93 protein-coding genes (1 of these 93 running past the window's edge) are annotated in these 115,343 nt (G+C 33.8%); 67 read left to right on the forward strand and 26 right to left on the reverse strand.

Translation table 11 applies throughout. The features are described 5' to 3' along the window. Positions 1-185: 185 nt before the first annotated feature. The 6 genes from AAGV28_RS05455 (at position 186) to AAGV28_RS05480 (ending at position 5,346) form a co-directional block, all read left to right on the forward strand. The gene (locus AAGV28_RS05455) at positions 186-740 is read left to right on the forward strand and encodes a 30S ribosomal protein S16 (protein WP_373405817.1); all 555 of its coding nucleotides are present in this window, start codon (positions 186-188) and stop codon (positions 738-740) included. 14 nt (positions 741-754) lie between these two features. Beyond that, positions 755-1,279, forward strand: coding sequence for a ribosome maturation factor RimM (rimM, locus tag AAGV28_RS05460; RefSeq protein WP_373405818.1), 525 nt, complete (start codon positions 755-757; stop codon positions 1,277-1,279). A gap of 155 nt (positions 1,280-1,434) precedes the next feature. Then, positions 1,435-2,097 (forward strand): tRNA1(Val) (adenine(37)-N6)-methyltransferase, encoded by a 663-nt coding sequence (locus tag AAGV28_RS05465; RefSeq protein ID WP_373405819.1) that lies wholly within the window; start codon positions 1,435-1,437, stop codon positions 2,095-2,097. Between the two features lie 168 nt (positions 2,098-2,265). Then, positions 2,266-3,444 (forward strand): acyl-CoA dehydrogenase family protein, encoded by a 1,179-nt coding sequence (locus tag AAGV28_RS05470; RefSeq protein WP_373405820.1) that lies wholly within the window; start codon positions 2,266-2,268, stop codon positions 3,442-3,444. A 209-nt stretch (positions 3,445-3,653) separates the two neighbouring features. After that, positions 3,654-4,016, forward strand: a complete 363-nt coding sequence (locus AAGV28_RS05475; RefSeq protein WP_373406002.1) for an MmcQ/YjbR family DNA-binding protein — start codon at positions 3,654-3,656, stop codon at positions 4,014-4,016. Between the two features lie 649 nt (positions 4,017-4,665). Beyond that, positions 4,666-5,346: a PH domain-containing protein gene (locus tag AAGV28_RS05480; RefSeq protein ID WP_373405821.1), complete on the forward strand. Its 681-nt coding sequence runs from the start codon at positions 4,666-4,668 to the stop codon at positions 5,344-5,346. A 400-nt stretch (positions 5,347-5,746) separates the two neighbouring features. Here the strand turns inward: AAGV28_RS05480 and AAGV28_RS05485 are convergent, their stop codons facing one another. Further along, positions 5,747-6,136, reverse strand: coding sequence for an SPOR domain-containing protein (locus AAGV28_RS05485; RefSeq protein WP_373405822.1), 390 nt, complete (start codon positions 6,134-6,136; stop codon positions 5,747-5,749). Between the two features lie 217 nt (positions 6,137-6,353). Between AAGV28_RS05485 and AAGV28_RS05490 the strand changes: the two genes are divergently transcribed. The 15 genes from AAGV28_RS05490 (at position 6,354) to AAGV28_RS05560 (ending at position 29,330) form a co-directional block, all read left to right on the forward strand. Continuing rightward, positions 6,354-7,679, forward strand: coding sequence for a c-type cytochrome (locus AAGV28_RS05490; protein ID WP_373405823.1), 1,326 nt, complete (start codon positions 6,354-6,356; stop codon positions 7,677-7,679). Between the two features lie 32 nt (positions 7,680-7,711). Beyond that, positions 7,712-10,765: a TAT-variant-translocated molybdopterin oxidoreductase gene (locus tag AAGV28_RS05495; RefSeq protein ID WP_373405824.1), complete on the forward strand. Its 3,054-nt coding sequence runs from the start codon at positions 7,712-7,714 to the stop codon at positions 10,763-10,765. A 29-nt stretch (positions 10,766-10,794) separates the two neighbouring features. Beyond that, entirely contained in the window at positions 10,795-12,198 is a 1,404-nt protein-coding gene (gene nrfD, locus AAGV28_RS05500) for an NrfD/PsrC family molybdoenzyme membrane anchor subunit (RefSeq protein WP_373405825.1), read from the forward strand. After that, positions 12,191-12,715, forward strand: coding sequence for a DUF3341 domain-containing protein (locus tag AAGV28_RS05505; RefSeq protein ID WP_373405826.1), 525 nt, complete (start codon positions 12,191-12,193; stop codon positions 12,713-12,715). Before nrfD ends, AAGV28_RS05505 begins: the two co-directional genes overlap by 8 nt. Before the next feature lie 7 nt (positions 12,716-12,722). Next, positions 12,723-13,268 carry a c-type cytochrome gene (locus AAGV28_RS05510; protein ID WP_373405827.1) on the forward strand — a complete coding sequence of 182 codons (546 nt, stop codon included), beginning with the start codon at positions 12,723-12,725 and terminating at the stop codon, positions 13,266-13,268. Between the two features lie 27 nt (positions 13,269-13,295). Then, a complete protein-coding gene (locus tag AAGV28_RS05515; RefSeq protein ID WP_373405828.1) occupies positions 13,296-14,777 on the forward strand; it encodes a quinol:cytochrome C oxidoreductase in 1,482 nt (493 codons plus the stop codon). 19 nt (positions 14,778-14,796) lie between these two features. Continuing rightward, positions 14,797-15,951 (forward strand): cytochrome c oxidase subunit II, encoded by a 1,155-nt coding sequence (locus tag AAGV28_RS05520; protein WP_373405829.1) that lies wholly within the window; start codon positions 14,797-14,799, stop codon positions 15,949-15,951. A 28-nt stretch (positions 15,952-15,979) separates the two neighbouring features. After that, on the forward strand, positions 15,980-17,782 hold the full coding sequence (locus tag AAGV28_RS05525) for a cytochrome c oxidase subunit I (RefSeq protein ID WP_373405830.1): 1,803 nt from the start codon (positions 15,980-15,982) through the stop codon (positions 17,780-17,782). 158 nt (positions 17,783-17,940) lie between these two features. Then, complete coding sequence (gene ruvB, locus AAGV28_RS05530; RefSeq protein WP_373405831.1) at positions 17,941-18,963, forward strand: Holliday junction branch migration DNA helicase RuvB; 1,023 nt, start codon at positions 17,941-17,943, stop codon at positions 18,961-18,963. A gap of 23 nt (positions 18,964-18,986) precedes the next feature. Next, on the forward strand, positions 18,987-19,910 hold the full coding sequence (gene queG, locus AAGV28_RS05535; protein WP_373406003.1) for a tRNA epoxyqueuosine(34) reductase QueG: 924 nt from the start codon (positions 18,987-18,989) through the stop codon (positions 19,908-19,910). Between the two features lie 86 nt (positions 19,911-19,996). Next, positions 19,997-20,431, forward strand: coding sequence for a CBS domain-containing protein (locus AAGV28_RS05540; RefSeq protein ID WP_373405832.1), 435 nt, complete (start codon positions 19,997-19,999; stop codon positions 20,429-20,431). 221 nt (positions 20,432-20,652) lie between these two features. Further along, positions 20,653-21,234: a Holliday junction branch migration protein RuvA gene (ruvA, locus tag AAGV28_RS05545; protein ID WP_373405833.1), complete on the forward strand. Its 582-nt coding sequence runs from the start codon at positions 20,653-20,655 to the stop codon at positions 21,232-21,234. 21 nt (positions 21,235-21,255) lie between these two features. Continuing rightward, positions 21,256-28,479: a T9SS outer membrane translocon Sov/SprA gene (sov, locus tag AAGV28_RS05550; RefSeq protein ID WP_373405834.1), complete on the forward strand. Its 7,224-nt coding sequence runs from the start codon at positions 21,256-21,258 to the stop codon at positions 28,477-28,479. Positions 28,480-28,561: 82 nt separating this feature from the next. Beyond that, on the forward strand, positions 28,562-28,942 hold the full coding sequence (gene gcvH / locus AAGV28_RS05555; protein WP_373405835.1) for a glycine cleavage system protein GcvH: 381 nt from the start codon (positions 28,562-28,564) through the stop codon (positions 28,940-28,942). Continuing rightward, complete coding sequence (locus tag AAGV28_RS05560) at positions 28,935-29,330, forward strand: VanZ family protein (RefSeq protein WP_373405836.1); 396 nt, start codon at positions 28,935-28,937, stop codon at positions 29,328-29,330. The genes gcvH and AAGV28_RS05560 overlap by 8 nt, the downstream gene beginning before the upstream one ends. A gap of 737 nt (positions 29,331-30,067) precedes the next feature. On the opposite strand, the gene AAGV28_RS05565 is transcribed toward AAGV28_RS05560, so the two are convergent. Further along, the gene (locus AAGV28_RS05565; RefSeq protein WP_373405837.1) at positions 30,068-32,521 is read right to left on the reverse strand and encodes a glycosyl hydrolase 115 family protein; all 2,454 of its coding nucleotides are present in this window, start codon (positions 32,519-32,521) and stop codon (positions 30,068-30,070) included. A 212-nt stretch (positions 32,522-32,733) separates the two neighbouring features. Between AAGV28_RS05565 and AAGV28_RS05570 the strand changes: the two genes are divergently transcribed. After that, a complete protein-coding gene (locus AAGV28_RS05570) occupies positions 32,734-33,717 on the forward strand; it encodes a pectinesterase family protein (protein WP_373405838.1) in 984 nt (327 codons plus the stop codon). 142 nt (positions 33,718-33,859) lie between these two features. Here the strand turns inward: AAGV28_RS05570 and AAGV28_RS05575 are convergent, their stop codons facing one another. From AAGV28_RS05575 to AAGV28_RS05595, 5 genes are all read right to left on the reverse strand, one after another. Continuing rightward, positions 33,860-34,738: a hypothetical protein gene (locus AAGV28_RS05575; protein ID WP_373405839.1), complete on the reverse strand. Its 879-nt coding sequence runs from the start codon at positions 34,736-34,738 to the stop codon at positions 33,860-33,862. Between the two features lie 182 nt (positions 34,739-34,920). Beyond that, positions 34,921-36,768, reverse strand: coding sequence for a rhamnogalacturonan lyase (locus AAGV28_RS05580; protein ID WP_373405840.1), 1,848 nt, complete (start codon positions 36,766-36,768; stop codon positions 34,921-34,923). A 149-nt stretch (positions 36,769-36,917) separates the two neighbouring features. Then, complete coding sequence (locus tag AAGV28_RS05585) at positions 36,918-39,050, reverse strand: hypothetical protein (protein WP_373405841.1); 2,133 nt, start codon at positions 39,048-39,050, stop codon at positions 36,918-36,920. A gap of 2 nt (positions 39,051-39,052) precedes the next feature. Then, positions 39,053-42,679: a DUF4450 domain-containing protein gene (locus AAGV28_RS05590; protein ID WP_373405842.1), complete on the reverse strand. Its 3,627-nt coding sequence runs from the start codon at positions 42,677-42,679 to the stop codon at positions 39,053-39,055. A gap of 150 nt (positions 42,680-42,829) precedes the next feature. After that, positions 42,830-44,287 (reverse strand): glycoside hydrolase family 28 protein, encoded by a 1,458-nt coding sequence (locus tag AAGV28_RS05595; RefSeq protein WP_373405843.1) that lies wholly within the window; start codon positions 44,285-44,287, stop codon positions 42,830-42,832. Between the two features lie 444 nt (positions 44,288-44,731). On the opposite strand from AAGV28_RS05595, the gene AAGV28_RS05600 reads away from it, so the two are divergent. The 18 genes from AAGV28_RS05600 to AAGV28_RS05685 all read left to right on the forward strand — a co-directional run bounded on the left by AAGV28_RS05600 (position 44,732) and on the right by AAGV28_RS05685 (position 68,377). Then, positions 44,732-45,856 carry a glycoside hydrolase family 88/105 protein gene (locus AAGV28_RS05600; RefSeq protein ID WP_373405844.1) on the forward strand — a complete coding sequence of 375 codons (1,125 nt, stop codon included), beginning with the start codon at positions 44,732-44,734 and terminating at the stop codon, positions 45,854-45,856. Positions 45,857-45,993: 137 nt separating this feature from the next. Next, on the forward strand, positions 45,994-47,325 hold the full coding sequence (locus AAGV28_RS05605; protein WP_373405845.1) for a right-handed parallel beta-helix repeat-containing protein: 1,332 nt from the start codon (positions 45,994-45,996) through the stop codon (positions 47,323-47,325). 21 nt (positions 47,326-47,346) lie between these two features. Next, entirely contained in the window at positions 47,347-50,349 is a 3,003-nt protein-coding gene (locus AAGV28_RS05610; protein ID WP_373405846.1) for a glycoside hydrolase family 2 protein, read from the forward strand. Between the two features lies 1 nt (position 50,350). After that, positions 50,351-52,144 carry a prolyl oligopeptidase family serine peptidase gene (locus AAGV28_RS05615; RefSeq protein ID WP_373405847.1) on the forward strand — a complete coding sequence of 598 codons (1,794 nt, stop codon included), beginning with the start codon at positions 50,351-50,353 and terminating at the stop codon, positions 52,142-52,144. Positions 52,145-52,530: 386 nt separating this feature from the next. Further along, a complete protein-coding gene (locus tag AAGV28_RS05620) occupies positions 52,531-53,583 on the forward strand; it encodes a GntR family transcriptional regulator (RefSeq protein ID WP_373406004.1) in 1,053 nt (350 codons plus the stop codon). Positions 53,584-53,832: 249 nt separating this feature from the next. Next, positions 53,833-55,158 (forward strand): rhamnogalacturonan acetylesterase, encoded by a 1,326-nt coding sequence (locus AAGV28_RS05625; RefSeq protein WP_373405848.1) that lies wholly within the window; start codon positions 53,833-53,835, stop codon positions 55,156-55,158. A gap of 17 nt (positions 55,159-55,175) precedes the next feature. Further along, entirely contained in the window at positions 55,176-58,043 is a 2,868-nt protein-coding gene (locus AAGV28_RS05630; protein ID WP_373405849.1) for a glycoside hydrolase family 2 TIM barrel-domain containing protein, read from the forward strand. A 61-nt stretch (positions 58,044-58,104) separates the two neighbouring features. Further along, positions 58,105-59,628, forward strand: coding sequence for a rhamnogalacturonan acetylesterase (locus tag AAGV28_RS05635; protein WP_373405850.1), 1,524 nt, complete (start codon positions 58,105-58,107; stop codon positions 59,626-59,628). 540 nt (positions 59,629-60,168) lie between these two features. After that, the gene (deoC, locus tag AAGV28_RS05640) at positions 60,169-60,912 is read left to right on the forward strand and encodes a deoxyribose-phosphate aldolase (RefSeq protein ID WP_373405851.1); all 744 of its coding nucleotides are present in this window, start codon (positions 60,169-60,171) and stop codon (positions 60,910-60,912) included. Positions 60,913-60,930: 18 nt separating this feature from the next. Continuing rightward, on the forward strand, positions 60,931-63,051 hold the full coding sequence (locus tag AAGV28_RS05645) for a gliding motility protein RemB (protein ID WP_373405852.1): 2,121 nt from the start codon (positions 60,931-60,933) through the stop codon (positions 63,049-63,051). A gap of 212 nt (positions 63,052-63,263) precedes the next feature. Continuing rightward, positions 63,264-64,178 carry a heme o synthase gene (cyoE, locus tag AAGV28_RS05650; protein ID WP_373405853.1) on the forward strand — a complete coding sequence of 305 codons (915 nt, stop codon included), beginning with the start codon at positions 63,264-63,266 and terminating at the stop codon, positions 64,176-64,178. Positions 64,179-64,180: 2 nt separating this feature from the next. Beyond that, entirely contained in the window at positions 64,181-64,765 is a 585-nt protein-coding gene (locus AAGV28_RS05655; RefSeq protein WP_373405854.1) for a cytochrome c oxidase subunit 3, read from the forward strand. 42 nt (positions 64,766-64,807) lie between these two features. Then, a complete protein-coding gene (locus AAGV28_RS05660) occupies positions 64,808-65,785 on the forward strand; it encodes a cytochrome c oxidase subunit 3 (RefSeq protein WP_373405855.1) in 978 nt (325 codons plus the stop codon). A 19-nt stretch (positions 65,786-65,804) separates the two neighbouring features. Beyond that, positions 65,805-66,155 (forward strand): cytochrome C oxidase subunit IV family protein, encoded by a 351-nt coding sequence (locus tag AAGV28_RS05665; RefSeq protein ID WP_373405856.1) that lies wholly within the window; start codon positions 65,805-65,807, stop codon positions 66,153-66,155. Positions 66,156-66,229: 74 nt separating this feature from the next. Continuing rightward, positions 66,230-66,871, forward strand: coding sequence for a hypothetical protein (locus AAGV28_RS05670; protein WP_373405857.1), 642 nt, complete (start codon positions 66,230-66,232; stop codon positions 66,869-66,871). Between the two features lie 11 nt (positions 66,872-66,882). After that, positions 66,883-67,569: an SCO family protein gene (locus AAGV28_RS05675; RefSeq protein ID WP_373405858.1), complete on the forward strand. Its 687-nt coding sequence runs from the start codon at positions 66,883-66,885 to the stop codon at positions 67,567-67,569. Between the two features lie 3 nt (positions 67,570-67,572). Next, the gene (locus AAGV28_RS05680; RefSeq protein ID WP_373405859.1) at positions 67,573-68,115 is read left to right on the forward strand and encodes a DUF420 domain-containing protein; all 543 of its coding nucleotides are present in this window, start codon (positions 67,573-67,575) and stop codon (positions 68,113-68,115) included. Further along, the gene (locus AAGV28_RS05685; RefSeq protein ID WP_373405860.1) at positions 68,105-68,377 is read left to right on the forward strand and encodes a hypothetical protein; all 273 of its coding nucleotides are present in this window, start codon (positions 68,105-68,107) and stop codon (positions 68,375-68,377) included. Before AAGV28_RS05680 ends, AAGV28_RS05685 begins: the two co-directional genes overlap by 11 nt. Here the strand turns inward: AAGV28_RS05685 and AAGV28_RS05690 are convergent, their stop codons facing one another. After that, positions 68,378-69,784 carry a DUF4403 family protein gene (locus tag AAGV28_RS05690; protein WP_373405861.1) on the reverse strand — a complete coding sequence of 469 codons (1,407 nt, stop codon included), beginning with the start codon at positions 69,782-69,784 and terminating at the stop codon, positions 68,378-68,380. Between the two features lie 179 nt (positions 69,785-69,963). Here AAGV28_RS05690 and AAGV28_RS05695 point away from each other — a divergent pair, with 179 nt between their 5' ends. Genes AAGV28_RS05695 through tsaB form a run of 3 tightly spaced genes read left to right on the forward strand, consistent with a single transcriptional unit; the run spans position 69,964 to position 73,369 of the window. Further along, the gene (locus AAGV28_RS05695; protein WP_373405862.1) at positions 69,964-71,334 is read left to right on the forward strand and encodes a TolC family protein; all 1,371 of its coding nucleotides are present in this window, start codon (positions 69,964-69,966) and stop codon (positions 71,332-71,334) included. Positions 71,335-71,341: 7 nt separating this feature from the next. Then, on the forward strand, positions 71,342-72,637 hold the full coding sequence (locus AAGV28_RS05700; protein ID WP_373405863.1) for an efflux RND transporter periplasmic adaptor subunit: 1,296 nt from the start codon (positions 71,342-71,344) through the stop codon (positions 72,635-72,637). A gap of 57 nt (positions 72,638-72,694) precedes the next feature. Continuing rightward, positions 72,695-73,369, forward strand: coding sequence for a tRNA (adenosine(37)-N6)-threonylcarbamoyltransferase complex dimerization subunit type 1 TsaB (gene tsaB, locus AAGV28_RS05705; protein WP_373405864.1), 675 nt, complete (start codon positions 72,695-72,697; stop codon positions 73,367-73,369). A 111-nt stretch (positions 73,370-73,480) separates the two neighbouring features. On the opposite strand, the gene AAGV28_RS05710 is transcribed toward tsaB, so the two are convergent. After that, the gene (locus tag AAGV28_RS05710) at positions 73,481-74,380 is read right to left on the reverse strand and encodes a NifU family protein (RefSeq protein WP_373405865.1); all 900 of its coding nucleotides are present in this window, start codon (positions 74,378-74,380) and stop codon (positions 73,481-73,483) included. A gap of 144 nt (positions 74,381-74,524) precedes the next feature. Here AAGV28_RS05710 and AAGV28_RS05715 point away from each other — a divergent pair, with 144 nt between their 5' ends. Further along, the gene (locus AAGV28_RS05715) at positions 74,525-75,523 is read left to right on the forward strand and encodes a PorP/SprF family type IX secretion system membrane protein (protein ID WP_373405866.1); all 999 of its coding nucleotides are present in this window, start codon (positions 74,525-74,527) and stop codon (positions 75,521-75,523) included. 11 nt (positions 75,524-75,534) lie between these two features. Further along, positions 75,535-76,050, forward strand: a complete 516-nt coding sequence (locus AAGV28_RS05720; protein WP_373405867.1) for a gamma carbonic anhydrase family protein — start codon at positions 75,535-75,537, stop codon at positions 76,048-76,050. 1 nt (position 76,051) lies between these two features. On the opposite strand, the gene AAGV28_RS05725 is transcribed toward AAGV28_RS05720, so the two are convergent. The 5 genes from AAGV28_RS05725 to AAGV28_RS05745 are packed head-to-tail and all read right to left on the reverse strand — an operon-like array spanning position 76,052 to position 80,082. Further along, a complete protein-coding gene (locus AAGV28_RS05725; RefSeq protein ID WP_373405868.1) occupies positions 76,052-76,768 on the reverse strand; it encodes a LytR/AlgR family response regulator transcription factor in 717 nt (238 codons plus the stop codon). Beyond that, positions 76,765-77,856, reverse strand: coding sequence for a sensor histidine kinase (locus AAGV28_RS05730; protein WP_373405869.1), 1,092 nt, complete (start codon positions 77,854-77,856; stop codon positions 76,765-76,767). The genes AAGV28_RS05725 and AAGV28_RS05730 overlap by 4 nt, the downstream gene beginning before the upstream one ends. Further along, the gene (locus AAGV28_RS05735) at positions 77,857-78,156 is read right to left on the reverse strand and encodes a DUF4907 domain-containing protein (RefSeq protein WP_373395177.1); all 300 of its coding nucleotides are present in this window, start codon (positions 78,154-78,156) and stop codon (positions 77,857-77,859) included. Positions 78,157-78,202: 46 nt separating this feature from the next. Next, positions 78,203-79,210, reverse strand: a complete 1,008-nt coding sequence (locus tag AAGV28_RS05740; RefSeq protein ID WP_373405870.1) for a Kelch repeat-containing protein — start codon at positions 79,208-79,210, stop codon at positions 78,203-78,205. 23 nt (positions 79,211-79,233) lie between these two features. After that, positions 79,234-80,082 (reverse strand): DUF6268 family outer membrane beta-barrel protein, encoded by an 849-nt coding sequence (locus tag AAGV28_RS05745; protein WP_373405871.1) that lies wholly within the window; start codon positions 80,080-80,082, stop codon positions 79,234-79,236. A gap of 230 nt (positions 80,083-80,312) precedes the next feature. On the opposite strand from AAGV28_RS05745, the gene AAGV28_RS05750 reads away from it, so the two are divergent. Together AAGV28_RS05750 and AAGV28_RS05755 are read left to right on the forward strand one after the other, a co-directional pair. Then, entirely contained in the window at positions 80,313-81,635 is a 1,323-nt protein-coding gene (locus AAGV28_RS05750; protein WP_373405872.1) for a DUF4270 family protein, read from the forward strand. Then, positions 81,636-82,877 (forward strand): aromatic hydrocarbon degradation protein, encoded by a 1,242-nt coding sequence (locus AAGV28_RS05755; protein WP_373405873.1) that lies wholly within the window; start codon positions 81,636-81,638, stop codon positions 82,875-82,877. Position 82,878: 1 nt separating this feature from the next. On the opposite strand, the gene murI is transcribed toward AAGV28_RS05755, so the two are convergent. The 8 genes from murI to AAGV28_RS05795 all read right to left on the reverse strand — a co-directional run bounded on the left by murI (position 82,879) and on the right by AAGV28_RS05795 (position 91,121). Further along, the gene (murI, locus tag AAGV28_RS05760) at positions 82,879-83,652 is read right to left on the reverse strand and encodes a glutamate racemase (protein WP_373405874.1); all 774 of its coding nucleotides are present in this window, start codon (positions 83,650-83,652) and stop codon (positions 82,879-82,881) included. A gap of 107 nt (positions 83,653-83,759) precedes the next feature. Beyond that, complete coding sequence (locus AAGV28_RS05765; RefSeq protein WP_373405875.1) at positions 83,760-84,260, reverse strand: OmpH/Skp family outer membrane protein; 501 nt, start codon at positions 84,258-84,260, stop codon at positions 83,760-83,762. A 26-nt stretch (positions 84,261-84,286) separates the two neighbouring features. Further along, positions 84,287-85,297 (reverse strand): OmpH/Skp family outer membrane protein, encoded by a 1,011-nt coding sequence (locus AAGV28_RS05770; protein ID WP_373405876.1) that lies wholly within the window; start codon positions 85,295-85,297, stop codon positions 84,287-84,289. Between the two features lie 33 nt (positions 85,298-85,330). Beyond that, a complete protein-coding gene (locus AAGV28_RS05775; protein WP_373405877.1) occupies positions 85,331-88,045 on the reverse strand; it encodes a BamA/OMP85 family outer membrane protein in 2,715 nt (904 codons plus the stop codon). Then, positions 87,978-88,718 carry an isoprenyl transferase gene (locus tag AAGV28_RS05780; protein ID WP_373405878.1) on the reverse strand — a complete coding sequence of 247 codons (741 nt, stop codon included), beginning with the start codon at positions 88,716-88,718 and terminating at the stop codon, positions 87,978-87,980. Before AAGV28_RS05780 ends, AAGV28_RS05775 begins: the two co-directional genes overlap by 68 nt. A gap of 1 nt (position 88,719) precedes the next feature. After that, complete coding sequence (porG, locus tag AAGV28_RS05785; protein WP_373405879.1) at positions 88,720-89,403, reverse strand: type IX secretion system protein PorG; 684 nt, start codon at positions 89,401-89,403, stop codon at positions 88,720-88,722. A 171-nt stretch (positions 89,404-89,574) separates the two neighbouring features. Continuing rightward, positions 89,575-90,459, reverse strand: coding sequence for an NAD kinase (locus AAGV28_RS05790; protein ID WP_373405880.1), 885 nt, complete (start codon positions 90,457-90,459; stop codon positions 89,575-89,577). Between the two features lie 5 nt (positions 90,460-90,464). After that, complete coding sequence (locus AAGV28_RS05795) at positions 90,465-91,121, reverse strand: CBS domain-containing protein (protein ID WP_373405881.1); 657 nt, start codon at positions 91,119-91,121, stop codon at positions 90,465-90,467. A gap of 115 nt (positions 91,122-91,236) precedes the next feature. Between AAGV28_RS05795 and AAGV28_RS05800 the strand changes: the two genes are divergently transcribed. From AAGV28_RS05800 to AAGV28_RS05825, 6 genes are all read left to right on the forward strand, one after another. After that, entirely contained in the window at positions 91,237-91,950 is a 714-nt protein-coding gene (locus AAGV28_RS05800) for a pyridoxine 5'-phosphate synthase (RefSeq protein WP_373405882.1), read from the forward strand. Positions 91,951-92,022: 72 nt separating this feature from the next. Continuing rightward, positions 92,023-92,784: an alpha/beta fold hydrolase gene (locus AAGV28_RS05805; RefSeq protein ID WP_373405883.1), complete on the forward strand. Its 762-nt coding sequence runs from the start codon at positions 92,023-92,025 to the stop codon at positions 92,782-92,784. Between the two features lie 202 nt (positions 92,785-92,986). Beyond that, complete coding sequence (locus AAGV28_RS05810; protein WP_373405884.1) at positions 92,987-94,090, forward strand: glycoside hydrolase family 43 protein; 1,104 nt, start codon at positions 92,987-92,989, stop codon at positions 94,088-94,090. Positions 94,091-94,092: 2 nt separating this feature from the next. Beyond that, positions 94,093-96,009, forward strand: a complete 1,917-nt coding sequence (locus AAGV28_RS05815; protein WP_373405885.1) for a family 43 glycosylhydrolase — start codon at positions 94,093-94,095, stop codon at positions 96,007-96,009. A 103-nt stretch (positions 96,010-96,112) separates the two neighbouring features. Next, positions 96,113-96,454, forward strand: a complete 342-nt coding sequence (locus tag AAGV28_RS05820) for a phage holin family protein (protein WP_373405886.1) — start codon at positions 96,113-96,115, stop codon at positions 96,452-96,454. 91 nt (positions 96,455-96,545) lie between these two features. Continuing rightward, positions 96,546-96,920, forward strand: a complete 375-nt coding sequence (locus AAGV28_RS05825) for a hypothetical protein (protein ID WP_373405887.1) — start codon at positions 96,546-96,548, stop codon at positions 96,918-96,920. Here the strand turns inward: AAGV28_RS05825 and AAGV28_RS05830 are convergent. Beyond that, positions 96,917-97,054, reverse strand: coding sequence for a hypothetical protein (locus AAGV28_RS05830; protein WP_373405888.1), 138 nt, complete (start codon positions 97,052-97,054; stop codon positions 96,917-96,919). The two genes, AAGV28_RS05825 and AAGV28_RS05830, sit on opposite strands and share 4 nt — an antisense overlap. An 18-nt stretch (positions 97,055-97,072) precedes the next feature. Between AAGV28_RS05830 and AAGV28_RS05835 the strand changes: the two genes are divergently transcribed. The 8 genes from AAGV28_RS05835 to AAGV28_RS05870 all read left to right on the forward strand — a co-directional run bounded on the left by AAGV28_RS05835 (position 97,073) and on the right by AAGV28_RS05870 (position 106,078). Then, complete coding sequence (locus tag AAGV28_RS05835) at positions 97,073-97,450, forward strand: heavy-metal-associated domain-containing protein (RefSeq protein ID WP_373405889.1); 378 nt, start codon at positions 97,073-97,075, stop codon at positions 97,448-97,450. Between the two features lie 82 nt (positions 97,451-97,532). Further along, entirely contained in the window at positions 97,533-98,057 is a 525-nt protein-coding gene (locus AAGV28_RS05840) for a heavy-metal-associated domain-containing protein (RefSeq protein WP_373405890.1), read from the forward strand. Beyond that, complete coding sequence (locus AAGV28_RS05845; protein WP_373405891.1) at positions 98,058-98,861, forward strand: hypothetical protein; 804 nt, start codon at positions 98,058-98,060, stop codon at positions 98,859-98,861. Positions 98,862-98,886: 25 nt separating this feature from the next. Then, entirely contained in the window at positions 98,887-99,489 is a 603-nt protein-coding gene (locus AAGV28_RS05850) for a DUF3347 domain-containing protein (protein ID WP_373405892.1), read from the forward strand. Between the two features lie 107 nt (positions 99,490-99,596). Beyond that, a complete protein-coding gene (locus AAGV28_RS05855; protein ID WP_373405893.1) occupies positions 99,597-100,157 on the forward strand; it encodes an AraC family transcriptional regulator in 561 nt (186 codons plus the stop codon). An 86-nt stretch (positions 100,158-100,243) separates the two neighbouring features. Continuing rightward, the gene (locus AAGV28_RS05860) at positions 100,244-102,676 is read left to right on the forward strand and encodes a heavy metal translocating P-type ATPase (RefSeq protein WP_373405894.1); all 2,433 of its coding nucleotides are present in this window, start codon (positions 100,244-100,246) and stop codon (positions 102,674-102,676) included. Positions 102,677-102,681: 5 nt separating this feature from the next. Then, entirely contained in the window at positions 102,682-105,213 is a 2,532-nt protein-coding gene (locus tag AAGV28_RS05865) for a multicopper oxidase domain-containing protein (RefSeq protein ID WP_373405895.1), read from the forward strand. Between the two features lie 46 nt (positions 105,214-105,259). Then, the gene (locus AAGV28_RS05870; protein WP_373405896.1) at positions 105,260-106,078 is read left to right on the forward strand and encodes an MOSC domain-containing protein; all 819 of its coding nucleotides are present in this window, start codon (positions 105,260-105,262) and stop codon (positions 106,076-106,078) included. Between the two features lie 29 nt (positions 106,079-106,107). On the opposite strand, the gene AAGV28_RS05875 is transcribed toward AAGV28_RS05870, so the two are convergent. Genes AAGV28_RS05875 through AAGV28_RS05885 form a run of 3 tightly spaced genes read right to left on the reverse strand, consistent with a single transcriptional unit; the run spans position 106,108 to position 108,764 of the window. Continuing rightward, positions 106,108-106,806 carry a hypothetical protein gene (locus AAGV28_RS05875; protein WP_373405897.1) on the reverse strand — a complete coding sequence of 233 codons (699 nt, stop codon included), beginning with the start codon at positions 106,804-106,806 and terminating at the stop codon, positions 106,108-106,110. A 39-nt stretch (positions 106,807-106,845) separates the two neighbouring features. Beyond that, positions 106,846-108,234: an alpha/beta hydrolase family protein gene (locus AAGV28_RS05880; RefSeq protein WP_373405898.1), complete on the reverse strand. Its 1,389-nt coding sequence runs from the start codon at positions 108,232-108,234 to the stop codon at positions 106,846-106,848. After that, a complete protein-coding gene (locus tag AAGV28_RS05885) occupies positions 108,231-108,764 on the reverse strand; it encodes a hypothetical protein (protein WP_373405899.1) in 534 nt (177 codons plus the stop codon). The genes AAGV28_RS05880 and AAGV28_RS05885 overlap by 4 nt, the downstream gene beginning before the upstream one ends. A 318-nt stretch (positions 108,765-109,082) precedes the next feature. Here AAGV28_RS05885 and AAGV28_RS05890 point away from each other — a divergent pair, with 318 nt between their 5' ends. From AAGV28_RS05890 to AAGV28_RS05915, 6 genes are all read left to right on the forward strand, one after another. Beyond that, entirely contained in the window at positions 109,083-110,408 is a 1,326-nt protein-coding gene (locus AAGV28_RS05890; protein ID WP_373405900.1) for a trigger factor, read from the forward strand. Positions 110,409-110,753: 345 nt separating this feature from the next. After that, on the forward strand, positions 110,754-111,428 hold the full coding sequence (clpP, locus tag AAGV28_RS05895; protein WP_373405901.1) for an ATP-dependent Clp endopeptidase proteolytic subunit ClpP: 675 nt from the start codon (positions 110,754-110,756) through the stop codon (positions 111,426-111,428). 111 nt (positions 111,429-111,539) lie between these two features. Then, on the forward strand, positions 111,540-112,772 hold the full coding sequence (gene clpX / locus AAGV28_RS05900) for an ATP-dependent Clp protease ATP-binding subunit ClpX (protein WP_373405902.1): 1,233 nt from the start codon (positions 111,540-111,542) through the stop codon (positions 112,770-112,772). 179 nt (positions 112,773-112,951) lie between these two features. Beyond that, positions 112,952-113,254 carry a hypothetical protein gene (locus tag AAGV28_RS05905; RefSeq protein WP_373405903.1) on the forward strand — a complete coding sequence of 101 codons (303 nt, stop codon included), beginning with the start codon at positions 112,952-112,954 and terminating at the stop codon, positions 113,252-113,254. Positions 113,255-113,612: 358 nt separating this feature from the next. Next, entirely contained in the window at positions 113,613-114,851 is a 1,239-nt protein-coding gene (gene serB / locus AAGV28_RS05910; RefSeq protein WP_373405904.1) for a phosphoserine phosphatase SerB, read from the forward strand. A 107-nt stretch (positions 114,852-114,958) separates the two neighbouring features. Further along, positions 114,959-115,343, forward strand: partial view of an SRPBCC domain-containing protein gene (locus tag AAGV28_RS05915; RefSeq protein WP_373405905.1) — the 5' portion only. It continues 26 nt past the right edge of the window; 385 of the gene's 411 nt are visible here — the first part of the coding sequence; its start codon is at positions 114,959-114,961; the stop codon falls past the right edge of the window.

Genomic DNA, 115,343 nt, shown 5'->3' on the forward strand with positions numbered 1-115,343 from the left:
CGAGTAAACAAAAATAAACTATTAAAGCTAAATTAAATCGGTTGAGCCCAAAAAAAGATTCAAAAAAACAGCTAAATAATTACATATCAAAATACTAAATTTATATTGGGGTATGTAAAAAAATTAAGTATATTTGCAGCCTTAATTAATCGAGGTCGTGTACCTCAAAATTTAATCATTAGATTATGTCAGTAAAAATTAGATTACAAAGACACGGTAAAAAACAAAAACCGTTTTACTGGGTTGTAGCAGCAGATGCTCGCTCAAAAAGAGATGGTAAATACTTAGAGAAAATCGGTACTTACAATCCAAACACAAACCCTGCAACTATCGAATTAAACTTGGATAGCGCAGTAAAATGGTTGCACAATGGTGCTCAGCCAACTGATACTGCTAAAGCAATTCTTTCTTATAAAGGGGCTTTATTGAAACACCACCTTGACGGAGGAGTTCGTAAAGGTGCTTTGACTCAAGAACAAGCGGATGCAAAATTAGCTGATTGGTTAGAAGCTAAAGCTGGAAAAGTAGATGCTAAAAAAGATGGTTTATCAAAAGTGCAAGCTGATGCTAAAGCAAAAGCTTTCAAAGCAGAACAAGCTGTAAATGCAAAACGTTTAGCTGATGCTGCTCAAGCAGAAGCTGATGCTATTGCTGCTGCAAATCCTGCTGTAGAAGAAGAAGCTGAAGTTGTTGCTGAAGAAGCTGCTACTGAAGAAAACAACGAAGAAGCTCAAGCTTAATTTAGAAAGCGAAAATGCGTAAAGAAGAGTGTTTCTATTTAGGTAAAATCGCTAAAAAATTTAGTTTTAAGGGGGAAGTCTTAGCCTATTTGGACACAGACGAACCCGAGTTATACGAAAACTTGGAATCAGTGTTTGTTGAATGCAACAAACACTTGGTTCCTTTTTTTATTGAAAGTAGCTCACTACACAAAAACGATTTCCTACGTATTCGTTTTGAAGATATCAATACCGAAGAAGAAGCCGATGCTCTAATGGGTAACGATTTGTATCTTCCGCTAAAAATGTTACCCAAACTTTCGGGTAATAAATTCTATTTCCACGAAGTTATTGGTTTCGAAGTAGAAGACAAACGTTTGGGGATTGTTGGAGAAATTCAATCCATCAACGACACTACTGCTCAGCCACTATTTGAAGTGCTTAAAGATGGAACCGAAATTCTAATCCCAATGATTGACCATTTCTTGATTAAAATTGACCGTGAAAACAAAAAAGTAATCATGGATTTGCCTGAGGGTTTGATTGAGATGTATCTTTAAAAAGTGTTCAGTTCTCATCTCGAGCGCAGTCGAGAGACAGTTTTTAGTGATCAGTTGCTCAAAAATCTGAAATCAAAAATCGTTAATCTACAATCTGAATCCTGATGTCCAAATTCCAATTCAAACAATTTTCCCTTGAACAAGACCGATGTGCCATGAAAGTAGGCACCGATGGAGTTCTTCTTGGCGCTTGGACTCCCGTAAATCATAATCCTTTTAGTATTTTGGATATCGGAACGGGTACAGGTGTAATTGCACTGATGCTTGCACAAAGAAGCAACGCGCAGCAAATTGATGCTCTTGAAATTGACGAAGATGCTTACGAACAAGCCACAGATAATTTTGAAAATTCGGATTGGAATGATCGTTTGTTTTGTTTTCACGCTGGCTTGGACGAATTTGTTGAAGAACCCGAAGACGAGTACAATTTAATTGTTTCCAATCCGCCATTTTATAACGAAGATTACAAATCCAGTAATGAGCAACGCGATTTAGCGCGTTTTCAAGATGCCATGCCTTTTGAAGATTTGGTAGAAGCTGCTGATTTATTACTTTCAGAAAATGGAATCTTCTCCGTAATCATTCCTTTCAAAGAAGAATCAACTTTCTTGGCTTTAGCCAAAGAATACGAATTGTATCCCATAAAAATTACCCGAGTAAAAGGAACTCCAACATCCGAAATCAAACGCAGTCTTTTGGCTTTTAGCCGAAAGGAAATTGCCTCTTTTCCTATTGATGTATTAATTATCGAAACTGCACGACATATTTATACTCCAGAATACATCGCTTTGACGACAGATTTTTATTTGAAGATGTAATATAAATTTTATCGCTCATCAACTCACTACTGTTTACATTACTTTCTACCAAAAAAAGTTTGATTTCATACATACCCCTTTTAAAGTATCTTCTTAAAATTATAACAATTGTTAGTCGTTTTGTTGTATTTCTTTATGTAGATTTGTAAGATACAAATTTTCAAAACCATGAAACCAGACTTATTTCAAGCTCCCGATTATTACCACCTTGACGAATTATTGACGGACGAACATAAATTAGTGCGTGATGCCGCTCGCGAATGGGTCAAGCGTGAAGTTTCTCCTATTATTGAAGATTATGCTCAAAAGGCTGAATTCCCAACGCAAATCATCAAAGGTTTGGCTGATATTGGTGCTTTTGGACCTTATATTCCTACTGAATATGGTGGTGCTGGTTTAGACCAAATTTCTTATGGTTTAATTATGCAGGAAATAGAAAGAGGTGATTCTGGTGTTCGATCTACAGCTTCGGTTCAGTCTTCGTTGGTGATGTATCCCATTTGGAAATACGGTAGCGAAGAACAACGTTTGAAATACTTACCCAAACTGGCTTCGGGAGAATATATGGGTTGCTTTGGCTTGACCGAACCCAATTACGGTTCTGATCCAGGAAGCATGACTACTAATTTTAAAGACAAAGGTGATTTTTTTCTATTAAATGGTACCAAAATGTGGATTTCAAACGCACCATTTGCTGATATTGCCATTGTTTGGGCAAAAGATGAAACGGATAGGATTCACGGATTTATTGTAGAACGCGGAATGGAAGGTTTTTCTACACCAGAAACACATAACAAATGGTCGCTTCGTGCCTCAGCAACCGGAGAATTGATTTTTGATAATGTTAAAGTACCAAAAGAGAATTTGTTACCTAATAAATCAGGATTGAGTGCACCTTTGGGTTGTTTAGATTCCGCCCGATATGGCATTGCGTGGGGAGCTATTGGCGCAGCAATGGACTGTTATGACACGGCTTTGCGGTATGCTAAAGAGCGAATTCAATTTGATAAACCTATTGCTGGTATGCAATTACAACAAAAGAAATTAGCTGAAATGATTACCGAAATTACCAAAGCACAATTATTAACTTGGCGTTTGGGTGTTTTAAGAAACGAAGGAAAAGCTACTACCGCACAAATATCGATGGCGAAAAGAAATAATGTAAATATGGCCATTCAAATTGCTCGTGAAGCCCGACAAATATTAGGTGGAATGGGAATTTCTGGCGAATATTCGATTATGCGTCACATCATGAATCTCGAATCGGTAATTACTTATGAAGGAACGCACGATATTCATTTATTGATTACCGGAATGGATATTACTGGAATTTCGGCTTTTAAATAAAATTTTTTGGATTACTCTTTCGTTCTGTTATTTACTAATGAATTATTTATTGTAGAACCTGTTTAATTTTTTTTTTAATAAATTTTCTTTTTCCACGTCCCTAAAGGGTGAAAAATTTCTTAAAAATTCATCAAAATTACACTCTTTAGGGTTTGGGAAAATTAATTTTGATGAATTTTAAACAGGATCTAGTTGAAGAAAATGAAAATATGGATTTAGAAACTTTTTATGAATACTGTCTTTCTAAGAAAGGAGTAACTGAACACTTCCCTTTTGATCAGGATACTTTAGTGTTTAAAGTAGGCGGGAAAATATTTGCTTTGTCTTCTTTAAAACAATGGGAATTAGGAGAGCCAGCGGTCAATTTAAAATGCAATCCTGATTTAGCAAAAGAATGGAGAGCTCAATTTGAGGCTGTTCAACCAGGTTATCACATGAACAAAAACCATTGGAATACGGTTACTATAAATACAAGTATTTCTAGTTTGTTTTTAAAAGAAATGATTGATCATTCTTATGATTTGGTTTTTAGTAGTTTGACTAAAAAACTCCAAAAAGAAGTATTGGAATAATGTAGATAATAATATTAGCGTGTGCCTCCAAGTAGCCCATAAAAGACATTGCTCCATAAAATTACATCAGGCTGATTAGATTTTTTTTGTCTTTCATTTCTTGGACTATTTGGTATTTAACTTTTTTATTGTAGGAACTTTTAAATTCCTTTTCGTCTATCTCAATCATTCGTTGATACATCGAAAGTTCAAGCTTTAAATCCTTATTTCGTATTCAAGACTTTTTAAAGTCTTTTTCTTTGGTTTAGCCCTAAACTCAATTTTTGTCTTAAAGGAAATGATAGACGTAATATAACCCAAGTTACCTAGCCACTAAAATAATATACGTGTACTGCCTTTTATGCCATATTTGATTTTTATAGCTTCTTTTATTTGATTCCCTTTTTGGTGCTCTTTACTAGCCATATGCTTAAACTCGTTGGTTTAATTTGAATAATTATTTCTCTCTTTTGTTCTACTTGTATTACTCATTAATTTTATATCTTTTGTGTAAACCTATTTTAGGACTAGGCAAAATCATTAAAATTTATAGAGATTAGCGTAATTCGTGGTAAAAATAAAATACATTCGCTTGTCCATTGAAATTAGGTCTTATTTTTGTAAAGTAAAAAATGACTATTTAACCAATCGAATATAAATCAAGTCTAAAATGAAAGATCAAATTAAAAAGTTTTTAAACGAGGAGCAAGATCCCAAGGCTATCGAAAAAATCACTTCAAAGCTGAATGATTTATTAATGAAAAATGAAGAAATAGGATATATAGGAGTACAGAAAAAACCAGCAATCACTGTTTTTCCAGATAGTATTGTTTTGACAAATAAAAGAATCATCATTTGCCAGCCTAAAAATTTAGGTCTTTCGATGGATTTTGTGGATTACACCTGGGATCAAATTGAAGGCACTTTTGTAAAAGAGAATATTTTAGGTTCAGAGTTTTCTTTTTCGACAAAAACGGATATGACAGTTTCGATTGATTATATTCCGAAAACCCAAGCCCGAAAGATTTTTACCTATGCTAAGGAACAATTAGATGTTTTAAAAACAGGTTCTACCCAAAACCCAGTAACTGCTCCTGAAGAAGTTGTTGAGGAAGTGGAAGAAATAGAAACTGAAGAAGTAACTCATTATGCTGAAATAATGCCAGCAACTTCAAATTATGCTGAGCCTATTCAAGAAAACACCGCTCCATCAATTGAAAAATCTACAAGCGAATTGACGCAAGACGAACTTTTTGCTAAACTTCAGAACTACAAAAAACTCCTCGACAACGGATTGATTTTACAAGGAGAGTATGATGCTTTCAAAAAAGAGATTCTTAGTTTGATGTAGTTTGTGGTTCTTAATCGTTTGGCGTAAGACGTCAATTGAAAAGGGTTTTAGCGTGTTTGAAATTTAAGTTTCCAAAAATCTTTAGCTAAATCTTTATTTAGATTTTTGCTAAAGATTTTTTTTTCTGATCATCTGGATATAAACAGATACTGATAAAAGAATACCTAAATATCCAGAACCTATAAATTAAGCTTGAAGCCTTATTAAAAATGCTTAAAATAACAAAACTAAACTAAACAAGTCGAAAGTTATAAAGTTAAAGGGCTTAAAACCTTTAAAAAATTAAATATCAATATGTTTTTATGCTATTTCAAAACAAGATATTTTATCATTTGATTTCCTTATATTTTTATTTATAAGGTTCTTTTTTACAAATATTTTTAATTAGGCTCGTGAAATTTTATTTTTTAGGTTTTATTAAAAAAGCATTTTCATACATTTTTTTAATTTCAATTAAATTCCGTTCTGCTTCAATACGGTTTCTAAAGTTTCCTATCCAAACCTTGTAATTAGGTGTGTTGAAAACGATAGTGGCGTCTAAGTCTGTGAAGTTTTGTTTGCAATCATTTAACGTGCTTTTAGCCTTTTCACTATTTCCACTAAAAACTTGGATTTTATATCGTTCATTAACAGCTATTGAGGCGTTAATTTTTCTTTTTTCGTTTAGTAGTTGTTCGAACTTAGGATTTTGCTTAATGTTAATTTTTGCTTCTTGAGCGCTTAATTGAAAGCAACAAATTGAGAGTAAGGCAATCTGAAAAAAGTGATTTGAAATAGTTAAAATTCTCATAATGTGAAGATTTTTGAGTAAAAATAATATTTATTCATAGATTGTGAAATAAAAAAGTTATTTAGAATAAATATAAATTGTTGTTTGAGTTGTTTTAGGGTTTTGAGAATAGTTCTTAAGTCGTATTTTTGTCGAAGTTTAAAATAAAGGGACATTTTTATATCCAATTTTAGTATAAAAAAATGTGCCAATTATTAGTAGATAATCATTATACTTTATGAAAAAGGTGGGTAACCATAATTCGAACTCAAGGAAATTATTTTTAAGTCTAGCATTAATGCTTTCTTTTTCCTTCTCTTCATTTGCGCAAGATGCTGCTCAGGCGGCGGCAACCGATGCTCCTGCAGCTGCTTCAGCTGGTGGGGATGCAGTAAATGGTAAAGCGCTTTTTAATTCTAATTGTGCTGCTTGTCATAAGCTTGATGCTAAGGCTACCGGACCTGCATTAAGAGGAGTTGCTGATAAGTATGATAAAGCATGGCTTTACAAGTGGATTCACAACAGTTCTGAATTGATTAAATCGGGAGATGCTGCTGCGGTAAAGATTTTTGAAGAATATAATAAGTCAGTAATGACCGCTTTTCCGCAATTGTCTGAAGCTGATATTGATGATATTTTAGCTTACACTTCAGAGCCAAAAGCGGAACCTGCTGCTGCGGTTGGAGGAGCTGCTAGTCCTCCAGGAACAAATGTAGAAAATGGAAGTTCTAATAATGTAATATTAGGAGTTCTTGCGTTAGTTTTAGTCGTTTTAGTTGTTATGCTAATAATGGTTAATAATGTTTTAACGAAAGTTGCTAAAGCAAATGGTATAGAAGTAGCTCCTAAAGTTGAACGTACGCCAATATGGAAAGCTTTTGTTAGAAATCAATTTTTAGTATTGGTGACTTCTATCTTTTTACTCTTAGCTAGTGGTTATTTTGTATATGGATATTTAATGCAAATTGGTGTTGATCAAGATTATGCTCCAATTCAACCTATACATTATTCTCATAAAATTCACGCTGGGGACAATGAGATTAACTGTAAATACTGTCACTCTGCAGCTAGAGTAAGTAAAAACGCGGGTATTCCTTCTTTAAATGTGTGTATGAACTGTCATAAAAACATTTCTGAAGTTGCTGAAACCACAGCTACTCCTGAGTACAGCAAAGCGTTCTATGATGCTCAAATTCAGAAATTATACGATGCTGTAGGTTGGGATAAAGCAACGCAGTCGTATACTGGAAAGACACAGCCTGTTAAATGGGTTCGTATTCATAATTTGCCTGATTTTGTTTATTTTAATCACTCGCAACACGTAACAGTTGGAGGTATTGAATGTCAAACTTGTCACGGTCCTGTTGAAACTTATGAAATTCAAAAACAATTTGCTCCATTAACTATGGGTTGGTGTATTGACTGTCATAGAAAAACTGACGTTAAAATGGAAGGAAATGGATATTACACTAAAATACACGAAGAACTTTCTAAGAAATACGGTGTGGAAAAATTGACTGAAGCACAAATGGGAGGTTTAGAATGTGGAAAATGCCACTATTAATCAATTTATTAAGATTTTAATATATATATACAATGTCATCAAACAAAAAATACTGGAAAAGTGTTGAGGAACTAGAAAATGGTTCTATTGTTGAGGCGCTTAGAAATAACGAGTTTGTTGAAGAGATTCCTACGGATGAATTTTTAGGGAATGTTGATGCAATGTCATCTTCTTCAACTTCAAGACGTGATTTTCTAAAGTACGTTGGGTTTAGTACTGCTGCAGCTACACTTGCAGCATGCGAAGGTCCTGTGAACAAGTCGATTCCTTATGTATTGCAGCCAGAGCAAATCATTCCTGGAGTAGCTGATTATTATGCTACTTCTGTATTTGATGGATTTGATTTTGCAAACCTACTTGTTAAAACACGTGAAGGGCGTCCTATTAAAATAGATAATAACACTATTTCGGGAGCGAAATTTGCTGCAAATGCAAGAATTCATGCCTCAATATTGTCATTGTATGATAGTATGCGTTTGAAAGCACCAAAGATTGAAGGAAAAGATTCTTCTTGGTCAGCAGTTGATTCAAGAATTAAATCAAGTATTGCTGATGCAAAAGCTAATGGAGGTCAAGTGGTTTTATTGACAAATACTTTAGCTAGTCCTTCTACTGAAAAATTAATTGCTGATTTTATTGCTGCAAATCCAAATGCAAAACACGTAGTTTATGATGCAGTTTCATCATCATCAGCTTTGGATGCGTTTGAAGCAGTTTATGGAGAAAGAGCTTTAGTAGATTATGATTTCTCAAAAGCATCACTTATAGTTTCTGTTGGAGCTGACTTCTTAGGTGATTGGCAAGGTGGTGGATATGACGCAGGATATGCACAAGGTAGAGTTCCAAAAAACGGAAAAATGTCTCGTCATTTCCAATTAGAAGCTAACATGACTTTGTCTGGTGCTGCTGCTGATAAGCGTTTACCGATGTCGGTTGCGAATCAAAAACAAGCATTAGTACATATATATAATGTAATTACAGGTTCGGCAGTTGCTGTAAACCTGGCGCCTGAATTTAAAGCAGAAGTTACTAAAGCCGCTCAGCAATTAAAAGCTGCCGGTTCTAAAGGACTTTTGGTTTCAGGGATTCAAGATAAAAATGCACAATTGCTAGTGCTAGCAATCAATCAAATTCTAGCTAGTGAAGCTTTTACTACGGTTGGTGCTAGACAAATAAGAAAAGGGTCTGATGAGAAAGTGTCTCAATTAGTTAATGATATGAAAGCGGGTAGCATTCATACTTTGATTATGAGTGGAGTTAACCCAGTGTACACTTTGTCCGATTCAGCTTCTTTTGTTGAAGGTCTTAAAAAAGTAAAAACTTCTGTAGCTTTATCTTTAAAAGAAGATGAAACTGCAGCTATTGCATCTATTGCTGCTCCAGTTCCTCATTATTTAGAAGCATGGGGAGATTTAGCATTAACTAAAGGAACATATAGTTTAACACAACCAACAATTCGTCCATTATTCGATACAAAACAATTTCAAGATGTTTTGATGTCTATTAGTGGTCTTACTGGTAATTATTACGATTATTTAAAAAATTATTCATCATCATTTATAGCAGGTTCAACTTGGAATAAAGTATTGCATGATGGTGTCTTTGTTGGAGCCCCTCAAACCTTGTCAGGTGGTACTGCTGATTATGCTTCTGCAGCTGCAGAATTAGCTAAGTCTAAAGTTGCTTCTGGATTAGAATTAGTATTGTATACTAAAACGGGTATGGGAGATGGTCAACAAGCAAATAACCCTTGGTTACAAGAGTTTCCAGATCCAATTACTAGGGTATCTTGGGATAACTATGTAACGGTTTCTAATGCTGATGCAAAAACATTAGGTTTATCTAATGAAATTGTAGCCAATGGTGGTTTGAATGGTAGCTATGTTACAATTACAGCTGCTGATGGTACAAAATTAGAGAAAGTTCCAGTTATTGTTCAGCCAGGTCAAGCAGTTGGAACAGTTGGTTTAGCTTTAGGATATGGTCGTAAAGCGGCTTTAAAAGAAGAAATGCAAGTAGGTATTAATGCTTACGCTTTATATAAAGGTTTTAATGATGTTCAATCAGTTGAATTAGTTGAAGCTGGCGGAGAACATGAGTTCGCTTGTGTTCAAGGTCAAAAAACATTGATGGGTAGAGGTGATATTATTAAAGAGACATCATTAGAAATCTTTAATACTAAGGATTCTAAAATTTGGAATCAAACTCCAAAAGTATCTTTAGATCACAAAGAAGTTGAAGCGACTTCTGTAGATCTATGGGAATCTTTTGATCGTTCTGTAGGTCACCACTTCAATCTTTCTATCGATTTAAATGCTTGTACAGGTTGTGGGGCTTGTGTTATTGCTTGTCATGCTGAAAATAACGTTCCTGTAGTAGGTAAATCAGAAGTAAGAAGAAGTCGTGATATGCACTGGTTGCGTATCGATAGATACTATTCTTCTGAAAGTACTTTTGAAGGAGATAATGAAAGAAAAGAAGGTATTGCTGGATTGTCTAGTTCATTATCTACTTTTAATGAAATGGAAAAGGCAGGAGATAATCCTCAGGTTGCTTTTCAACCAGTAATGTGTCAACACTGTAACCACGCACCTTGTGAAACAGTTTGTCCAGTTGCTGCTACTTCTCATGGTCGTCAAGGTCAAAACCACATGGCATACAACAGATGTGTTGGTACTCGTTACTGTGCTAACAACTGTCCTTATAAAGTACGTCGTTTTAACTGGTTCTTATACAACAAAAATAGCGAGTTTGATTATCACATGAATGATGATTTAGGACGTATGGTGTTGAATCCAGATGTTAACGTTCGTTCTCGTGGAGTTATGGAAAAATGTTCTATGTGTATTCAAATGACACAAGCTACAATTTTGAATGCTAAAAAAGAAGGAAGAGAAGTTGTAGATGGTGAGTTTCAAACGGCATGTTCATCTGCTTGTTCTAGTGGAGCAATGATTTTTGGAGATGTTAATGATAAGGAAAGTAAGGTTGCTAAATTAGCCGCTGATGATAGATCTTATCATTTATTAGAGCATGTAGGAACAAAACCAAATGTGGTTTATCACGTAAAAGTTAGAAACACTTAGAAATAAATTTAAAATCAATATAAAGGAATATGTCTCATATATACGACTCTAGTATTAGAAAGCCTTTAGTTATAGGTGATAAAACTTATCACGACGTAACAGTAGATGTAGCTGCCCCTGTTGAAGGTGTTGCGAATAAACATTGGTGGATTGTATTTACAATTGCTTTAGCAGCCTTCCTTTGGGGAATAGGATGTATTGTTTACACCGTGTCTACTGGTATTGGAACATGGGGATTAAATAAAACAGTTGGTTGGGCTTGGGATATCACTAACTTCGTTTGGTGGGTTGGTATCGGTCACGCTGGAACATTAATTTCTGCAGTATTATTGTTATTCCGTCAAAGATGGAGAATGGCAATTAATCGTTCAGCAGAAGCAATGACAATTTTTTCTGTAATTCAAGCAGGTTTGTTTCCAATCATTCACATGGGACGTCCTTGGTTAGCTTACTGGGTATTGCCAATTCCAAATCAATTTGGTTCATTATGGGTTAACTTTAACTCGCCATTGCTTTGGGACGTATTTGCAATCTCAACTTATTTATCAGTATCGTTAGTTTTCTGGTGGACTGGTCTATTACCAGATTTTGCAATGCTTAGAGATAGAGCGATAACTCCATTTAATAAAAGAGTATATTCTATCTTAAGTTTTGGATGGAGCGGTAGAGTAAAAGATTGGCAGCGTTTTGAAGAAGTATCTTTGGTACTTGCTGGTTTAGCAACTCCTCTTGTACTTTCTGTACACACGATTGTATCTATGGACTTTGCTACTTCTGTAATTCCAGGATGGCATACTACAATTTTCCCTCCTTACTTCGTTGCTGGAGCAGTTTTCTCTGGATTTGCAATGGTAAATACTTTGCTTATTATTATGAGAAAAGTATCTAATCTAGAAGCTTACATTACTTTACAACATATCGAATTGATGAATATTATCATCATGATTACTGGTTCTATTGTAGGTGTTGCTTATATCACTGAGTTATTTGTAGCTTGGTATTCAGGTGTAGAATACGAACAATATGCATTCTTGAATAGAGCAACTGGTCCTTACTGGTGGGCATATTGGGCAATGATGACTTGTAACGTTTTTTCTCCACAATTTATGTGGTTCAAAAAATTAAGAACAAGTATTATGTTTTCATTTGTGATTTCGATTGTTGTAAACATAGGAATGTGGTTTGAGAGATTTGTGATTATTGTAACTTCTCTACATAGAGATTACTTACCATCTTCTTGGACAATGTTCTCGCCAACATTTGTTGATATTGGAATTTTCATTGGAACAATAGGTTTCTTCTTTGTATTGTTTCTATTGTATTCTAGAACTTTCCCAGTAATTGCACAGGCAGAGGTTAAAACAATATTAAAAGCAACAGGAGATAATTACATAAGAGAACGAGAAGCAAATAAAGATTCACACCATGAGTAATAAAGTAATATACGCCATTTATAATGACGATGATGTATTGATGAATGCGGTTAAGAAAACCAGAGCAGCTCACCATCATATTGAAGAAGTTTTTACTCCATTCCCAGTACACGGTTTGGATAAAGCTATGGGAATAGCACCATCTAGATTAGCAATTTGCGCTTTTTTGTATGGATGTGTTGGTATCTCTTTTGCAACTTTCATGATGAGTTATATTATGATTCATGATTGGCCTCAAGATATTGGAGGTAAGCCAAGTTTTAGTTATATTCAAAATATGCCTGCTTTCGTACCAATTATGTTTGAGATGACTGTATTCTTTGCTGCCCACTTAATGGTAATTACTTTTTATATGAGAAGTAAATTATGGCCTTTTAAGAAAGCTGAAAATCCAGATGTTAGAACTACAGATGATCATTTCTTAATGGAAATTGCTATTAAAAACAATGAAGAAGAATTGGTTTCTTTTTTCAAAAATACAGGTGCTGTAGAAGTTAAAGTAATAGAAAAGAATTAATTTAGATATGAAAAGGGTATATAAAATAACACTATTGTTAGGCATTACTATTTTAGTAGCTTCATGCCGTAATGATAAAGCGCCGAATTATCAGTATTTTCCAAATATGTATGAGTCTTTAGGTTATGAAACCTATTCAGAATCTAAAGCTTTTGCAAATGGTCAAGAAGCACAAATTCCTGCTCAAGGTAGTATTAATAGAGGTTTTGAACCTTATGAATATGAAAATACAACTGCAGGATATGAATTGGCTAAAGCTAATTTAAAGTCACCATTGGATTCACTAGATTTAAATTCTGAAAAAGGAAAAGAACTTTACGAAATTTATTGTATGAGTTGTCATGGTGCAACGGGTAATGGTAAAGGGAAATTAGTTGAGAGAGAAAAATTTCTTGGAGTTCCTAGTTATAAAGATAGAGTAATAACTGAAGGAAGTATTTTTCACGTTGTGACGTATGGTTTGAATTCAATGGGTTCTCATGCCAATCAATTAAGTAGCCATGAGCGTTGGTTAGTTGCTGACTACGTGCAAAAACTTAGAAGCCAATTATAATTGTTGAACAAACTGATCGTAATAGATATGTATACATTTTCAAGTAAATTAAAAACTTTTTCTTTTATCTTAATGGCCGTTGGTGTATTAGGAATAGGTTATGGTTTTTTTAACGCACCTAAAGATATTCATGAAGTCGAGAATATCCTTTCTGCATCATCACATGATGGACACGGAGAAGCACATCATGAAGAAGCGCAAGCTGCTGTTCATGGAGAAGCTGAGCCAGCTCATGAAGAAGCACAAGCTGTTGCTCATGGAAAAGCAATTCCAGCTCATGATCAATCACAAACTGTTGCTCATGAAGAAGCTAATCCTACTCAAGAGGCTAATCACGCAACAACAGCACATGCTGCCGAAAGCAAATCTGACGCACATGCTGAACACGAAGAGCATTTGACTCACGTTTTGCACCAATTACAAAATAAACCATGGGCAGCTCTATATGTTGCTTGTATTTTCTTCTTGTTAATTACAATGGGTACTCTAGTTTTTTATGCTATTCAACAAGTAGCACAAGCGGGTTGGTCTCCAGTTTTATTTAGAGTTATGCAAGGAATAACAGCTTACCTTCCTTATGGTTCGGTTTTATTTTTTATATTATTAGTTTTATGTGGTTTGCATTTTAATCACCTTTTTACGTGGATGGCTGATGGAGTTACAGATCCTACTAGTGCTAATTATGATAAATTGATTGCTGGTAAGTCAGGTTATTTAAATTTTGGTTTCTGGATTGTTAGAGCTGCTATTTTCTTAATTGGATGGAATGTTTACCGTCATTTTTCAAGAAAAAACTGCTTAGCACAGGATGAAGCTAATGATAATAGTTTTTATAAAAAGAACTTTAATATATCAGCAGGTTTCTTAGTGTTTTTTATTGTTTCTGAATCTATTATGTCATGGGACTGGATTATGTCTTTTGATCCTCACTGGTTCTCTACATTATTTGGATGGTATGTATTTGCAAGTTTCTTTGTAAGTGGTATCACATTGATTGCTATGGTAACTGTTTATTTAAAATCTAAAGGATATTTAGAATATGTAAATACAAGTCATATTCATGACTTAGCTAAATTCATGTTTGGTATCAGTATTTTTTGGACCTACTTATGGTTTTCTCAATTTATGTTGATTTGGTATGCTAATATTCCTGAAGAAATCACGTATTTCATTACAAGAATTGAATTGTATAACCTGCCTTTCTTTGGTGCAGTTGTCATGAATTTTGTTTTCCCATTATTAATTCTTTTAAATACTGATTTCAAGAGAATTTCATGGGTAATTGTTATGGCTGGTACAGTTATTTTATTGGGTCATTATGTTGATTTCTTTAATATGATTATGCCTGCAACAGTTGGTGACCAATGGTTTATTGGTGTTTCTGAAATCTCATCAGTTCTTTTCTTCCTTGGGTTGTTTATTTTTACTGTTTTTACAGCATTAACTAAAGTTCCTTTATTAGCAAAAAGAAATCCTTATATCGAAGAAAGTAAACATTTTCATTATTAATTTTTAAAGAGATAAACAGATGACAAGTTTGTTGGTAATTATAGTTTTAGTTTTATTAGCTGTTGCTTTATGGCAATTGACTAAAATATTCGACCTTACTCAAGTAGGTTCTACATCAGATAGCTCTCAAGTAGCTAATGATAAAGATAATAATGTTCAAGGTTATTTGATGTTTGGTTTTTTAGCATTCTTATATATTTTTACAATATATGGTTTGTTTGCCTGGGGTGATTTACCTTTGCACACACCTGCTTCAGAACACGGAGGACAAGTAGATAATTTGATGAATATTACTTGGATTTTAATTTTTACGGTTCAAGCAATAACACAAGTTTTATTGCATTACTTTGCTTTTAAATATAAAGGTAAAAAAGATCAAAAAGCTTTATATTTTGCTGATAATAATAAATTAGAAGCATTGTGGAGTATTATTCCTGCGGTAGTTTTAGCTGGTTTGATTCTTTATGGTTTGTACGCTTGGACAAACATTATGTTTGTTGATAAAGATGAAGATGTAATTGAAATTGAAATATATGCTCAACAATTTAAATGGACCGCTAGATTTGCTGGAGAAGATAATGTTTTAGGTAAAGCGAATGTTCGTTATATTGAAGGAGTAAATACTTTAGGAGTTGATTTAAGTGATCCAAATGCTCAAGATGATATTGTAGTTAGCGAATTGCACATACCTAAAGGTAAAAAAATTCATTTCAAATTTCGTTCTCAAGACGTTTTGCACTCAGCTTATATGCCTCACTTTAGAGCTCAGATGAATTGTGTTCCTGGTATGGTAACTGAATTTGCTTTTACGCCAATTTATACTACAGCTGAATACCGAGATTTGCCTTATATGATTGAGAAAGTTTCTCATATTAATGATCTAAGAGCAAAGAAAAGTGCTGAATTAATTGCAAAAGGAGAATCAGGGTTAGACCCGTATACTTTTGATTACTTGTTGCTTTGTAATAAAATTTGTGGCGCATCTCACTATAACATGCAAATGAAAATTATAGTTGATACACCTGAAGATTATAGAAAATGGTTAGCTAGTCAAGCTTCACTTGTTAGTCAAGTTAAAGCATCATTAGAAACACCTGCTGAGAATTCTTCAGCAACTGAAGGTACACAACAACCAATTGATACAGTAGCAGCTGAGAAAGTTGTTATTAAATAATTTATTAAGATAATTTAAAGTATAATATATGTCAGCAGAAGGTCACGATCACGCACACGATCACGAACACGAACACGAACACCACCATAAAGAGACATTCATTACTAAGTATATATTTAGTATTGATCACAAGATGATTGCTAAACAATACCTTATTACAGGTATTCTTATGGGGATTATTGGGATTTGTATGTCGCTACTTTTCAGAATGCAATTAGCATGGCCAGAAGAATCTTTTAAAATATTTAATGTTTTATTAGGTGATAAGTTTGCTCCTGATGGAGTTATGGCTAATGATGTTTATCTTGCTTTAGTGACAATTCACGGTACAATAATGGTATTCTTTGTACTTACAGCCGGTTTAAGTGGTACTTTTAGTAACTTACTTATTCCACTTCAAATAGGTGCAAGAGATATGGCATCTGGATTTATGAACATGATCTCCTATTGGTTGTTCTTCATTTCAGCTGTAATTATGATTGCCTCTTTATTTGTTGAATCTGGACCTGCTTCATCAGGGTGGACAATTTATCCTCCTTTGAGTGCATTACCACAAGCTATTCCTGGTTCAGGAACAGGTATGACACTTTGGTTAGTATCTATGGCTATATTCATTGCATCTTCATTAATGGGATCTTTAAATTATATTGTTACTGTAATCAATTTGAGAACTAAAGGAATGTCTATGACTAGACTTCCACTTACAATCTGGACATTTTTTGTAACAGCCATCATTGGTGTTATTTCTTTTCCAGTATTATTGTCGGCAGCTTTATTATTGATTTTCGATAGAAGTTTTGGTACTTCATTCTTCTTATCTGATATTTATATTGCCGGAGAAGTTTTACATTACCAAGGTGGTTCTCCTGTATTATTCGAACACTTATTTTGGTTCTTAGGTCACCCAGAGGTATATATTGTAATCTTGCCTGCAATGGGACTTGTTTCTGAAATTATGGCAACAAATTCTCGTAAACCAATTTTCGGTTACAGAGCAATGATTATGTCAGTTCTTGCAATTGCATTCTTGTCAACTATTGTTTGGGGTCACCACATGTTTATTTCAGGTATGAATCCTTTCTTAGGATCTGTATTTACTTTTACAACCTTATTGATTGCAATTCCATCAGCTGTAAAAGCATTTAACTGGATTACAACTTTATGGAAAGGTAATTTACAATTGAATCCTGCTATGTTGTTTTCTATCGGAATGGTTTCTACTTTCATCACTGGAGGTTTAACAGGAATCATTTTAGGAGATAGTACTTTGGATATTAACGTTCACGATACTTACTTTGTTATTGCTCACTTTCACCTAGTAATGGGAATCTCTGCGCTTTATGGAATGTTTGCTGGTATTTACCACTGGTTCCCTAAAATGTTTGGAAGAATGCTGAACAAAAATTTAGGTTATGTACACTTTTGGATAACAGCAGTTTGTGCTTATGGAGTTTTCTTTCCAATGCACTTTATTGGATTAGCTGGTTTACCAAGACGTTATTATACAAATACTAACTTCCCATTATTTGATGATTTACAAAATGTGAATGTATTGATTACCGTTTTTGCCTTAGTAGGTGGAGTATTCCAATTGATATTCTTGTATAACTTCTTTATTAGTATTTTCTATGGTAAGAAAGCAGTTCAAAATCCTTGGAGATCTACAACATTAGAGTGGACAACACCAGTAGAACACATACATGGAAACTGGCCAGGTGAAATCCCTGAAGTTCACCGTTGGGCTTACGATTACAGTAACCCAGAACATGAAGATGATTTTGTTCCTCAAACGGTTCCAATGAAACCAGGTGAATCAGTTTTACACCATTAAAATATTTTACAAAAAGACCTTCTGAAAAGAGGGTTTTTTTGTTTTATAGAGTTAACAAATACCTAATGAAAAATTCCAAATTCTATAACGACTCACTTTCCTTTTGGAATTTGGAATTTTAAAAATTGGTATTTAATTGTATTTTCTATCTTTGTTACATGAATGAAAATTTAGACCCAACAACAAAGGGATACAATCCAGAAGAACTTGATCTTGAAAAAAGATTGAGACCACTTAGTTTTGATGATTTTGCTGGTCAAGATCAGGTGTTAGAGAATCTTAAGGTTTTTGTTGCTGCTGCAAATCAACGTAACGAGGCGCTAGATCATACTTTGTTTCATGGTCCTCCAGGATTAGGGAAAACTACATTGGCTAATATTTTGGCAAATGAATTAGAAGTAGGAATCAAAATAACTTCTGGTCCAGTATTGGATAAGCCAGGGGATTTAGCTGGTTTGTTAACTAATCTTGAAGAAAGAGATGTTTTGTTTATTGACGAAATTCATCGTTTAAGCCCTATAGTTGAAGAGTATTTGTATTCGGCAATGGAGGATTTTAAAATTGATATCATGATTGAATCGGGACCTAACGCAAGAACGGTTCAGATTAACCTGAATCCTTTTACCTTAATTGGAGCAACTACACGTTCAGGACTTTTAACTGCTCCCATGCGTGCTCGTTTTGGAATTTCATCAAGACTACAATATTATACAGTAGAATTGTTGACTACCATTGTGCAAAGAAGTGCTTCTATTTTAAAAATGCCAATTTCTATGGAAGCGGCTATTGAAATTGCTGGTAGAAGCCGCGGAACACCTAGAATAGCCAATGCATTATTACGTAGAGTTCGCGATTTTGCTCAGATAAAAGGAAATGGAACTATTGATATTGAAATTTCGAAATACGCCTTGCAAGCACTGAATGTTGATGCGCATGGTTTGGACGAAATGGATAATAAAATATTAAATACCATAATTGATAAGTTTAAAGGAGGGCCTGTGGGATTGAGTACTTTGGCAACTGCTGTTTCCGAAAGTAGTGAAACTATCGAAGAAGTTTACGAACCATTTTTGATTCAGGAAGGTTTTATTATGCGAACACCACGTGGTCGTGAAGTTACCGATAAAGCTTATAAACATTTAGGGAAAATTAGAAATAATATTCAAGGAGGGCTTTTTTAAGATTTCAATTTATTATTTATACCATCGACTCAAGAAACAAATATTCACAATTCATAAAATCCGAAGCCAAACGCCTCGGATTTTTATCTTGTGGTATATCTAAAGCAGGTTTCTTAGAAGAAGAAGCACCGCGATTAGAGAATTGGTTGAAGAAAAACCAGAATGGAAAAATGGCGTATATGGAAAATAATTTCGACAAACGCCTCAATCCGACATTACTGGTGGACGATGCTAAAAGCGTGGTTTCCCTTTTACTGAATTATTATCCCGAAAAGGAACAAATTCAAGATTCGTATAAGATTTCGAAATATGCTTACGGCAAAGATTATCACTTTGTTATTAAAGAGAAATTAAAGGAATTGCTCTTCTCAATTCAGTCAACTATTGGAGAAGTTTCGGGTCGTGTTTTTGTAGATTCTGCACCTGTTTTAGACAAAGCCTGGGCTGCAAAAAGTGGTTTGGGTTGGATTGGGAAAAACAGTAATTTATTGACCCAGAAAGTAGGGTCTTTCTATTTTATTGCCGAATTGATTATCGATTTAGACTTAGATTATGATTCCCCTACAACGGATCATTGTGGAAGTTGCACGGCTTGTATAGATGCTTGTCCTACTCAGGCTATTGTTGCGCCTTATGTTGTAGATGGTAGTAAGTGTATTTCATATTTTACGATAGAACTTAAAGAAAATATTCCTGCCGAAATGAAAGGTCATTTTGATGATTGGGTTTTTGGATGTGATACCTGTCAGGATGTTTGTCCTTGGAATCGATTTTCGAAAATTCATAATGAACCTTTGTTTAATCCCAATCCTGCTTTACTTTCGCTGACTAAAAATGATTGGGAAGAAATGACTGAAGAAACTTTTAAAATTGTTTTTAAAGATTCACCCGTTAAAAGAACCAAATTTGAAGGATTGAAACGTAATATCAATTTTTTGAAGCAATAAAAACAGTTGAAAATGAAATTATAAATTATTTATTTCTGTATTTTAACTTTTTTTTATATATTTATAGTTCTTAAAAAATTCTCAATATGACTGTAAATCAAATATTAAGCACAAAAGGGAATAATGTTTATTCAATTATTTCTACTATTAGCGTATATGATGCTATTAAGGTAATGGGTGAGAAAAATATTGGTGCAATATTAATTATTGAAGAAAATCAATTAAAAGGTATTTTATCAGAGAGGGATTATGCACGAAAAATTGTTCTTAAGGGCAAATTGTCTAAAGATACGTTGGTAAATGAAATTATGGTTAGCAAAGTAATTACGGTTCAGTCCACAGATGATTTGGATTATTGTATGGAACTAATGATTTCAAGAAGAATTCGACATTTACCAGTTATTGAGGACAATAAAGTTATAGGATTGGTTTCTATAGGAGATGTTGTAAAATCAATTATAGAAAAACAGAAAGAAACAATTCAACTTTTAGATTCTTACATCAATGGAACACAACCTTAGGGTTGAATTTTGATGGTAAAGTATATCCTGTTAGCTGCAATTTTCTTGCAGCTTTTTTTTATGCTTAAAAATTAGTTTTTTATAAAAGAATTATGAAAAAGTTAACTTTTTAAGTTAAGACTTCTATCTTTGTGTATAAGATAAAACTGCTATTACTGTCTTTGGAATCTCAGAAAGAAGACTAGGAAAACATTTCAAAATAAATTATATATTTTTACTAGATGATTGCACATTTACAAGGGAAATTAGTTGAAAAATCGCCAACACAGCTCGTTATTGATTGCGGAGGTGTAGGTTATGAGGTTCATATTTCATTACATACTTATTCTTTACTTCCTAATACTGATTTTATAAAAGTGTTCACTTACCTTCAAATAAAAGAAGATGCACATACTATTTTTGGTTTTGTTGAAAAATCAGAAAGAGAAATTTTTAAATTGTTGCTATCTGTTTCAGGTATTGGAGCAGGTATCGCAAGAACGATGTTGTCCTCGTTAGATCCAAAACAAATCACTAATGCTATAGCTTCAGGCGATGTAGGTACAATTCAGTCCATTAAAGGTATTGGAAGTAAAACAGCACAAAGAGTAATTTTAGATTTAAAAGAAAAAGTATTGAAATTGTACGATTTGGACGAAGTTTCTATGTCGCAAAGCAATACAAATAGAGATGAAGCGTTATCAGCATTAGAAGTTTTAGGATTTGTTAAAAAAGCTTCTGAAAAAGTGATAGATAAAATTGTGAAAGAGGATCCAGATGCATCTGTAGAATCTATTATTAAGCAAGCTTTAAAAAGCTTATAAAAGCACGGTAAAACCAATTGTATGCATAAAGTTTGTATTGTTTTGGCATTTTTATTATGTGGTTTTGTATCCTCGGCTCAAGTAAATGAATCAGTTCAGGATACAACTAAAAAAGGATATTCGTTAGGGAAAGTTCAAATCAAAGATCCTAAGAGTATTTTGGCTGCATATACTTATGACCCAAAAACCGATAGGTATATTTACACCAGTTCTATTGATGGATTTTCTATTAATTACCCTATTATTTTGACTCCAAAGGAATATGAAAACTTAGTTTTGAAAGAATCTATGAAAGAATATTTCCAAAAAAAATCAGATGCAATTGACGGAAAAAAACAAGGAAGTGAGGAAGATAAAAAGGATTTGTTACCTAGATATTACATAAAATCGGGTTTGTTTGAATCTATTTTTGGAAGCAATACCGTCGATGTCAAACCTACAGGTTCTGTAGAAATGGACATGGGAGCTCGTTTTACAAGACAAGATAATCCTTCATTTTCTCCAAGAAACAGATCTAATCTTGCTTTTGATTTCGATCAAAGAATCAGCATGAGTTTGATGGGAAAAGTAGGAACCAGGCTCAATGTAAATGCTAATTATGATACTCAGTCTACATTTGCTTTTCAAAATTTATTGAAATTAGAATATGCTCCCACCGAGGATGATATTATTCAGAAAATTGAAGTAGGAAATGTGAGCATGCCTTTAAACAGTTCCCTAATTAGAGGTGCACAAAGTTTGTTTGGTGTAAAAACGCAATTGCAATTTGGAAAAACAATGGTTACGGGTGTCTACTCTGAACAAAAATCACAAACCAAAACTGTAGTTTCTCAAGGAGGTGGAACGCTGCAGGATTACGATATTTTTGCATTGGATTATGATACTGATAGACACTTCTTTTTATCTCAGTATTTTAGAAACCGATACGATATTGCGTTAAAAAATTATCCATTTATTGATAGTAGAGTACAAATCACCCGAATTGAAGTTTGGGTTACCAATAAACAAACACGTCTTAACACCACTTCAAATAATCTTAGAAATGTTATCGCACTTCAAGATTTAGGAGAAGCCCAATTATCAGGTTTAGCAGATGACCAAGTGGTGGTTTTAAATCCGTCAACAGGAATGTTTAATAATCCTGCCGATTCGCCTTCGGACAATTCAAATAATAAATACGATCCAGCGCAAATTCAATCGGGTAATGGATTGTTGAATTCCAATATTCGAGAAATGGCAACGGCGGGTTCGGGATTTAATAGTACAGTAAGCGAAGGCCAAGATTATTCGAAACTTGAAAATGCTCGAAAATTGACAGCCAACGAATTTACGTATCATCCTCAATTGGGTTACATATCCTTACAACAAAGGTTGTCGAATGATGAAATTTTAGCAGTTTCTTATGAATATACCATTGGAGACCAAGTGTATCAAGTGGGTGAATTTGGTAATGACGGAGTGGATGCCACCTTAGTTACGGGGACACAACAATCGACTCAGGCGGTGGTTACACAAAGTTTAATTTTGAAAATGTTGAAAAGTAATTTGACAAATGTAAGAAATCCAGTTTGGAACTTGATGATGAAGAATATCTATCAAATTCCCGGAGCTTATCAAATTAAACAAGAAGATTTTAGATTCAATATTCTTTACACTGATCCTTCACCCTTAAATTATATTACTCCAGTTACCGGAAGTCCTTTTCCCACCAATCCGTCAGCAGAGAACAGAGTGGCCGAAACACCATTGTTAAATGTTTTTAATTTGGATAAATTAAATTATAATAATGATCGCCAAGTGGGTGGGGACGGTTTTTTTGATTTTGTACCAAATTTGACTGTTGATTCTCAAAACGGACGCATTATTTTTACCACTAAAGAGCCTTTTGGAGAATTACTATTCGATAAATTATCCAATACTAATTCTGCTGAAGATTATAATAATACGGCTACCTACAATGCTAATCAAAGAAAATATGTTTTTAGTAGTATGTACCGGGTAACTCAGGCAAAAGCATTAGAAGATAGTGACAAGAATAAATTTTTGTTAAGAGGGAAATACAAATCATCCGCTGGCGATGGAATTCCAATTGGTGCTTTCAATGTACCGCAAGGTTCTGTTGTCGTTACCGCAGGAGGAAGAGTTTTAGTTGAAGGGGTTGATTATAGTGTAAATTATCAATTAGGTAGAGTGCAAATTCTAGACCCTTCGTTACAGGCATCGAATACACCAATAAATGTTTCCCTCGAAAATAATTCTATTTTTGGTCAACAAACCAGAAGATTTATGGGAGTAAATGTAGAGCATAAATTCTCGGAAAATTTTACTTTAGGAGGAACTTTTTTAAAAATGTCCGAAAGACCATTTACTCAAAAAACCAGTTATGGTCAGGAATCCGTTAATAATACCATTTTTGGGTTTAATACTAATTTCTCTACCGGAGTTCCTTTTTTTACAAGATTAGTTAACATGCTTCCTAATATTGATACCGACGTTCCGTCAAATTTATCGGTAAGAGGTGAAATTGCATTTTTAAAACCCGATACACCAAAAGCAGATCAATTTCAAGGCGAGTCAACTTTGTATATAGATGATTTTGAAGGTTCGCAATCCACCATAGATATGCGATCGGCTTACACTTGGAGTTTAGCATCAACACCAGAGGAAAACGCAAATAGTCTCTATAACTTTAATGCTAAAAATAACGATTTAACTTATGGTCACAAAAGAGCAAAATTAGCTTGGTACACCATAGATCCCGTTTTTTATGTTCAAAAACCATCTGGAATTTCTAATGATGATATTTCGTTAAATTCAACCAGAAGAATTTTTAGTGAAGAATTATATCCCTTATTAGATATTGCTCAAGGGCAAACACAAGTAATTAGTACTTTAGATTTAACCTATTTCCCAACCGAAAGAGGACCGTATAACAATAACTCTAATTTTAGTTTAACTCCAAAAGAAAATTATGGAGGTATTATGCGCTCCCTGAGTTCTACTAATTTCGAACAAGGAAATGTAGAGTACATTCAGTTTTGGGTTCTAGATCCTTATGTAGGTAACGGAAAAGTAGAGCCAACTAATACGGGTAAAATCTATTTTAACTTAGGAGAAATTTCGGAAGATGTATTAAAAGATGGTCGCAAACAATATGAAAATGGATTAGGGCCAGATCAGGTAAAAGTTAATCCACAACCGATATGGGGAGACGTTCCTGCTTCGCAATCGTTAATTTATGCTTTTGATACTGACCCTAATAATAGAAAAAATCAAGATGTAGGATTGGATGGTTTACCTAGTAGTGCTGAAGGAGCTATTTATGACAATTTTGCTTCTGAACCAGATCCAGCAGCCGATGATTATACTTTTTATTTGAATGCAAATGGAGGGATTTTAGATCGTTATAAAAATTACAACGGTACTGAAAATAACTCAGCTGTTGATATTAATGATCCAAATCGAGGGGCTACTACACTTCCAGATGTTGAAGATATTAATCGAGACAATACCATGAATACCATTAATGCGTATTATGAATATAGTATTGACATGAGACCAGATATGGTACCTGGAGCGAATTATGTAACCGATGTTAGAGAGATTCAGGCTACTTTGCCCAATGGTGATGTGACTGATGCTAGATGGGTTCAGTTTAAAATCCCAGTTTCATCACCAGAAAATACTATTGGAAATATTACTGATTTTAGGTCTATTCGTTTTATGCGAATGTTTATGACAGGATTTGAAGACGAAGTAACCGTGCGTTTTGGAGCTTTAGATTTAGTACGAGGCGATTGGAGAAGGTATACCAATACATTAGATCCTAATGATACTAATGTTGATGATGATAATACAGAATTAGCCGTTTTGGCAGTAAACGTTCAGGAGAATGACGAAAGATGTCCGGTAAATTACATCACGCCTCCTGGTGTTCAAAGAGAGCAATTGTATAATAACAATACGTTGATTAATCAAAATGAACAATCCTTATCATTACGAGTTTCGGGAGATGGTTTAGAGCCAGAAGATGCCAGAGCCGTTTTTAAAAATGTAAGCGTAGACATGCGTCAGTTTAAAAAATTGAGAATGTTTTTGCATGCTGAATCATTGCCTGGCGAGATTGCTATAGATGATGATGAAATGGTTGGGTTTATCCGTTTTGGTAATGATTTTACGCAAAATTTCTATCAAATTGAGATTCCATTAAAAACAACAAAGACAACATCTGGAATTTGTAAATATACCGCTGATGAAGTTTGGCCTCAAGCCAATGAAATTGATTTGGCTTTGTCGTTATTAACAAGTTTGAAAATTGAAGCCAAAGGAATCGACCCAACGACACTGCCACTTGACGGAATTTACTACAGAAATGAAGATGAATTGGACAGTGGTTTAGCTAATAAAATAAATAAACTGCGATTGGGTATTAAAGGAAATCCGAATTTCGGAATGGTTCGTACGCTGATGGTCGGGATTAAGAGTAATGTTACTCATAAAGATATTAAAGGAGAAGTATGGTTCAATGAGCTTCGTTTGTCTGAAATGGATAACAAAGGAGGAATGGCGGCTGTGTTAAACGTAGATACAAATTTTGCCGATTTTGCCACAATTTCTGCCACAGGAAAAATGAGTACCGTTGGTTTTGGTACTATTGAACAAGGACCAAATGAAAGAAGTAGAGAGGATATTCAGCAATATAATATTGTAACAAATTTGAATTTAGGCCAATTATTGCCTAACAAATGGGGAATTAACCTGCCTTTTAATTACAGTGTAGGGGAAGAAACTATCAAGCCGGAATACGACCCATTTAATCAGGACATTAAATTAAAACAGCTTTTAAGCGAAACTGATGATGCTGATGAAAGAACTAATTTAAGAAACCGTGCTATAGATTATACAAAACGAACAAGTATTAATTTTATTGGAGTAAGAAAGCAAAGAGGAGCAGAACAAAAACCACATATTTACGATCCTGAGAATTTTACTTTTTCGCAATCATTCAATAAAGTAGAACGTCATGATTATGAAATTGAAGATTATCTAGATCAGCAAGCATCCACATCAGTAGATTTTGCATATAGTTTTGAAAACAAAGCTGTAGAACCTTTCAAGAAAACGCAATTCATGAAAAAAAGTAATTATTGGAAGATGTTGAGTGATTTTAATTTTAATTATTTGCCTTCTAATGTTACTTTTAATACCAATATTAACAGACAATACAACCGCCAACAATTTAGACAAGTGGATAATGTTCCTGGTCTTGAACTGGATCCTTTATATCGCAGAAATTTTGGTTTCAATTACAACTATGGTTTTAACTATAATTTGACAAAATCATTGAAATTTAGCTATGCAGCGACAGCTAATAATCTTGTGAAGAGTTATTTAAATCAAGATGATTTGCCAATGGAAGATTTCTCTATATGGGACAGTTATTGGGATATAGGAGATCCAAATAGGCATACACAGCAATTAGTTTTAAACTATGATTTGCCTATTAATAAAATACCTTTGTTTAGTTTTATAAAATCAAATTATTCCTATACAGGAGATTACAGTTGGCAAAAATCAGCCAATGCTTTGTCTGAAATAGAAGTCAATGGAGCTGCTTTTAATTTAGGAAATACGGTTCAAAATGCACGTACCAATAATTTGAATACTACTTTCAATATGGATGTGTTGTATAAATATTTAGGGTTGTCCAAAAAACCTAAAATAACAGCGAGACCAACTCCTGCTGCAGCGCCAAAACCTGGACAAAAAATTACTAGCACACCAGTTAAACCACAAGCTCAAAATAATGTCTTTGTTGATGGTATGATTGGAATTTTGACCAGCGTTAAGAATATCCAAATTAACTATACCGAAAATAGCGGTACATTATTACCTGGTTATACACCAAGTATTGGTTTCCTAGGTTCTTCGAGACCATCGTTAGGATTTATTTTTGGTAGTCAGGATGATGTGCGTTATGAAGCGGCCAAAAGTGGTTGGTTAACCAATTATCAAGATTTTAATCAAAATTATACTCAGGTAACTAACAAAGTATTGAGAGCTACTGCTAATGTAGATTTATTTCCTGATTTGAAAATCGATTTAACTATGGATCGATCACTTTCTGAAAATTATTCAGAACAATATGATGTGTCTTCTGATGGAACTTACAATTCCCGTTCTCCATATAATTACGGAATGTTTTCAATCTCTACTGTTTTAATTAAAACAGCATTTTCTACAAGTAATGAAATGGAGTCGGCGGCTTTTGATGATTTTAGAGAAAACCGATTAACAATTGCCAATCGTTTAGCTGAAGATTTTTACGGAGCAGGAAATCCAATTCCTAGATATGGAGATGATTTGAACCCTATTCCAGCTGCTGCTGTTGATCCTAGTAATGATCCAGATAAAAAGAAAAGAGAGATTTATACTTCTAATGCTGGTTATCCGTTAGGATTTGGAAAAAACAACCAATCGGTGCTATTGCCAGCCTTTGTTTCGGCTTATACAGGAACAGATGCCGAAAGTGTTTCTAAAGGGGTTTTTAGAAGTTTCCCTATTCCTAACTGGACATTAAAGTATAACGGCTTGATGCGCTATGGAGTTTTTAAAAAGAATTTCAGACGTTTTTCTTTGCAGCACGCTTATAGAGCTTCGTATACGATAAATCAATTCAGATCTAATTTTGATTATGATAATGATCCTTCGGGAACAGATGATGGTGGGAATTTTTATAACAAAACACTTATTTCGAATGTCAATTTAGTAGAGCAATTCAGTCCGTTAGTCCGAATGGATTTCGAATTAAAAAATTCGCTAAAAGTGCTAACAGAGATTAAAAAAGACCGTGCTTTATCAATGAGTTTTGATAATAATCTATTGACCGAAGTAAAAGGAATTGAATATGTAGTAGGTTTAGGGTATCGTTTTAAAAATGTCATTTTTACTTCAAGACTTGCCGATAATCCTACTGGAGTGATTAAAGGAGATATTAATATGAAAGCCGATTTATCGTATAGAAACAACCAGACCATTGTGCGTTATTTAGATTATGATAACAATCAATTAGCAGGTGGGCAAAATTTGTGGTCTTTGAAAGTAACTGCTGATTATTCCTTTAGTAAAAACCTTACGGCTATTTTCTATTATGACCATTCATTTTCTCAAGCCGTAATATCTACTTCGTTTCCAATAACTAATATTCGATCAGGATTTACGCTTCGATATAATTTTGGGAATTAATTTGTAAAATCTAAACCAAATTTAAATTCAAGATTGCTACATTTGCACAATAAAAAATTATCATACATCAATTACTATTATTATGAGTATACCAGCAGATTTAAAGTACACTAAAGACCACGAATGGGTAAGTTTAGAGGGAAATATTGCAACAGTAGGAATCACGCATTTTGCTCAAAAAGAGTTGGGTGATATTGTTTATGTTGAAGTAGAAACTTTAGATCAAACGTTAGTAAAAGACGAAGTTTTTGGTACTGTGGAAGCAGTAAAAACCGTTTCTGATTTGTTTCTTCCTTTGTCAGGGGAGATTGTTGAATTCAATACTGGATTAGAAGATGATCCTGAATTAGTGAATACGGATCCTTATGGAGCAGGCTGGATGATTAAAATAAAAATTTCTGATTTAGCGGAATTCGAAACTTTATTGACTGCCGAAGGATACAAAGAATTGATAGGTGCTTAAAAAAATTTGTTTAGGAGCCGCTTTCTTTTGGGCAGGAATTATACTGTATTTGTGTTTAATTCGGATAAGTGAGCTTCCTGCTCTATCAATTCCATATATCGATAAGCTCTTACACGCTTTTTTTTATTTTGTTTTTAGTTTATTATGGTTTTATGCACTTCGCTTTAATTCTAGAAGTAAAAGCCGGGCAAAAATTTTATGGATTGTTTTTTTTCTATCACTTTTTTTTGGGATTGCTATAGAACTATTTCAAACCTATCTTACTACGTATAGAAGTGGAGATATTCTGGATGTTTTAGCAAATATGAGTGGAACATTATTGGCTATTTTGATAATTATCATTTTAGATAAAAAAGATTTTTTAAGTAAAATTCCCCCGCAACCCTAATACTTTATAAAGAGTTAATGATGCTGTTTTTTACGAATTTGGGATTGAATACTGTCAAAAAAATTTCTGAAATTGCCGAAAAATGTATGCTGTCATATTAAAATGTGGCATTGTGTTTCGTAAAATAAATTCAGATTTTCAGCAAAATTTATTCAAAACAAGGCTAACTGTTCATTATCTCTCTTAGGCATCATTTGGTTGAAATTTGTTAGTCAAGTTGTTTGGAACAAAATAGAGTTGAATTACTAAAATTTTATCAAGAGCAAGTAAAATTCAATATTGTTATTCGAAAAACAGCAGGAGTGTTATTTTTAAAAGAGATGTGAAAATAGAATTGAACAAGGACGTCTAACTCGAGTCGTTTCTTACGTGAAGGATTTGCATACACCTCAAGTTTACTTTTATACTTTCTTAAAGGTGTGGCCGGAGCTATTTGTATTGTTCTTTTAGTTCAAAAAGGATATGTTTAAAACTTGTGTTCAATCAAACCAAAGAGTGTTTTTTTTGATTAATATATGGTGTAATTTCTCCGCAGGAAAAAGATTTTAATTTTGTCAACATAAAAAATGCTCTTTTTTTATCCTTGATCAAATATTTCGTGTCACATCAACATGAGGCACACTTGATCGTAATAACTAATAAGCTGACAAAATCACTTACATGTATTTATATGGTTTCTCGTTGCCTAGAAGAACCAAACGACTTTTTTGATAATCTCTTAACAATATGAGATACCATTATTGAAATGGTATCTCCTGTTTTTTTTGCCCTTTAGGGAAAACGGCTAATTGATCAATTACAATTCCGGTTTGATTTACTTCTATTGTAACAGTATGCTTTCCTGTCTTTTCAATTTTTACAGGCAGTGTAAAGATCGCTGCATTTCGTAACACATTTGCTTTCCATGCAGCATTTCTATCGTAACTATTTAGCTTGAATGTTTCAGAAGTATTTGCATCGAATGAAATAGTAGCTTCATGGTCTGAATTATTAGCATGCGTTGGGATGAAACGAACTTCGATTTCATAGTCACCTGTTTTTTCAGTTTCGAAAGTATAAGTAACCGATGGTTTTTCAGTTTCAAAATAACTTGATTTTAAAGGAAAAAGCGTGATAGCAGCATTGCTGTATCCAAATCCTTCTATTGCTTTCCATTGATAATTTTTAGCACCTTGATTTGCAGTAAAATCCTTTGCTTGAATTGCGATTAATTCAGTTGTGTTAGCTTTGCTTTCTTCAATTTTTGGTGCGTTTTCATATTTTATAGGATCAAAAACAGGTAATTTTCGTGGAGCCATACTCATCATATTATTCCATTTTCCATTACTCATTTCAGTATTGTAATACTGAGTCAATTCTTCGATTTTATGGAAACCTTCTTTCGATAATTGTTCGAATTTTTCCTTTTCAGACTGATCTTTACTTTCTAAAGATAATTTCCAATATAGAAATTTATGATTGATATAAGCAGCGGCTTTTACAGGATAAACAACCAATTGAAACCATGTATCTTTTCGCTCATTAGGAATCGATTGAGATAAATGATTTACTTTTTCCACTAATAAATCATAAAGTTGGATTCTTCGCTTGGCTTCCTCAACGGTAAATTCAGAAGGTTTAATTTGGGTAGTAGGTTCTGTTTGGCTCCAGCCCATAAATTCGGGTTTTCTCAGCATCGCTAATCGGTAATATTCACTCATTATATGGCTTACATCATTAGCAACGGCATCGTTGAATTCTCTTGATGCCCAGGTTGTCAAATGTTCATGGATTCCATTTGGTTTTATAGAATTAATATCCCAGGCTAGATCCATAAAAAATTCCAAATCATATTCGGCAGGCTTGATGTCGCCTACATTTACAATCCACATTTTTTGATCACCATTGGCGTAAGCTTTTGACATTTCTGACCAAATTAAACCCGGTTGCATAGACGATAACCACAAATAATCATGAGGTCTTCCCCAATAACTTAAATGGTAATAAATGCCTCCGCCGCCAATTCTTTTTTGTTCTTTTTCGTCGCTAATTCGTCTGATATAGCCGTAGTTGTCATCAGTCCACATTAAGGTAACATCTTCAGGAACTTTAAGTCCTTTGTTGTACAATTCTAAAACCTCTTTATACGGAATCATAACTTGCGGAATAGAAGTAATAGGTTTTTTAAATGTCGAAGCCAGCATTTCACGTTGTTTTACAATGATTTTTTCAATCATATTTTTGGCTTCATCCGTGTTTTTTGCGCCTTCCATTTGGCTATCGTGAACACCGCGTATTCCAAGAGTGAAAGCGGCTTCTGCTTTGCTGTCGCGAACTTCATTCAAACGGTCTTGCCAATAGTTGTTGATGTTTTCACTGTTGGTAAAATAATTAAAAGCACCCATAGTTTCTTTTTTCCATTCGTCCACATTGTTTCTCAACATAGGTTCTGCGTGCGAAGTTCCTAATAGGATTTGGTATTTTTGAGCCATTTCTTTATTGCCTTCAATTTTAAAAAAGGCTTTAGTCGATTCGTGCATTGCTGGCCAAATTGTATTGGCTTTCAAACGCAACAGCAATTGGAATATCTTTTCGTAGGTTTTAGGACCAATATCTCCCGTTTCTTTTTCGAAAGTTTTAGCTGCCCAGGGTTGCAATCCCCAGTCTTCATCGTTTAAAAATATACCACGGAATTGCACCGAAGGACTCTCTACAATCCCGCCAGAAGGAAGACTAAGAACTAATTTTTCTTTTTTAATATTGTGTACATCAGCCCACCATTTCCATGGTGAAACACCTAATCTTTCGGCAGTTTCAAAGATTCCATAAACCGTTCCACGAACATCGCTCCCTACAATATACAAATTGTTTTTCTCGATATTGATACTGAATTTCTCCCAAGAATCCGATAAGTCTTTATTCGTTTTTTTATAATTTTTAAAACGATTCTCATCGATTTGTCCAATGTAGATTCCTTTCTCATTTGCTGCTTTTTTAGAAGTTATAATTTTAGGTTTTTGTCCTGTAATTTCCTGAATGTCGGTTGCCAATTCATTTACTGCCCAAAGCACTAGTTCGTTAGAGTTTTTATCGACGTAAATTGTGGCGACTTCATTTTTATTGGCAATAAGAAAACTGTTTTTATTTTCTTGACTCCAAAAAAGTTGTGTTGTAAATACGAATACTAGTAGAAGTGAATGTTGGATTTTCATTAAATTATTATTGAGGATGATTTTTTTTTTTCTTTTTTCAGCAAGTTTATTTCTAATATTTTATAGCCGTCTAAAATAATACAATTAGTTCGGAATACGTTTTTTTTTGGTATTATTATATCAAATATCTTGCCTGAAAAGTTCTTGTTTTTAGTTATTTTTGAATTTGGATTCCTTTTTAATAGAAGAAAGGGAAATTAATTTTTTAGAGGATGAAGTATATTGTAGTATTGTATTTTTGTGTTTTTTCGAATGCTATTTTTGGAACACAATTGAAGTTAGAATTCGATAAAAAGATAACCGTAGCTCAAGATGGAACCGGCGATTTCAAAACCATTCAGTCGGCAATTGATGCAGCCGAAACAGATAAAGGTGCTGTTGAAATTTACATCAAAAAAGGAATTTACAAAGAGAAACTGGTTATTCTGTCGTCAAAATCAGGATTGAAATTAGTAGGAGAGAATAAGGAAAATACGATTATTACCAATGATGATTATTCAGGAAAACCAAATCCAAATTCGAATCGAAATTTTGGAACTTCCGATTCCTACACACTTTTAGTTCGCGCCGATGATGTTCAAATAGAAAACGTGACAATTGAAAATTCCTGGTGCGAAAAAGGTCAGGCGGTTTCTTTACACGTAAAAGGGAATCGTTTTATAATAAGAAATTCCAGAATTTTAGGATGCCAAGATACTTTACTCACAGATGGAGATGGAGCTTATCAATACTATCAAAATTGTTATATCGAAGGAACGACCGATTTTATTTTTGGACCAGCAACGGCAGTTATTGAAAATTGTATTATTAAGAGTAAAAAGGATTCTTATATAACAGCGGCTTCTACACCAGAGAATCTGGAATTTGGTTATGTTTTTTTTAATTGCGTATTGACTGCAGATGCCAATGTAACCAAAGTTTTCTTAGGACGTCCTTGGCGACCTTTTGCCAAAACAGTTTTTTTAGGTTGTAATCTAGGAAGTCATATTTTACCAGAAGGCTGGAATCCATGGAAGGACGAACGTTTTCCTGATAAGGATAAAACCGCCTTTTACGCTGAATATAATAATAAAGGAAAAGGAGCAAAAACGAATAAAAGAGTGGCTTGGTCACATCAATTGTCTAAAGCAGAAGCTGCAAAATATACTTTGAAAAATATCTTTCCTAAGGGTGATTTTTGGAAAACGATTCGATGATATTTAGCTCCGCAAAGTCTGTGACTTTGAGGATGCGTTAATCTGTCTCTGACAGACGTAAAAAATATCGGTTAGAAACCGATTGTCACTACCTCAAAGTCGGAGACTTTGCGGAGCTGTGCTATTCCAGTGTTGGTAACATTTATTTTTTATTTTTAATATATCTAATGCTTGGTGGAAAACCTCCCATTCCACCAATTCCTCTAAATGGGCTGTTATTCACAACAAATTCATAAACAGGTTTATCCTTATATAACGAAATCATTTTTTCTGTTTTTTCCTTATGTGTTTTAATTGTTTTTTCAGATAATGTATTTAATCTTTCGAAGTCATATGAATTGATTTCCTCCATATTTCCTAGAACTGTATTGATTTCATCTAAAATATATTTAGGGTCCCTATTTAATTCAATTTGTAAGGAAGCTGATTTAACAAAGCTTGATAAGGCATTAGATTCAACACCTTTTAATTTCCATAAATCTCCTTTATTTTGTTCAACTTCTTTTTCTAAGGCTTTTAAGTCTTGTTTTAGAGATTTTTCCTGAATTTCTAATTTTAGTTTTAAATATTCTTTGTGTGATTTAAAGTCAGAAAACAAAGTTTTTTTCATTTCGATAAACTCTTTGGTCATATCTTTTTTAAGTCCCTTTTCTAAATCATCAAATTTCGAATTTATGCTTTGATTTATATCGTTTTTTAATTCCGAGATTTTTTCATCTAAATCCTTTCTGATATAGTCAATTTCCTTTTTGTTAATCCGATAATTAAAAAATATTTGACTTCCGATGATTGCCAATAGAAAAGCAAAACTTATGCTTAAAGTCCATTGAGTGAGAGAGATATAAGTTTCGTTGTCCTTTTGCACCTGTTCTGCTAATAGTTTGTAAAAATCTAGTTCAGATATGTTCGATTTTTTTTCAACGATAATGGTAGATTTTATACTCTGAATTTCGGTAGAATCTTTTTGTCCGAAAGTCAAAATTGAGAATTGGAATATTAAAATAAGTAAGATATTTTTCATTTCTTCATAATTGTTGCCAACTTGTTTATACTCGCTATAAAGTAGCGACAATCTAATAATTTTGGATCAATTGTCGCTATTGAAAAGCACTTCTCTAACAAAAATAAGAATAATATTTTTATTACAAATAAAAAAGCACAACCTAAGCCGTGCTTTTAAAAAATAAATCTAAGATAAACGTTTCAAGGAACCAATTTGATATTAGGTTTTGGAGCAGGTTTCATTCCAGTTCCCATATAAAAACTAGTATGTGGCGGTTGATTATAACCTACATTTTGCCAGGCAATGGCCAAACGGTATTGTGAATCGTGCATTAGAGTGTATTGTCTAATGGTTGTTGGAATTGTAGTGGAATAAATACGCAATTCGCTGTTGTCTTCACTTCTCAAAATCAATTCTTCTCTCCAATCGCCTAAAATATCAGCAGAAAGTCCGGGTGTGGACTTAGAACCGTTGTTAGATCGTGCACCTTCGGCAGTGAAAATTCTACCTTTACCGTATTTGTCAATATAATTCGAGTTCAGAATTTCCCTTGAAGCATCACCATCCCAATAAATTAAAAAATTAGTTGATTTTGGACCTTCGCCAATTTTATTTCCTTTGATGTCGTATAAACCATTAGAACCCGACCACCACATTTGGGCACCCACTCTGGTTGAATCAATGTTAGCGGCTACACCTCTTCCTACGTCTTCATCATCCATAGCCGTAAACAATACTTTTCCATCGGCAGCCGAAAACAAAGCTACTCCAGGACCTTTTGTGCCTTCTTCAATTTCGTGTACGCCAAAAACTTCCTGACCGGGAATTTCAGGATCTAAATCGCTAACATGCAATGCATCGCCGTGTCTAAAACCAGTGGTGTATAATCCTTTGCCATCGTCGTCTACAACCATGGAACCAAAAATAATTTCGTCTTTCCCATCATTGTCTACATCGGCAACGGAGAGTCCGTGATTTCCCATTCCGGAGAATGGATTACTACCATCTTTAGAATCAAAAACCCATTTTGAAGTTAATTGTTTGTCTTTAAAATCCCAAGCTGCCATAACAATTCGGCCATAATACCCTCGGCACATCACCACACTTGGGTGTATTCCATCCAAATAGGCAATACAAGCCGTAAAACGATCGACTCTGTTTCCAGTTCTATCATTTTTTCCGTTTCCGCCTTTTCCTCCCCATTTTCCAATGTCGCCTCTTTCAGGAATATAAGGAACCGTATTGACAATTTTTCCCGTTTTTCCATCAAAAACAGTCAGGTATTCAGGGCCTTGTAAAATTTTCCCATAAGTAGCTGATTTGGGATTCAAATCTCTCCAGTCTTTTGTAGCATCTCCTACCACATTGTTGGCACTATCCGTAGTTCCATCGGCAGTTTTACAAACCAATTCGGCTATGCCGTCTCCGTCTAAATCATAAACCATGAATTGAGTATAATGAGCGCCTTCGCGAATATTTTTACCTAAATTAATTTCCCATAAAAACTTCCCGTCTAAAGTGTAGGCTTGAAAAATAGGCGTGTCGCTTATTCCTTTAAAAGAATTGTCTTTGCCTATTCCTGCCATGTGAACCACTAAATCATAGCGTCCGTCTCCGTCTAAATCACCTACCGAAAGGTCATTTGGTGTATAACCTTCTATTCCTTTTAGCGGAATGGATAAATAGTTTTTATCTGGACTATTAGCTGGAATGCTGAAACTTCCTTTGGCATCTTTTTCGAAACCGTCTACAACTGTTTTTACAAACCAGGTATTGTCTTTAGTTGGATTAGCTTTTTCATCAATTAGATTGGTTGCTCCAGTAATAGGTTTGTCGTTTACGCGAATGGGAGTATTGTTTCCGCTTTTTCGATACAGGTTAAAAGCTAAATTATCGGCATCCGTTCCTAAAACTCTCCAGCCTACATAAAAACGGCCATTTTCTTTTATGGCAATTAGTCCTCTGTCTAGCGATTCCATTTGTCTTTGACTGAATAGTAAAGTGCTCGACAGCTGAAAAGCTAATAATGCGATCAGGTATTTTTTCATTTTTGGTGGTTAAATTGGTTGATTGTAAATCCGTTGTTAGGACTTGAAATTGTCTGTAAGGTTTAAAATGTTTTTAGTTTATTTTCCATTCAAATCAATTCTTTAAGAGAAAAAATCCTGAGAGTTTTTAATTCTCAGGATTAGAGTTATTAAAACATTTTTTCAAGACCTTCCCATTTTACATTCCATGTACCATCTTTAGGGAAACCAGGATTTTTTTCGGTAGTGCCATCCCAACCAGCGCACATCATGGCTACGGCAGTAAGTAAACCTCCATTTCCTGGTAAGTAAATAGGCAAACGATCTTCTTGATAATTGTGTCCGTTAGCTAAATAAGTGTTCGTTTGTACTTTCATAAATAAGGCATCAACCGCTTTATCGGGCATTTGTAAACGAGCAGCAGTCATAGCAGTCATTGGGAAATCCCAACCCCAGGTATCTTCCCAAGACCAAGTTTTCCAAATCAAATCGAAGGTATTCTTCATGATGTTTTTGTCTAACAAAGTAGTTTGGGGCAACATTCCGTAAGTTCCAAAAACAGAGGGATGATCGGTTTTGTATTCTGGATTAGTATAAGAATCTGTAGCACTTTCAGTAGCTAAATACACATTGTCCTGAACAGGCAGTTTAGATAATTGAGCAACTACATCCTTCCATTTAGCTACTTCGGGCTCGCCTAAACGTTTTTTCCATTCTAAAGCCGTGTTTAAAGCCCAGTTCCAATAAGCCAATTCGTAGGTTGGATTAAAAGTTTCTACCGCTTTGAAACGTTCTTGCGCAGGAATCACTCCAGGACCCAGAATGTATCTTTTTTGAGCTTGATCGTAGTAAGCAAAAGAAGCCATAAAATCAGCGGTAGCAAAAACACGTTTTTTGTATAAATCTAAAGTCGCTTTGTCTTTGTATTCGCGATACATTAATTCGGCATAAGTAATAAAATGCGGCTGTTGCCAAAGTAACAATGCTCCAATAGAAGAAGGTGCTTCATTACCATCCGGATCGGTCATTTTTTGCCATCGTATACCTTCAAAACCTTGTCTTTCGGCAATTTTTTTAGCATTGTCATACACTTTAGAATACCAAGGTAAACTTTTTTCTAACAAACTCGCTCTTCCCCATAATGGAAAATGAACGCCATGCCACCAGTGCATTTCTAAGTGCGGTTTTCCATACCAGCTGTTGTAAGTCAGCCCTGTTTCCTGTGGCGGTTCGTTTCCTGTACATTGTAATTTAGTCAAATATTGAGATAAAATCACTCTTCGTTCTAATTCAAAAGCACGAGCATCCGTACATGCTGAAAAATCGATTGCTCCACCACTTTTCCAGAATTTTTCCCATCCCGAAACACTGCTGGTTTGTACCGCTGCAACATCAGGAATAGATAATTTTCCTTTGTGAGCTGGTGCAAATTCGCAGCTAAATTCAAATTGGTTGTTTTTAGAAGGAGTAAGGATATAATAATGCGCTTCTTTTTGAGCAATAGCTGCATTTCCTTTCCATTTTAAACCAATATTATAGGTAATCGAATCCATCTTGTGCGATACAATAGCTTCGTTTTTTCCATTGTTCGAAAGGGTGCTTGTATAAGCAAAATCGGCTTTCCATAAATTTCCATTATCGCCCCATTTCATTGTTGGGAAAGGAATACGTAGGCGAATTTTTAATTGCCCTTTTTTCATTAAATCAGAGGCTACTTTCACTCCAATAACGTCTTTTTCCTGATGAGAAGCGGTCCATACTTTTACAGGAGTTCCTTCAAAGGTAAAGCTACTTTCAATTTCTCCAGTCCAAACATTCAGTGTTTGTTTGATGTTTTTAATATCCGATGGTTGTCCTGAGCTTCCATCTTTTTTATATAATTCAAATCCTAAATTCCCCAGTTGCAATCGGTGTGCATTGGCACGAAAATATTCTACGGCATTTTTTGCACGTTCAGGAGTTTTTGGCTGTACACCATAAGAAACTTGTCTTCCGTTTTGTTCGAAATTCACTAAGGTTTCTTCAAATTTATAATTTTCGGTATTAGGAACAGCATCCCATCCCCATTCCGATTGCGTACCTAACGGAACACCCGCCTGATAATAATCCGGGAAAGTTTGCAGCCCTGTAGCATCAACGGTAAAGGCAAAAGTTCCGTTTCCAACTGATAATGAATTCAGCGTATCAATTTTTGTGATAGCAACATTGTGCCTTGTTACCAATGCTTTTCGGTCAATTTTTTCTTGTGCTTTTGCTGTAGTTAGTAACAAACACAAGGAGAGTGCGATGAATACTTTTTTCATACTTAATTTCTGTTTAAAGTTAAACTCATAATACCAATAATGACTTCATTGGCAATGGCTTTGATTTCTAAATTTTTTAGCGATTTATTTTTGTTAAGTGGTATGTCAATAATTGTTCCCGCTCCGCCTTCAATACCAAAATCACTAAACCCTTTTATCGATTTAAAATGGTTGAAGTCTCTGCTAATGGTTCCTGTTTTTAGATAAACTCTCGGCGGTTTTTGTGCATTCGTTGTAAAAGCATAACCATCAGTATAATAATCTTGCTCTATTGGCCACCAGTTTTCTGGATTTTTTAGTTCTAATTTTTCGCTGCTTCCATCGCTGTAAGTCACTATAATTTCACCATTGGTAAATCGACTTTGCATTGGATTAGTTGTTCCTGCCATCATCAAATAGGCCTGAGATGCCGTTCCCGAAAGGGGAATGCTAAGCGAATTAGGAAAATTATCCCATTGTGAAACAAAAGCAATGTTTTTATCTGCAGTAGAAGAAGTAGCAAACGGAATGCCTTGCGGACTGATAATCTCATTATTCGTTCCTGCTTTAGCTCTTAATCCAGAGTCGTCAATGAGTGGTTTTATAAAAGGATAACACCAGTTTCCAATTCCCTGCGTTGGGATTTGAAGACTTGGCGATTGCACTCTCGGGCTGAGGTATTTGTTTTCAAAAATATTCGTGATTTTATCATTAAAAACACCGTCTAGTTTTACAGCTTCCCATTTTGTTTGAGGATTACTTGTAATATCCCAGTTAGTGAAATTTAATTTTGTTTGAGTTCCATCTTCAAAATTCATTTCCAATTGATTGGTTCCCGAAACCAATTGGTCTAACGGAATTTCGATGCTATTTTCTGAATTAGCTTGTAAACTAAATTTTATTTTATTTGTTTTTTGATTCGAAATGAGGAATCCGTTTATCACTTTTTCAGTATTGTTTTTGATTACAACTACTGCATTTTCTCCTTTTATCGCATTCGAAACAATTTCAAGATTAGATTTGATATTGATATCAATGGCTTGCCACCAAATCATCTCTTTCTGTTTCAATTTAACAAAAAATGATTTGTTACCAATAGTATTCGCCACCGCATTGATTTCATTAGTATTGACAACCACTTTTTTTAGTGTGTTTTGAGTATCTTTTATTTCTAAAATAGTAGCGCTTTTTGTTGCAATACGAATGTTTTCGCCTTCGCAAATGGACGAAATTGAAGCCAGTTGTTCTAAGGTTTCGTTACTCCAGACAATTTCAATTTTATAAGAATCAGCATACTGATTTTCGATGCTTATTTTTGGACTTCCAACAGTTCCATCGATCATTTTCCATGGCACTTCTTTACCATTAACAATCACTTTGCTAATGGTTGAATGAGTAGCATTGACTATTAATTGCAAGTTCATTTTTGTTGGAAAATGAGGTGTAATTTGGTAAACATCGGTATTTTTTGTTCTTTCGAAAGCAAAGGCTACATCAGGAACTTCAAGCGAAGCATGATCCCAGGATTTTGGTAATCCTGGCTGAATTGTTAAAGTGTTTTTAAGCGCATCAGGTTGAATTCCGAAAAGTCCTTCTACTAAAGTACGTCCTGCCATTCCAACTGGATCAGCAAAATCGCGGTACAATTCGCCACGAATGGCATCCTGAAACAATAATTGTTCAAATCCACCAGGAGAAGCACCGAGATACATACTTTCGATTAAACCACTTTCCCAAAGTTGGTATGCTTTTTCAGACTGTCCTCCTTGCCAATAGGCCAATGCCGTGTGTAAAATTTCGGCAAGAGCCACATTATTGACAGACCATGTATAAGGTTGCCAGTTTGTGGTAGAAATTAATTCCAGATTGTTTTTGTCTAAACCTTCGGCAGCAACTGGAATATGAGGAATTTCATTATCAACATATTTTAAAGCTTGGTACGCTTGAAATGGGTTTGCAATTTCGCTATCTAAGGCATGGTAAACCGTCCAAATTCCAGGCGTATCATGAGTCAGTTGGTTGCCCAAAAGGTCTTTGTATTCCGCAAAAGTACCGTTGTTGTTTTTCCATAAATTTTGTTGAATGGCTTGATGAATGTGTGCGGCTTCTTTTGCATAAGAAGAGCCATCTTCGTCCACAATTGGAGCTAATTCGGCAGCCATTTTATTGGCATAATAATTATATGCCGAAGTATACGTTACACCGCCTCCGCTGTAGCCTAATCCATCGCTCGCCCAGATAGCAGCATACGCATCATACATGCCATCGCCGTCTACATCATAATTTCTTTTTTCCCAAGCCAAATGTCTTTTGATGACAGGCCACATTTTTTTTAGGAAATCCACATCCCCAGTCCATTTGAAATGACGCATTAATTGGTCAATAAAAACCAGGTTCATATCATAATGATGTGCGATATCATTCCTGTTTGGGTTGCGGCTAATGTAACCGCTACTAAACATTGAAGTGCCAATTTTTTCTAACTGACGCGCATAATTTCTAACTGTATCAGGAACAACTGGACCCGTTTCAGGTTCAATAACTTGCGATTTTCCATAACTTTCAAAATGAGTTTTAGCTCTGTCGTGCCAACCTAATGGGTCGGCAACATAAGCCCCGCGCCAGGCATTTAAGTGCATGCGCCAAGCAATAGCGCCATGTAAATAAGCTGGGTTTTCCCAAATCGCATCGGCAGCCATAGCTAATGCGCCGCCCAAAGTATTGATGTAAGGATCGGGCGTATTGACTTTAATTCGGTTTGCCAAAACTTCGCTTTGAGCGAGGGCTTTTTGGAATTTTTCGGCTATTGATTTTTGAGTTGTATTGTCAATTTTGGCTGTGTTTTCAAATAACCAATAATTTCCCTCTTTCGAAAATTGATTCAATTGTCCAATGATCATTGGAACCGAATCTACTTTTGAAGTGTAATTTTCTAAAGGTGTTTTTAAGAAATTAGCACTAGATAAATGTGTTTTCGAATCAGGAAAAATAGCATTAATTAGCTGAGTGTTTTTATTCTCTTTTTTATTGGCTTCAGAACCATAAGAAAGTGTGAAACTGTTTTTATTAATTTGATACTGATTGTTGATACAATATTCAGGATGCAAATAAAACACTGATTCTGGATCGCCACCAATGTCTCCGTTTCTAGAAAATTTCTTACCACTAGCTCCACCATAAGCCCAAACAAGTGATACGTTTTTTGGAATAGTATTCCCAATAACTTTTAGAATAAAACCATCGCTGTCCGCTAAAGCCACAATTTGAATCGTTAGAGTGGCATTCGAAAGTAAGGCATCATTGATTTGATATTCTACAATTCCAGGAGTGTATTTTGTATTTATTTTATCGGCTTCAGTAAGCCATTTGCTGTTTTTCCCGTTAATTATTCCTAGTTTCAAATTACCACCCATTCCTGGTATGTAGGTAGCAAATTCTGGCAAATCTCCAGCTTCCACCCTAAAAGCGGTATTGTTACCGTATAAAGCACGATTGAATTTTCGAGTACCATTTTTTAAAATAAAACTTTTGCCTTCGGGTGCATAATGGATTTTTCGTGTTTCTCCATGCCATAAATTTTGACTTTGAGCCGTCAAATTAGGTATAGCGAAAGAAAGACAAATAAGGGAAATAGAAATTTTAAATTTCATTATAGAATTATTTTTTTTGCCACGAATTCACGAATTTTATTTGTTGTTTATTATCGTTTTTATTTCTCAAATTTTATTTTGTGAAATAATAAATAATTTTTTGATACTAAACCTCAATAATTAAATTAGTGAATTCGTGGCTTTGTTTTTTTATTTATTTACAGATTTTGAAAAATCTACATTCTTAGCATTTTCAATTTTTAACGTCGAATGGTCAAGAGCATTAATAAATACATTGTCTAAAATCCAATTGTTACTATAAGAAATGCTTCCAGCTGTTTCGGCTGTAATATGCACATTTTTAAGTGTTATGTTTTCGACAATAGATTCTTCTAATCCCGCTACCGAAATGGCTTTTTTAGCTCCTTTGATATCAATATTCTTTAAATGAATGTTTCTAAAACTAGGAATTCCTTTAGATTCGGGTTCTACCTTAGTCAACATTTTTTTCCAATGTGGAGGTAAAGTTTCTTCGGTATAACCAGCGGGGAGTTTGGAATAGCTGTAAGCTGGATTCCAGTTCATCGAAATAGTGATAAAAGTACCTACGCTTTCCATTTTTATATTTTCCATATAAATATCTTCTACCGTTCCACCTCGATTAGTAGCTGATTTTATGTTCAATCCGTTTTTAGTGCCGTATCCTTGAATATTGGAAACATAGACATGGCGAATGCTTCCGGAAGTTTCGCTGCCTAAGGTGAATAACCCAGCACCTTGACGGGCAATACAATCGCGAACCACAACATATTCAGTTGGGCGATTGACTCTTAATCCGTCCCAGTCGCGTCCTGCTTTTAAACAGAAATTATCATCATTGCAATCAATATCGCAGTTTTGAACCAGTATCCATTTTGACGAATCAATATCTATTCCATCCGTACTTGGTCCGTGTCCTCCAATGTTGTTTCTTATTTTGATGCCATCAACGGTTACATATTCTGAATACAAAACCTGAACGGTCCAAAATCCCGCTCTTTGAATGTTTAAATCTTTAAGAAATACATTTTTAGAATTTGTGATTAAGATAGTTCTGGGACGTTTGGCGTCATAATCTACAATCCATCGCAAATCTTTAGCTTCGTATTCTTTGCGTAAATTCCAATAATAATCCCAATACACTTTTCCCTGACCATCGATGGTGCCTTCGCCATCCAGAGTTACATTTTTTTGATCTAAAACATTAATTAAAGCAGCTGGCCATTTCATTTCGATTCCAGCCACACGAGTATCAATTTCGAGATAATCGGCAATGTTTTCGCTGCCTAAAATAGTTACTCCTTTTGGAACATTAAAATGAACGCCTTCTTTGATAAATAACGAACCCGTTAAGTAATTTCCGGGTTTAAAAGTAAGGGTTCCACCACCATTTTTACTGCATTCGTCTATGGCTTTTTGAATGTTTTGAGTAGTTAGTGTTTTACCATCATTAATTGCTCCGTAATCATTTGCATAATAAATTTTGGATTTGAATTTGTTTTCTTTTGCACCGACTTTGTTAATCCATTTGGGAGCAAAATTCGCTGAAAGACTGCTAACTTGAGCTGTCTCTTTGCATGAAAAAAGTAAAAAGAATAAGGAACTTAAAATAATGTGGTATTGTTTCATTATAATTAATTTTATCCCCAAAGATTGTTATTTCATATCAAAAAGGCATCCTGTACTTGCCTGATTTTAAACCTAAATTGTGTAAATTGATAAAAACGGGATAGTTTTGGATAATTTATGTTTTTTTTTCCGAACAAATTATAGCTCTGTTCTAGTTTACATGACTCTACGCTAAGTGGACAGTCCTGCAAGTTTTATTAAAAAGAATTTTTCGTTTTTTTGGCAAAATTTTTGAGCAATCCCAAAGCGTTATTTTTTTAATTTATTTATTCATAGAATTTTTTGTTCCAGTTTCAACTTTACAGCCGAAAATTAATTGTTAATTTAATTTAACAGGATGCAACAGGACACAAAATAGAGAGTCTAAAACTATTTTTACCTAATTAATTATTTTTATCAAAAATATAAACTTTAAATTCATTATTAATTCAAAAAAGTAAACACATGAAGAAACTAGTTTTAATCTTTACGTCCTTTTTATTGTACAGTTCTGTTTCAGTAGCCCAACAACCTTTTGATAAAAAAGCAGTTTTGGCTCAAATGGAATTGGCCAATAAATATTTTATGGATAAATGGCCTGATACAGGTAAAACTATTGTGACTAATAGAGAGCGTCCAAGTAATATTTGGACACGTGGGGTTTACTATGAAGGTTTAATGGCTTTACACGAAATTCACCCTAAACAAGCTTATTATGACTATGCTTACGCCTGGTCAGAATTTCATAATTGGGGATTCAGAAACGGAAATGCAAATCGCAATGCCGATGATTATTGTGCAGCACAAACTTATATTGATTTGTACAATATCGAACCCGATCCTAAAAAGTTGAAAAACACAAGACAATGTATCAATATGTTGTTAAATACACCTCAATTAGACGATTGGTCTTGGATTGATGCTATCCAAATGGGAATGCCTGTATTTGCAAAATTAGGTGTATTAGATAATGATAATCGTTATTATGAGAAAATGTACGACATGTACATGTACTCCAGAGACAAACATGGTGACAAAGGATTATATAATCCAAAAGACGGATTATGGTGGCGCGATGCCGATTTTGATCCTCCTTACAAAGAACCAAATGGAGAAGATTGTTACTGGAGCCGTGGAAACGGATGGGTAATTGGTGCTTTAGCAAAAGTGTTGACAATTATTCCAGAAAATGCACCGCACAGAGCGCAATATGTAAAAGATTTAAAAGCAATGGCAAAAGCATTAGTACCTATTCAAAGACCCGATGGTTTCTGGAATGTAAGTTTGCATGATCCAAACAATTATGGAGAAAAAGAAGCTTCGGGAACAGCTTTGTTTGTTTATGGTATAGCATACGGAATCAACAGCGGAATTTTAGATAAAAAAACCTATTTACCAGTTATTGAAAAAGCTTGGAATGCATTAACAACTGAAAGTTTGCATAAAAATGGATTTTTAGGATACTTACAATCTACAGGAAAAGAACCAAAAGATGGTATGCCATTAAGCTATGATAAAATCCCTGATTTTGAAGATTATGGTTTGGGTTGTTTCTTGTTAGCAGGATCTGAGATTTATAAAATGAAATAAAGAGAATGCTATTTTGCTTTCTTTTATAAGTAAGTCCAAATAGTTTATAATAGATAAAAAGGGAAGTTTAGTAGCTTCCCTTTTTAATGAAAATCAATTGCTGAAATTCAAACACGCACAAAAATAATTAGTGTAACATGAAATCTAAAATCCTAATTACCATACTGTTTTTAAATAGCTTCTTTTCTTTTGCAAAAGAATTCTATGTTGCTCCTTCAGGAAATGATGCTAATAATGGAACAATCAAAACTCCTGTTGAAACCATAAAAAGAGCACAGGAATTAGCCAGCTCAGGAGATACCGTTTTTATCAGAGGCGGTAATTATTTGATGCGAGAAGAACAAATTGCTCAGTTAAAAGGGATTTGGGCTTATGTAACCAAATTAGATAAAAATGAAATTTCGTATCTAGCGTATAAAGACGAAATTCCTGTTTTTGATTATAAAAATATTAAGCCTGCTGGAAAGCGTATCATTGCTTTTTTAGTGAATGGGAATAATATTCATATTAAAGGAATTGAAGTTGTAGGCGTTCAGGTTACAATTAAAAAACACACCCAATCAGAATGTTTTGAAGTTCGTGGAAGCAACAATACGCTCGAGCAATTAAGTATGCATGATACTATGGCTATTGGGGTTTACATGCTTAGTGGATCGAATAATTTGATATTAAATTGCGATGCTTACAACAATTATGACTCGATTTCCGAAGGTGGTAAAGGAGGAAATAGCGATGGTTTTGGATGCCATCTTGAAAAAGGAAGCGTGAATAATATTTTTAGAGGATGTCGTGCTTGGTACAATAGTGATGATGGTTTTGATCTAATTAACAATGCCGAAGCTGTTTTAATAGAAAATTGTTGGGCTTTTTACAACGGATATTCGCCAGGTTTTATAGGTCGTGCTGATGGAAACGGATTTAAAGCTGGAGGATATGGAAAGGGGAAAAACCCTTACAATGAACTGATTGAAAAATACACTCCAATACCTAAAAACACCATTCGGTTTTGTTTAGCCGTTAAAAACAAACATAGCGGATTTTATGCCAATCACCATTTGGAAGGCAATTATTGGTACAACAATACTGCATATTTGAACAAAAGAAATTATAATATGCTTAATTGTTTAGCCTTGAATCCAACTGATTTTGGGACAGATGGACCAGGATGGAATCACGAAATGGCTAATAATTTAGGCTTTGCAGCTACTGTTGCCGAATTAACCGATATTGATAAATTGCGTTGTGTGTTGAAAAATAATTATTTTGATTTAAGCGATATTAGCATTTCTGCTGCTGATTTTTTGAGTATTGATGAGCAATTATTGATGGCGCCACGACAAGCAGATGGAAGTCTGCCAAATAATGATTTTTTAAAATTAGCAGCATCAAGTAAACTAATAAATGCAGGAATCGATATCGGATTTCCATTTAAAGGTTCCGCTCCAGATTTAGGTTGTTTTGAAAAATAAGAATAAGTAAAAAGAGGAGATATGAATATTAATTTAAAGAAATTATTTTTTGTCATTGTATTGTTGGCTTTCAGTTTTGCAGTTCCTGCGCAGGAATTTAATAGAAAGAAATACAGTTTCAATTCAGACTGGAAATTAAAACAAGGTGATTTTGCTCAGGCAAAAGAAGCTAATTTTAATGATAAAAATTGGCAATCGGTAACGCTTCCTTTTGCATTCAATCAAAATGAAGCTTTTAAGAAAGACATCACGCAGCTTACCACTGGTATTGTTTGGTATCGAAAAAAGTTCAAATTACCAGAAGGAATTGTAGATAAAAAAGTCTTTATCGAATTTGAAGGCATTCGCCAAGGCGGAACTGTTTATGTCAACGGACAAAAAGTAGGACTTCATGAAAATGGAGTAATGGCTTTTGGTTACGATATTTCAAGCTTGCTAAAATCCTACCCAGCCGAAAATACCATTACACTTCGTATTGATAACGATTGGAAATACAAAGAGCAGGAAACAGGATCTACTTTTCAATGGAACAATAATAATTTTAATGCTAATTATGGAGGAATTCCTAAGAACGTTTACCTTCATGTAACTGACAAATTATATCAAACACTTCCGTTGTATTCGAATCTAAAAACAATTGGAACGTATGTTTATGCTTCGAATATCAATATTGCTCAAAAAACAGCGAGTGTAACTGCCGAAACTCAAGTTAAAAATGAATATACTGGCGCGAAAACATTCTCTTATGAAGTTCAGGTTTTTGATTTGGAAAATAAAAAAGTAGCTGATTTTTCAGGTCAGGAAACCACTTTAAATTCGGGAGAAACTAAAATTATTAAAGCTTCGAAAGAATTAGATAATTTACATTTTTGGAGTTGGGGTTACGGTTATTTGTACACTGTAAAAACCATTTTAAAAGTAGATGGAAAAATTGTAGATGAGGTTGCCACCAAAACAGGTTTTAGAAAAACGGCTTTCGCCAATGGTGAAGTGGTTTTAAATGATCGAGTAATTCAAATGAAAGGCTATGCGCAACGTACCAGTAACGAATGGCCAGCTGTTGGGATGTCAGTTCCTGCCTGGATGAGTGATTTTAGCAATCGAATGATGGTAGAAAGTAATGGTAATTTAGTGCGCTGGATGCATGTTACACCTTGGAAACAAGACGTAGAATCTTGCGACAGAGTAGGTTTAATCCAAGCGATGCCCGCTGGTGACGCCGAAAAAGATGTTAAAGGAGTACAATGGACACAACGCGTCAATTTAATGCGTGATGCTATTATTTATAACCGAAATAATCCAAGTATTATTTTCTACGAAAGTGGAAACGAAGTAATTAGTGAAGCTCACATGCGCGAAATGAAATGCTTGCGTGATACTTATGATCCGCATGGCGGAAGAGCAATTGGTTCTCGTGAAATGCTCGATAGTCAGGAAGCGGAGTACGGTGGCGAAATGTTATATATTAACAAAAGTGCCCGCAAACCTTTTTGGGCAACCGAATATTCCAGAGACGAAGGTTTGAGAAAATACTGGGACGAATTTTCGCCTCCTTTTCATAAAGAAGGAACTGGCGGAACCAATCATTCTAATGTAAATGGAAGTAAAGTGGCCGATGCTAGTCCGTACAATCACAATCAGGATATGCACGCCATTGAAAATATAACGCGTTGGTATGATTATTATGTTGAACGTCCTGGAACTGGAAAAAGAGTCAATTCTGGTGGTGTAAATATTATTTTTTCGGATAGTAATACCCATTTTAGAGGTGCTGAAAATTACAGAAGAAGTGGCGAAGTGGATCCAATGCGAATTCCGAAAGACGGTTTTTTTGCACATCAGGTCATGTGGGACGGCTGGGTAGATATTGAAAAATACAGAACCCATATTATTGGACATTGGAATTATACCGATGCAGTAACGAAAAACATTTATGTTGTTTCTTCGGGAGACAAAGTAGAACTTTTTGTGAATGGAAAATCCAAAGGTTTTGGTACACAAAGCAAGCAGTTTTTATTTACTTTCGAAAACATTCATTGGGAATCCGGTGCGGTAAAAGCAGTGAGTTATGATGCGAATGGAAAAGTGTTGAGCGAAGATGAAAAATCAACTTCGGGAGCTCCATTTGCTATTCAATTAACTCCATATACAAGTACTGAAGGATTATTGGCAAATGCCAATGATATTGCTTTAATTGATGTTGAAGTAGTAGATAAAAATGGCAATCGATGCGTTGTAGACAACAGCTTAATCGAATTTACATTAAACGGAAATGCCACTTGGTTAGGCGGAATTGCACAAGGTCCGGATAATTATATTTTGTCTCAAAAATTGCCTGTAGAAAATGGAGTGAATAGAATTATGATTCGTTCTACGTTGAAAGCAGGTGAGATTAGTGTTTCGGCAAAATTTAAAGGATTGCAATCTGCTAAAGTGAAATTGGAATCAAAACCCTTTTTGTCTAAAAATGGATTGGCGGAACTACTGCCTAGCGATAATATGCCTTCTTATTTAGAGAAAGGACCAACGCCAAAAACGCCTTCTTATACTATAAAAAGAACACCTGTTTATATCAGTCATGCTACAGCTGGATCAAATGCTGATGATGTTTACAAAAGTTACGATGATAATGAATTGACAGAGTGGACCAATGATGGAAAAGTTAGTACTGGAAAAATCACCTATACTTTAGCAGAATCAGCGGTAGTCAATGAAACGGTGGTGAAATTTACAGGTTGGCGTACAAAAAGTTATCCAATTCGTATATTAGCAGATGGGAAAGAAGTGTATCGAGGTAATACCGAACAAAGTTTAGGTTACATTACGATTCCATTAAAACCACAATTGGCTAAAGAAATTACAATAGAATTAATAGGAATCAATTCTGAAAAAGACGCTTTTGATACCATTGTTGAGGTTGATCCAACAAAAGAATTGGATTTGTTTAAAGATAAAAGTGCGGCTAATGCCAAAGGGCAGCTGCGTATTGTAGAAATAGAATTTTATAAAAAAAATGATAATTAGTATGAACAAAAAACTATTATTTGGATTAGTACTTTTTTTAGGATTGACCATCAACAGCTTTTCACAAGAAAGTGCGGCCTTTCCATTGTGGGATAAAATCCCAGGAGTTGTTAAAAATGAAGCCTACAAAGAAGAAGCACGATTAGATGCACAAGGAAATCGAACAGGAATTAGAAAAGTAATTGAACCTACTTTGATGCCTTTTTTGGTTGAAAATAAATCATCAAAAAATGCTGCAGTGATTATCTGTCCAGGTGGAGGATATTCGGTTTTATCCATTGATAAAGAAGGAATCAATGTGGCCAAATGGTTCAATTCCATTGGAGTTTCGGCTTTTGTATTGAAATACCGTTTGCCAGCAGATGATATTATGAAAGATAAAACGGTTGGTCCATTGCAGGATGCACAAGAAGCCATTCGTGTTTTGCGTAGAAATGCAGCAAAATGGAATTTGGACGAGAATAAAATTGGAATCATCGGTTTTTCGGCTGGAGGTCATTTGGCTTCAACAGCATCCACACATTATTTAGATAAAGTATATGATTCCAAAGAAGATGTTAGCGCACGACCTGATTTTTCGATGTTAATTTATCCAGTAATTTCAATGGAAAACGGAATTACGCATAATGGTTCGAAAGAAAGCCTTTTAGGAAAAACGGCTGCTGCTGATTTGATTGCGAAATATTCGAATGAAAAAGAAGTAAATGAAAAAACACCACCAACATTTTTAGTGCATGCTACGGATGATGGTGCTGTTCCTGTTGAAAATAGTATTAATTATTATCTCGCTTTAAAGAAAAATAAAGTTTCTGCCGAAATGCACCTGTATCAAAACGGAGGTCATGGTTTTGGATTGGGAACAAAAGGAACACATACTGATTGGTCAGCTTCTTTAGAACATTGGTTGGTAGCCAATAAAATAATTGCTGAAAAATCAGTCTATCTTTTTTCTTATTTTAAAGGAAATGGTGAAGATGGTTTGCATTTAGCATACAGTGAAGATGGTTATAAATGGCAAACATTAAAAAACGATGCTTCTTTTTTAACGCCCGAAGTTGGAAAAGACAAACTCATGAGAGATCCTTGTATTATTAAAGGTGGCGATGGTTTGTACCACATGGTTTGGACGGTAAGTTGGACAGATAAAGGAATTGGATACGCTTCTTCTAAAGATCTAATTCATTGGTCAAAACAAGAATTCTTACCTGTTATGCAACACGAAAGTGGAACACGCAATACTTGGGCTCCTGAAATTACTTATGATGAGGTTAATAAAGAATACATGATTTATTGGGCAAGTACTATAACTGGAAAATTCCCAGAAACGCAATCTACTGAAGATAGCGGCTACAATCACAGAATATATTACACCACTACAAAAGATTTTAAAACTTACGCACCTACAAAATTGCTGTATGAGCCAGGTTTTAATGTAATTGATTCTTCTATTTTGAAAGATGATAAAGGATATATTATGTTTTTGAAAGATGAAACAAAAGTTCCTGTGCAAAAAAATCTTAAAGTAGCTTATAGCGATAAAATGACTGGGCCTTACACGAAAGCAAGTACTCCCATTACTGGAAATTACTGGGCAGAAGGACCAACAGCTATTAAAATTGATGGACAATGGTTAGTCTATTTTGACAAATATAGAGATCATAAATATGGTGCGCTAAAACAAACCGATAAAGGTTGGGAAGATGTATCGGATAAGGTTAGTTTTCCGCACGGAACACGCCACGGAACTGTTTTAGAAGTTCCAAAATCAATGCTTTTACAGTTGATGAAAGAATAGAAAATTTCTAGTTTTAATTTTACCCCATTACAATCGATAGGTTATAATGGGGTTTTTTTGTGTAGATTTTGTGTTGAATTAGTATTAAAATTAGTCTTTAAAAATAGATTATGATATATAGAATATTGCTTACAAACCAGATTGATTAATTGTTGCTTAATCGATGTGATTTTTGCATATATGATAAATTTAATAATGATTTATAACAGTTTTTGTTTTATATTTAGCTTTTTTGTTTTTATTATTAAATTTATTTTTATATTTGGTAATCGATTACAGCTTTTTCTATTTGAAAATTTTGGTTTTTGAATTGAAATAAGGATTTTGTTAGTAAGGATAGGTAAAATATAATTTACAGGAAGATGGAAAAGTTTTTGACAAAAGAGATGATAGATGAAGGGGTTTCATTTTCAATGAGTTTAAGTGAAAACTCAAGAATCCCAAAATACAAACAGATAGTAGATTCGATAATTGACAGTATTGCTACTGGAAAACTACAAATGGATCAAAAGTTACCATCCATTAATATGCTTAGCGAAGAGTTTTATCTTTCTCGAGATACCGTTGAAAAAGCCTATAATATTTTAAAGAAAAGAAAAATAATAACTCCCATTAGAGGGAAAGGTTATTACATTACTCGTACTAAGTTAATTGCTAAAGTCAATGTGCTTTTTTTGATTAACAAGTTGAGCTCCTATAAAATGAGAATTTATAATTCTTTCATCAATAATATTGGAGGAAATTCTCAAACCGATTTACACATTTACCATTGCGACCAAACCTTATTCCTGAATTTAATAGATAAAAATTTAGGGGCGTATGATTATTATGTAATTATGCCTCATTTTAAAACTGATAACCTAACACATGTTAGTTCTGGCGAAAGTGTTTTGGAAGCCATTAATAAAATACCAAAAGAGAAATTAGTTATTTTAGATAATAATAAAGGAATAGAAAATTCGATAATCGAAGTTTGTCAAGATTATGAGAATGATATTTATGGTGCTTTGAAGCAAGGAATTGACAAAATCTCTAGATACAATAAATTGATTTTAATTTATCCTGAAAGTTCTGTTTATCCTTATCCAAGACGAATTTTAAATGGTTTCAAGCGATTTTGTGTGGATTCCGGATTAGAATATGAGGTATTGAGAGAGGTTTATGATGATATTGTGTTGAAAAAAGGAGATTTGTTTATCACAATCGAAGAATCAGATTTGGTGAGTCTTGTAAAACAAATTAGAGATAAAAATTTTGAATTAGGTAGAGAGATTGGTGTTATATCCTATAATGATACACCGTTAAAAGAATTATTAGGAATTACAGTAGTTTCTACTGATTTCAAAATGATGGGAGCTACTGCTGCAAGTATGATTTTGAATAAAGAAACAGGTAAAATAAAAAATCCATTCAACTTTATTGATAGGAATTCGATTTAGAATTCAGGTTATTTACCGATTTAAGATAATTAAGAGGCTGTTGCTTAAATGTAACAGCCTCTTTGTGTATATATGGGATCTCTCCTTTGGTACTATTTTTGTTGAAAACAAATCCTCCAGTTCGCATTAGCTTAGCATTGGTTATTAAGACTTATTGGTGTAATTTGATATGTTACCTAACAGTGCAGGATACTAATTTGTATTGAAAACAATACTTTAGTCCATTCTTTAAAATAAATTTGATATTTTATGATTCAAAAAGATAAGATTATTTTTCTGTTGCTTTTGGTATTCAGTTTCCAGGTTTCAAATGCCACGATAATATCTTCAAAAACAACAGAAAAGAAAGTTTTTTACTTTGGAAAAAAACTAAAAAAATCTAAAAAAGCAATAGTAGTAAGTAAATCTCTGCCTTTTGATTCCGTTTTAGGTTATGGTTTTGATTTTAATACTGCAACTAATGTAAAAGTGAACAAAAAATCATTTGCTACAGAACTTCCAACCTATTTTTCGGTACAACTTCCTGAAGGAAATTATCAGGTTTCAGTAACTTTTGGTAGTACAACTAAAAATACCAATACTACCATTAAAGCCGAATCAAGAAGATTAATGCTCAATCAGCAACAGCTCAAAAAAGGAGAAACTGCTACTAAAACTTTTAATGTAAATGTTAGATTTCCTAAAATTGATGAAACATCTCAAATTCACTTAAAAGACAGGGATTTGGGACAATTGAATTGGGATGAAAAACTAACATTAGAATTTCTAGGAACTGTCGAAATAGAAAGTATTAGTATTACTCCAATAACCGATGTTACAACAGTTTATTTAGCAGGAGATTCTACCGTAACGGATCAAGATTTAGAACCTTGGGCTTCTTGGGGACAATATATTACGAATTATTTTGACAAAAATGTAGTGGTGGCAAATTACGCCGCTTCAGGATTAACATTGCGTTCGTTTAAAGCAGGTTTACGTTTGAAAAAAATCTTATCAGTAATTAAACCTGGCGATTATTTAATTGTAGAGTTTGCTCATAATGATGAGAAAGAAAAAGGAGCGGGCATTGGACCCTGGGATTCCTATACTGCTTCCATCCGCGAATATGTTCAAGCAGCCAGAGACAAAGGGGCGATTCCTATTTTGATTACTCCAGTTCAGCGTCGTGCTTTTAATGCCGATGGAACTTTAAATCCCACTCATGGTGATTATCCTGATGCGATGCGAAAAGTGGCTCAGGAAATGAATGTTCCTCTTGTAGATATTACAAAATTGACTACTACATTATATGAAAGCTGGGGCGATGAACCATCCAGAAAAGCATTTGTTCAATATCCAGCCAATACTTTTCCTGGTCAAAAAGAAAAATTAGAAGATAATACCCATTTCAATTCTTTTGGAGCCAATGAAATTGCTCTTTGTGTAATCAAAGGGCTTCGTGATTTAAATAGTCCTTTGGCTAAATATTTTTTAAAAGAAGTACCTCAATATAATCCAAATTATCCGAACGCTTTCGCAAAATGGACTCTACCAATGAGTTCTAGATTTGAAACTGTAAAACCAGACGGAAACTAATTCTTTAATCAAAATTTATGTTTTTTAAAAAATCATTACAAGCTGCTGTTGCATTATTCCTGCCATTTTTATGTGTAATAAATGCAAATGCTCAAGAAACTACTAAAGTTTTCCTTTCGGGAAAAGATTTTGAACATCCTGTAAAATGGGATTTTATGTGTACCGCTGGAAACAACAGCAAACAATGGTCTAAAATTAATGTTCCATCCAATTGGGAACTAGAAGGTTTTGGCGAATATACTTATGGTCGTTGGTACAAAGAATTAAATCAAAAAGAACCAAGTAAAGAAGAAGGTTTCTACAAACACGAATTCCAAATTGCAGCTTCTGATAAAGGGAAAACCATTTATATTGTTTTTGGTGCAGCCATGACTGATACCGAAGTGAAAATCAACGGAAAATCAGCAGGGCCAATTCATCAAGGTGGTTTTTACGAATTCAAATATGATATTTCTTCTTTGTTGAATTATGGCGGAACTAATGTTTTAGAAGCGCATGTTTCTAAACATTCGGCTAATAACTCCGTAAATGCTGCCGAAAGAAAAGCCGATTGGTGGCTTTTTGGCGGAATTTATCGTCCAGTTTGGCTGGAAATTATGGCAAACGAAAACATAGCACACGTTGCTGTGGATGCTAAAATGGATGGAACTTTGAATGCGCATTTAGATCTTCAAAATATTTCTCAAAAAAGTACTATTACAGCTTCTATTTCGGCTGATGGAAGTGATAAAATTATTGGAACACATTCTTTTGATGTTAATGCTAAAGAAAAGAAAAAAGTCATTAGCATGCAATTTCCAAATATCAAACCCTGGAGTCCGGAAACGCCTAATTTGTACAATCTTAAACTAGAATTGAAACAAAACGGCAAAACGATTCATGCTATTACAGAACGTATTGGTTTCAGAACTTTAGAATTCATCAAAAAAGATGGAATCTATGTGAATGGCAAAAAAATCATCATGAAAGGGGTAAACAGACATGAAATTTGGCCAGAATCGGGTAGAAGCATGAGCAAACGTTTGAGTATCATGGATGTCAATTTGTTGAAAGATATGAACATGAATGCCGTGCGTGGTCATTATCCTGCCGATAGTCATTTTCTACAGGTTTGTGATTCATTAGGAATTTTTGTTTTGGATGAATTAGCAGGTTGGCAAAATTCGTATGATACGGAGACAGGAACCAAATTAGTCAAAGAAATGGTAACGCGCGATGTGAATCACGCATCCGTTATTATTTGGGACAACGGAAACGAAGGCGGATGGAATTATAATGTAGATCAGGTTTTCAGGGATTTAGATCCACAAAAACGTATTGTAATTCACCCTTGGTCTGATTTTGACGGTTGGGATGTACACCATTATCCGGCGTATCAAACCGGAATTCACCGATTTGTAAATGGAGAAAATGTTTTTTTTCCAACAGAGTTTATGCACGCTACTTATGACAATGGTGGGGGAGCAGGATTAGAGGATTTCTGGAAACAATACAAACAAAGTCCTTTGTTTGCTGGTGGATTTATTTGGGTTTTTTGTGACGAAGCCGTTAAGAGATCCGATTGGAAAGGAAAAGAACAATTTGATTCAAAAGGTTCTCTAGCTGCCGATGGTATTCTTGGCCCTCACCGAGAAAAAGAAGGAAGTTTTTATGCTATTAAAGAAATTTGGGCACCGATTCAGTTTGCTCCATTGAGTATTACTGCAAAATTTGATGGTTCGTTTTTTATTAGCAACGATTATATTTTTAGCAATTTGAATTCTTGTACCATGGAGTACAAAGTAGTTAAGGCTGATAAAGAAATGTTGTATACTAAGAATGCAAATTCGATTTTAGACAAAGGGAAAATCGAAATTCCAAGTATCGAACCAGGCGAAACATCTAAAATAAAAATTCCTGTTAGTGCTAACTTTTTCGAAGGAGACTGGGTTGAAATTACCGCTCGTGACCAACACGGAAGAGAAATTTATACTTGGTCTTGGACAATTCATAAGGCAGATTATTTTGCTGAGAAATTTTTATTGAAAAAAGAAACTAAGGCAAAAGTGAGTATCAAAGACGAAGCAGCTTCGGTTTCATTAATTAGCAAAGAGGTTCAGGTTACATTCGATAAAAAAACGGGAACAATTATCTCAGTGAAAAACAAAAACGGAATGGTGCCTTTGACTAATGGACCAAGACCAATTGGGATGATAGCCGAAGTGAAAAATGTCGAATCTGCTGTAGAAAATAATGCTGCTGTACTTACAGTGAATTATAAAGGAGGAATCAAAAAAATCAAGTGGACGATGACTGCCGATGGGCGATTGAAAATGGAAATGGTAGCACTTAAAGATGCAGGAGCGAATAATGGTTTTGATGGTGCATTTTTTCAAGATAAAGTAGATGCTTTTGGTATTACTTTTGATTTTCCTGAAGAAGGAGTGGAAAGTATGAAATGGTTAGGAAAAGGACCTTACCATGTTTGGAAAAACAGAATTAAAGGAACAACTTATGGAATTTGGGAGAAAGAGTATAACCAAACCATTCCGGGAGAAAGTTTTGACAATATGATTTTACCAGAATTTAAAGGGTATCACGCTAATTTTTATGCGGGTGCTTTAAAAGCAAAAAACAACAATAGTTTCAAAATGTTTTCGGCTTCTGAAAAAGTATTTTTAAGATTATTTACACCAGATTTACCTAAAAATGCTTTCGAAGGAGCGCATCCGCAACCTGCGTTTCCAGAAGGAAATATTTCCTTTATGTATGAAATTCCAGCAATGCGTTCTTTTAAACCTATTGAACACCACGGACCACAAAGTCAGCCAGCCAGCATCCGAATTAAAAGTGGAGATGAGGGGATTCAAATGAATTTATGGTTCGATTTTAGAGTTGAAAAATAACAAATTCAATAGCAATGACAATTGCAATATTCAATAACAATAATAAACAATAGTTGTAAAAATGAGAATTACCAAATTAATGCTATTTGCTTTTTTAGCACTTTTTTTAGTGCAATTTGAGGCAGAGGCACAGCAAAAAATAACGGTATATACAGTAGGTGATTCTACTGTAAAAAACGGTCGTGGTGATGGAACTGGAGGTCTTTGGGGCTGGGGCGATTACATTGGACAGTTTTTAGATTCTACTAAAGTTCGAATCGAAAATCATGCGCTGGGAGGAACAAGTACCAGAACCTATCAAAATTTAGGATTATGGGATGCCGTTTATAAAAAATTGAAAAAAGGAGATTATATTTTAATTCAATTTGGTCATAATGACGATGGTCCGCTGAATGATACAATTAGAGCCAGAGGAACCATAAAAGGAATTTCTGAAAAGACGGAAGAAATTGATAATATGATTACCAAAAAGCACGAAATTGTACATAGCTACGGTTGGTATATTCGTAAAATTGTAAAAGAAGCTAAAGCAAAAGGAGCTATTCCAGTGGTGATGTCACCAATTCCTAGAAATACATGGAAAGACGGAAAATTGCCAAGAAACAATACATCTTATGGATTATGGGCAAAACAAATTGCCGATCAGGAAAAAGTGGTTTTCATTGATTTGAATGATCGAATGGCTAAGAAATTAGAGCAATTTGGCGAAGCAAAAGTAACAGGGACTTATTTTTATAAAAAAGATCACACACATCCTTCTGCAAAAGGAGCAGTTGTTGCTGCCACTTCAATAATTGAAGGATTAAAGGCTTCGAAAAGTACTTTGAAGAACTACATTCTAGAAAATCCAACAATCAAATTGCCTAGAAAAATTAATGTTTTTTTAATTGGCGATTCTACTATGGCGGATAATAAAAATGAAAATGCAGTAGGTTGGGGCGTTATGGTACCTCGCTATTTTGATACGACGAGAGTGAATATTGTTAACAAAGCCAGAGGTGGAAGAAGTTCACGCACTTTTGATTTTGAAGGACTTTGGGAGAAAACAAAAAAAGAAATTCAGCCAGAAGATTTTGTTATTATTCAATTTGGACACAACGATGCTGGAAAAATTGACGGAGAAAAATATAGAGGTTCTATTAACGGTATTGGAGACGAAACCCAACAAGTGAATCGAGCAGATAGTTTGATAGAAACCGTTCGTACTTATGGATGGTACATGAAAAAATTTATTCGTGAAACCAAAGAAAAAGGAGCGACTCCAATTGTAATGAGTTTGACACCAAGAAACGAATGGCCAAATGGAAAAGTAGAGCAAAGAGACGAAACTTACATTAAATGGTCGCAACAAGTAGCAGAGCTTGAAAATGTAGATTACATCAATTTGAGTAAAAAAGTAGCCGAAAAATTTGAAGTTTTAGGACAAGAAAAAGTAAAAGAATTCTATCCAAAAGATCATACGCATACAGGTAGTGCAGGAGCTAATTTGGTTGCCGAAACCGCAGCAGAAGAACTCAGAAATTTAAAAGGAAGCAAGATTAGATATTTGGTTTTGAATAGTAATTCTTTAAAAAAGGATAAATAAAACCATTAGTCAGAATCATCAAAAGGGAATTACACCCAACGGGTTAAATAATCGTGTTTATAGAGACTTAAATAAGTTTAAAGTTTTGAATTCGTAAAGTCAAAATATGACAAGCGTGTCATTTTTATTATTTGTATAGTCGTTAAAAAAATAATGTTGCCTTTAAAACCAATAAAGGATTCTATGCTATTAATTTGCCAAAGTCAGATAAAATTAGTGGTTTTTTAGGATGAGATACACTTTTGGTTGGAATAGTATGCAATTTTAAATTACAATAGAATCAAATTAAAGAGGATTTCTTTTTAGATTAATTAATGGTGTAACTTTCCTCTGCTTAAAATAAGATCTTTGTATAATGGATATAAAAATAGCTCTTTTTAAAGCTTGACTCAATAAAAAATCCTGCTTCGGCGGGATTTTTTATTGAACTGACATGGAGTAACAATGTGTATTGCTATCGAATCCAAAAAGAGAACTGTAGTGCATTTGAAATTAAAATGTATTTTTGTGTGCAAAGCACCAAGGCTAAAGCAATAATTCATGGATATTCGATCATTTATAGATTCTACTTATTTAAAAACTGCTATTCAAGCAGGACTTGACGAAAGTCAGAATCAGGTTGTGGTAGAAACTTTTATTACAGAAGCTATCGAGGAAGGTTTTAAACTAATTATGATTCGTCCAGAAATGGTTGCTGTGGCAAAGCAAATGATTGCGCCATCGGATTCTAATCTAGCAATAGGAACCGTAATTGATTTTCCAGAAGGACAATCTACTATTGATTGTAAATTAGAAGAAGCACAACAGGCCATTCTTGATGGTGCTGACGAATTGGATTTTGTTTGCAATTATCAGGCTTTTAAAAATGGTAAAGTAGATTTGCTTAAAGATGAAATTCTTCGCGGAACGCAATTGGCTTTAGAAAACAATAAAATAATCAAATGGATTATTGAAGTGGCTGCTTTAACGGATAAGCAAATTATTCAGTTGTCGGCTTTGATAAAAAATGTTGTGATTACTCACTTTAAAGAAGATGATTATGCTGCTGTTTTTGTAAAATCGTCTACAGGATTTTATAAAACAAAAAATAATGAACCCAATGGTGCCACAATTCCGTCAATTATTATGATGTTAGAAAACGCATCGCCTCTTCCTGTAAAAGCAGCCGGCGGAGTTCGAAATTATGAAGATGCTGTGGCAATGATAAAATTAGGAGTAAAACGAATAGGAACTTCATCGGCAAAAGCAATTGTAAATGGAGTAAAAAACCCAAATGACTATTAAATAAAGATGTATAACAATATGAATAAAAGCCTGCTAATTTTACTTTGCTGCTTCAGTTCCATTTTGACTTTCGCTCAGGATAATGATTTGAATGCAAGAGTGGCGCTAACTGCTGAGCGATTTCCAGTTTTTCCAAATTGCGAAAATTTAGAAGGAAAGACATTAGAAAATTGTTTTTATAATGAAGTGCAAGAATTTGTTTTTCAAAATTTTGTTGTTCCTGAAGATTTGATGCAAAATAATTTTCAAGGCAACGTAAAAGTATTATTTGAAGTAGATGAAAATGGTGTTTTTAAAGTAATTTATGTGAATGCTGTTGATGAAAAGTTGATTGCCGAAACCAAACGTGTTTTTGCAAAATTTCCAAAAATTACTGCCGCTACTTACAATGGAAACCCAGAATATTCTAAATACAATATTACCATCGCCATTCCGCTAAAAAGCCCATCAGTTATGGCTGCCGAGAATTTGGCTAAAGCAGATGTTCTTAGAAATACCACACCACAATTGACTGAATTGGATAGTATTGTGTACAAAAAATACAATAATCCAGAATTTGAAAGTCATTTGAGTATTCCTTTTTCGCACAGTTATTATGCGCAATTTGATTCGGCTATCAATCAGGTAGGAAGTAATAATCATACAGCTTCTAAGCCATTTTCGTATGCCGAAGTAGCTAAATATTACAACTTCAAACAGGAAAATGAAAAGTTGAAGAAAAAAACTTCAGGTTGGTGGACTAGAAAATTATGGAATGAAAATACGGTGGAGATTCGAGGTGAAGATTATTGGTTTACTTTAAATCCGGTATTGGATTTGCAATTGGGTAGATCTTCTGGAAATAATTCGACGAATACTTTTGTTAATACGCGTGCTATTAATTTTAGAGGAGGTTTAGGGAAACAATTGAACTTTTCGACCACTATTTTTGAGAGTCAAGGACGTTTTGCTGACTATTACAATCGTTTTGCCGAGTCGCTAAAGCCTTCAGGAGGAAATCCTGCCATTATTCCAGGTGTTGGAATTGCTAAAGATTTTAAAACAGATGGCTATGATTTTCCTTTGGCGGAAGCCAATTTGACTTTTGCTCCCAGTAAATTTTTGGATTTGCAATTAGGTTATGGTAGAAATTTTATTGGAGACGGTTATCGTTCTTTATTAGAAAGTGATGGTGCTAGTCCGTATCCTTATTTTAAGATGAATACTACGTTTTGGAAATTAAAATATACCAATACTTTTATGTGGCTCAAAGATGTGCGTCCAGAAGTAACAGTGGATAGAACCTATGCGACTAAATTTATGGCGAATCATTATTTGAGTTGGAATGTTTCTAATAAACTGAATTTAGGTTTTTTTGAATCGGTCATTTGGAACAATACAAATGATAGAGGTTTTGATGCTAGTTTTATTAATCCAATTGTTTTTTATCGTTCGGTGGAATTTGCTTCTTCTTCAAGATCAGGAAATGCCGTTTTGGGTTTGACTTTTAAATACAAATGGGACAACCAGATTAACTTTTACGGGCAATTTATTTTAGATGAATTCTCCTTAGGTGATATTAAAGAAAGAGATAATAGTTGGAAAAACAAATACGGATACCAATTAGGAGCTAAATATTACAATGCTTTTAATGTTCCTAATTTGTTACTGCAAGTGGAATACAACCGAATGCGACCTTATGTGTATTCGCATTCTAATTCTATTACAAATTACGGGCACAACAATCAAAGTTTAGGACATCAATGGGGCGGAAATTTTAGTGAGTTTTTAGCTATTGCACGTTATCATCAAGGGAGATTTTTTGCTGATGCTAAATTTACAATAGGAGTTCGTGGACTTGATTTTACTGATTCTGGAGACACTTCTAATTACGGCGGAAATATCTATCGGGATTATGATGAGGGACGTTTTGCTGATTCTGGCGTAAAAGTAGGGCAAGGAAATAAAACTGATTTTTTTATGGCTGACATTCAAGGCGGTTATCTGATTAATCCATCTACTAATTTGAAGCTTTTTGTGAGTTATATTTACAGAGATTTTAAGCCGATGCAAAATACAACTACTGTTTTTAAAGAAAGTACCAATTGGTTTTCTATAGGATTACGATCAGATATTTTTAATTGGTATTTTGATTATTGATGGTTTGTCTGGGAACTAAATTATGGATAATTCGTTAGATTGGTATTTAAGTTAGATAATAAATTATATCATTTTGCCACGCGGTTGGCTAAATAAATTCTCGAGATCATATTGTTAAAAAACTTATGTTTTTCTTCAACAATATTTTATGAATTGTTTTTTGCCAAATCCCTTTCGATGAGTTACTTTTGCAACAGTTTTATAAAAACGTAATGAAAACGGCATTGAGCACAACTACAAATACATTTTCCCTTAAAGCGATTTTTACAGATTTTAAAGAAATCACCAAAGCTGGATTGGCTATTAGTGTGTTGTTTTCGTCTATTGCGGGATATTTGTTGGGTTTTAATGAAGGGCAGCCTTTTCAATGGTCGGTTTTGTTGATGTTGTGTGTGGGAGGTTATTGTATGGTAGGAGCTTCAAACGCTTTCAATCAGGTGATTGAAAAGGATTTAGATGCTTTGATGGATCGAACTAAAAATCGTCCTGTGCCTTCAGGAAGAATGTCTGCGAATATGGCTTTGTTAGTAGCGAGTTTGCTTACCTTAGCCGGTCTTGCGTTATTGTATTTGATTAACCCTAAAACAGCAATGTTTGGGGCAATTTCAATATTTTTGTACACTAGTGTGTACACACCGCTTAAAACAATAACTTCTTTATCAGTGTTTGTGGGTGCTTTTCCGGGAGCTATACCGTTTATGTTGGGTTGGGTTGCTGCTACAGGTGATTTTGGAATTGAAGCAGGAACTTTGTTTTTGATTCAGTTTTTCTGGCAATTTCCTCATTTTTGGGCAATAGGATGGTTTTTGTATGAAGACTATGAAAAAGCAGGTTTTTTTATGTTGCCAACAGGTAAAAAAGATAAGGGAACGGCTTTGCAAGTTATTTTATATACCGTTTGGTTAATTATAGCTTCTCTTTTACCTTCTATTGGATATACAGGTAAATTGTTTATTTCACCAATTGCAGCGATTGTAGTATTTTTAATGGGGATATGGATGTTGTATTACGCAGTTCGACTTTATAAAATAAAAACAGCAAAAGCAGCACGAACATTGATGTTAGTGAGTGTTTCTTATATTTCATTATTGCAATTGGTTTATATAATTGATAAATTTTTAAGATAGTTATGGAAGTAATGACAGCTGAAGAGCAAAAAGAAAGAACAGCGAGATCCTATAAGTTGATTTTGTTGTTTGCTATGATTAGTATGACAATGATGTTTGCTGGATTGACTAGTGCTTTTGTGGTGAGTAAGTCCAGGGTAGATTGGTTAAAAGATTTTGAACTGCCAACAGCTTTCTATATTAGTACAATTGTAATTATCGGATGTAGTGTGACTTTTTATTTGGCTAAAAAAGCAATTGAAAAAAACAATCAGAACAGAACTACAATGATGCTTTTAGCTACTTTAGTTTTGGGGGTTTTATTTGTAATTTCTCAGTTTGCAGGTTTTAATCAAATTATAGAAAGTGGCTATTATATGACTGGTCAGGGAAGTTCTATTACGGTGACTTTTCTTTATATAATTGCATTTATTCACCTATTACACTTGGCTGGAGGGCTAATTTCACTATTAATTATAATTTATAATCATTTTAAACAAAAATACAATTCAACTCAAACTCTTGGTATAGAACTAGGTGCAATGTATTGGCACTTTCTAGACTTACTGTGGGTTTTATTATTTTTATTTTTATATTTCTTTAAATAAGAAAAAAACGTAAATTTGGGAACTTTTTAACGAATAACTTTTATGGAAGCGACAGTTACTACTGCAAATAGTGAAGAAAAAACTTGGGGAGGCGGCAATGAGCCTATGAACGCAAGCTATGGTAAAATGATGATGTGGTTTTTTATCGTATCAGATGCCTTAACGTTCTCTGGATTTCTAGCGGCTTATGGTTTTTCTAGATTTAAATTTATCGAAACTTGGCCATTGGCCGATGAAGTGTTTACTCACTTCCCATTTTTACATGGAGTAGCTGCTCCAATGTATTACGTAGCATTAATGACTTTTATTTTGATTTTCTCATCTGTAACAATGGTTTTGGCTGTTGATGCTGGTCATCAAATGAAGAAAAACAAAGTAATTGTATATATGTTTTTAACCATTATTGGTGGTTTAATTTTCGTTGGTTCTCAAGCCTGGGAGTGGAAAAACTTCATTAAAGGGGAGTACGGAGCCATTGAAACAAAAGGGGGTAGTTTATTACAGTTTGTTGATAAAGACGGAAAGCGTGTTGCTCTTGCTGATTTTGCAGCGCACTTACCTGAAGAAAGAAAACAATTAACTAGAAACGAAGGTGTCTGGTTCATGGAAGAAGCTACTTTGCCTACTTACAGTGTAGCTGAAGTTCAAGCTGGTTTCAAGGCAAATCCTGATTTGTTAATTAGAACTGAGGTTATAAACGAAAAGAAACAAAAAACAATACTTTCAAGAGCAGAATCTGAGCAAAGATTAGGCGAAGCAGCTTTGGTTGTTGAAGGAGCAAACCTAATTAGAAACGAATATGGAAATAAATTATTTGCTGATTTCTTCTTCTTTATTACAGGTTTTCACGGATTTCACGTATTTTCTGGAGTTGTTATTAATATCATTATCTTTTTTAATGTATTATTAGGGACTTATGAGAAAAGAAAAAGTTACGAAATGGTGGAAAAAGTTGGATTATACTGGCACTTTGTAGATTTAGTGTGGGTATTTGTATTTACAGTTTTCTATCTGGTTTAATTTTTTAAAAATATTTATTATGTCACACGAACACGTATCAAACACAGCTAAAATCTGGAAAGTTTTCGGAATTTTATCAGCGGTTACTATTATAGAAGTTATTTTAGGTATTTATAAGCCTGAGTCATTGCATTTTAATAATATACTCGGGATGAATTTATTAAACTGGATTTTTTATATTCTTACCGTTTTTAAAGCTTACTATATTGTATGGTCTTTTATGCATCTTGAAGGTGAAAAATCAAGCCTTAGATGGTCTATAGTTTCGCCAGTTGTTTTTCTTGTCTTATACTTACTTTTCATTCTGTTGACTGAAGGGGATTATATTTATGGGGTTTTTAAAGATTCAATTATTAAATGGAATTTTTAACACTATATTAATTCAAAAAAAGGGCACGCATTGCGTGCCTTTTTTTATTTTTGCATATAAAATTATTTTCTCCGATGAAAAAAAATATTGTTCTTTTTGTACTTTTCGTTTTGCCTATTGTTGCCTATCTATTTTTTGCTTCAGGAGTCAATAGTTTCTCAAAACTACCTGTTATTACACCTAAAGTTGCCGATTTAGGCGACTGGGAGTCTTTAAGAGGTGAGAAAGTGACTTTGAATAATAAAATTACAATTTTAGGTTTTTCAGGTACTGAAATTTTAAAAAACAGAGGGAATCTGTTTAATCTAAACGAAAAGATCTACCAAAGATATCATGGTTTTAAGGATTTACAGTTTGTTATGATTTGTCCTTTAGGAACTGAAAAAGATATTACAAACATTCTAGATGCTTTTGATGATTTTACGGATGTTTCTGGATGGCATTTTGTTTTTGCTTCTCCTGAAGAAATTCAAACGTATTACAACCAAATGAAATTAGTTGGGAAACTAGATGCTAATGCGGGAACTCCAAATGTTTATATTATAGATAAGGAGAGAAATTTAAGAGGCCGAAATGAAGAGAAAGAATATAAAGAAGGCTACAATACTTTTCATCCATCAGAATTGAGTAATGAAATGTTAGATGATTTTAAGATTATCCTTTATGAATATCGAGCGGCTCTTAAAAAAAATCGTAATGCATCTAAACAACTGTAAATATCATTTCTATGTTTAAAAATAAGTCATACATCGGGATTTCGTTTATAATTTTAATTTTCGGAATTTACGCTGTTCCAAAAATCATTTCTCGTATTCAGAATAGTGATGTTGTAAAAGCGGATCGTTTAGATAAGGTTTCTTCCTCTTCAGATGCGGAAGGTAGTTTGGTAAAAATTGGACCCGCTCCAAAATTTGAATTGACAAATCAGGATAATAAAATAATCAATAATGATTCCTATAAAGGAAAAGTCTATGTGTTGGAATTCTTTTTTACGACTTGTCCTTCTATTTGTCCAAAAATGAATCAAAGTATGCTGGTTTTAGAAAAAAAATTCTTTGGTAATCCTAATTTCGGAATCGTTACTATTACCATCGATCCAAAACACGATACTCCCGAAGTATTAAAAGCCCATGCCAAATTATTAGGTGTTAAATCATCCAATTGGAATTTTTTAACTGGTGATAGACAAGCTATATTTGATTTGGCTAATAAAGGTTTCAATCTTTATGCAGGAGAAAATAGTAAAGTAAGCGGAGGTTTTGAGCATTCAGGTATGTTTGCTTTAATAGATAAGAATGGAAATATTCGTTGTAGAAAAGATGAATTTGGTAATCCAATCTTGTATTATGATGGATTAGAAAAAGCAGGCGTTAGAGATATACAACAGGATATTAGTATTTTATTAGCAGAATAAATCATGGAAAATCAAAATTTAGAAAATAAATATAATAAGTGGATTGTAATATTATCTGTAGCAATTCCACTAGTTGTGGCACTTCTTTTTGGTGTTAATTTAAGAAAATTAGGGTATGATGTAGAACCGCTTTCTTTTTTGCCACCTATATATGCTACTATAAACGGAATTACAGCAATTGTATTGATTCTTGCCGTAAGAGCTATAAAAAACGGAAAGCCAAAGTTGCATGAAAATTTAATGAAAACTGCTATAGGTTGTTCTATTGCCTTTTTAGGGATGTATGTGGCTTATCACATGACTTCAGATTCTACTAAATTTGGTGGCGAAGGAATTATTAAATATGTGTATTATTTTATTTTAATTACTCATATTATCCTTTCGATAATTATTATTCCTTTAGTATTGATTACTTATGTTCGTGCTTTAGCACAAGTGTTTGATAAACATAAAAAAATTGCTAAAATTACTTTCCCTATTTGGTTGTACGTTGCGGTTACTGGTGTTGTTGTGTATTTAATGATTTCTCCTTATTATGTTTACTAAAGTCAGAAGTCAGGAGTTAGAGGAGAGAAGTAAAAATACTACTAGGAAAATTCTATTTTCTATTTTCTATATTCTTTTTTCTTTTACTGCGAATGCTCAATGCGCTATGTGTAGAGCTGCTTTAACTGGTGACGCAAATATTGCTAAAGCAGAAGCGGTCAATGACGGAATTGTCTATTTGATGGTAATCCCTTATTTGCTAATAGCTATAATAGGTTTTTTGATTTATCGAATGAAAAAAAACAAATCCAAAGCGCAATAGTTATTTAAATCCATCAACTGTAATGTTGATTTCTCCATTTACTTTTACAAATGCAATAATGGCATTTTGACTCAGTTCAATTTTTTGAAACTGAATATCTTCCATTCTTCCATTTACAAAAACACCGGCCATTGGCGAATAATTATTCATATAGTTTAGCATGGTCTTTTTTGCTTCATCTAAGTTGGGCTTTATTGAATAACGACAGCTCTCTTTTATTTTTCTTAAAATTAATCCTTGGGCTAACCAGTTTGCAGTTCGCATTAATTTGTTCTTCGTGTCCAATACATAATCTAAATCGTCAAAATAAATTTCTTTTTTCTCAACATTATATTTTGGTAATCCCGCCAGATAAATAGTTCCATTTAGCGAACCAATTAAATCTAAGGCAATAACCATTTTTCCGCTTTTGTGCCAAATGTTCACGTCCTGTACTTTTACTTTTCGAGTACCTGAACTAAATTCTTCGCCAGCAAAGTTTTTCTTCATGATTCTGGATGCATCTTGGTAACTGGAAACCGCAACAACATTCGCCGTAATTTGATTTGGGATTTTAGTAACTGCTTTGAGTGCAATTTTGTAGCCATCAAATTTAGATTCAGGAGTTTGTCCTATAATGGTTTCCATATTGCATTTCATTCCCATTTGTAAAACAAACGAATCGTTTTTTATATGTGCGGGTGTAGAGTATATTTCGATAGGAACAATTCTGAGCCAGCTTTCATACGCTTCATTCATTTGGAAAGGAGTGCAGATTTTTTCTAAAGCAGCGAGAACATTCGGTTTAAAATCCATTGATTTTTCTATCGCCGCATCAATCTTTTTTTCTATTGTAGATTTGAACAATTTGATAGAAGGATTGATTAAATAGGTGACTGGTATGTTTTTACCAAAAACGCTCATTGTTGGACTTTCCTTCCAGTCTAAAGAACTCAATTCGGTTTGAGTTTTGAGTTTCCAGTTGTTTAAACTTACATTACTATTGAGTGTTACAATTCCGTTAAGATTAAATTCCTTGGTGTTGTAAAGTGAAACTCCCATGGTTTTTGTTCCAATTCGGTATTTAATTGTGGCTCTTAATGGGAGTATTGTGGTAATTTTATCAGCGTTTGAAGCATTACTGCTTTTAATTGTAATAGGGGCAAGTTTCCAAATTTTCATTTCGATATCGTCATCTTCAATGATATTGTCTTCATAAATTAAACCGTTTAAAAGACTATTGGTTTGGTTTTCGATATCTTTTAATTTGATATTTATGGGTAAATTAATAAATGAAGGGGTATTGTTGTACACTATAGGAGCAGCATTGTCAGGCTCTGGTTTTAATGTAGCGATTTTTTGAGAAGAAGAACAGCTAATAATAAAGACTATACTGGCAGAAACAAGCAATGATGTAATTTTTTTCATTCGATTAATTTAAGATTGTAAATTTAGAAAAAGCTTTGATTTCTTATTGGAAAAAGCACTAGCTTTATTGCATATTATTTTTGTTTCCAAATTTTAAAATGTTTTTAGAAGATGTGATTATTCTTCGCTAGAAAAACTTATTTTTGTGTAGTAACTTTACTTCATTTTATTCGAATGGCATGAACCCAAAAAAATATTTTAGTTTACTCCTCTTATTGTTAAGTTTTTATTCTCAAGGACAATCTAAGAAATGGACATTAGATGAGTGTGTGAGGTATGCTTTAGATCACAATATTTCCATTCGACAATCGGATTTAGATACTCAGACTGCTGTAATTGATAAAAAAGATGCTTTTGGTAATTTTTTGCCTAATGTTTCGGCTAGTGCTTCTCATTCCTGGAACATTGGTTTGAATCAGGATATCACTACTGGACTTTTGCAAAATCAAACCACTCAGTTTACTTCTGCGGGAGCTAGTGTGGGTGTTGATATTTATAAAGGTCTTCAAAATTTACATACTTTAAGAAGAGCCAATCTTTCCATTGTAGCGGCTAAATATCAATTGCAAAAAATGCAAGAAGATATTGCGCTAAATGTAGCCAATGCCTATTTGCAAGTGCTTTTTAACAAAGAAAATCTAAAAGTTCAAAAAGAGCAATTAGCAATTGATAACCAACAATTGAACCGAACACAAGAATTAGTCAATGCTGGAAATTTGCCTAAAGGCGATTTATTAGATGTAAAAGCGACCATTGCTGCCGATAATCAAAAGGTAATTAGCGCAGAGAACGCTTTGTTGATCTCTAAGTTGAGTTTAGCCCAGTTGTTACAATTGGATAGTTTCGAGAATTTTGATGTTGAAGATTCGAATGAGTTACAAATGGATCAAACCATTTTGTCTCAAACTCCAACGATCATTTATGATAAAGCAAAACAAGAACGAACTGAATTGAAAATTGCTCAAACTAATCTTGAAATCGCTGAAAAAAATGTTGCTATTGCCAGAGCTGCATACCAACCTACTTTGAGAGGTTTTTATAATTTTAATAGTCGTGTTTCTTATGCCGATGTTGCTTTAAGAGATAATACTACAGGAGCAATTATTGGTACCCAATCAGCACCTAAATTTATGGATCAGTTTAGTGATAATAAAGGACAGTCTTTTGGTGCACAATTAAATATTCCTATTTTTAGCGGTTTTGCAGTTCGCAATAATGTGCAGCGAAACAAGGTGAATTTTGAAAAATCAAAAATTGCTTTAGAACAGCAAGAATTAGATTTAGAGCGTAATGTTTATACAGCATTTACGGATGCAAAAGGAGCTTTAAAAGCATACGAATCGTCAGTTGAAGCATTGGATGCTCGATCACAATCGTATAATTATTCTAAAGAAAAATTTGAAGTGGGTTTAATGAACGCATTCGAATTAAGTCAGTCTCAAACCTTATTAACAAACGCACAATCTGAAGTGATAAGAACCAAATACGATTACATTTTTAAAACTAAAATTTTAGAATTCTATTTTGGAATTCCAATCATAAAAAATTAAATAAGTTATGTCAAAGAAAAATATTTATATCCTTTCTGCTGTTTTTATAATTGTAGTAGCTGTATTAATTGTCTTAGGAAAAAAAGGCGTTTTTGGAAACAAAGAAGATGCTAAAGAAATAGAAATTGCAAAAGTAGTTCCTATGACCATTGTTGAGACGGTTTCGGCAACGGGAAAAATCCAACCAGAAATAGAGGTTAAAATAGCTCCAGAAGTTTCGGGAGAAATTATTTTGCTAAATGTAAAAGAAGGTCAAGTAGTTAAAAAAGGAGATTTGTTAGTAAAAATAAACCCTGATTTATATACGTCAAGTTACAATCGTTCGGTTTCTAATTTGTCTGGAACAAAAGCAGGTCTAACGCAATCTGAAGCTAGTTTTAAAGAAGCAAAAGCCAACTACGAAAGAAACAAAACCTTATATGATAAAGGGGTGATTTCGAAATCGGATTGGGATAAATCTATCGCTTCATTTGAAGTAGCAAAAGCGTCACGACAATCTTCTTATTATAATGTTCAGAGTGCCTCGGCAACGGTTAATGAAGCAAAAGACAACTTAGGTCGTACTACTATTTATGCTCCGGCAGATGGAACTATTTCGGTATTGAATGTAGAGTTGGGGGAACGTGTTTTAGGAACACAACAAATGGCTGGAACGGAACTTTTAAGAGTTGCCAATTTAAACAATATGGAAGTTGAAGTAGATGTCAACGAAAATGATATTGTAAAAATTAAGGCAGGTGATTTGGCTAATGTTGAAGTCGATGCTTATTTGAAGAAAAAATTCAAAGGTATTGTAACAAGTATTTCTAATTCGGCTAGTTCTACTTTGACTGCCGATCAAGTAACTAATTTTAAAGTTAAAGTTCGAATTTTAAAAGAATCTTACGAAGATTTGCTAGTAGGTAAACCAGAGACTTATTCGCCATTTAGACCAGGAATGACTGCAACGGTAGATATTATAACCAAAACTAAGAAAAATGTTTTGGCTGTGCCAATTAGTGCTGTTGTTGTAAAATCAGATACAACGGCTGTTTCTATTGCCGATAAAAAAATACCAGACGAAAAAGACGAAAAAAAGGAAGCACCTAAAAGCGATAAGAAATTTGAATGTGTTTTTGTGAAAATGGGTGATAAAGCCAAGATTAAAATTGTGAAAACTGGAATTCAAGACGATACTAATATTGAAATTCTAAGCGGAGTTAAAAATGGGGATAATGTAATTGTTGGCCCCTATACAATTGTTAGTAAAGAACTAAATTCTGGAGATAAAGTAACGGTGAAATCAGAAAATGCTAAGAAATAAGCAGTGTACTTTAGTGAAATCTTTTACTTTTTTTAGACCTTTATAAAATAAAATACATTGAATAATTATATACTGAATATAGAAACGGCTACAAAAAATTGTTCCATCTCCATTGCCAAAGATGGCGAAACTATTGTTTGTAATGAAATTGCCGAAGAAGGGTATTCTCATGCCGAACGTTTGCATGTCTTTATTGAAGAAAGTATTGCAGCAGCTGGAATTAGATTTAAAGATTTAGTTGCTATTGCAGTGAGTCAAGGGCCGGGTTCTTATACAGGACTTAGAATAGGAGTTTCGGCAGCAAAAGGATTGTGTTTTGCACTTGGTGTTCCGTTGATAGCTGTGGATACTTTACAATCTTTGGCTGCTCAGGCAACTATTGAAAAAGGTTTCATTGTTCCAATGCTTGACGCAAGAAGAATGGAAGTGTATAGCGCTGTTTTTTCGAGTGATTTACAATCTCAAAGAAACATTCTTGCCGAAGTAATAACAGAAGATTCTTTTCAGGAATACAAAGAAACCTTATATTTTGTAGGCGATTGTGTCGATAAATGTAAAGAAGTGTTAACCAATCCAGATTTTGTTTTCTTAGAAACCATAAAATATCCATCGGCGAACCAAATGAGCGCTTTGAGTTATCAAAAATACTTAAAAGAAGATTTTGTGGATGTGGCTTATTTTGAGCCTTACTACCTAAAAGATTTCATGATAACGACTTCAAAAAAGCAGTAAAACCCATAAACTTGTCATTCCGACGAAGGAGGAATCTTCGTTGGTTACTAACGTCGCGGAGATTCCTCCTTCGTCGGAATGACAAAATGTTAGGTTTAGAGTTTGAATTGTTTAAGCATTAATTGCCTCTACCTGAATTTTTTCATCGTTAAGCATGCTTTTTAACATGTTTTCGATTCCTGATTTTAAAGTAAAAGTAGAAGATGGACAACCGCTACAAGCACCTTGAAGAATCACTTTTACAATTTTGCTTTCTTCATCATAAGACTCAAAAGCGATATTTCCACCATCGGCAGCAACTGCTGGTTTTACATATTCTTCTAAGATATTAATGATTTGTTGCGAAGTAACATCTAGTTTGTCGAACTCTTCCGTTTTAATTTGCTCTTGTTTTTCGGCATTGATAACTACACTGTCATCAAGAACAATTCCACCATTTTCAATGTATTGTTTGATAAAAGTTCTTAGTTCTAGCGTGATTTCGTCCCAGCTGTTTAGTTCGTATTTGGTTACCGAAATATAGTTTTCGTCAATGAAAATTTCTTTTACATAAGGAAATTTAAATAATTCTTTCGCTAAAGGCGAAGAAGCAGTTTGGTCAATGTTTTTGTATTCTACTGCATTTTTTGTCAGCATTCTGCTTACCACAAATTTCAAAGCCGATGGATTAGGAGTGGTTTCTCCATAAACGGTAATCGGTTGTTTTTTAGGTTTGTTATCATCGATTTCGATGATAGTTCCACCTTTGTTTACAAAGTTTTCAATTTGCTCAGCAACAGCTTCTTTTACATCGTCCCATTCAACAATACTAAATCTTTCGATAGCAATAAAATTACCAGAGATATAAACTGTTTTTACAAATGGCAAATAAAATAATTGTTGTGCAAGCGGAGAAGATTTGGCTTCATCTATATTTTTAAACTCAAAACTTTCGTTTTTAGTGATAAAATCCTCAAATTCAAACTTTAATATAGTAGGGTTTTGCGTTTCTTTAACGGTTATTTTTGTCATGATTTTTGTAAATTTTTACAAATTTAGTAAAGTTATTTTCTATGAATAACTATATTTGAATTATTAATGAATAAATTAACTTAACTTTAGTTTTTGGGAAAAGTTTCTTTCATTTTTAAATTCATCGTGATTAATATTTTTTAAATGTATACTAAAATTAGATATTTCATAATCTGTTTTTTTATTGGTTTATATTCCTATTCTCAGGAAGGAATCCCAGTGTATTCAGATTATCTTTCAGATAATTATTATTTACTGCATCCCTCCATGGCTGGAGCTTCTAATTGTACCAAGCTAAGACTTACAGCCCGAAAACAATGGTTTGATCAGGTGGATGCTCCTGCGCTTCAAACCTTAAGCCTTAACGGAAGAGTAGGTGAAAAAGCAGGTGCTGGAATCATACTTTTTAATGATAAAAATGGATATCATTCTCAAAAAGGAGTGAAGCTAACGTATGCGTATCATTTGATGTTTTCCAGAGATGAGATTGATTTGAATCAGTTGTCTTTTGGTATTAGTGGAGGTTTAATTCAGAGTAATTTAGACGAGACTTCTTTTTTAGAACCAGGAGTTAATGATCCCATAATAAACGGAACAATAGTTCAAAAAGATTCTTATTTCAATGTTGATTTTGGAATGTCTTATAATTTTTTGGATTTTTATGTGCATGGTACCATTAAGAATGCCATTGAAGCTAGACGTGAAATTTATACAGAGAACGAAAGTGATAACTTGAGAAAGTTTATTTTAAATACAGGCTATATTTTTGGTAATAAAGATCGAATTTTATGGGAACCTTCTGTGATGTTTCAGTATACTAGTCAAACTGCCGAAAAAGCGATTGATATTAATATGAAAGCCTATAAAAGCATGGATTTTGGTACTTTTTGGGGAGGACTTTCCTATAGAACCAGTTTTGATGGAGCTGAATTTAATAATGGAAATGGTACTTCCAGACAAAGATACCAAGCTATTACTCCAATAGTTGGTGTAAACTTCAAGAATGTAATGTTTGCCTATACCTATTCTCAATTAGGTGGAGATGTAAATTTTGGAACTGGAGGTTTTCACCAAATTACTTTAGGCCTTGACCTTTTCTGCAAACGCGAGAGATATGAATGTTTTTGTCCAGCTATTAACTAATATTTAAAACCATGTTGATAAAATCGGTTAATGGAAAATCTCCTTTAATTCCTGAAGATTGTTATGTAGCTGAAAATGCTACCATTGTAGGCGATGTTACTTTGGGAACTTCTTGTAGCGTTTGGTTTAATGCGGTAATTAGAGGTGATGTCAATTCTATAAAAATTGGAAACAAAGTTAATATTCAGGACGGAGCAGTAATTCATTGTACCTATCAAAAATACCCAACTATTATAGGAAATAATGTTTCCATTGGACACAATGCTATTGTTCATGGTTGTGTAGTGCATGACAATGTTTTGATAGGAATGGGCGCTATTGTAATGGATAATTGTACTGTAGAAAGCAACTCTATTATTGCAGCAGGAGCAGTGGTTACTCAAAATACCACAATTACTTCGGGTTCTATTTGGGCAGGAGTTCCAGCTAAAAAAGTAAAAGACCTAAATCAGTCCAGTTTTGCTGGAGAAATTGAACGCATTGCCGAGAATTATCTCATGTATTCCAGCTGGTTTAAGGAAGAATAGTCTATAAATTGATTCTTTCAAAGAAAGCATTTTTATAGCTCTCGCTAATGGGAATACGTTTGTCAGCAATTAACACTTTGTTTTTTTGAATGGATTTTACGTATTTTATATTGATGATATAGGAGCGGTGAATTCGAGAAAAACCTTTAGACGAAAGTGTGTTTTCTAATTTAATCAAGCTAATCAATGTTAATGTAAATTTATTATCACTAGTGTAAATTTTGACATAATCTTTCAAACCTTCGATAAATAAAATATCCGAAAAGTTGATTTTTACATTTTCGTATTCCGAACGCACAAACATAAAATCAGGTTCCATTTCTGGTGCAACTATTTTAGGAGTAATGGCTGAAGTGGTGTTTTGAGATTGAAACAATTGTTGAGCTCTCATCACCGATTTTAAGAAGCGATGAAAGGGAATTGGTTTTACCAAATAATCCACTGCGCCCAAATTAAATCCTTCTACAGCATAATCAGAATAAGCTGTGGTGAAAATAATTAATGGTTTTTTATCAATTGCATTTAGAAAATCAATACCTGTGAAATGAGGCATTTCGATATCCAGGAAAATCAAATCAACATTCGAATTGTTAATTACAGCAATAGCATCAATAGCATTATTGAAGGTATTGATAAGTTCAAGACTTTCTACTTTGCTAACAAATTCTTTGATTAAATCAACCGCTAAAGGTTCGTCATCTATAATTACACACTTCATTTTGTTTCGTTTTCTAATGGTTCTAGCTTTAAATTCAAATGAACGCTGTATTTATTATCCGTTTGCGTAATGGTTAATTGATGCGCATTTGGATATAAAATATTGAGTCGGTTTTTAATATTGGTCAAACCAATCCCTGAATTATTTGGATCTTTGATTTGGTTTTCAATCCTATTTTCGATCCAAAAATCTAAGATGTTATCTTCAATGCTAATTTTAATTTTTACAAATGTAGTTCCTTTATAATCAGTTCCATATTTAAAGGCATTTTCGATGAACGAAATCAGCAATAGTGGTTCAATGGATTTGTTTCTGGTTTCGCCGTGAATGTTGATAAAAATGTTCTCTATATTGTTTAATCTTAATTTTTGTAATTCAATATAATTCTTAATATAGTTGATTTCCTTTTCTAAGGGTACTGCTTTATTGTCGGTTTCGTAGAGCATATAACGCATCATTTCGGATAAAGTTACAATAGCATCTGGAACTAAATCTGATTTTTTATAAGCCAACGAATAAATGCTATTTAAGGCGTTGAATAAAAAATGCGGATTGGTTTGCTTTCTCAAATAGTTTAATTCCGTTGTTGTTTTGCGTGTTTCAGAAATTAATTTGTTTTGTTGGTTGATATAAAATTCAGAAAGCGTTTTAAAAACGGTACTTATCGTAATGATAAACAAATAAAAAAGAGATGGAAAAAATTTGAAGAATCGCGGTGGTGGTTCTCTTAGAAATCTTTTCTCTGGAATAAACTCTTTTCCATTGGCATCAAAAAGTTTTTCATGTGGAAAATTGTGAAAATCTGGGGTGAAATAAAATATTTTTATACAAGTAAAAACAGCAATTATAGCAAAAATAATTCCTAAGTAAGCAGCATATTTTTTTTGCAAAAGCAAATTGGGTACAAAATAGAGATAATTAGCATAGAAAAGTAAAATACCACTGGACCATTGCACGTAAAATTCAGCATCAATGCTAGTAAAATTTTGATAAAATGGCAACAAGGAGGCAATTATTAAAAAGCACCAAATGATACTGTGTATCAGTATTTTGTTTGAATTGTTGTTTGTAATTCCCTCTAAGTTCATCTAGATTTTAATTGACAATAAAATTAAATCTTTTTTTGTAATTGTAGGTGATGTTTTGTCTTTCAATTTTTGCAAGACTAAGCTGCCTACTTTTAGTGCTTCTTGTTCGTTTTCAAATGATTTTTGACTTGGAATCACAGGAATTATGGATTGTTTGATAATTATTCTGTCATTATTTTTAATTACATATCCCCAGCCAGTTTGTGTTTTAATTGATTCTAAGCTTAATTCGTCTTTTTTGTTGCAAGCGAAAAGAAACATTAAAATAGAGAGTAGAATAAGTGTTTTTATTTTATTCATGGAAAAATCCTTCTGGATGTTTGTCCAGAAGAATTTAGGGTTTGAATTAATTATCATCATCATTTTGTTCGTCTTGTGGCTTAAATTCCCATACATCATCATAGTACGAAGAGCCAGATCTACCTAATAAAATAAATCCTCTTTCGTTGATAGAAAAACCAATAGCATCTGTTCTTCCAGAACCTTCTAAGGCTGTTTTTTCTTCCCAAACATCAGTTGATGGATTGTATTCCCAAATGGTTTTTGAACTTTCTCCACAAGCTAAATAGCCTAATCCATTCATTGAAAAAGCAGAAGCATTTGAACGAACAATTACATAATCATCGTTGTATGACTCATCATCGTCATCGTCTTGATCGATATCACGTTTTTTAGTCCAGGTATCGGTACTTGGATCAAACATCCAAAAATCAACTTGATAGGCTCCATTGTTAATTCCTGCTACTAAATAAGCTTTGTTATCAATGGTAAAAACCGAAGCATTTCGTCTTTTATTTCCGCTAAATCCATTTACCTGTGTCCAGGAATCAGAACCGGCTTCATATTGATAAAAATCTTTTAGAAAGTTGTTGTCAAATCCAGTTCCAAAATAAGCTTTACCGCCTACTTGAAATCCTACAGCCGAGTAACGCGCACTTCCAGCAAAATCAGCTTTTTGAGTCCAAGTGTTTGTGTCGGGATTATATTGGTGAAAATCTTTTAATTTATTGACTCCATCATATCCAAGACCAATATATCCATTGCCCTCTAACTCAAATCCAGAAGCTGAACTTCTAGCTACTCCTGTAAAATCAGCTCTTTGTTCCCAATAATCCCCGTCAGAATTGTATGCCCAAAGATCTTTCAAGTATTCATCACCAGTATATCCTGTAGCCACATAAGCATAAGAACCAATTACGAAACTCGTTGCACTTGATCTAGCTGGCCCATCAAATGAAGATTTTCTAATCCAGTTACCTATCAATTCTTCATCATCATCATCATTGCTACAACTTACAAATACTAGTCCCATCAATAATAGGGTAATTAGTGTTCTTCCTTTTAATATAATCATAATTTTATTTATTTATTTATTTTTTACGGTTTGTATTTTATGCCAATGTTTAAGAGATATCCATCATTAGCGTCGAAATTAAATTTTGTTGTTCCTCTATTGTCTGTTAATCTGTATTTTTTGTTGAATTGATATCCTCCCTGAAAACTCATAAACCAGTTGCCATCCACATTTCTTTCATATTCTAAAGCGGTTGTCATTTGAGAAAAACTCATTCTGGAAGCACTTAGATTTGAACTGATTGTTTTTGTTTGGTCGAGTTGGTAATATTCGCCATTAAAAGTATTTTTCAAACTGAAAACATTACGTTCATTATTTGAATATTGAATTTTAGAATAGGGAAATCCTACTGTTAAATCTGTTTTAGCATTCAATTTGCTGTTAAAAGCAATCGCAGGAAGTACTTCGGCTTTTCCTAACAATGTGTTTCTTTTTATGCCTAAATAAATACTGCTTTTTTCAGAATAAGAATACTGAATTCCGGCTCCGCCAAAGAAGCCAACATCCGAAAAATCCAAGCTATTTTCAAAAGCGGCAATGGTTTTAAATTCGAAATCTAAACCCACTTTTTCATTCAGTTGATGTTTGAATTCCAAGTTATTTTCGATTCGATTGTAATTGTTTTTATTATCTGCCGAATAGTAATTGTCCAGATTAAATTTTAGACCACTATTTTTATAATTAATACTGTTTGTTATTTTATTTTTTGAATCCAAATTCGAGTAAAATGAAATTCCAATTCCAGTCTCATTTTTGGTTATTTCTTCTGTAGGAATGGTGTTTACATTCAATTCTAACGAATAACCACTTTGAGCTGTTATTTTAAGAATGGAAATCATATAGACTAAAGTTGTAAAAAATTTTAATTTCATTTATTTATTTATTGCATCAAAAGTATACGCATTATCTATTTTAAAAAAAGAAGATATATAGATGCCCCTTTTTTATAGACAAATTGGGTTTTTGTTCCGTCGAATGGATTGTTGAACTCTGAATTGATTTTATAGATTAAAAATGCCTTTTTATAGATGCAAAATCCTTAGCTGTATATGTTGTTAGGCTTTATAAATAGTGCTCTGCTATATTTGTTCAAAAAAGTTTTATGTATAGATTGTTTATAGTGTTGCTTTTCGGGATTACGCTCACCTCGTGTGATTCTGATGTAGATGCGGGAGAATTTGTAGTAGGCTCAGATAATTTAGCTGTGAATAATAAGGTTATATTGATTGATACTGTTACTGTTGAAGTTTCGACAATTAACTTTGATTCCTTAGTAACTTCTGGGCAAAGTCGTATTCTTTTGGGAAATTATGACGATCCTATTTTTGGAAAAGTAAGTTCTGATAGTTATTTTCAACTTTCGTCTTCCAGCTACAATTTGCAAACTACCAGTTCCGATACTGAAGGAGCCAATTATGTTTTTGATTCCATTAGAATGGTTTTGTTACCAGATAAATATTATTATGGTGATACTACAAAAGTTCAGTCAGTCAGTATTCATCGTTTGATTCAAAAAGTAAAACCGAATTCTGATGATGATAATTTTTATAACAATTCGAATTTGAATTATGATGCTGTAAACATTGGTACGGCTTCTTTCATACCAAAACCAATTAGGCAAGATTCTATTTTTGTAAAAATGGATGCTGTTTTTGGCGATGCACTTTTTCAAAAATTAAAGAACAGAGAAATTATTACAACCGCTGAATTTACAGAATATTTTAAAGGTTTAGTTATTCGATCAACTTCAACCAATACTTCTGCTGTTTTGGGTTTTGGAACAACAAGCTTACTTCAATTGTATTATTCGAAAAAAGTAACCGATTCTAAAACTTCGATATTAAAAGAATTTACAATTGATGATATGTCGAAACAATTTAATAGAATTTCCTTAGATAGAACAGGGTCTATTGTTAAGGATTTACCGGGGACAACTGGGAGACTGTCGAGTAATTTAACTGAAAATAAATCCTTTATTCAGTCTGGAACCGGATTGGCTTGCAGGATTGATTTTCCCAATATTAAAGAACTCAAATACATTACCGAGAAAGGAGCTATTGTAGATGCTCAATTAATTATTCGACCAGTTAATAATACTTATTCTAAGATATATCCTCTTGCTGATTCTCTAAATGTTTATGTAGCTGATAAATTAAATAGATTGTCAGGTATGCTAACTTCAGCTTCGGGTAGTTCTATTTATGCAGTGCTCAATAAGGCAGAAGATGAATTTGATGAAAACATTGGATACAGTATTCCGTTGGGTACTTTTATGCAAAATGAAATGGTTAAAAGATTAGATTCTAAGTCGGCTTTGATTCTTACCCTACCTAATATTTCAAAAGCAGTCAATCGTTTGGTCTTAGGGAACCAAAGGAACACGGAAAATAAAGTTCAGTTGAAAATATATTATATCTCTTATTAGATGAAAAATACATTCGCAATAATAAGCTTCTTGATTTTTGTTTCTTTTAGCTCTAATTCACAAAGTTTGTCGAGTTCTCCTTATTCCATTTATGGTTTAGGGAGTTTGTACGAATCTGATTTTGGTTCCATTCCAGCTATCGGTTCTTCAGGAGTGGCTTTGCCTTCCACTCGATTTATCAATAATCTAAATCCCGCTTCTTTAGGGTTTATAGCTCAAAATCATTTTATGTTTGATGTAGGTGGAAATGCAATTCAAACTTCATATCAAGATGTGTTCAGAAAAGAAAATCGCAATAATGTCCAATTTTCGCATATTGCTTTTGCTTTTCCTGTAAGTGCAAAAGCAGCGTTTAGCCTTGCTTTAAAACCGTATTCAAGTGCAGGTTTTAAAATATCTGATTATAAATTACCTATTCATGATAGTACTGAGGAATATACGTTGAGTGCTACAGGAACTGGAGGTTTGAATAATTTTGATATTTCTTATGGTCGTCGATTTGGAAAGAAATTGTCATTAGGTTTGTCTACTTCTATTCTTTTTGGAAGTACTAAAGATACCAGAGAATATGTTATTTCAAATTCGGTAACAACTATCGATAAAGTGTCATCTTATAATGGTGCCCGATTAAATTTAGGAAGCCAGTTTAAAGTAGATTCTACTTTTACAATTGGTGCCAATTTAAAATCGCCAACTAAAATTAATGCCACTAAAGTGCAATCGGTAATAACGTATAATGTCAATTTGGAATCTTCAAATACAGTTGAATCAGAAGCATATTCGGATATAGATGATTATTACTTACCATTCGAATTTTCGGTTGGATTAAATAAGCAATTCAAAAATAATCTGAGTATAAATCTCGATTATGAAAAGGCTTTTTGGGAAGGTACACAACAAGCCGATTTGTATGGAAGTTATTTAAATCAAGAGAAGTTTAAATTGGGCTTTTCGTATCGAAAGGGAAAAAATATGAAAAACTATTTTGACAGCGTACAATTCTCTACAGGATTGAATTACGATACGGGTTTTCTAGAATTAGATAATAAAAGAATTGAAAATAAATCAATTTCTGTTGGTGTTTCTTTGCCTATCGAGAATACTTTTTCATTGCTCAACATTGCCTATTCTTATGGACAAAGAGGACGAATAAGTAATGGATTGATTAAAGAGAATTACCACAAGTTATCACTTAATTTGTCTTTGGACGGGATTTGGTTTGTAAAGAGAAAAATAGAATAATCTAAAAATCTTTTTCTTGTACATTATACTTACTACCTAAAATAGTTTCTAAAACTGTAGGATTGGTATTGGTATAAAAAATGGGCTGGTTGTTGTTGTCTGGATTAAAGCCGATTTCATTTAATAGATTTTGTGTTTGTCTTGCCACGGCCAAACCAGAATCAATTATCTGAATATGATTGGGGATAATTTTTCTTATTTGAGGGATAAGATACGGATAATGACTGCAGCCCAGTACAAGAAAATCAATATTGGCATCAATCATGGGATTGAGATAGGAGTGAAGCAACTGTGTCATCTCTGGGGTTTCCATTTGCCCATTTTCGATTAATTCAACCAGTCCGTAGCCTATTTGTTCTATGATTTTAGTATGATAGAACATTTCGGTCGTTTTATTAAATAATTCGCTATTCAGCGTCCCCTTAGTGGCTAGAATACCTATAACTTGAGTTTTAGAATGTATGGCGGCGGGTTTTATAGCTGGTTCAATTCCAATAAAAGGAACGTCATAATGAGCTCTTAATTCTCTTATGGCATTAGTTGTTGCGGTATTACAAGCCACAACAATTAGCTTGCAATTCATGTCAAGCAGAAAATCAGTGTTTTTCATGCTTAAATGAATAATTTCCTCTTTGGATTTTTCGCCATAAGGGGCATTTTTGCTATCGGCTAAGTAAATGGTTGCTTCATTAGGCAAAAGATTGTGAATCTCTTTCCAGATTGAAGTTCCTCCTATGCCAGAGTCAAAAATACCTATAGGTTGTTTGTTGTCCATTGGAACAAAATTAAGTGCAATGAGTTAATTTTCCTAAAATAAAACACAAAAAAACCGCTCGATTCTGTGTAGAAAAAAGAGCGGTTTTTTGAATTTTAATTAGAATATTAGAATCCTAAGTCTTTTTTAACGTCAGCAGTAATGTTTGGACCATCAGCTAATAAAAGAGAAGTACCATCTAATACATATTGGAATCCTTTAGCTTTCCCTACTTTTTGAATAGAAGCTCTTACTTTTTCCATTAATGGTTTTACAATGTCAGATTCTTTTTGTTGCAATTCTTTTTGAGCGTTATCTCTAAAGTCAGTAATTCTTTTTTGCATGTCTTGAACTTCTTTTCCGCGTTCTCCGTTTACAGCATCAGTTACTGTTGCAGACTCAGCTTCGTATTTTTTCAATTTTGCTTGGTATTCTTCAATCATTTTTTTGTAATCGGCATCGTATGTAGTGCTTAATTTTTCTAATTGGCTTTGAGCATCTAACATAGCTGGCATTTTTGCCATCAATTCACTTACATCTACATGAGCTACCTTTGCTTGAGCACTGATAGTTTGATTTGCTCCAAAAGCGAATAGAGCGGCAACTAATAAAGTTTTAATTTGTTTCATTGGTTTTAAAATATTAAGTAATTAATTTATTGTTTTAGTTTTTCTTCTCTAGCAGTTTTGATAGAGTCTCGTTGTTGAATAATTTGTAATCTTCTTTCTTCTAAGGCTTTTTTACGGTCTTCAATAATTTTTTTTCTGTCTTCAAGCGCTTTCGCTTTCGCATCGGCTGCTTTTTGTTGGGCTACTTCCGCTTCGGATGGTTTGTCTTCAGTTGCAACTTTTTGGACTTCAGTTTTAGCGGTATTGGTACTGATTGTTTTAGCTGTTTCAGAAACCGTGCCATTTTTTTTAGCAGCTCTGTCGTCTAGGATTTTTTGTCTTCTATCTTCGTAATCTTTTTTCTTTTGTTCTTGTTCTTGTTTTCTATCTTCTAGTATTTTATCTCTTGCTGCTTTTCTTTCATCTAAAACCTTTTGTCTTTCTGCAAGTTCTGGATTGCTATCTATTGCATCTTCTTTGCTTTCTTTTTCTTGTTCAGCTGCTAATTCTTTTTTGCTTAGTTGTTCTCTTTTCTCTGTACGATTGATAACTCTTAATACTTGGTCGCTAATATCATAACGCTTGTCTGCAAAAATCATCGTTAGATCTGAAGATTTATCAAAAATAAAATCGTATTTTTTTGCCTCTGCAATGTCTTGAACGGCTGTGAATACTTGGTCTTGAATTGGTTTTACTAATAATGCTTTTTGACTCATTAATAAACCATTTGGACCAAATCTCTTTTGTTGCAAATCTAGCAATTCATTTTCAAGAAAAGTAATTTCCGTTTCGCGTTCTTCTATTAATGCTTTCGTTAGCAATGGTTTTTCTGCTGTAAGCGCTTCCTTAACCTTATTAATTTCTAATTTCTTGGTTTCTATTTCTTGTTTCCATTTCTGAGTTTTTTCTTCTAGTAGCAAATTGGATTCATTGTAACTGCTTACATTTTGTAAAATGTATTCCATATCAATGTAGCCCACCCGGTTTCCTCGAGCTTGCGAGTAAAGGCCATTTGCAGTTATCGCGGCTAAAAATAGAAATAAAAAATGTTTTCTCATAACTTAACGTATTAGAAAATCAGCACCAATTTTTTAGAATTGTTGTCCAATAATGAAATGAGTCTCCCAACCATTTGGAGTTGATAATCCTGGAAGGGCATCAAATCCATGTGCAAAATCAATTCCTAATAATCCAAAGGCTGGCATAAATACTCTTAAACCAACTCCTGCTGAACGTTTAAGATCAAATGGATTGTAACTTTTGAAATTGTTGAATGAATTACCCGTTTCAAGAAAAGCAAGTGCATATATAGATGCTGCTGCTTTCAATGTTATAGGGTAACGCAATTCTACTGAAAATTTATTATATACTGTAGCTCCAACTTGTGCCCCATTTTCTAGAGGTGTTAATGAACTATTAGGATATCCTCTCAATTGTACGGTTTCTCTACCGTCCATAGCGAAGTTTTGCATTCCGTCTCCACCCACAAAAAATCTTTCAAATGGTACTAAACCTCTGTCTTGATTGTAAGCACCAAGAAAACCAAATTCAGTTAATGTTCTTAAAACAAATTTGCCATAAACTTTGGTATACCAATCGGCTTTGAATTTAACTTTATAATATTCTAACCAATTAAATTTCTTCTGGTCTACTTTTCCTTGATCTACAGCCGCTTCATCTGCTGTACTAACTTTATTGCCACTGGCATCTAAGTAGTCACCTTTGAAGATCTCTTGTCCACTAACATTCGAATATTCTGTAGCTCTACTTTTGTACTCATCTTTTTCTCCCAATGTTTTATAATCAATTCCGTTAAACAAAGAATAGGGAGGAGTAACTTTTGCTGAAAGACTAAATTCAGATCCATAAGTTGGAAAAATAGGGTTTACTCCCTTATTGTTTCTTGAAAGTCCTACGGTGTAAGATAAGTTTCTTGAAGCTCCATTTCCAAAAGTAAATAATCCTGTATTGTAATTATTCAAATCATAATGCTGGTAACTGATCGATTGAGATAACACAAAGAAATCATCTGGAACCGTCAATCGTTTTGCAAGTCCTAATGATAAAGTTAAGATATTAAAACTTCTAGATTTATCTACATCAAAGGTTATAAAGTTATTCAAGAACTGCTTACTGTATGAAATAGATGAACTAAATTGTACTGGCTTTTTTTGTCCAAACCAAGGTTCAGAGAAAGAAACACTATACGTTTGAAAAAAGGTACTTCCTTGTAAACGCAAGGAAACTTTTTGACCATCTCCCATAGGTAGCGGTTTGTAAGCCGATTTGTTACCAATATTTCTAGCCGAGAAGTTATTGAACGAAAGTCCTAATGTTCCAATGAAACCACCACCACCATAACCTCCTTGAAGTTCAATTTGGCTAGAACCTTTTTCTACAAGGTTGTATTCAATATCTACAGTACCTGCAGCACCATCCACATTTTTGAATTTTGGATCGATTGATTCAGGATCAAAGTAACCCAATTGTCCAATTTCACGAACTGTTCTAACCAATTCTGCTTTGCTATATTTTTGACCCGGTTTAGTTCTTAATTCACGGTAGATTACACGGTCGTTCGTTTTATCGTTTCCTACTACTGTAATATGATTAAAGTATGCCAAAGGACCTTCGGTAATTCTTATTTCGAAATCAATAGTATCATTAGCGGTTCTAACCTCTACGGCATTGATATTAGAAAACAAATATCCATTGTCTTGGTATAAGTTGGTAATGTCTTCTCCGTCAGGTTTCGTTTTATCAGCAATTCTTTTTTCAAGTAAGACTCCATTGTACGTTTCTCCTTTTTTAATACCAACCATTCGATTTAAATATTGGTCAGGATAAACAGAGTTTCCTAAGAATTTGATATTTCCAAAATAGTATTTGTTTCCTTCTTCAACATTAACTTTTATGGCTAAAGTGTTTTTGTTTTTATCGTAAGAAATTGTATCTGAAGCAATTCGGGCATCACGGTATCCTTTTTCTTTGTAGGATGCAATTACTTTTTCTAAATCAGCTTTGTATTTGTCTTTTACAAATTTAGATGCTTTTAAAACACGAATAGGATTCTTTTGTTTGGTATCCTTCATGGCTTTACGCAAAGCTTTGTCGGAAAGTTTGTTGTTGCCTACAAAATCGATACTGCTAATTTTTATTTTATCTCCTTTGTCTACACTAACTACCATATTTACCTGATTTGTAGCAGCAGTGTCTTTTACCGTATTGATGTTTACTTTAGTATTAAAGTAACCGTCTTTTTTGTATTTGTTTTCAATGTAGTTTTTAGTAGTGGTAATTAAGTTTTCGTTTACTACTTTTCCTTTAGTTAAGCTATTGTCTTTAATTAAAGCTTCTGTTTTGCTTTTCTTGACACCTACAAATTTTACATCGTTTAATTTAGGTAATTCAATAATATCGAGATCCAGATAAATACTGTCATTCTCGATACGATTAACATAAAAAGCAATTTCATCAAAAAGCCCTAGTTTTCCTAGTTTCTTGATGGCCGAACTGATTTCTTCTCCTGGAACAGTGATTTCTTGACCTTTTTGTAAACCCGCAAAAGTGACTACAGTTTGGTCGTTAAAACTGATTTTGTTAGTCAATTCAACCTTAGCTAAAATGTATTTTTTACCTTGGTCAAATGGTACTCTATCTTGTGCCTTAATTTGTGAAAAACTTCCCAATAATATTAGGGTAAGTAATGCTTTGATACTTTTATTCAACACTAAAAAATTATTTAATTTGTTCACTTGTTTTTCCAAATCTACGTTCTCTTTTTTGATAACTAATAAGTGCCTCATAAAGGTGCTCTTCTCTGAAGTCAGGCCACATAACTTCAGAAAAAAATAATTCAGCATAAGCAATTTGCCAAAGCAAGAAATTGCTTATTCTATGTTCTCCACTTGTTCTTATTAATAAATCTACATCAGGCAAATTTTGCGTGTAAAGATGCTCATTTATAATTGAATCGTCAATAGCGTCTATTGAAATTATATTATTTTTAACTTTATCAGAAATCTTCTTTACTGCACTAACTATTTCTTCTCTAGAACCATAGCTGAGGGCTAATGTTAAGGTCATTCGAGAATTATTTTTTGTTTTTTCTATTACTTCTAGGAGTTCTTTTTGAGCTGACTTGGGCATCAGTTCAATGTTTCCAATAGCATTTAGTTTAATATTGTTATTCTGTAAGGTAATTAATTCCTTTTGAAGTGATTTTATTAATAACTTCATTAAGGTCTCTACTTCCAGTTTAGGTCGGTTCCAGTTTTCTGTAGAAAAAGCATATAAAGTTAGGTTTTCTATACCTAATTTGGCGCAATTTTCTATCGTTATCCGTACTGATTTTGTGCCGTTTTCATGACCTATTACCCTTAATAAGCCTTGTTGTTTTGCCCATCTGCCATTGCCGTCCATAATTATGGCAAGGTGTTTGGGTAAATTGTTTTTATTTATAGTATCTAGTAGGCTCATTTTAATCTGCACAATAGCACGGTTTTTCGCCAAAGGTATAGGTTAATGTTATACCAGAGAAGACATACCAATCATTATTATTTAAATTTCCAAAACGCAATGCACTTAAACTTTCTTCTTTAGGATTACTTCCGTCAAGATTATCAGTAAAGGTGTAGCGAGCTCCAATTTCTGCTGCTAAAACAAGTCTCCTTGAAATATTTGATTTTATTCCTAGAATCATTGGGATTGCAATGGAGTTTTTTCCTTTGTTTTTCTTGGTTTCACCTAATTCGACATACAAATCATCATACCTAAAAGCACTAATTCCAGAAGTCACATAAGGCGTGAATTTTTGGTGTAATGTATGAAGATTGAAGTCAAAAAAGTTGAATTCAAGGGCTAAAGATACTTCTTTTATACTATTTTCAAAATGATACCCTCTTAGACTTCTACTTGCTTCTTCCGAATCTTGGTCGTTTGCAGTAATGGTTGACTGAGAATAGGAAATTCTCCAAGCATGCCTAGGACTCCTATTCCATTTGTATAAGATTCCAAAAGCAGGCTCATTTGGAGCTATATAAGTCGTTTTTCCTACGTCGCCAACGTAATTACTGCCGCCCAGAAAAACCCCAATTTCATGAATTTGTGCTTGTGAACTTATTCCAAGAAATAAACAGACTATTGTGCTTAAAAATTTTTTCATTTTCATAGAAAATTGCGTGCAAATATAATAATTATCAATACGAATCAATGCCCATTAGAATAAATCTACTTTTTTTTAAAAAAAGAGTGGATTTATTTTAATGGAATTCAGTTTTGTTTTACTTAAACGAGAAAGTTCGATTGTATAGTATAAGGAAGAAGTTTAAAAAAATTAATTTCTTTTATCTTCTCCCCACAGCAATTTACTTCTTAAGGTTTTTAAGAAAGTTTCTGTTGGTATTTCCACCATATTAATTTGAAATGGAGTTTTCTTGATGGTCAAAACCGATTCGTTGCCAACCGAAGTAATTCTAGAATCTAATGAAACCAGATAGTTTTCTTCTCTCCCGGAAACTTTTAACATGATTTCTGTGTCATCAGGAATTACTAGTGGTCTTGCATTAAGGTTATGAGGAGCAATAGGAGTAATTACTAAACTTTTTACATCTGGAGTTAAAATAGGGCCGCCACAACTTAAGGAATATCCTGTAGAACCCGTTGGTGTTGAAATAATCAAACCATCAGCCCAATATGAATTCAGAATTTCGCCATTAAGATAAGTATCAATGGTAATCATCGAAGTAGTATCTTTCCGGCTTACCGAAATTTCATTCATTGCAAAATTAATATCGTTTAAAGCTTCGTTTTCTGGTGTCGAAGTTAAACTTAAAAGCGTTCGTTTAGAAAGTGTGTATTTTTTATCAATGACAACTTGTAAAAATTCATCAATATTTTCTTTTTGTACCGTTGCTAAAAAACCTAATCTTCCCGCATTGATTCCTAAAATAGGAATGCCCGAATCCCGAACTAAAGTAGCTGCTCTTAAAATAGTTCCGTCTCCACCAATACTCAACAACATGTCAAAACTAGAATCTAACTCGCTATGGGATGAAAAGATTTTATATTCCTTTTCGATGATTTTTTTTTCCTGGATTAAAGCTAAGAAATGAGATTCGATGACAATTTCAATGTTATTTTTATTAAAAAACTGAAAGATGTCTTTTATAATTGGTTCTGTGCTATTTTGATAATATTGACCGTATATGGCTATTTTCATTGGGCTTACATGTTAAGGTATTTGTCTAAATAGTCAGAACGTTCTTTTAAATTAGTGATATAAGAGTCTTCATGGTGTTCGGATATAATTTCGTAATTGTATCTTCTAAAAGTCTGGATGATCTCATTGATAGCTCCCGAAGTTATTTTAATTGTAACTTCTACAGTGCTGATATCGGATTCTGAAATAAATAAACCTAATATTTTACCGTTGTTGCTTTCTACAATTTGGGTAATTTGGCTCATCGAATAATCTAAGATTCCTTTACTCACCTTTACAATCGCTCCTTGTTCTTTTATAAATGGAGTTTGATTGAAAAAATTGATAATGTCTTCCATTTCATAATAACCCACATATTTGTTGTTTTCGTCTAAAACAGGTATCAAATTAGAATGATTTTTAGCAAAAACTTCTAAAACTTCTAACCAAAGCGAATAGGTTCTGATAAAAAACGTTTCTAGGCTGTATTTATAATCCGATACTTTTTTATGCTCTTCAAAAGTTTCGACATCTTCAGCCGAAATACTTCCTATGTAAACACCTTCTTCAATAATAGGGAAGTGAGAAAAATTGAAATCGACCAAAAAATCCCTAACAGTTCCAATAGTCTCTTGGCTGTCAATAGGTTTGAAATCAGTAGTGATGTAGTTTGAAATTTCCATTTTGTGTGAGTCCTCAATTTTTATGCAAAATAATCAAAAAAAGGCAAAATCGCCTAGCTTTTACTTTGTATTTTTGTAACCAAATTATAGTTTTTCATAATCAAAAAGCATTCCAATGACAAAATTAAGTGTAAATATCAATAAAATAGCTACTTTACGTAATGCCCGTGGAGGGAATGTTCCTGATTTGTTAAAAGTAGCCACCGATATTCAAAAATTTGGAGGACAAGGAATCACTATTCATCCGCGTCCCGATGAGCGTCACATTCGTTACCAGGATGCTCGAGATTTGAAATCAATTGTTTACACCGAATTTAATATCGAAGGCAATCCGCAACATAATTTTATCGATTTAGTTCTCGAATGCAAACCAGAGCAAGTTACTTTAGTTCCGGATGCTATTGGAGCAATAACATCTTCTGCAGGTTGGGATACTGTAAAAAACCAAGCCTATTTGAAGGAAATGATTCAGGAATTTCAACGCAACGGAATTAGAACTTCTATTTTTGTAGATCCAACTTTAGAAATGATTGAAGGTGCTAAAAAAACAGGAACGGACAGAATCGAATTGTATACCGAAGCTTTTGCACATCAATACAGCCTTGGCAACGAAAACGGAATTACTCCTTATGTTGCATCAGCTGTTTTGGCAAACGAATTGGGTTTAGGCATCAATGCAGGACACGACCTGAGTTTAGACAATATTCAGTTTTTTAAACAAAATATTCCAGGATTGTTAGAGGTTTCTATTGGTCACGCTTTAATTGCTGAAGCTTTGTACCTTGGATTAGAAAACGTAGTCAATATGTATCTGCAAAAATTAAAATAGTATCAATTGATTGAAGGTTGAGCAGGGATTTTTTCTGCAATCTAAAATCTGCAATCTAAAATCTAAAATCAAATGTTGTATTCAAAAATAGAAGGAGAAGGAAAACCATTTTTAATCATACATGGATTTCTTGGAATGTCTGACAATTGGAAAACCTTAGGGCAGCAATTTGCCGAATCAGGATTTCAGGTTCACATGCTTGATATGCGCAATCACGGACGAAGTGTTCAATCCTCAGCATTTAGTTACGAATTAATGGTTCAGGATGTTTTTGATTATTGTCAAGGTCATGCTTTGCAATCCATCAATATTCTGGGACATTCAATGGGTGGGAAAGTTGCGATGCTTTTTGCAACCCGATATCCAGAAATGGTGGAGAAATTAATTGTTGCCGATATTGGTCCTAAGTTTTATCCGCAGCATCATCAAACTATTTTAGCGGGATTGAATGCTGTAGATTTTTCGGTGAAACCAAGTCGTGCCGATGTTGAAGCGACTTTAAGTGAATATATTAGTGATTTTGGAACCAAGCAGTTTTTATTAAAAAGTTTGTATTGGAAAGAACCTGGACAGTTAGCCTTCCGATTTAATCTAGCTGTTTTTAATGAGAAAATTGAAGAAATAGGAGTGGCTTTACCAGCAGAACTGGTTTTTGAAAAACCAACACTTTTTATTCGTGGCGGAAGTTCCAATTATATTTTAGATTCGGATGTTGAAGATATAGCCGTTCATTTTCCATTAATGAAATTAGAAACGATTCCAAATGCCGGACATTGGCTTCATGCCGAAAATCCAGCTTTGTTTTATCAAATGGTCATTTCGTTTTTAAATTAGTTTGTTGTTTCAATAGCCGTAGACTTTAGTCAACGGATTTAGGTTCTCTATAGAATTAGCCTTAAACAGTAACTTTCGGGTTGCTGTTTTTTTTATGACGAAAAATTAAAAACTACATTTTTTGATAAATGTAATAAAAACACTTATGTTTGTTCTGCCGAAAAAATAAATTATTTAATAACATAATTAAACTAAGATAAAAATGAAAACAGCAATTCACTTTTTAGTAAAAAATAGTAATGCAAAAATTTTTCTGTTGTTTTGTATGGTTATCACAGTTGGATCTGCCTGCAGTTCTTTAAAAAATAAGGATGCTGAAAAAGAGAAAATGAGTGCTTATTTAATGACTTATTTCAAAGATGATACTCACGGATTGTATTTTGCATTAAGTAATGATGGTTATGCCTTTACTGATGTCAACGCAGGAAATCCTGTTGTTGCTGGTGATACTATTGCTGAGCAAAAAGGAATTCGCGATCCTTATATTATGCGCGGTAAAGATGGGTATTTTTACATGGCAATGACCGACTTACATATTTATGGTAAGCAAAAAGGCTATAGAGAAACCGAATGGGAGCGTCCGCAAGAATTGTACGATTGGGGAAACAACAGGGGTTTAGTGTTGATGAAATCAAAAGATTTGATTCATTGGTCACATTCTATTTTGGATATTAGCAAGATATATCCTGAACTGAATGTGGGTTGTGTTTGGGCACCCGAATTGATTTATGATGAAGTGAAAGGAAAAATCATGATTTATTTCACGATGCGTCAGGGTAAAGGACGTACTAAATTGTATTATGCCTATATGAATGATGCATTTACAGCTCTTGAAACTGCTCCAGAAATTCTTTTTGAATATCCCGATAATACAAAGCAAATTTTAGATGCAGATATTACAAAATTACCTGATGGAAGATTCTGTATGATGTATGTAGCACAGGAGAATCCGGGAGGTATTAAAATGGCATTTTCGGATAAAATAAATAGTGGTTATGTGTATCAGCCAGACCAAATTGATTTCGAAAAAAAATCATGCGAAGCGCCTAATGTATTTAAACGTATTGGTGAGGATAAATGGGTTTTGATGTACGATATTTTTAGTGTCAATCCTCACAATTTTGGATTTGCAGAAACCACCGATTTTAAAACCTTTACCAATCTTGGTCATTTTGATCAAGGCGTGATGAAACGCACTAATTTTTCCGTTCAAAAACATGGTTCCGTAATTCATTTGACTAAAAAAGAAGCACTTCGTTTAGCGAAACATTGGAATACTAATTTCTCATTTGGTACTAAAAAATAAACATGAAGCCGATATTTAAAATAGCGTTACTCAGTATTTTGTGCGTGTTCAGTTTAAGTGCTCAAAAGAAAGATTTAAGAGGATATCTTTTTGCCTATTTTGAAGGCAAAGGTCCTGCCGAAAAACAAGAGCAATTGCGTTTTGCAGTAAGCGATGACGCTGTGAATTGGAAAGCGCTAAATAATAATGAACCAATAATACCATCAAAAGATATTTCAAACACTGGCGGGATTCGTGATCCTCATATTCTTAGAGGTGCAGATGGTAACAGTTTTTATATGGTTGCTACCGATATGAATACTAAGAAAAATGGCTGGGATTACAATCCTGGAATTGTTTTGATGCATTCCAAAAATCTTTTGGATTGGAAATCATCGGTAATTGATTTGGAGAAATTATATCCTAAGAAATTTAAAGACATAAAATGGGTTTGGGCTCCACAGACTTTTTATGATGCCAAAGTAAAAAAGTATCTGGTTTACTTTACGGTTCGTTTTAAATACAATGAAAACCTTGATTTCTATTGTGCTTATGCGAATAAGGACTTTACATCTTTTGAACAAGAGCCAAAACTAATGTTCAGCCCAAAGGACGGTGCTATTGATGGAGATATTATTTATAAAGATGGTACTTATCATTTTTTCTACAAAGGAAATACAAAAGACGAAACTGGGAAGGAAATCAAAAATGGTATCAAACAGGCTACGAGTAAGAAGCTTCAGGGACCTTGGAAAGAAAGTTTCGAATATCTAGATGCTTATGCTGATACAAACACAAATGTAGAAGGTTCTTCGGTTTTTAAATTGAATAACAGTGACGAATATATTTTAATGTATGATTTGTATTCTAGCGGAAGATATGAATTTCAACGTTCTAAAGATTTGTATCATTTTACAGAAAAAACAGAATCGTTTACCAAAGATTTCTTTCCGCGACATGGAAGTGTAGTAGGAATTACAACAGAAGAAGCAATAAGATTACAGGAAAAATGGGGCGGCGTTCCTCAAAGTTTATTGATTGCTAAAGATGGAACATTTCGTTTTAAAGCAGAAGGAAATCCAATAATCAAACATAAATTTACGGCCGATCCAGCTGCTTTTGTTGAAAAAGATACCTTGTGGTTGTTTACCGGACATGATTTTGAAGGAGGACAAAAAGGCTATAAATTGAAAGATTGGTTGGTTTTTTCAACAACTGATTTGAAAAATTGGACGGAATATCCAGTGCCATTAAAAATTGAAGATTTTAAATGGGATAAAACTAATGATGCTTATGCGGGACAAACCATTAAAAGAAACGGAAAGTATTATTGGTACATTAGTACAAATGGTTCTGGAATTGGAGTCGCAGTTGCTGATAAACCACAAGGGCCTTATAAGGATGCGCTAGGAAAACCATTGTTGACTAATGCCGATTGTTTTGCGTCAACGCATTCGTGGACTTGTATTGATCCTGCTGTTTTTATCGATGATAATGGACAAGCTTGGTTGTTTTGGGGTAATGGAGTTTGCTATTACGCAAAGCTGAAAGAAAACATGATTGAAATTGACGGTCCAATTAAGAAAATTGATTTCGAAGGATTCCAATTTACCGAAGCGCCTTGGATTCATAAAAAGGATGGGAAATATTACCTTAGTTACGCCAGTGGTTTTCCTGAAAAAATCGCTTATGCTATGGCAGATAGCATAGAAGGACCTTATGAATACAAAGGAATTCTAAATGAAATTGCAGGAAATAGTAATACTAATCATCAGGCAATTTTAGAATTTAAAGGCCAACCTTATTTTATTTATCACAATGGAGCCATACAAACAAATGGTTCAAGCTACAGCAGATCAGTTTGTATTGATAAGTTACAATACAATCCAGATGGAACTATAAAACGAGTGGTAATGACTACCGAAGGAGTTACAAAATAAATTTTCGAATGTTGGTTTTCTCGAATTGAATTAATTTCTTTGTTTAAACCCATGAGTATAATTTAAAATAATAGTATTTTTGAAGCAATAAATACAAACGCAAATGAAATTAATTGTTAGAGTTTTAGTCACAGCCATTTTAGTGCTGCTGATTTCGCATTTTATGACAGGAGTACATGTGGCCAGTTTTACTACAGCACTTTTTGTTGCTATTGTTTTAGGGTTGCTTAATATTTTTGTAAAACCTATTTTGGTATTGTTTACTTTACCAATCACTTTTTTTACACTAGGATTATTTTTGTTAGTCATTAATGGATTGATTATTATATTATGTGATAATATTGTAGGTGGTTTTGATGTAGATACATTTTTCACCGCCTTGTTATTTAGTATCATCTTATCGGTATCACAGTCTCTTGTGAATCTTGTTTTAGGGGATAAATAGAAACAGTAATCTATAAAAAAATCATAAATACTAATTGATTTTGCTTTTGAAGCGGTAAAATCATTAATTTTGTCTTTTACAAGAGTTTAAAATGAATAAAATCTACATCATATTAATTGTTTTACTGGGCTTCTTCCTGATGCCTAGTGCAACGTATGCATGTGGATCGAGTTCAGGTTCAGGTAATGATTCTTGTAAAATGGAAATGTCTTCCAAAACAAAAACAAAAGATTGCTGTAGTAAAAAATCAAAATCTAAAGAATCAAAAGACAAAGGTTGTTCTGGCAAATGCGGACAATCTATGTGTAGTGTTTCTTCAGTAAATATTGGAATTGCTGCTACAATTCATTACGAAATTCCGAATGCTATATTTAGCTTTTCAGAACAAAAACAAAATTTCTCTCATTCCGTTTCCTTCCCTTCTGATGGATATGTTAGTCTTTGGTTGATACCTAAAATAGGCTAAATTCCTTTCTTGATAGCCATTGGTCTATCCATTTCAAAGCAAATTTGCTTTACAAATTCATTCATTTTTTCGGTTAATTTAAAAAGGGCGATAGTTGTTATGACTATGTTGCTGTTATTGATTAACTCTTTCATTTAAAAAAATATAAAATCATGAAATCATTAAAAAAAATAATGGTAGCAGTTGTTGTATTGCTATCAACTCTAGGCGTAAATGCGCAAATTAAAAACTCAAAAACAGAAACTGTAAAAATATCAGGTAACTGTGGGATGTGTAAAAAGAACATCGAAACAGCCGGAAATCTTAAAAAAGTAGCTGCTGTAGAATGGGATGTTAATTCTAAAATAGCAAAACTAACTTACGATTCGTCCAAAACAAATCCAGATGAAATTTTGAACCGAATTGCTAAAGCTGGTTATGATAATGAGAAATTCTCGGCTACTGAAGAACACTATAAAAAACTCCATACTTGTTGTCAATATGATAGAGAAGCTACTGGAACTGCTAAAAAAGAAGAACACAAGCACTAGTTGCTCCTCTTTATCACTACAGTCTTTTGGTCTTTTTTGTATTCCAAAAGACTGTTGTAAATAAACTTCAAAATTTAAAAAGATGAAAACAGATATAATAATAAAAAGATTCATGGCTTTGGTAATGTTATTAGGCATTACAAGTTCGTATGCTCAAATTTCGAAAGCTGAAATTATTGCTACAGGTTTAACTTGTTCCATGTGCTCGAATGCCATCAACAAACAACTGAAAGCAATGCCCGAAGTAGAAAAAGTAATGATTGATTTGAACAACAATACTTTTGTGGTTAACTTAAAAAAGAATAGTAAAATTACGCCTGAAGCCTTGCGATTGAATATTGAAAAAACAGGTTTTTTTGTTGGATCTATGATTTTAACGATGGATGCCAATACCATAGAACCAAAAGACAATAGCAGTTTTAAAAATGCAAGTGGTACTTATATTTTGGTAAGTCCTGATGAAAAATCGGCCAATGAAAAATTGAGACTTAAAGTATTGAATAGTGGTTTTGTGACGAAAAAAGAGTATAAAAAGTCAGCTAAGATGCTTTCGAAATATATTGGTTTTGGTAGTCAGGAAGGAACTTATTATGTAAAAACAATTTAGATGAGATATTTTCTACTACTTTCATTAAGCTTTTTGTCTTTTCAAATCAATGCCCAAGAGTTGTTTGTAATGACTGAGCCTGCAAGTAATATGCCGACATCTTCAATAGGAGTGAGAGACATGAGTTTATTTGCATTCAAGAAAACAGATGGTTACAATTACCATAACATGCCCGAGATTATGTGGGGCGTTAACAAAGATTGGATGATTCATGCTTCGGCATTTTTGAGCAATAGGCAAGGGGATCTAATGCTTGAAGGAGGAAGTTTGTATGCTAAGTACCGTTTTTTCTCGGTTGATGATTTTCATAGTCATTTTAGATTAGCGGCTTATGGAAGAATAAGTACGAGTAATGCCGAGATTCATCAGGAAGATATAGAAACGATGGGAATGAATTCGGGTTACGAAATTGGAGCTGTTGCTACTCAATTGATAAACAAAACCGCTTTAAGTGCAACGGTTAGTTATGAAAGAGCATTGAATAATCAGGGAAATATTTTTCCAGACCAATGGAGTAACAGTGCAATGAACTATACTTTTTCGATTGGACAATTAATGTATCCTAAAAAATATACTAGTTTTAAACAAACCAATATCAATGCGATGTTAGAATTTTTAGGACAACGATTGAACCAAAATGGGAAATCTTATTTAGATGTTGTACCTTCGATTCAGTTTATTATTAATAGTCAGGCTCGAATCGATTTAGGATATAGACGTCAGATTTATAGCGATATGGAACGCATAAGTACCAATGGTATTTTACTTAAATTAGAGTACACTTTTTTTAATGTAACCAATTAGATTTAACTATTTTAAAATTTTAAAAATGAAAAAAATAATCCTTTCTTCTATATTATTAGCTGCTGTTTTGGTAAGTTGTAACCAAAAAAATAAAGAGGAGCAGACACCAAATTCAGAAGTAGAAACAGTAACAAAAACAGTAGAAACCGAAGCTGTTGAAGAAATTACAGCAGTTAGTGATGCCGTAAAAGCATCGCTTTCTACAGAAGCTATTATTAATGGGTATTTAAAAATAAAAAATGCTTTGGCAAACGACAAATCAAAAGAGGCTACAGCAGCTGCTAATGATTTTGAAAAAGCAGTTTCGGCTACTAATTCTAGTAAAATAGATTCAAAATTAATTGATAAATATACAACGATTACCGAAAGTGCTAAAAAACAAGCAAGTTTAATTGCTACAAATGATGGAAAAATTGTCGAACAAAGAATATATTTTGCTGTTTTAAGTAAGGATGTCACGAGCTTGATTGCTGCTTTTGGAACTAGCAAGAAATTGTATCAGGATTATTGTCCAATGTACGATCAAGGTAAAAGTGGGTATTGGATCAGTGAAATTAAAGAAATTAGAAATCCGTATTATGGTTCTGAAATGCTAACTTGTGGCGGTATGATTAAAGAAATCAAATAATCTTTTTTCGATTTATTTATTCCCGAAAAATGATTTCATCAAAATCCTAGCTTCATTTTTAAGTTAGGATTTTTTTGTTAATAAACAGCACAAAAACAAGTTATAAAATGAAAGTCTATATCAAAAATATGGTTTGCAGTCGTTGCGAAATGGCAGTGAGAACAGTATTCGAAAAAATGGAAATTCCGATACTTTCGATACAATTAGGAGAAGTTGAAATTTTGAAAAATTTAGAAGAAACAGAAAAACAACTGCTATCTGAAAACCTGAAAGCCTTAGGTTTTGAATTATTAGATGATAAAATAAGTAAGACTATTGAGCGAATAAAAAACTTAATTGTTGATCTGGTTCATTATCAAAATGAAAAACTCAAAATCAATTTATCAAGTTATATCGCCGAAGATTTAAAACAGGATTACAGCACCTTGAGCAATTTGTTTTCGGAAACGGAAGGAATTACAATCGAGCATTATTTTATTGCTCAAAAAATAGAAAAAGTAAAAGAATTATTGATTTATAACGAACTTAGTTTGAGCCAAATTGCTTTTCAGTTGAATTATAGTAGCGCGGCTCATTTGAGTAATCAATTTAAAAAGACTACAGGAATAACGCCTTCACAATTCAAGCAGCTGAAAAACAAAGAAAGAAAACAGATTGATGCGTTATAAATGATGTAATTTTTTCCTAAGATTGTGCAACATTATGATAGCAGAACATACCGAAATTTGTAGAAGTACTTTTAAATAAAATTAAAATGAAACATACATATAAAATAACAGGAATGTCTTGTGATGGTTGTCGATCAAAAGTAGAAAAAACATTGAATGCTGTGGAAGGTGTTGATGCTCAGGTTACTTTATTGCCACCACAGGCAACAATTAGTATGGCGGAACATATTCCTACTGAAACGATGCAAAAAGCATTATCAGCAGTTGGGAAATATACCATTGAAATGGAAGGTTCACATCAAAAGCATTCGCATCAAGAAAATGCTGTAGAAAAAAAAGCCTGCTGTAGTTCTGGAGTAACTCACGAACACAAACTAGATAATACGCACCATGTAACAGCTGGAAAATACTATTGTCCAATGTTTTGCGAAGGGGATAAAGTCTATGACGAACCCGGAAGTTGTCCCGTTTGCGGAATGGATTTGGTTACAATCGAAGTTACTGGAGATGAAGAAAACAAAAGCTATCTGGATTTAGTACACAAAATGAAAATAGCATTGTTGTTTACCATTCCTATTTTCATTATTGCCATGTCAGATATGATTCCAAATAATCCTTTGATGCATGTGCTGGATATGAAAACATGGAATTGGGTACAATTTATTTTGTCACTTCCTGTAGTTTTTTACGCTTGTTGGATCTTTTTTCAACGTGCCTGGAAATCCATAATTACCTGGAATCTGAATATGTTTACCCTGATCGGGATTGGTTCGGGAGTAGCTTTCATATTTAGTTTAGTGGGATTGTTTTTTCCAGAAATCTTTCCGCATGAATTCAAAAACCATTCGGGACAAGTAGGCTTGTATTTTGAAGCGACTACCGTTATTTTGACATTGGTTTTGTTGGGACAATTATTAGAAGCCAGAGCACACAGTCAAACCAGCGGAGCTATTAGAGAATTATTAAAGTTAGCACCTACAGAAGCGGTTTTGGTAGAAAACGGAGTAGATAAAATAATTGCAATTGATGCCATTAAAAAAGGCCATTTACTACGTGTAAAACCGGGTGATAAAATTCCTGTAGATGGTAAAATTGTTGAGGGGGAAAGCACCATCGATGAGTCGATGATTTCTGGTGAACCCATTCCAGTGGATAAAAAAATAAATGATTCGGTAGTTGCAGGAACCATAAATGGTAATAAATCGTTTGTGATGGTTGCTGAAAAAGTAGGTTCAGAAACTTTGCTTTCGCAAATCATCCAAATGGTGAATGACGCCAGTCGTTCCAGAGCACCTATTCAAAAACTAGCCGATAGCATTTCGAAATATTTTGTGCCAATTGTAGTTGGGATAGCAGCAATTACATTCCTTATTTGGGCAAAATTCGGTCCCGAAGAAAACGCCTTAATCTATGGATTTATCAATGCCGTGGCGGTTTTAATAATTGCCTGTCCTTGTGCATTGGGATTAGCAACGCCTATGTCGGTTATGGTGGGTGTGGGCAAAGGTGCACAATCCGGAGTTTTGATAAAAAATGCTGAGGCTTTAGAAAAAATGGATAAGGTAAATGTTTTAATTACCGATAAAACAGGAACAATTACTGAAGGAACACCATCGGTAGAAAAAGTTTTTTCTGCTACTAATCAAGAGAATGATTTGTTGCAAAATATTGCTTCACTCAATCAGTACAGCGAACATCCTTTGGCGCAAGCCGTAGTCGATTTTGCGAAAGCGAAAAATATAACTTTAATAACAGCTAAAGATTTCGAATCCATTACTGGAAAAGGGGTTGTGGGAACAGTAGCGAATAAAAAAGTGGCTTTGGGAAATAAAAAATTGATGGAAGAAGTAAAAGCTACAGTTGCTGAAGCATTAGAAAACCAAATTGTAGCCGAACAAAAACTCGGAAAAACAGTTTCCTATATTGCTGTGGATGGAATTGCTGTGGGATTTGTAACCATTACCGATGCTATAAAATCAAGCAGTGCCGCTGCCATAAAAACATTGATGAATCAGGGAATTGAAGTGATTATGCTTACTGGAGATAATAAAAATACAGCTCAGGCGGTGGCGGATCAATTGCATTTGAGTTCTTTTGTTGCCGGTTGTTTGCCTGAAGACAAACTTAAATTTATTCAAAAACTCCAAGCCGAAGGCAAGATTGTCGCTATGGCTGGAGACGGAATTAACGATGCACCAGCATTAGCACAAGCTGATATCGGGATTGCAATGGGAACAGGAACTGATGTAGCGATTGAAAGTGCCAAGATTACTTTGGTCAAAGGCGACTTGCAAGGGATTGTTAAAGCCAAACAACTGAGTCATGCGGTAATGAAAAACATTCATCAGAATTTATTTTTTGCCTTTTTTTACAATGTACTTGGAATTCCTATTGCTGCGGGGATTTTATATCCGTTTTTCGGGATTTTGCTTTCGCCAATGATTGCTGCTTTAGCAATGAGTTTTAGTTCGGTTTCGGTAATTGCGAATGCGTTGCGATTAAAAACTATAAAAATTTAAAAACTATGAATAAGATACTATACCTACTTTGTTTTTTTGTTATCGGTCCGTTTGTATATGCTCAAGGAAAAAAAACAGCTCCAGAATACTATTACAGCTGTGTGATGCATCCTGAAATTCATGAAGCAAAACCTGGAGATTGTCCTAAATGCGGAATGGCATTGGTGAAAGTAAAAACTAAGAAAGCTAAAAAGGAAGTGGTTAAAAAGACTCTTCCGGCAGTGCCCATTTCTAAAAGTCCTGTAAAAATTAAAAAAGAAGCTGAGGTTTCTAAGAGTAGACCAACAAAAGAAGCTGATTTACCAAAAGAAAGCACCGTTGTAGAAAAGAAAATTTTACCCAAAACCATTTCGAAGAAGGTGCGTTATGATTTGTTTGTTCGTGATACAATGGTAACTTTTGCTAATAAATCCAAACATGCCATAGCGGTAAACGGGCAAATTCCAATGCCCACATTAACTTTTACCGAAGGGGATACCGCTGAGATTTATGTGCATAACAAATTAAAAACAAGTACTTCTTTGCATTGGCACGGATTGTTTTTGCCTAACAAAGAAGATGGTGTTCCTTATTTAACTCAAATGCCTATTGCCCCTGGAGCAACTCATAAATATACTTTTCCAATAATTCAAAACGGAACACATTGGTACCATAGCCATTCTGGGATGCAGGAACAAATAGGAATGTATGGTTTGCTAATTTTAAAGAAAAAACCAGAAGACGAAACCTTTAGAAAAGGCATTGATGATATTCCACAAGTTCCCATTATTTTGAGCGAATGGACCAATTACAAGCCTGATAATGTTCATAGAATGTTGCATAATGCTACCGATTGGTTTGCAATTAAAAAAGGAACAACTCAAAGTTATGCTGAGGCAATAAAAGAAGGACATTTTAAAACCAAGTTAACCAACGAATGGAAGCGAATGTTGGCTATGGATGTGAGCGATGTATATTATGATAGGTTTTTAATCAATGGTCAGAATGAAAGTCAGTTGTCTCAATTTAAAGCGGGAGATAAAGTGCGTTTGCGAATTTCCAATGCGGGAGCGTCGTCTTATTTTTGGTTAACCTATGCTGGCGGAAAAATGACAGTGGTGGCTAATGATGGAAACGATGTGGAACCCGTTGAAGTGGATCGATTGATTATTGCTGTGTCTGAAACCTATGATGTAATTGTAAGCATTCCTGAGAAAAACATTTCTTATGCTTTTTTAGCCACACCAGAAGACAGAACGAAATCGACTTCTATTTACATTGGAGAAGGGGTTAAGAAAGCCGCACATCCTTTGCCTAAATTAAAATATTTTGAAGGCATGAAAATGATGAACGACATGATGAATATGGATGGGACCATGAATGATATGGGGATGAAAATGAGTCTGCAAAAAATGGATATGAATTCCGTTATGTATCCCGAATCCTCCCCTAGCCCCTCCAAAGGAGGGGAGGAAATGAGTGAAAATAAAATGGATCATTCAGCTCACACAATGGATTCTAAAAATTCAGCTATTGTTACTTTGAATTATTCGATGTTGAAATCTCCAGTAAAAACTACTTTGCCAACTCCCCCTTTGGGGGCTGGGGGGATTCGTGAATTGCGTTTTGAATTGACAGGAAACATGAATCGGTATGTGTGGAGTATGGATAATGTGGTGCTTTCGGAAACGGATAAAATCTTGATAAAAAAAGGAGAAAATGTTCGGATTACATTATTCAATAATTCGATGATGCGTCACCCAATGCATTTACACGGTCATGATTTTAGAGTTTTGAACGGTCAGGGTGATTACGCACCTTTAAAAAACGTTTTGGACATAATGCCAATGGAAACCGATGTGATAGAATTTGCAGCCAATACTGATGGAGACTGGTTTTTTCATTGTCATATTTTGTATCACATGATGGCGGGAATGAATCGGGTTTTTAGTTATGAAAATTCAGCAGCAAATCCACTTTTACCCAACAAAGAAGCAGCGTATAAGAAATTACAAGCCGAAAGTAATAGCTTGCATTTTATGGCAGAAAATGATTTTGCTACCAATGGAAATGATGGAATGGCGATGTTGCAAAATACAAGATGGAGTTTTGGAACCGAATGGCGATTAGGGTATAAAGACCATCATGGTTACGAATCTGAAACGCATATTGGAAGGTATATCGGAAGAAATCAATGGTTGATGCCTTTTATTGGTTTTGATGCCCGTTATCGAAAATTAGAGCATGGAGAAATGGAGGAGAATTTATTTGGACAAAAAAGCACTAAAGACAAACGACTGCAGTTTAGTTTAGGAGTCAATTATACCTTACCACTTTTAGTAATTGCACAAGCAGAAGTGTATCATGACGGAAATGTGCGTTTGCAATTAATGCGGGAAGATATTCCTGTTTCAAAACGTTTGCGAATGGCTTTTATGATTAATACCGACAAGGAATATATGGCAGGATTTAAATATATTGTGGGCAAAAACATGGGAATTACAACACATTATGATAGTGATATGGGAGTAGGTTTTGGGTTGAATTTTAATTATTAAAAGAGTCTTTGTTTGTATTTTGTATTTTTGATGAAAAATAAATAAGATGTTACAGCTTTCAGAAATTTGGATTTATCCTGTAAAATCATTGGGCGGAATTGCGTTACAGCATTCTAAAGTAACCGACAGAGGTCTGGAACACGACCGAAGATGGTTGCTGGTAGATGAAAATGACTGTTTTATTACTCAAAGAGAACATCCGAAACTGGCACTTTTTCAACCAGAAATTGCGGGTGATTTTCTAAAAATTTCTCATAAAGATGTTCAGGAATCTGTTGCGGTTTCGTTATTTCCTGTTTTACCAGAAACGACAACTAAAATTAAAGTAACGGTTTGGGAAGATGTTGTTGCGGCTTTTGAAGTAAGTCCGGAAGTATCGGATTGGTTCAGCAGTATTTTAGGTTTCAACGTTCGATTGGTTTATATGCCCGATGAAAGTCTGCGAAAAGTAGATCCCGATTATGCAGTTAGTCCAAACAATGTAACCTCATTTTCGGATGGATTTCCTTTTTTAATTATTGGTCAGTCTTCATTGGATGATTTGAATTCCCGAATGGCTAAAGCGGTTTCGATACGTCGCTTCCGACCAAATTTTGTTTTTAGTGGAGGAAAAGCTTATGAAGAAGAAAGATGGGAAGAATTTACCATCGGTACACTTTCTTTTTACGGAGTAAAACCTTCTGGACGATGTGTTATGATTACTGTAGATCCTGAAAGTGGAACCATTTCAGGTAAAGATCCTTTGCTTACATTGTCAAAGTACAAAACAAAAGGAAATAAAGTGATTTTTGGGCAAAATGTAATTGCCCAACAACAGGGAAGTATTGGAGTTAATGATGTGGTAAAGGTTCAAAAAAGGATTTAATTTTTTTGAGTAAACTTCGATTTTAGTTTTTAAAAAACGGAAATAAGAAAATCCCATTTGTTCCATAAATCGATATTATGACCATTGTTTTTTGCAGCGATGTAAGTAACAGTGTTTTTGAGAATAGACATTATTTCTGCTGTTACGAGGTCATAATCTTCTTTACTGGATGCGGGTTTAAATATGTTGCCAGTAATAAATTCATTGTGTTTGTTTATACTAATAGAAAGAAAATTTCTTCCGCTAGCTTTTTCTTTTAAGATTTTTGATTTGTTAAATGCTTTGTTAATAGCTGAAATATATACAGGATTTAAATTGTTGTTTTTGATTAATGGATATTCTTTGTCTTTATATATGAATTTAGGTTTTTCTTCTACTTCTTCGAAGGAGTATTTGTTTTCGCCTCTGAAATTAGGGCAATATTCAGCAAGATACTTAACAACTTTCATGTCGTTTAATGAATAGATTTTATAGAAATGCTCGCAGGCATTGTCCATCTCTCCTAATTTTAGTTCTGTTGCGGCAAGATTATATAAATACACATGATTCCATGAAACGGAGTCGGTTACTTTGGTGTAGATTTCTTTTGCTAAAACAAAATTATTTTCTGAATATGCTTTTTCCCCTTCGGCTAATAATTTATTTAAATTAGCGTAATTTGTTTTCGTGGTTTGTGAAATCCCAATTTGACTTAAAAAAAGGAATAGTAATAGAAAAGGTAGTTTCATAGTTGTTTTTGGTTTTTAGATTTGTATAATAAACAAATTTTAATTTGTTTGAGTTTTTATCCACTTTGTTATTTCTGTTAAGGCGGTAGGAGAGAACGTTTGTTCAATTGTCACGTATTCTTGTGGTGAACCCGTTACGCATTCCTGAAATAAATGATTTAAGTTAGGAAGTTCAATTGCAGTAACCTTTTTATTTCCGCCTTTTGATAAGGCTGCTTTTATGGCTTCTAAATTTTCTTTTGGAGGAACTTGTAAATCTTTTTCACCATTAAGGGCTAACACCGGACATTTTACTTTTTCTAATGCTGGTGCAGGATTGTATTTGATAAAATAATGCATCCAGGGTGTTGCTATTTGCTGTACTTGCAATTTTACAAATTCGTCATCAGTCATTCCGGCTGGTTTTTCAGCGCTGGGATTTTGTTTGAAGTAGTTGGTTAAATCGGTTTGCAATTGCTCGGTGCTGGTAGATTTATTGGTAATGTCAAATATTTTGGTATTGTTTAATTTTACTTTTTGTAATGCTTCCTCACTCATTCCCGATGCTTTCCCTATTAATTGTTGCTGTAATAAAAGCAATTGGTTTCCCTGAATTCCTGTTCCTGCAAGCAAAACAATAAAGGCTATGTCTTTGGATTGACTGGCAACCATCGGTGCAATTATTCCTCCTTCACTGTGTCCGATTAAGCCAATTTTACTTTTGTTGATTTCTTTTCTGGATTTTAAAAACGCAATTCCGGCTTCAACGTCTGTGGCAAAATCTGTTGTTGTAGCGGTTTTAAAATCGCCTTTTGAGGCTGCAACTCCTCTGTCGTCATAGCGTAAAACGGCAATTCCATTTTTTGTTAAGTAGTCAGAAAGTACAAGAAATGGTTTGTGACCTAATAATTCCTCGTCTCTGTTTTGAGGTCCGCTGCCGCTAATCAAAATTACCGCCGGAAAAACACCGTCTTGTTTAGGCAATGTTAGCGTTCCCGCTAAAGTGATTCCTGCTTTTTTATTTTCGAAAATAATATCTTCAGAATAATAAGAATACGGTTTTTTAGGCTCTTGTGGTCGAATAAGAACTTCTTTTTCCGCTTTTTCTTTTGATAAATTCAGAGGAAAACTTTGCCCGCCTTGTTTAAAATTTCCAACAATGATGTTGTCTTTTCCTAAGGTTCCCTCGTATTCAATTTGGGCTTGACTGATTCCGATTTTTAAAACCGAATTTTCAAAACTACTACTGCTTACCGGAATTCCTTTGGCTCCCTGATCCGGACTGTCCATTGTTGCACTGATGCCATTTGCTGTTTTTTCGATATTAAATACCAATCTTAATTGTGCTCCCGGAACTTTTAAAACGCCATTCCATTGTCCTGTAATTTCCTGTCCAAAAAATGTTAGAGAAATTAATCCCGCTAGTATTGTAAATGCTAATTTTTTCATTGGTTGTTAATGTTTTTTTTTAATTCAATTTTTCCATCAAATTCTTTTGATTGGGTGTAAAGTCTAATTCCTAAAATTCTCCAATCGATTGAACCTGAGACATGATATTCATATAAATTATTGTGTACTTTATTTAAAAATACAGTAGAAGGTTTCCATTCGGTTCCCATTTCGATTCCTGTTCTGTTTACATAAGCAGTTAATAATTTAATTTCATTATTATTTTCACTGTATTTGATTGACATGTGAAAATCTGTTAGTAGATTTTGTTCAAGTTTCTTCTCATTTAAATGTTCGTTTCCTTCAAATTTTTCAGATTCCATTTTCGGGGATACGTTCTGTAAATCAAAGGTTTTAATTCTATCATTTTCATCTTTTGAATTTACTTTAAAGGATAAAAGACCCAAAACAAGAACAAGCGTGGCTATTCCTCCTAAATTTTCACGAATAACTTTAACTGCTTTAAAGCAAATAATTATAAAGTAAATTAATAGGGCAAAATTGAGTATTCCCCAGATTAGTTCTAGCATAATGATGATGTTTTCTTTGTTTTTCTATTCGTTTAACTCAAAAGATTTGATAAAATCATAAAAATCTATTCGTTTGTGTTTAGGTTTAATGGATTGTCAATATTCTTTCTTAATCCAAATATACTTATTTTTTCTTACAAAATAGTAAAGTCAATTTCAATTGCAACAGTCAATTGCAATTACAATAATAAAGCCTTGTTTAAACATCTTGAACTCCTTGAAATTCAATCCCGAAGGTTCGGGATAAAAAAGCTTGGTTGGCTTGCGAAAATTTTATAATTTTGCCAGCCAATTTTATTATGTAAATTAAAGAAGAAGATGGATATTAAAAGAGTAGCAATTGATGCTGTAACTGAAACCATTGTAATGACTGTGGTACACATGGATTACAAGGGACAAGTAGCCAAAAGAATCAACGAAAAAATGCCTTTAGCGCAAGTAAAAGGATTTAGAAAAGGGGCTGTGCCTAAAGACTTAGTTGAAAAACAATACGGTAGAGAGATTAAAAAAGAAGAAGTTAAGAAAGTTGTTGACTTGGCTTTAGAGCGTTATATTCAATCTGAAAGATTAAATCTTCTTGGAACTCCACTTGCTAAAGAGAATGAAGAGTTGGATTGGTCTGCTGAAGAATTGACTTTTGAATTCGAAATTGGTTTAGTGCCAAACTTCGAATTAGACTTAGATGCTAAAAACGATATCGTAAAATATATAGTTACTGCTGATGATAAATTAATCGACGGACAAGTAGCTCGTATCCAAAAACAATTTGGTACTGCAATTCCTCAGGAAGCTGTTGAAGCTACTTCTGATATTAAAGGAATTTTCACAAACGAAGCGGAAGGAATCGGTAACACAACTACTATTTCTTTAGATATTTTCAAAGACAAAGCTACTGCTGATAAATTCATCGGTAAAAAAGTGGGTGATGTAGTTACTGTAAACACAAGCGGTTTATTTGAAGACGATCACCAATTGATGGATTACTTAAAAGTAGGTCATGATAATGTTCACGGTTTAGCTGTTGATGTAGATTTCACTATCGAAGCAATCACTGTTTCTGAGCCAGCTGAATTGAACCAGGAATTGTTCGACAAATTGTTCGGAGAAGGAAATGTAGCTTCATTGGAAGATTTGAAAGGAAAAATCAAAGAAGACGCTGAAACTCAATTTGCTCAACAAGCTGACCAAAAATTATTAGGTGATGTTACTGAGTTTTTAATCGAAAACACAAAATTCGAATTGCCTTCTGAGTTCCTTAAAAAATGGTTGCAAACTGTAGGTGAGAAAAAATTATCTCCAGAAGAAGCTGAAGTAGAATATGCACGTTCTGAAAAAGGATTGCGTTTCCAATTAATCGAAGGAAAAGCTTTGGCTCAAAATGATATCAAAATTACTTTTGAAGACTTAAAAACTTTTACAGCTAAAAACATCAGAGTTCAAATGGCTCAATTCGGGCAAACAAATCCTACTGAAGAAGAAGTTCAAGGAATTGTAGCTAGAGTTTTGTCTAACCAAGACGAAGTAAAAAGACTTTCTGATCAAGTAGTTGCTGAAAAATTATTGGAATTGTTCAAAGAAAAAGCAAACCCAACAACTAAAGAAGTTACTTACGATGAATTTATTGCTGCGTCTTACGGAGAATAAATAATTTCGTGAATAGCTGTAGGCATTAGCCAAAAGTTAAAAAAATAGTTATATTTGAGCGTCAGAAGTTTTTTTTTGACGCTCTTTTGTTTTAAATTGTTTCAGGAGCAAAACCAGCTATACGCTGCAAGTTTTTTCATTTGTTTCTGTTTTTTTAAAATTCTTGCAAGAGCTTCCTCTGGTCGCTTTACAAGAATAAAAAAAACTAAAAAACAAATTTCAAAAAGTTTTGCGCTTTTATCTGGGCTAAAAAAACAAGACATAATGGCATTATTTACAAAGAGGTACAACCTTTGTACAAATAAAAGAGAACAAGATATAACGTAAAACTTAGAACCAATACATATGAACTACGGTAAAGAATTTAAAAAGTTTGCTACAAAGCACCAAGGAGTAAATGCCATGTATTACGATAAAATCGTAGCGGCAATGAATCCTACTAATATGACTCCATACATTATTGAAGAACGTCAATTGAATATTTCGCAATTAGACGTTTTCTCAAGATTAATGATGGACAGAATCATTTTCCTTGGAACAGGAATTGATGACCAAATTGCAAACATCGTTCAGGCGCAATTGCTTTTCTTAGAAAGCGCCGATGCTTCCAAGGATATTCAAATTTATTTGAACTCTCCAGGAGGAAGTGTTTACGCAGGTTTAGGAATTTATGACACCATGCAATACATCAAACCTGATGTAGCAACTATTTGTACAGGAATGGCAGCTTCTATGGGAGCAGTATTGTTGTGTGCAGGTGCAGCAGGAAAACGTTCGGCTTTACCACATTCAAGAGTAATGATTCACCAACCATCAGGAGGAGCACAAGGAGTTGCAACTGATATGGAAATCAACTTACGTGAAATGTTGAAACTAAAAGATGAATTGTATCATATTATTTCTCAACATTCAGGACAAACTTTTGATAAAGTACACAAAGACAGTGAGCGTGATTACTGGATGATTGCTGAAGAAGCAAAAGAATACGGAATGATTGATGAGGTTTTAATAAGAGGATAAATAAGTGTTCAGTGTTCATGTTTTTAGTGTTCCGTTTTTTAGGAAGTTTTTCTAATTTATAAACTGAGCAACTGATTACTAAATACTGATTACTGATTACTAAAAAAAAGAATGGCAAAAGTAGTATTAGAGTGTTCGTTTTGTGGAAGGAAAAAACCAGAAACCAATTTATTGATTGCTGGAATTAATGCGCACATTTGCGACAAATGTATCGAACAAGCCCACGGAATTGTTCTTGAAGAATTAAAATCAAGCGGAAGTTCAAAATTAGTTGGTGATTTGATTTTGCAAAAACCAAAAGAGATTAGAGCTTTCTTAGATCAATATGTTATTGGACAAGACCAAACTAAAAAAGTAATGTCGGTGGCGGTGTACAATCACTACAAGCGTTTGATGCAGCAGCAATTAGACGATGAAGTAGAGATTGAAAAAAGTAACATCATCATGGTGGGGCAAACAGGAACAGGAAAAACATTAGTTGCAAAAACTATTGCTAAAATGTTAGATGTGCCTTTGGCTATCGTAGATGCTACGGTACTTACTGAAGCGGGTTATGTAGGAGAAGATGTTGAAACTATTTTGACACGTCTTTTGCAAGCTGCGGATTATGATGTAGCTAAGGCCGAACGCGGAATTGTATTTATTGACGAAATAGATAAAATTGCCCGTAAAAGCGATAATCCATCGATAACTCGTGATGTTTCAGGAGAAGGAGTGCAACAAGCTTTATTGAAATTATTAGAAGGAACGGTTGTAAACGTACCACCAAAAGGAGGACGTAAACACCCAGACCAAAAATTTGTGGAAGTAAACACCCAAAACATTTTGTTTATTGCTGGTGGTGCTTTTGATGGAGTAGAACGTATTATTTCTAAACGTCTGAACCGTCAGGCAGTTGGATATTCTACTTCAAAAAATGTAGATAATATTGACAAAGAAAACTTATTGCAATACATTATTCCGAAAGATATCAAAGATTTTGGATTGATTCCAGAAATCATCGGGCGTTTGCCGGTGTTGACTCACATGGATCCTTTAGATAGAGAAACATTAAGAGCTATTTTAACGCAGCCTAAAAATGCGTTAATCAAACAATACCAAAAGTTGTTCTTAATGGATGATGTGGAATTCACTATCACCAATGAAGCATTAGATTTTATTGTAGACAAAGCATTGGAATACAAATTAGGAGCTCGTGGATTGCGTTCGCTTTGTGAGGCTATCTTAACCGATGCGATGTATGAATTACCAAGTTCTGATGATAAAATATTAGAAATTGATGTAGATTATGCAAAGGAAACCTTGAATAAAAATTTATTAAAGCGATTGGAGATTGCTTCTTAAGTAAATTTCAAGCTCAATAAAAGATAAATAAAGCTCAAAAACGGATGTTTTTGAGCTTTATTTGTTGAATTAGATAGCTTAAATACGTGTATTCAAGAACTTTAAGAAGCCTTAAAGACTTTGGCTCAGAAAAAAATAATACATTTGTATTTTACAACAAACTCTTAATTGAAAATAAAATGAGTACCACCGAAATAAAATTGTACGATATTTTCAGAAAAGATCTTAAGCTGTCTGATGAAAAGGCAAAAATTTTTGCTGAGATCGTGCAAGAGACAGTTATTAATGAAGTGAGACATCAACAAACAGAATTTAAAAGTCAAAACAAAGAAGATTTATTAAAACTAGAAATGCAATTGGCTTCTAAGATAGAACAATTGAATGTCAAAACAGAAACTACAAAAGTAGATTTGATTAAATGGTTTGTAGGTCTGTTTTTTGCTCTTGCTTTGATGATTATAGGTTTGTACATCAAAAAATAAGTCAGTATCTCTAAAATAAATAAAGCTCAGAAACGAATGTTTTTGAGCTTTATTCGTTAATAGACGTGACTAATATAATTTAGAAATGTTGCTGTTTCAATTGCCGTTGACTTTAGTCAACGGAATTTAGATTTGATACAATAGGCTTTAGCCAAAATGGTGTAAATTGTTTTGGCTAAAGCCAATGAAACTAGTCTTTAAAAACTTTTGGCTAAAGCCAAATGCAATTGATTATAAAACAATAAATAGAAAGAATAATATCTTTAAAATTAACTCTTTGTAAAAAACACAAAATCTACTTTTTTATACGCAATATATTGTCGATTTTTGTCGCTTCTAAAATCAATACGGACTAAAAATGGCAATCGAGGATAAAGAGATTATTTTATTAAAAGTTTCTGGTCAGGACAAACCAGGGGTAACGGCTGGTTTGACATCAGTGTTGGCTACATACAATGCCATTGTTTTAGATATTGGACAAGCTGATATTCATGATACGCTTTCGTTAGGGATTTTGTTCGAAATCGAAGCAGGTTCTTCTTCAGCGCCCGTTTTAAAAGACTTGTTGTTCAAAGCCTATGAATTAGGAATCAAAGTAAAATTTATTCCAATTACTATTGCTGATTACGAAAAATGGGTAAAAGCCCAATCAAAACAACGTTACATTATTAACATTTTAGGCGAAACATTAGCGGCATCTCAACTAGCTGCAGTAGCTCAAATAATGTCCGACCAAAATCTAAATATTGATTCCATAAAAAGATTAACAGGAAGAACATCTATTGTAGAAACAGAAGTATATCCTCGTTCTTGCGTACAATTGTCAGTTTCTGGAGAAATTGTAGACAAGACGGTGATGACAGCTAGTTTTATGCTTATTTCGAGAACCCTAGATGTGGATATTTCTTTCCAAGAAGATAATATTTATAGAAGAAATAGACGTTTGGTTTGTTTTGATATGGATTCTACTTTGATTCAAACTGAAGTAATCGATGAATTGGCTGAATTGGCAGGAGTTGGTGAGCAAGTAAGAGCAATTACTGAATCGGCGATGAATGGCGAGATTGATTTTAGCGAAAGCTTTAAAAAAAGGATGGCTTTGTTAGAAGGTTTGAGCGAAGACGTATTGCATAATGTAGCGATCAATTTGCCAATAACAAAAGGCGCACATCGCTTGATGAAAGCCTTGAAATACTATGGTTATAAAACGGCTATTTTGTCGGGAGGATTTACCTATTTTGGTCATTATTTGCAAAAAGAATTAGGTATAGATTATGTTCATGCTAATGAATTGGAAATTAAAGACGGTAAATTAACAGGAAAGTATATAGGTGAAATTGTTGATGGTCAAAAGAAAGCCGAATATTTGCAGGCAATTGCTGAAAAGGAAGGAATTCACATCAATCAAACTATTGCTGTGGGCGATGGTGCAAACGATTTACCAATGATTAATTTAGCTGGATTAGGAATAGCTTTTCACGCAAAACCTACGGTAAAAGAAAGCGCAGCCACTTCTATTTCGAGTTTAGGACTTGATGGTGTTTTATACTTATTAGGGTACCATGATAGGCATATTGATATGATGGACGATATTTAAAATGCAAAATATTTAAAAAAAAACCTTAGTTATTAATTGAACTAAGGTTTTTTTATGAATTTTAATTTAAAATCGTATTTTTATAAAACTAACTTAAATAGGCGACAATGATAACAGTTCAAACTAAAATCCAAGCTTCTTTAGATAAGATTTGGAGTTTATGGACATTACCCGAACATATTACGCGTTGGAATATGGCATCTGAACATTGGCATACTCCTTATGCCGAAAATGATTTGAAAATAGGGGGGAAATTCAAATATACAATGGCCTCCAAAGACGGAACAGTAAGTTTTTATTTTAGTGGGACTTATTCAACAATTCAAGATAAAAAAATAATTATTTATTCGATCGAAGATGGTAGAAAAGTGATTGTTGTTTTTGATGAGCAAGAAGATGGTGTTGTAATACTGCAGTCTTTTGATCCCGAATCAGAAAATCCAGAAGAATTTCAACAGCAAGGATGGCAGGCTATATTGGATAATTTTAAAA

Source organism: Flavobacterium zubiriense, assembly GCF_041729725.1.
In the GTDB taxonomy this organism is placed as follows: Bacteria; Bacteroidota; Bacteroidia; order Flavobacteriales; family Flavobacteriaceae; genus Flavobacterium; species Flavobacterium zubiriense.

Bases quoted from the DNA above. Each gene is read 5' to 3' on its own strand.
- AAGV28_RS05455 (WP_373405817.1), top strand. From the start codon at position 186: ATGTCAGTAAAAATTAGATTACAAAGACACGGTAAAAAACAAAAACCG.
- rimM (WP_373405818.1), top strand. From the start codon at position 755: ATGCGTAAAGAAGAGTGTTTCTATTTAGGTAAAATCGCTAAAAAATTT.
- AAGV28_RS05465 (WP_373405819.1), top strand. From the start codon at position 1,435: ATGAAAGTAGGCACCGATGGAGTTCTTCTTGGCGCTTGGACTCCCGTA.
- AAGV28_RS05470 (WP_373405820.1), top strand. From the start codon at position 2,266: ATGAAACCAGACTTATTTCAAGCTCCCGATTATTACCACCTTGACGAA.
- AAGV28_RS05475 (WP_373406002.1), top strand. From the start codon at position 3,654: ATGGATTTAGAAACTTTTTATGAATACTGTCTTTCTAAGAAAGGAGTA.
- AAGV28_RS05480 (WP_373405821.1), top strand. From the start codon at position 4,666: ATGAAAGATCAAATTAAAAAGTTTTTAAACGAGGAGCAAGATCCCAAG.
- AAGV28_RS05485 (WP_373405822.1), bottom strand. From the start codon at position 6,136: ATGAGAATTTTAACTATTTCAAATCACTTTTTTCAGATTGCCTTACTC.
- AAGV28_RS05490 (WP_373405823.1), top strand. From the start codon at position 6,354: ATGAAAAAGGTGGGTAACCATAATTCGAACTCAAGGAAATTATTTTTA.
- AAGV28_RS05495 (WP_373405824.1), top strand. From the start codon at position 7,712: ATGTCATCAAACAAAAAATACTGGAAAAGTGTTGAGGAACTAGAAAAT.
- nrfD (WP_373405825.1), top strand. From the start codon at position 10,795: ATGTCTCATATATACGACTCTAGTATTAGAAAGCCTTTAGTTATAGGT.
- AAGV28_RS05505 (WP_373405826.1), top strand. From the start codon at position 12,191: ATGAGTAATAAAGTAATATACGCCATTTATAATGACGATGATGTATTG.
- AAGV28_RS05510 (WP_373405827.1), top strand. From the start codon at position 12,723: ATGAAAAGGGTATATAAAATAACACTATTGTTAGGCATTACTATTTTA.
- AAGV28_RS05515 (WP_373405828.1), top strand. From the start codon at position 13,296: ATGTATACATTTTCAAGTAAATTAAAAACTTTTTCTTTTATCTTAATG.
- AAGV28_RS05520 (WP_373405829.1), top strand. From the start codon at position 14,797: ATGACAAGTTTGTTGGTAATTATAGTTTTAGTTTTATTAGCTGTTGCT.
- AAGV28_RS05525 (WP_373405830.1), top strand. From the start codon at position 15,980: ATGTCAGCAGAAGGTCACGATCACGCACACGATCACGAACACGAACAC.
- ruvB (WP_373405831.1), top strand. From the start codon at position 17,941: ATGAATGAAAATTTAGACCCAACAACAAAGGGATACAATCCAGAAGAA.
- AAGV28_RS05540 (WP_373405832.1), top strand. From the start codon at position 19,997: ATGACTGTAAATCAAATATTAAGCACAAAAGGGAATAATGTTTATTCA.
- ruvA (WP_373405833.1), top strand. From the start codon at position 20,653: ATGATTGCACATTTACAAGGGAAATTAGTTGAAAAATCGCCAACACAG.
- sov (WP_373405834.1), top strand. From the start codon at position 21,256: ATGCATAAAGTTTGTATTGTTTTGGCATTTTTATTATGTGGTTTTGTA.
- gcvH (WP_373405835.1), top strand. From the start codon at position 28,562: ATGAGTATACCAGCAGATTTAAAGTACACTAAAGACCACGAATGGGTA.
- AAGV28_RS05565 (WP_373405837.1), bottom strand. From the start codon at position 32,521: ATGAAAATCCAACATTCACTTCTACTAGTATTCGTATTTACAACACAA.
- AAGV28_RS05570 (WP_373405838.1), top strand. From the start codon at position 32,734: ATGAAGTATATTGTAGTATTGTATTTTTGTGTTTTTTCGAATGCTATT.
- AAGV28_RS05575 (WP_373405839.1), bottom strand. From the start codon at position 34,738: ATGAAAAATATCTTACTTATTTTAATATTCCAATTCTCAATTTTGACT.
- AAGV28_RS05580 (WP_373405840.1), bottom strand. From the start codon at position 36,768: ATGAAAAAATACCTGATCGCATTATTAGCTTTTCAGCTGTCGAGCACT.
- AAGV28_RS05585 (WP_373405841.1), bottom strand. From the start codon at position 39,050: ATGAAAAAAGTATTCATCGCACTCTCCTTGTGTTTGTTACTAACTACA.
- AAGV28_RS05590 (WP_373405842.1), bottom strand. From the start codon at position 42,679: ATGAAATTTAAAATTTCTATTTCCCTTATTTGTCTTTCTTTCGCTATA.
- AAGV28_RS05595 (WP_373405843.1), bottom strand. From the start codon at position 44,287: ATGAAACAATACCACATTATTTTAAGTTCCTTATTCTTTTTACTTTTT.
- AAGV28_RS05600 (WP_373405844.1), top strand. From the start codon at position 44,732: ATGAAGAAACTAGTTTTAATCTTTACGTCCTTTTTATTGTACAGTTCT.
- AAGV28_RS05605 (WP_373405845.1), top strand. From the start codon at position 45,994: ATGAAATCTAAAATCCTAATTACCATACTGTTTTTAAATAGCTTCTTT.
- AAGV28_RS05610 (WP_373405846.1), top strand. From the start codon at position 47,347: ATGAATATTAATTTAAAGAAATTATTTTTTGTCATTGTATTGTTGGCT.
- AAGV28_RS05615 (WP_373405847.1), top strand. From the start codon at position 50,351: ATGAACAAAAAACTATTATTTGGATTAGTACTTTTTTTAGGATTGACC.
- AAGV28_RS05620 (WP_373406004.1), top strand. From the start codon at position 52,531: ATGATAGATGAAGGGGTTTCATTTTCAATGAGTTTAAGTGAAAACTCA.
- AAGV28_RS05625 (WP_373405848.1), top strand. From the start codon at position 53,833: ATGATTCAAAAAGATAAGATTATTTTTCTGTTGCTTTTGGTATTCAGT.
- AAGV28_RS05630 (WP_373405849.1), top strand. From the start codon at position 55,176: ATGTTTTTTAAAAAATCATTACAAGCTGCTGTTGCATTATTCCTGCCA.
- AAGV28_RS05635 (WP_373405850.1), top strand. From the start codon at position 58,105: ATGAGAATTACCAAATTAATGCTATTTGCTTTTTTAGCACTTTTTTTA.
- deoC (WP_373405851.1), top strand. From the start codon at position 60,169: ATGGATATTCGATCATTTATAGATTCTACTTATTTAAAAACTGCTATT.
- AAGV28_RS05645 (WP_373405852.1), top strand. From the start codon at position 60,931: ATGAATAAAAGCCTGCTAATTTTACTTTGCTGCTTCAGTTCCATTTTG.
- cyoE (WP_373405853.1), top strand. From the start codon at position 63,264: ATGAAAACGGCATTGAGCACAACTACAAATACATTTTCCCTTAAAGCG.
- AAGV28_RS05655 (WP_373405854.1), top strand. From the start codon at position 64,181: ATGGAAGTAATGACAGCTGAAGAGCAAAAAGAAAGAACAGCGAGATCC.
- AAGV28_RS05660 (WP_373405855.1), top strand. From the start codon at position 64,808: ATGGAAGCGACAGTTACTACTGCAAATAGTGAAGAAAAAACTTGGGGA.
- AAGV28_RS05665 (WP_373405856.1), top strand. From the start codon at position 65,805: ATGTCACACGAACACGTATCAAACACAGCTAAAATCTGGAAAGTTTTC.
- AAGV28_RS05670 (WP_373405857.1), top strand. From the start codon at position 66,230: ATGAAAAAAAATATTGTTCTTTTTGTACTTTTCGTTTTGCCTATTGTT.
- AAGV28_RS05675 (WP_373405858.1), top strand. From the start codon at position 66,883: ATGTTTAAAAATAAGTCATACATCGGGATTTCGTTTATAATTTTAATT.
- AAGV28_RS05680 (WP_373405859.1), top strand. From the start codon at position 67,573: ATGGAAAATCAAAATTTAGAAAATAAATATAATAAGTGGATTGTAATA.
- AAGV28_RS05685 (WP_373405860.1), top strand. From the start codon at position 68,105: ATGTTTACTAAAGTCAGAAGTCAGGAGTTAGAGGAGAGAAGTAAAAAT.
- AAGV28_RS05690 (WP_373405861.1), bottom strand. From the start codon at position 69,784: ATGAAAAAAATTACATCATTGCTTGTTTCTGCCAGTATAGTCTTTATT.
- AAGV28_RS05695 (WP_373405862.1), top strand. From the start codon at position 69,964: ATGAACCCAAAAAAATATTTTAGTTTACTCCTCTTATTGTTAAGTTTT.
- AAGV28_RS05700 (WP_373405863.1), top strand. From the start codon at position 71,342: ATGTCAAAGAAAAATATTTATATCCTTTCTGCTGTTTTTATAATTGTA.
- AAGV28_RS05710 (WP_373405865.1), bottom strand. From the start codon at position 74,380: ATGACAAAAATAACCGTTAAAGAAACGCAAAACCCTACTATATTAAAG.
- AAGV28_RS05715 (WP_373405866.1), top strand. From the start codon at position 74,525: ATGTATACTAAAATTAGATATTTCATAATCTGTTTTTTTATTGGTTTA.
- AAGV28_RS05720 (WP_373405867.1), top strand. From the start codon at position 75,535: ATGTTGATAAAATCGGTTAATGGAAAATCTCCTTTAATTCCTGAAGAT.
- AAGV28_RS05725 (WP_373405868.1), bottom strand. From the start codon at position 76,768: ATGAAGTGTGTAATTATAGATGACGAACCTTTAGCGGTTGATTTAATC.
- AAGV28_RS05730 (WP_373405869.1), bottom strand. From the start codon at position 77,856: ATGAACTTAGAGGGAATTACAAACAACAATTCAAACAAAATACTGATA.
- AAGV28_RS05735 (WP_373395177.1), bottom strand. From the start codon at position 78,156: ATGAATAAAATAAAAACACTTATTCTACTCTCTATTTTAATGTTTCTT.
- AAGV28_RS05740 (WP_373405870.1), bottom strand. From the start codon at position 79,210: ATGATTATATTAAAAGGAAGAACACTAATTACCCTATTATTGATGGGA.
- AAGV28_RS05745 (WP_373405871.1), bottom strand. From the start codon at position 80,082: ATGAAATTAAAATTTTTTACAACTTTAGTCTATATGATTTCCATTCTT.
- AAGV28_RS05750 (WP_373405872.1), top strand. From the start codon at position 80,313: ATGTATAGATTGTTTATAGTGTTGCTTTTCGGGATTACGCTCACCTCG.
- AAGV28_RS05755 (WP_373405873.1), top strand. From the start codon at position 81,636: ATGAAAAATACATTCGCAATAATAAGCTTCTTGATTTTTGTTTCTTTT.
- murI (WP_373405874.1), bottom strand. From the start codon at position 83,652: ATGGACAACAAACAACCTATAGGTATTTTTGACTCTGGCATAGGAGGA.
- AAGV28_RS05765 (WP_373405875.1), bottom strand. From the start codon at position 84,260: ATGAAACAAATTAAAACTTTATTAGTTGCCGCTCTATTCGCTTTTGGA.
- AAGV28_RS05770 (WP_373405876.1), bottom strand. From the start codon at position 85,297: ATGAGAAAACATTTTTTATTTCTATTTTTAGCCGCGATAACTGCAAAT.
- AAGV28_RS05775 (WP_373405877.1), bottom strand. From the start codon at position 88,045: ATGAGGCACTTATTAGTTATCAAAAAAGAGAACGTAGATTTGGAAAAA.
- AAGV28_RS05780 (WP_373405878.1), bottom strand. From the start codon at position 88,718: ATGAGCCTACTAGATACTATAAATAAAAACAATTTACCCAAACACCTT.
- porG (WP_373405879.1), bottom strand. From the start codon at position 89,403: ATGAAAAAATTTTTAAGCACAATAGTCTGTTTATTTCTTGGAATAAGT.
- AAGV28_RS05790 (WP_373405880.1), bottom strand. From the start codon at position 90,459: ATGAAAATAGCCATATACGGTCAATATTATCAAAATAGCACAGAACCA.
- AAGV28_RS05795 (WP_373405881.1), bottom strand. From the start codon at position 91,121: ATGGAAATTTCAAACTACATCACTACTGATTTCAAACCTATTGACAGC.
- AAGV28_RS05800 (WP_373405882.1), top strand. From the start codon at position 91,237: ATGACAAAATTAAGTGTAAATATCAATAAAATAGCTACTTTACGTAAT.
- AAGV28_RS05805 (WP_373405883.1), top strand. From the start codon at position 92,023: ATGTTGTATTCAAAAATAGAAGGAGAAGGAAAACCATTTTTAATCATA.
- AAGV28_RS05810 (WP_373405884.1), top strand. From the start codon at position 92,987: ATGAAAACAGCAATTCACTTTTTAGTAAAAAATAGTAATGCAAAAATT.
- AAGV28_RS05815 (WP_373405885.1), top strand. From the start codon at position 94,093: ATGAAGCCGATATTTAAAATAGCGTTACTCAGTATTTTGTGCGTGTTC.
- AAGV28_RS05820 (WP_373405886.1), top strand. From the start codon at position 96,113: ATGAAATTAATTGTTAGAGTTTTAGTCACAGCCATTTTAGTGCTGCTG.
- AAGV28_RS05825 (WP_373405887.1), top strand. From the start codon at position 96,546: ATGAATAAAATCTACATCATATTAATTGTTTTACTGGGCTTCTTCCTG.
- AAGV28_RS05830 (WP_373405888.1), bottom strand. From the start codon at position 97,054: ATGAAAGAGTTAATCAATAACAGCAACATAGTCATAACAACTATCGCC.
- AAGV28_RS05835 (WP_373405889.1), top strand. From the start codon at position 97,073: ATGAAATCATTAAAAAAAATAATGGTAGCAGTTGTTGTATTGCTATCA.
- AAGV28_RS05840 (WP_373405890.1), top strand. From the start codon at position 97,533: ATGAAAACAGATATAATAATAAAAAGATTCATGGCTTTGGTAATGTTA.
- AAGV28_RS05845 (WP_373405891.1), top strand. From the start codon at position 98,058: ATGAGATATTTTCTACTACTTTCATTAAGCTTTTTGTCTTTTCAAATC.
- AAGV28_RS05850 (WP_373405892.1), top strand. From the start codon at position 98,887: ATGAAAAAAATAATCCTTTCTTCTATATTATTAGCTGCTGTTTTGGTA.
- AAGV28_RS05855 (WP_373405893.1), top strand. From the start codon at position 99,597: ATGAAAGTCTATATCAAAAATATGGTTTGCAGTCGTTGCGAAATGGCA.
- AAGV28_RS05860 (WP_373405894.1), top strand. From the start codon at position 100,244: ATGAAACATACATATAAAATAACAGGAATGTCTTGTGATGGTTGTCGA.
- AAGV28_RS05865 (WP_373405895.1), top strand. From the start codon at position 102,682: ATGAATAAGATACTATACCTACTTTGTTTTTTTGTTATCGGTCCGTTT.
- AAGV28_RS05870 (WP_373405896.1), top strand. From the start codon at position 105,260: ATGTTACAGCTTTCAGAAATTTGGATTTATCCTGTAAAATCATTGGGC.
- AAGV28_RS05875 (WP_373405897.1), bottom strand. From the start codon at position 106,806: ATGAAACTACCTTTTCTATTACTATTCCTTTTTTTAAGTCAAATTGGG.
- AAGV28_RS05880 (WP_373405898.1), bottom strand. From the start codon at position 108,234: ATGAAAAAATTAGCATTTACAATACTAGCGGGATTAATTTCTCTAACA.
- AAGV28_RS05885 (WP_373405899.1), bottom strand. From the start codon at position 108,764: ATGCTAGAACTAATCTGGGGAATACTCAATTTTGCCCTATTAATTTAC.
- AAGV28_RS05890 (WP_373405900.1), top strand. From the start codon at position 109,083: ATGGATATTAAAAGAGTAGCAATTGATGCTGTAACTGAAACCATTGTA.
- clpP (WP_373405901.1), top strand. From the start codon at position 110,754: ATGAACTACGGTAAAGAATTTAAAAAGTTTGCTACAAAGCACCAAGGA.
- clpX (WP_373405902.1), top strand. From the start codon at position 111,540: ATGGCAAAAGTAGTATTAGAGTGTTCGTTTTGTGGAAGGAAAAAACCA.
- AAGV28_RS05905 (WP_373405903.1), top strand. From the start codon at position 112,952: ATGAGTACCACCGAAATAAAATTGTACGATATTTTCAGAAAAGATCTT.
- serB (WP_373405904.1), top strand. From the start codon at position 113,613: ATGGCAATCGAGGATAAAGAGATTATTTTATTAAAAGTTTCTGGTCAG.